Source organism: Ruegeria sp. BHSC026 (assembly GCF_059613065.1).
The window spans coordinates 54848-166491 of record NZ_JBXWRV010000004.1 but is presented as its reverse complement, the minus strand read 5'-3'; the positions used below and the strand labels follow the sequence as shown (position 1 = coordinate 166491).

The 111644-nt window shown below is 64.2% G+C and carries 114 protein-coding genes (2 of these 114 running past the window's edge); 49 read left to right on the top strand and 65 right to left on the bottom strand.

Annotated features, from left to right (window positions below; all coding sequences use genetic code 11):
- From AC2FME_RS07070 to AC2FME_RS07060, 3 genes are all read right to left on the bottom strand, one after another.
- A protein-coding gene (locus AC2FME_RS07070; protein ID WP_005980379.1) for an ABC transporter permease subunit crosses the window boundary here: on the bottom strand, positions 1 to 522 show its 5' portion. It extends 369 nt beyond the left edge of the window; 522 of the gene's 891 nt are visible here — the first part of the coding sequence; its start codon is at positions 520 to 522; the stop codon falls past the left edge of the window.
- The gene (locus tag AC2FME_RS07065) at positions 522 to 1649 is read right to left on the bottom strand and encodes an ABC transporter ATP-binding protein (RefSeq protein ID WP_496680747.1); all 1128 of its coding nucleotides are present in this window, start codon (positions 1647 to 1649) and stop codon (positions 522 to 524) included. The genes AC2FME_RS07070 and AC2FME_RS07065 overlap by 1 nt, the downstream gene beginning before the upstream one ends.
- A 74-nt stretch (positions 1650 to 1723) precedes the next feature.
- Positions 1724 to 2809, bottom strand: a complete 1086-nt coding sequence (locus AC2FME_RS07060) for a polyamine ABC transporter substrate-binding protein (RefSeq protein ID WP_496742423.1) — start codon at positions 2807 to 2809, stop codon at positions 1724 to 1726.
- Between the two features lie 140 nt (positions 2810 to 2949).
- Here AC2FME_RS07060 and AC2FME_RS07055 point away from each other — a divergent pair, with 140 nt between their 5' ends.
- The gene (locus AC2FME_RS07055) at positions 2950 to 3633 is read left to right on the top strand and encodes a GntR family transcriptional regulator (protein WP_496680743.1); all 684 of its coding nucleotides are present in this window, start codon (positions 2950 to 2952) and stop codon (positions 3631 to 3633) included.
- A gap of 76 nt (positions 3634 to 3709) precedes the next feature.
- Entirely contained in the window at positions 3710 to 5107 is a 1398-nt protein-coding gene (locus tag AC2FME_RS07050) for an aspartate aminotransferase family protein (RefSeq protein WP_496800025.1), read from the top strand.
- A 51-nt stretch (positions 5108 to 5158) separates the two neighbouring features.
- On the opposite strand, the gene AC2FME_RS07045 is transcribed toward AC2FME_RS07050, so the two are convergent.
- From AC2FME_RS07045 to dapE, 3 genes are all read right to left on the bottom strand, one after another.
- Positions 5159 to 6457: a lytic murein transglycosylase gene (locus tag AC2FME_RS07045; RefSeq protein WP_496800024.1), complete on the bottom strand. Its 1299-nt coding sequence runs from the start codon at positions 6455 to 6457 to the stop codon at positions 5159 to 5161.
- A gap of 89 nt (positions 6458 to 6546) precedes the next feature.
- Complete coding sequence (gene rnr, locus AC2FME_RS07040; RefSeq protein ID WP_496800023.1) at positions 6547 to 8811, bottom strand: ribonuclease R; 2265 nt, start codon at positions 8809 to 8811, stop codon at positions 6547 to 6549.
- A 65-nt stretch (positions 8812 to 8876) separates the two neighbouring features.
- Positions 8877 to 10016 (bottom strand): succinyl-diaminopimelate desuccinylase, encoded by a 1140-nt coding sequence (gene dapE, locus AC2FME_RS07035; protein ID WP_496800022.1) that lies wholly within the window; start codon positions 10014 to 10016, stop codon positions 8877 to 8879.
- A gap of 200 nt (positions 10017 to 10216) precedes the next feature.
- Here dapE and AC2FME_RS07030 point away from each other — a divergent pair, with 200 nt between their 5' ends.
- Positions 10217 to 11275 (top strand): transporter substrate-binding domain-containing protein, encoded by a 1059-nt coding sequence (locus AC2FME_RS07030; protein WP_496680731.1) that lies wholly within the window; start codon positions 10217 to 10219, stop codon positions 11273 to 11275.
- Here the strand turns inward: AC2FME_RS07030 and AC2FME_RS07025 are convergent.
- On the bottom strand, positions 11272 to 11619 hold the full coding sequence (locus AC2FME_RS07025; RefSeq protein ID WP_496680729.1) for a DUF8846 family protein: 348 nt from the start codon (positions 11617 to 11619) through the stop codon (positions 11272 to 11274). The genes AC2FME_RS07030 and AC2FME_RS07025 overlap by 4 nt on opposite strands.
- Before the next feature lie 136 nt (positions 11620 to 11755).
- Here AC2FME_RS07025 and AC2FME_RS07020 point away from each other — a divergent pair, with 136 nt between their 5' ends.
- Positions 11756 to 12187: a GFA family protein gene (locus tag AC2FME_RS07020; RefSeq protein ID WP_496710787.1), complete on the top strand. Its 432-nt coding sequence runs from the start codon at positions 11756 to 11758 to the stop codon at positions 12185 to 12187.
- A 72-nt stretch (positions 12188 to 12259) separates the two neighbouring features.
- Here AC2FME_RS07020 and dapD read toward each other — a convergent pair whose 3' ends face one another.
- The 3 genes from dapD to AC2FME_RS07005 all read right to left on the bottom strand — a co-directional run bounded on the left by dapD (position 12260) and on the right by AC2FME_RS07005 (position 14769).
- A complete protein-coding gene (gene dapD / locus AC2FME_RS07015; RefSeq protein WP_005980357.1) occupies positions 12260 to 13087 on the bottom strand; it encodes a 2,3,4,5-tetrahydropyridine-2,6-dicarboxylate N-succinyltransferase in 828 nt (275 codons plus the stop codon).
- 119 nt (positions 13088 to 13206) lie between these two features.
- Positions 13207 to 13806: a GntR family transcriptional regulator gene (locus AC2FME_RS07010; protein ID WP_093964210.1), complete on the bottom strand. Its 600-nt coding sequence runs from the start codon at positions 13804 to 13806 to the stop codon at positions 13207 to 13209.
- Positions 13807 to 13851: 45 nt separating this feature from the next.
- Entirely contained in the window at positions 13852 to 14769 is a 918-nt protein-coding gene (locus AC2FME_RS07005) for a threonine/serine dehydratase (RefSeq protein ID WP_496688600.1), read from the bottom strand.
- Between the two features lie 79 nt (positions 14770 to 14848).
- Between AC2FME_RS07005 and AC2FME_RS07000 the strand changes: the two genes are divergently transcribed.
- Together AC2FME_RS07000 and AC2FME_RS06995 are read left to right on the top strand one after the other, a co-directional pair.
- Positions 14849 to 15691, top strand: coding sequence for an LOG family protein (locus AC2FME_RS07000; RefSeq protein ID WP_496680717.1), 843 nt, complete (start codon positions 14849 to 14851; stop codon positions 15689 to 15691).
- A 3-nt stretch (positions 15692 to 15694) separates the two neighbouring features.
- On the top strand, positions 15695 to 16801 hold the full coding sequence (locus AC2FME_RS06995) for a cystathionine gamma-lyase (RefSeq protein WP_496800021.1): 1107 nt from the start codon (positions 15695 to 15697) through the stop codon (positions 16799 to 16801).
- A gap of 3 nt (positions 16802 to 16804) precedes the next feature.
- Here AC2FME_RS06995 and AC2FME_RS06990 read toward each other — a convergent pair whose 3' ends face one another.
- Positions 16805 to 17188: a hypothetical protein gene (locus AC2FME_RS06990; protein WP_496688597.1), complete on the bottom strand. Its 384-nt coding sequence runs from the start codon at positions 17186 to 17188 to the stop codon at positions 16805 to 16807.
- Between the two features lie 179 nt (positions 17189 to 17367).
- On the opposite strand from AC2FME_RS06990, the gene AC2FME_RS06985 reads away from it, so the two are divergent.
- The 3 genes from AC2FME_RS06985 (at position 17368) to AC2FME_RS06975 (ending at position 20402) form a co-directional block, all read left to right on the top strand.
- On the top strand, positions 17368 to 18297 hold the full coding sequence (locus AC2FME_RS06985; protein WP_496710791.1) for a DnaJ C-terminal domain-containing protein: 930 nt from the start codon (positions 17368 to 17370) through the stop codon (positions 18295 to 18297).
- Positions 18294 to 18638, top strand: coding sequence for a hypothetical protein (locus AC2FME_RS06980; protein ID WP_496688594.1), 345 nt, complete (start codon positions 18294 to 18296; stop codon positions 18636 to 18638). Before AC2FME_RS06985 ends, AC2FME_RS06980 begins: the two co-directional genes overlap by 4 nt.
- Positions 18639 to 18722: 84 nt before the next feature.
- Positions 18723 to 20402: a U32 family peptidase gene (locus AC2FME_RS06975; protein WP_496800020.1), complete on the top strand. Its 1680-nt coding sequence runs from the start codon at positions 18723 to 18725 to the stop codon at positions 20400 to 20402.
- On the opposite strand, the gene AC2FME_RS06970 is transcribed toward AC2FME_RS06975, so the two are convergent.
- From AC2FME_RS06970 to AC2FME_RS06950, 5 genes are all read right to left on the bottom strand, one after another.
- Positions 20384 to 21004: a cytochrome P460 family protein gene (locus AC2FME_RS06970; protein WP_496800019.1), complete on the bottom strand. Its 621-nt coding sequence runs from the start codon at positions 21002 to 21004 to the stop codon at positions 20384 to 20386. The two genes, AC2FME_RS06975 and AC2FME_RS06970, sit on opposite strands and share 19 nt — an antisense overlap.
- Before the next feature lie 217 nt (positions 21005 to 21221).
- On the bottom strand, positions 21222 to 22409 hold the full coding sequence (rlmN, locus tag AC2FME_RS06965; protein ID WP_496680704.1) for a dual-specificity RNA methyltransferase RlmN: 1188 nt from the start codon (positions 22407 to 22409) through the stop codon (positions 21222 to 21224).
- Positions 22410 to 22493: 84 nt separating this feature from the next.
- Positions 22494 to 22844 (bottom strand): lysozyme inhibitor LprI family protein, encoded by a 351-nt coding sequence (locus tag AC2FME_RS06960; protein ID WP_496800018.1) that lies wholly within the window; start codon positions 22842 to 22844, stop codon positions 22494 to 22496.
- 109 nt (positions 22845 to 22953) lie between these two features.
- A complete protein-coding gene (locus tag AC2FME_RS06955; RefSeq protein WP_496800017.1) occupies positions 22954 to 23121 on the bottom strand; it encodes a hypothetical protein in 168 nt (55 codons plus the stop codon).
- A 157-nt stretch (positions 23122 to 23278) separates the two neighbouring features.
- On the bottom strand, positions 23279 to 23815 hold the full coding sequence (locus AC2FME_RS06950; protein ID WP_496680697.1) for an invasion associated locus B family protein: 537 nt from the start codon (positions 23813 to 23815) through the stop codon (positions 23279 to 23281).
- A gap of 179 nt (positions 23816 to 23994) precedes the next feature.
- On the opposite strand from AC2FME_RS06950, the gene AC2FME_RS06945 reads away from it, so the two are divergent.
- Positions 23995 to 24993 carry an asparaginase gene (locus tag AC2FME_RS06945; RefSeq protein ID WP_496680696.1) on the top strand — a complete coding sequence of 333 codons (999 nt, stop codon included), beginning with the start codon at positions 23995 to 23997 and terminating at the stop codon, positions 24991 to 24993.
- 3 nt (positions 24994 to 24996) lie between these two features.
- Here the strand turns inward: AC2FME_RS06945 and AC2FME_RS06940 are convergent, their stop codons facing one another.
- The 8 genes from AC2FME_RS06940 to hutI form a co-directional block, all read right to left on the bottom strand.
- The gene (locus AC2FME_RS06940; RefSeq protein ID WP_496688587.1) at positions 24997 to 25317 is read right to left on the bottom strand and encodes a YciI family protein; all 321 of its coding nucleotides are present in this window, start codon (positions 25315 to 25317) and stop codon (positions 24997 to 24999) included.
- A gap of 19 nt (positions 25318 to 25336) precedes the next feature.
- A complete protein-coding gene (locus AC2FME_RS06935; RefSeq protein WP_496680692.1) occupies positions 25337 to 25774 on the bottom strand; it encodes an SRPBCC family protein in 438 nt (145 codons plus the stop codon).
- Entirely contained in the window at positions 25762 to 26091 is a 330-nt protein-coding gene (locus tag AC2FME_RS06930; RefSeq protein ID WP_496800016.1) for an ArsR/SmtB family transcription factor, read from the bottom strand. The genes AC2FME_RS06935 and AC2FME_RS06930 overlap by 13 nt, the downstream gene beginning before the upstream one ends.
- A gap of 50 nt (positions 26092 to 26141) precedes the next feature.
- A complete protein-coding gene (serB, locus tag AC2FME_RS06925) occupies positions 26142 to 27020 on the bottom strand; it encodes a phosphoserine phosphatase SerB (RefSeq protein WP_496800015.1) in 879 nt (292 codons plus the stop codon).
- Positions 27021 to 27092: 72 nt separating this feature from the next.
- Positions 27093 to 28775, bottom strand: coding sequence for a urocanate hydratase (gene hutU / locus AC2FME_RS06920; RefSeq protein WP_496800014.1), 1683 nt, complete (start codon positions 28773 to 28775; stop codon positions 27093 to 27095).
- Positions 28772 to 29587, bottom strand: coding sequence for an N-formylglutamate deformylase (gene hutG / locus AC2FME_RS06915; protein ID WP_496800013.1), 816 nt, complete (start codon positions 29585 to 29587; stop codon positions 28772 to 28774). The genes hutU and hutG overlap by 4 nt, the downstream gene beginning before the upstream one ends.
- Positions 29584 to 31122, bottom strand: a complete 1539-nt coding sequence (gene hutH / locus AC2FME_RS06910; RefSeq protein ID WP_496800012.1) for a histidine ammonia-lyase — start codon at positions 31120 to 31122, stop codon at positions 29584 to 29586. Before hutH ends, hutG begins: the two co-directional genes overlap by 4 nt.
- Positions 31119 to 32324, bottom strand: coding sequence for an imidazolonepropionase (gene hutI / locus AC2FME_RS06905; RefSeq protein ID WP_496800011.1), 1206 nt, complete (start codon positions 32322 to 32324; stop codon positions 31119 to 31121). Before hutI ends, hutH begins: the two co-directional genes overlap by 4 nt.
- Before the next feature lie 81 nt (positions 32325 to 32405).
- Here hutI and AC2FME_RS06900 point away from each other — a divergent pair, with 81 nt between their 5' ends.
- From AC2FME_RS06900 to AC2FME_RS06890, 3 genes are all read left to right on the top strand, one after another.
- The gene (locus AC2FME_RS06900) at positions 32406 to 33767 is read left to right on the top strand and encodes a formimidoylglutamate deiminase (protein ID WP_496800010.1); all 1362 of its coding nucleotides are present in this window, start codon (positions 32406 to 32408) and stop codon (positions 33765 to 33767) included.
- A 28-nt stretch (positions 33768 to 33795) separates the two neighbouring features.
- Positions 33796 to 34500, top strand: a complete 705-nt coding sequence (gene hutC / locus AC2FME_RS06895; RefSeq protein ID WP_496688571.1) for a histidine utilization transcriptional repressor HutC — start codon at positions 33796 to 33798, stop codon at positions 34498 to 34500.
- 88 nt (positions 34501 to 34588) lie between these two features.
- A complete protein-coding gene (locus AC2FME_RS06890) occupies positions 34589 to 36106 on the top strand; it encodes a malonate--CoA ligase (protein WP_496800009.1) in 1518 nt (505 codons plus the stop codon).
- On the opposite strand, the gene AC2FME_RS06885 is transcribed toward AC2FME_RS06890, so the two are convergent.
- From AC2FME_RS06885 to AC2FME_RS06865, 5 genes are all read right to left on the bottom strand, one after another.
- Positions 35994 to 36731, bottom strand: a complete 738-nt coding sequence (locus AC2FME_RS06885; protein ID WP_496800112.1) for a metallophosphoesterase — start codon at positions 36729 to 36731, stop codon at positions 35994 to 35996. The two genes, AC2FME_RS06890 and AC2FME_RS06885, sit on opposite strands and share 113 nt — an antisense overlap.
- 160 nt (positions 36732 to 36891) lie before the next feature.
- Positions 36892 to 38487, bottom strand: coding sequence for a phosphoglycerate dehydrogenase (gene serA, locus AC2FME_RS06880; RefSeq protein WP_496800008.1), 1596 nt, complete (start codon positions 38485 to 38487; stop codon positions 36892 to 36894).
- A gap of 68 nt (positions 38488 to 38555) precedes the next feature.
- Positions 38556 to 39710, bottom strand: coding sequence for a phosphoserine transaminase (locus AC2FME_RS06875; RefSeq protein ID WP_496800007.1), 1155 nt, complete (start codon positions 39708 to 39710; stop codon positions 38556 to 38558).
- A gap of 182 nt (positions 39711 to 39892) precedes the next feature.
- On the bottom strand, positions 39893 to 40993 hold the full coding sequence (locus AC2FME_RS06870; RefSeq protein ID WP_496800006.1) for a Gfo/Idh/MocA family protein: 1101 nt from the start codon (positions 40991 to 40993) through the stop codon (positions 39893 to 39895).
- 13 nt (positions 40994 to 41006) lie between these two features.
- Positions 41007 to 41717 (bottom strand): GntR family transcriptional regulator, encoded by a 711-nt coding sequence (locus tag AC2FME_RS06865; protein WP_496800005.1) that lies wholly within the window; start codon positions 41715 to 41717, stop codon positions 41007 to 41009.
- A gap of 104 nt (positions 41718 to 41821) precedes the next feature.
- Here AC2FME_RS06865 and AC2FME_RS06860 point away from each other — a divergent pair, with 104 nt between their 5' ends.
- Genes AC2FME_RS06860 through AC2FME_RS06835 form a run of 6 tightly spaced genes read left to right on the top strand, consistent with a single transcriptional unit; the run spans position 41822 to position 47398 of the window.
- Entirely contained in the window at positions 41822 to 42976 is a 1155-nt protein-coding gene (locus AC2FME_RS06860; RefSeq protein ID WP_496800004.1) for an LLM class flavin-dependent oxidoreductase, read from the top strand.
- Positions 42976 to 43866 carry an aldo/keto reductase gene (locus AC2FME_RS06855; protein ID WP_496680662.1) on the top strand — a complete coding sequence of 297 codons (891 nt, stop codon included), beginning with the start codon at positions 42976 to 42978 and terminating at the stop codon, positions 43864 to 43866. The genes AC2FME_RS06860 and AC2FME_RS06855 overlap by 1 nt, the downstream gene beginning before the upstream one ends.
- Positions 43866 to 44381, top strand: coding sequence for a flavin reductase family protein (locus AC2FME_RS06850; protein WP_496800003.1), 516 nt, complete (start codon positions 43866 to 43868; stop codon positions 44379 to 44381). The genes AC2FME_RS06855 and AC2FME_RS06850 overlap by 1 nt, the downstream gene beginning before the upstream one ends.
- 52 nt (positions 44382 to 44433) lie before the next feature.
- Positions 44434 to 45021, top strand: a complete 588-nt coding sequence (locus tag AC2FME_RS06845) for a TRAP transporter small permease (RefSeq protein ID WP_496800002.1) — start codon at positions 44434 to 44436, stop codon at positions 45019 to 45021.
- Positions 45022 to 46311: a TRAP transporter large permease gene (locus AC2FME_RS06840; protein WP_093964183.1), complete on the top strand. Its 1290-nt coding sequence runs from the start codon at positions 45022 to 45024 to the stop codon at positions 46309 to 46311.
- A gap of 25 nt (positions 46312 to 46336) precedes the next feature.
- Positions 46337 to 47398: a TRAP transporter substrate-binding protein gene (locus tag AC2FME_RS06835; RefSeq protein ID WP_496680656.1), complete on the top strand. Its 1062-nt coding sequence runs from the start codon at positions 46337 to 46339 to the stop codon at positions 47396 to 47398.
- A gap of 40 nt (positions 47399 to 47438) precedes the next feature.
- Here the strand turns inward: AC2FME_RS06835 and AC2FME_RS06830 are convergent, their stop codons facing one another.
- Positions 47439 to 47909: a tetratricopeptide repeat protein gene (locus tag AC2FME_RS06830; protein WP_496680654.1), complete on the bottom strand. Its 471-nt coding sequence runs from the start codon at positions 47907 to 47909 to the stop codon at positions 47439 to 47441.
- A gap of 45 nt (positions 47910 to 47954) precedes the next feature.
- On the opposite strand from AC2FME_RS06830, the gene AC2FME_RS06825 reads away from it, so the two are divergent.
- Positions 47955 to 49196, top strand: coding sequence for a cytochrome-c peroxidase (locus AC2FME_RS06825; RefSeq protein ID WP_496800111.1), 1242 nt, complete (start codon positions 47955 to 47957; stop codon positions 49194 to 49196).
- Between the two features lie 40 nt (positions 49197 to 49236).
- Here the strand turns inward: AC2FME_RS06825 and gcvP are convergent, their stop codons facing one another.
- The 3 genes from gcvP to gcvT all read right to left on the bottom strand — a co-directional run bounded on the left by gcvP (position 49237) and on the right by gcvT (position 53717).
- Positions 49237 to 52092, bottom strand: coding sequence for an aminomethyl-transferring glycine dehydrogenase (gcvP, locus tag AC2FME_RS06820; RefSeq protein ID WP_496800001.1), 2856 nt, complete (start codon positions 52090 to 52092; stop codon positions 49237 to 49239).
- 143 nt (positions 52093 to 52235) lie between these two features.
- Positions 52236 to 52601 (bottom strand): glycine cleavage system protein GcvH, encoded by a 366-nt coding sequence (gcvH, locus tag AC2FME_RS06815; RefSeq protein ID WP_496680648.1) that lies wholly within the window; start codon positions 52599 to 52601, stop codon positions 52236 to 52238.
- An 18-nt stretch (positions 52602 to 52619) separates the two neighbouring features.
- Positions 52620 to 53717 carry a glycine cleavage system aminomethyltransferase GcvT gene (gene gcvT / locus AC2FME_RS06810; RefSeq protein WP_496800000.1) on the bottom strand — a complete coding sequence of 366 codons (1098 nt, stop codon included), beginning with the start codon at positions 53715 to 53717 and terminating at the stop codon, positions 52620 to 52622.
- Positions 53718 to 54083: 366 nt separating this feature from the next.
- Between gcvT and AC2FME_RS06805 the strand changes: the two genes are divergently transcribed.
- Genes AC2FME_RS06805 through AC2FME_RS06790 form a run of 4 tightly spaced genes read left to right on the top strand, consistent with a single transcriptional unit; the run spans position 54084 to position 57590 of the window.
- Positions 54084 to 54734: a histidine phosphatase family protein gene (locus tag AC2FME_RS06805; protein ID WP_496680644.1), complete on the top strand. Its 651-nt coding sequence runs from the start codon at positions 54084 to 54086 to the stop codon at positions 54732 to 54734.
- 24 nt (positions 54735 to 54758) lie between these two features.
- Positions 54759 to 55376 carry a glutathione S-transferase family protein gene (locus AC2FME_RS06800; RefSeq protein ID WP_496799999.1) on the top strand — a complete coding sequence of 206 codons (618 nt, stop codon included), beginning with the start codon at positions 54759 to 54761 and terminating at the stop codon, positions 55374 to 55376.
- A 12-nt stretch (positions 55377 to 55388) separates the two neighbouring features.
- Positions 55389 to 56444 (top strand): saccharopine dehydrogenase, encoded by a 1056-nt coding sequence (locus AC2FME_RS06795; RefSeq protein ID WP_496799998.1) that lies wholly within the window; start codon positions 55389 to 55391, stop codon positions 56442 to 56444.
- A 3-nt stretch (positions 56445 to 56447) separates the two neighbouring features.
- The gene (locus AC2FME_RS06790) at positions 56448 to 57590 is read left to right on the top strand and encodes a saccharopine dehydrogenase family protein (protein ID WP_496799997.1); all 1143 of its coding nucleotides are present in this window, start codon (positions 56448 to 56450) and stop codon (positions 57588 to 57590) included.
- 81 nt (positions 57591 to 57671) lie between these two features.
- Here AC2FME_RS06790 and AC2FME_RS06785 read toward each other — a convergent pair whose 3' ends face one another.
- The 5 genes from AC2FME_RS06785 to AC2FME_RS06765 form a co-directional block, all read right to left on the bottom strand.
- Positions 57672 to 57875, bottom strand: a complete 204-nt coding sequence (locus AC2FME_RS06785) for a hypothetical protein (RefSeq protein ID WP_496680635.1) — start codon at positions 57873 to 57875, stop codon at positions 57672 to 57674.
- Between the two features lie 41 nt (positions 57876 to 57916).
- Positions 57917 to 58150: a hypothetical protein gene (locus tag AC2FME_RS06780; RefSeq protein WP_496680633.1), complete on the bottom strand. Its 234-nt coding sequence runs from the start codon at positions 58148 to 58150 to the stop codon at positions 57917 to 57919.
- Between the two features lie 128 nt (positions 58151 to 58278).
- Positions 58279 to 59331 (bottom strand): hypothetical protein, encoded by a 1053-nt coding sequence (locus tag AC2FME_RS06775; protein ID WP_496799996.1) that lies wholly within the window; start codon positions 59329 to 59331, stop codon positions 58279 to 58281.
- A gap of 106 nt (positions 59332 to 59437) precedes the next feature.
- On the bottom strand, positions 59438 to 59755 hold the full coding sequence (locus AC2FME_RS06770) for a DUF3775 domain-containing protein (RefSeq protein ID WP_496680628.1): 318 nt from the start codon (positions 59753 to 59755) through the stop codon (positions 59438 to 59440).
- 86 nt (positions 59756 to 59841) lie between these two features.
- Entirely contained in the window at positions 59842 to 60612 is a 771-nt protein-coding gene (locus AC2FME_RS06765) for a DUF1365 domain-containing protein (RefSeq protein ID WP_496799995.1), read from the bottom strand.
- A gap of 138 nt (positions 60613 to 60750) precedes the next feature.
- Here AC2FME_RS06765 and AC2FME_RS06760 point away from each other — a divergent pair, with 138 nt between their 5' ends.
- From AC2FME_RS06760 to AC2FME_RS06750, 3 genes are read left to right on the top strand one after another with little or no spacing between them, the layout of a single operon-like run.
- Positions 60751 to 61407 (top strand): sigma-70 family RNA polymerase sigma factor, encoded by a 657-nt coding sequence (locus tag AC2FME_RS06760; protein WP_496799994.1) that lies wholly within the window; start codon positions 60751 to 60753, stop codon positions 61405 to 61407.
- A gap of 10 nt (positions 61408 to 61417) precedes the next feature.
- A complete protein-coding gene (locus AC2FME_RS06755) occupies positions 61418 to 62068 on the top strand; it encodes a ChrR family anti-sigma-E factor (protein WP_496799993.1) in 651 nt (216 codons plus the stop codon).
- Positions 62069 to 62124: 56 nt separating this feature from the next.
- The gene (locus tag AC2FME_RS06750) at positions 62125 to 62529 is read left to right on the top strand and encodes a hypothetical protein (RefSeq protein WP_496799992.1); all 405 of its coding nucleotides are present in this window, start codon (positions 62125 to 62127) and stop codon (positions 62527 to 62529) included.
- A 3-nt stretch (positions 62530 to 62532) separates the two neighbouring features.
- Here the strand turns inward: AC2FME_RS06750 and AC2FME_RS06745 are convergent, their stop codons facing one another.
- The 6 genes from AC2FME_RS06745 to AC2FME_RS06720 form a co-directional block, all read right to left on the bottom strand.
- On the bottom strand, positions 62533 to 63771 hold the full coding sequence (locus AC2FME_RS06745) for a DNA recombination protein RmuC (protein WP_496799991.1): 1239 nt from the start codon (positions 63769 to 63771) through the stop codon (positions 62533 to 62535).
- 57 nt (positions 63772 to 63828) lie between these two features.
- Positions 63829 to 65691, bottom strand: a complete 1863-nt coding sequence (mutL, locus tag AC2FME_RS06740) for a DNA mismatch repair endonuclease MutL (RefSeq protein ID WP_496799990.1) — start codon at positions 65689 to 65691, stop codon at positions 63829 to 63831.
- Positions 65692 to 65974: 283 nt separating this feature from the next.
- Positions 65975 to 66904, bottom strand: coding sequence for a metal ABC transporter permease (locus AC2FME_RS06735; protein ID WP_496799989.1), 930 nt, complete (start codon positions 66902 to 66904; stop codon positions 65975 to 65977).
- Positions 66901 to 68106 (bottom strand): metal ABC transporter permease, encoded by a 1206-nt coding sequence (locus AC2FME_RS06730; RefSeq protein ID WP_496799988.1) that lies wholly within the window; start codon positions 68104 to 68106, stop codon positions 66901 to 66903. The genes AC2FME_RS06735 and AC2FME_RS06730 overlap by 4 nt, the downstream gene beginning before the upstream one ends.
- Positions 68107 to 68109: 3 nt before the next feature.
- Positions 68110 to 68913, bottom strand: coding sequence for a metal ABC transporter ATP-binding protein (locus AC2FME_RS06725; RefSeq protein WP_496680610.1), 804 nt, complete (start codon positions 68911 to 68913; stop codon positions 68110 to 68112).
- Between the two features lies 1 nt (position 68914).
- Positions 68915 to 69868, bottom strand: a complete 954-nt coding sequence (locus AC2FME_RS06720; protein ID WP_496689415.1) for a metal ABC transporter solute-binding protein, Zn/Mn family — start codon at positions 69866 to 69868, stop codon at positions 68915 to 68917.
- Positions 69869 to 70065: 197 nt separating this feature from the next.
- On the opposite strand from AC2FME_RS06720, the gene deoC reads away from it, so the two are divergent.
- Genes deoC through AC2FME_RS06705 form a run of 3 tightly spaced genes read left to right on the top strand, consistent with a single transcriptional unit; the run spans position 70066 to position 74252 of the window.
- On the top strand, positions 70066 to 71064 hold the full coding sequence (gene deoC / locus AC2FME_RS06715) for a deoxyribose-phosphate aldolase (RefSeq protein ID WP_496799987.1): 999 nt from the start codon (positions 70066 to 70068) through the stop codon (positions 71062 to 71064).
- Positions 71065 to 71075: 11 nt separating this feature from the next.
- Complete coding sequence (locus tag AC2FME_RS06710; protein WP_496799986.1) at positions 71076 to 73409, top strand: aldehyde dehydrogenase family protein; 2334 nt, start codon at positions 71076 to 71078, stop codon at positions 73407 to 73409.
- A 27-nt stretch (positions 73410 to 73436) separates the two neighbouring features.
- Positions 73437 to 74252 (top strand): SDR family oxidoreductase, encoded by an 816-nt coding sequence (locus AC2FME_RS06705; RefSeq protein ID WP_496799985.1) that lies wholly within the window; start codon positions 73437 to 73439, stop codon positions 74250 to 74252.
- Positions 74253 to 74272: 20 nt separating this feature from the next.
- Here the strand turns inward: AC2FME_RS06705 and AC2FME_RS06700 are convergent, their stop codons facing one another.
- The 7 genes from AC2FME_RS06700 to AC2FME_RS06670 all read right to left on the bottom strand — a co-directional run bounded on the left by AC2FME_RS06700 (position 74273) and on the right by AC2FME_RS06670 (position 82743).
- Positions 74273 to 75583, bottom strand: a complete 1311-nt coding sequence (locus tag AC2FME_RS06700) for a M16 family metallopeptidase (protein ID WP_496799984.1) — start codon at positions 75581 to 75583, stop codon at positions 74273 to 74275.
- A complete protein-coding gene (locus AC2FME_RS06695) occupies positions 75580 to 76920 on the bottom strand; it encodes a M16 family metallopeptidase (protein WP_496799983.1) in 1341 nt (446 codons plus the stop codon). Before AC2FME_RS06695 ends, AC2FME_RS06700 begins: the two co-directional genes overlap by 4 nt.
- An 82-nt stretch (positions 76921 to 77002) precedes the next feature.
- Complete coding sequence (locus AC2FME_RS06690; RefSeq protein ID WP_496680591.1) at positions 77003 to 77518, bottom strand: DUF3035 domain-containing protein; 516 nt, start codon at positions 77516 to 77518, stop codon at positions 77003 to 77005.
- Positions 77519 to 77568: 50 nt separating this feature from the next.
- Entirely contained in the window at positions 77569 to 78045 is a 477-nt protein-coding gene (lspA, locus tag AC2FME_RS06685) for a signal peptidase II (RefSeq protein WP_490360251.1), read from the bottom strand.
- Positions 78045 to 79634 (bottom strand): bifunctional phosphoribosylaminoimidazolecarboxamide formyltransferase/IMP cyclohydrolase, encoded by a 1590-nt coding sequence (gene purH, locus AC2FME_RS06680; protein ID WP_496799982.1) that lies wholly within the window; start codon positions 79632 to 79634, stop codon positions 78045 to 78047. Before purH ends, lspA begins: the two co-directional genes overlap by 1 nt.
- A gap of 21 nt (positions 79635 to 79655) precedes the next feature.
- The gene (locus AC2FME_RS06675; protein ID WP_496799981.1) at positions 79656 to 81395 is read right to left on the bottom strand and encodes a heparinase II/III family protein; all 1740 of its coding nucleotides are present in this window, start codon (positions 81393 to 81395) and stop codon (positions 79656 to 79658) included.
- A gap of 88 nt (positions 81396 to 81483) precedes the next feature.
- Positions 81484 to 82743, bottom strand: coding sequence for an RsmB/NOP family class I SAM-dependent RNA methyltransferase (locus tag AC2FME_RS06670; RefSeq protein ID WP_496799980.1), 1260 nt, complete (start codon positions 82741 to 82743; stop codon positions 81484 to 81486).
- 88 nt (positions 82744 to 82831) lie between these two features.
- On the opposite strand from AC2FME_RS06670, the gene AC2FME_RS06665 reads away from it, so the two are divergent.
- Complete coding sequence (locus AC2FME_RS06665) at positions 82832 to 83014, top strand: DUF1674 domain-containing protein (protein ID WP_040634455.1); 183 nt, start codon at positions 82832 to 82834, stop codon at positions 83012 to 83014.
- A gap of 4 nt (positions 83015 to 83018) precedes the next feature.
- On the opposite strand, the gene AC2FME_RS06660 is transcribed toward AC2FME_RS06665, so the two are convergent.
- The gene (locus tag AC2FME_RS06660; protein ID WP_496799979.1) at positions 83019 to 83879 is read right to left on the bottom strand and encodes a LysR family transcriptional regulator; all 861 of its coding nucleotides are present in this window, start codon (positions 83877 to 83879) and stop codon (positions 83019 to 83021) included.
- Positions 83880 to 83977: 98 nt separating this feature from the next.
- On the opposite strand from AC2FME_RS06660, the gene tmpA reads away from it, so the two are divergent.
- Complete coding sequence (gene tmpA / locus AC2FME_RS06655) at positions 83978 to 85114, top strand: 2-trimethylaminoethylphosphonate dioxygenase (protein WP_496683317.1); 1137 nt, start codon at positions 83978 to 83980, stop codon at positions 85112 to 85114.
- Positions 85111 to 85701, top strand: a complete 591-nt coding sequence (tmpB, locus tag AC2FME_RS06650; RefSeq protein WP_170342010.1) for a (R)-1-hydroxy-2-trimethylaminoethylphosphonate oxygenase — start codon at positions 85111 to 85113, stop codon at positions 85699 to 85701. Before tmpA ends, tmpB begins: the two co-directional genes overlap by 4 nt.
- Here the strand turns inward: tmpB and dapB are convergent.
- Positions 85698 to 86507 carry a 4-hydroxy-tetrahydrodipicolinate reductase gene (gene dapB, locus AC2FME_RS06645; RefSeq protein WP_496799978.1) on the bottom strand — a complete coding sequence of 270 codons (810 nt, stop codon included), beginning with the start codon at positions 86505 to 86507 and terminating at the stop codon, positions 85698 to 85700. The two genes, tmpB and dapB, sit on opposite strands and share 4 nt — an antisense overlap.
- Before the next feature lie 92 nt (positions 86508 to 86599).
- Here dapB and rbfA point away from each other — a divergent pair, with 92 nt between their 5' ends.
- The 6 genes from rbfA to rpsO all read left to right on the top strand — a co-directional run bounded on the left by rbfA (position 86600) and on the right by rpsO (position 90820).
- Positions 86600 to 86995 carry a 30S ribosome-binding factor RbfA gene (gene rbfA / locus AC2FME_RS06640; protein ID WP_496683311.1) on the top strand — a complete coding sequence of 132 codons (396 nt, stop codon included), beginning with the start codon at positions 86600 to 86602 and terminating at the stop codon, positions 86993 to 86995.
- Positions 86996 to 87012: 17 nt separating this feature from the next.
- On the top strand, positions 87013 to 87735 hold the full coding sequence (locus tag AC2FME_RS06635; RefSeq protein WP_496799977.1) for a phosphodiester glycosidase family protein: 723 nt from the start codon (positions 87013 to 87015) through the stop codon (positions 87733 to 87735).
- Positions 87736 to 87789: 54 nt separating this feature from the next.
- On the top strand, positions 87790 to 88695 hold the full coding sequence (gene truB, locus AC2FME_RS06630; protein ID WP_496799976.1) for a tRNA pseudouridine(55) synthase TruB: 906 nt from the start codon (positions 87790 to 87792) through the stop codon (positions 88693 to 88695).
- 22 nt (positions 88696 to 88717) lie between these two features.
- On the top strand, positions 88718 to 89227 hold the full coding sequence (locus tag AC2FME_RS06625) for a DUF1643 domain-containing protein (protein WP_496799975.1): 510 nt from the start codon (positions 88718 to 88720) through the stop codon (positions 89225 to 89227).
- 94 nt (positions 89228 to 89321) lie between these two features.
- Complete coding sequence (locus tag AC2FME_RS06620; protein ID WP_496799974.1) at positions 89322 to 90407, top strand: calcium-binding protein; 1086 nt, start codon at positions 89322 to 89324, stop codon at positions 90405 to 90407.
- 143 nt (positions 90408 to 90550) lie between these two features.
- Positions 90551 to 90820, top strand: a complete 270-nt coding sequence (gene rpsO / locus AC2FME_RS06615) for a 30S ribosomal protein S15 (RefSeq protein ID WP_490360262.1) — start codon at positions 90551 to 90553, stop codon at positions 90818 to 90820.
- A 75-nt stretch (positions 90821 to 90895) separates the two neighbouring features.
- Here the strand turns inward: rpsO and AC2FME_RS06610 are convergent, their stop codons facing one another.
- Positions 90896 to 92218, bottom strand: coding sequence for a metal-dependent hydrolase family protein (locus AC2FME_RS06610; protein ID WP_496689389.1), 1323 nt, complete (start codon positions 92216 to 92218; stop codon positions 90896 to 90898).
- A gap of 116 nt (positions 92219 to 92334) precedes the next feature.
- Between AC2FME_RS06610 and AC2FME_RS06605 the strand changes: the two genes are divergently transcribed.
- Positions 92335 to 92652: a potassium channel family protein gene (locus AC2FME_RS06605; RefSeq protein WP_496683298.1), complete on the top strand. Its 318-nt coding sequence runs from the start codon at positions 92335 to 92337 to the stop codon at positions 92650 to 92652.
- Between the two features lie 240 nt (positions 92653 to 92892).
- Here the strand turns inward: AC2FME_RS06605 and AC2FME_RS06600 are convergent, their stop codons facing one another.
- A complete protein-coding gene (locus tag AC2FME_RS06600; protein ID WP_496799973.1) occupies positions 92893 to 93639 on the bottom strand; it encodes a DUF3299 domain-containing protein in 747 nt (248 codons plus the stop codon).
- Positions 93640 to 93924: 285 nt separating this feature from the next.
- Between AC2FME_RS06600 and pnp the strand changes: the two genes are divergently transcribed.
- Together pnp and AC2FME_RS06590 are read left to right on the top strand one after the other, a co-directional pair.
- A complete protein-coding gene (pnp, locus tag AC2FME_RS06595) occupies positions 93925 to 96075 on the top strand; it encodes a polyribonucleotide nucleotidyltransferase (RefSeq protein WP_496683292.1) in 2151 nt (716 codons plus the stop codon).
- Positions 96076 to 96179: 104 nt separating this feature from the next.
- The gene (locus AC2FME_RS06590; RefSeq protein WP_496742582.1) at positions 96180 to 96911 is read left to right on the top strand and encodes a glycosyltransferase family 25 protein; all 732 of its coding nucleotides are present in this window, start codon (positions 96180 to 96182) and stop codon (positions 96909 to 96911) included.
- Positions 96912 to 96979: 68 nt separating this feature from the next.
- Here AC2FME_RS06590 and AC2FME_RS06585 read toward each other — a convergent pair whose 3' ends face one another.
- Positions 96980 to 97630: a peroxiredoxin gene (locus tag AC2FME_RS06585; protein ID WP_496689381.1), complete on the bottom strand. Its 651-nt coding sequence runs from the start codon at positions 97628 to 97630 to the stop codon at positions 96980 to 96982.
- 217 nt (positions 97631 to 97847) lie between these two features.
- On the opposite strand from AC2FME_RS06585, the gene AC2FME_RS06580 reads away from it, so the two are divergent.
- Positions 97848 to 99287, top strand: coding sequence for an aldehyde dehydrogenase family protein (locus AC2FME_RS06580; protein ID WP_496799972.1), 1440 nt, complete (start codon positions 97848 to 97850; stop codon positions 99285 to 99287).
- A gap of 63 nt (positions 99288 to 99350) precedes the next feature.
- Here AC2FME_RS06580 and AC2FME_RS06575 read toward each other — a convergent pair whose 3' ends face one another.
- Both AC2FME_RS06575 and AC2FME_RS06570 read right to left on the bottom strand, forming a co-directional pair.
- Entirely contained in the window at positions 99351 to 99785 is a 435-nt protein-coding gene (locus AC2FME_RS06575) for a glyoxalase superfamily protein (RefSeq protein ID WP_170364710.1), read from the bottom strand.
- Between the two features lie 177 nt (positions 99786 to 99962).
- Positions 99963 to 100814 carry a bifunctional helix-turn-helix domain-containing protein/methylated-DNA--[protein]-cysteine S-methyltransferase gene (locus tag AC2FME_RS06570; protein ID WP_496799971.1) on the bottom strand — a complete coding sequence of 284 codons (852 nt, stop codon included), beginning with the start codon at positions 100812 to 100814 and terminating at the stop codon, positions 99963 to 99965.
- Between the two features lie 132 nt (positions 100815 to 100946).
- Here AC2FME_RS06570 and nth point away from each other — a divergent pair, with 132 nt between their 5' ends.
- Together nth and AC2FME_RS06560 are read left to right on the top strand one after the other, a co-directional pair.
- A complete protein-coding gene (gene nth, locus AC2FME_RS06565) occupies positions 100947 to 101591 on the top strand; it encodes an endonuclease III (RefSeq protein ID WP_496689375.1) in 645 nt (214 codons plus the stop codon).
- On the top strand, positions 101588 to 102577 hold the full coding sequence (locus AC2FME_RS06560; RefSeq protein WP_496799970.1) for an adenosine kinase: 990 nt from the start codon (positions 101588 to 101590) through the stop codon (positions 102575 to 102577). The genes nth and AC2FME_RS06560 overlap by 4 nt, the downstream gene beginning before the upstream one ends.
- 8 nt (positions 102578 to 102585) lie before the next feature.
- Here the strand turns inward: AC2FME_RS06560 and AC2FME_RS06555 are convergent, their stop codons facing one another.
- Positions 102586 to 103512, bottom strand: coding sequence for a DMT family transporter (locus AC2FME_RS06555; RefSeq protein WP_496799969.1), 927 nt, complete (start codon positions 103510 to 103512; stop codon positions 102586 to 102588).
- 96 nt (positions 103513 to 103608) lie between these two features.
- Entirely contained in the window at positions 103609 to 104094 is a 486-nt protein-coding gene (locus AC2FME_RS06550; protein ID WP_496799968.1) for an RNA pyrophosphohydrolase, read from the bottom strand.
- Positions 104095 to 104223: 129 nt separating this feature from the next.
- Between AC2FME_RS06550 and AC2FME_RS06545 the strand changes: the two genes are divergently transcribed.
- Entirely contained in the window at positions 104224 to 106251 is a 2028-nt protein-coding gene (locus AC2FME_RS06545) for an FAD-dependent oxidoreductase (RefSeq protein WP_496799967.1), read from the top strand.
- Between the two features lie 13 nt (positions 106252 to 106264).
- Here the strand turns inward: AC2FME_RS06545 and AC2FME_RS06540 are convergent, their stop codons facing one another.
- Entirely contained in the window at positions 106265 to 106708 is a 444-nt protein-coding gene (locus AC2FME_RS06540; protein WP_496800110.1) for a DUF4399 domain-containing protein, read from the bottom strand.
- 226 nt (positions 106709 to 106934) lie between these two features.
- Here AC2FME_RS06540 and AC2FME_RS06535 point away from each other — a divergent pair, with 226 nt between their 5' ends.
- Positions 106935 to 107840, top strand: coding sequence for a LysR family transcriptional regulator (locus AC2FME_RS06535; protein WP_149774265.1), 906 nt, complete (start codon positions 106935 to 106937; stop codon positions 107838 to 107840).
- 60 nt (positions 107841 to 107900) lie between these two features.
- Here AC2FME_RS06535 and AC2FME_RS06530 read toward each other — a convergent pair whose 3' ends face one another.
- The 4 genes from AC2FME_RS06530 to AC2FME_RS06515 are packed head-to-tail and all read right to left on the bottom strand — an operon-like array spanning position 107901 to position 110815.
- A complete protein-coding gene (locus AC2FME_RS06530; protein WP_496742576.1) occupies positions 107901 to 108800 on the bottom strand; it encodes an OmpA family protein in 900 nt (299 codons plus the stop codon).
- A complete protein-coding gene (locus AC2FME_RS06525) occupies positions 108797 to 109354 on the bottom strand; it encodes a peroxidase-related enzyme (RefSeq protein ID WP_496689420.1) in 558 nt (185 codons plus the stop codon). Before AC2FME_RS06525 ends, AC2FME_RS06530 begins: the two co-directional genes overlap by 4 nt.
- Positions 109355 to 109385: 31 nt before the next feature.
- Positions 109386 to 110096, bottom strand: a complete 711-nt coding sequence (locus AC2FME_RS06520) for a GNAT family N-acetyltransferase (RefSeq protein ID WP_496799966.1) — start codon at positions 110094 to 110096, stop codon at positions 109386 to 109388.
- Positions 110093 to 110815, bottom strand: coding sequence for a competence/damage-inducible protein A (locus tag AC2FME_RS06515; RefSeq protein WP_496799965.1), 723 nt, complete (start codon positions 110813 to 110815; stop codon positions 110093 to 110095). Before AC2FME_RS06515 ends, AC2FME_RS06520 begins: the two co-directional genes overlap by 4 nt.
- 50 nt (positions 110816 to 110865) lie before the next feature.
- Between AC2FME_RS06515 and sfsA the strand changes: the two genes are divergently transcribed.
- Both sfsA and map read left to right on the top strand, forming a co-directional pair.
- Positions 110866 to 111558, top strand: a complete 693-nt coding sequence (gene sfsA, locus AC2FME_RS06510) for a DNA/RNA nuclease SfsA (protein WP_496799964.1) — start codon at positions 110866 to 110868, stop codon at positions 111556 to 111558.
- Positions 111559 to 111642: 84 nt separating this feature from the next.
- On the top strand, positions 111643 to 111644 hold a 2-nt sliver of the coding sequence (gene map / locus AC2FME_RS06505; RefSeq protein WP_496799963.1) for a type I methionyl aminopeptidase. It continues 805 nt past the right edge of the window; only 2 of the gene's 807 nt are visible here; its start codon straddles the right edge of the window (only 2 of its three bases are visible, at positions 111643 to 111644); its stop codon lies beyond the right edge, outside the window.

Genomic DNA, 111644 nt, shown 5'->3' with positions numbered 1-111644 from the left:
ATAGGTGTAGACGATGCCGATATAGACGGCCGTCTGCGTGTTGAGGATGGTCAGCGGGGTCGAGATGATGCCCGTCCACAGCAGGAACTGGTTCAGGTAGCCTTCGTTCGACAGGATCCCCATCCATGCATAGACGCGGATCAGGAACGAGGTCCAGAACGGCAGGATCACCAGCATCATCAGCGTCGGGCGCCATTCTTCGGGCGCTCGGGCCATGCCATAGGCGATCGGATAGCCCACCAGCAGGGTCAGCGCGGTCGCGATCAGCGCGATCTTGACGCTGGACAGGTAGGCTTTCCAGTACAGGTCATCCTCTGTTAGCCAGACGAAGTTTTCAAAATCCAACTGGCTGAAGAATTCCTTGATCCCGGCCCAGCCCTGCGACAGATCAAGGGTCGGGGTGTAGGGCGGGATCGCAAGCGCGATGTCCGACAGCGAGATCTTCAACACGATGAAGAACGGCACCAGAAACAGGGCCAGCAGCCAAACATAGGGAATGGCGATCAGGACCGCGCGGCGCATCAGTCTGCCAGCAGAACCGCCGCCGTGGCCGTCCAAGACAGCCAGACAGGGTCTTCCCATGTGAAGGACCGGCGCGAGATGCGGCGGGTATTGGCCGTCTGCGCCTTGATGATGATGCCGTTGGACAGTTCGACGTAATAGGTGGACAGATTGCCCAGATAGGCGATGTCATGCACCTTGCCCTGCACGGCGTTGACGGCATCGGCGGGGCGCTCGGCCGAGATGGTCACCTTTTCCGGCCGGATGGCCAGGTGGCAGGTTTGACCGTCGGCAAACCGGTTGGCCGACGTCGCGGTCAGCGGCGGCTGGCCCTCGGCCCAGTCGACGCGATAGGTGTCCTCGCCGATCGAGGTGGCCCGGCCCTGGATGATGTTAACGTCCCCGATGAAATCGGCGACGTAAACGGAATTGGGGTTTTCATAAATGCGGTCTGGCGTGGCGACCTGCATCAGCTTGCCCTGATCCATCACCGCAACGCGGCTGGCGACCGTCATCGCCTCTTCCTGGTCGTGGGTCACGATCACGAAGGTGGTGCCGGTCTTTTCCTGAATGTCCATCAGCTCGAACTGGGTGTCCTGGCGCAGCTTTTTGTCCAGCGCGCCAAGCGGTTCGTCCAGCAACAGCAGTTTGGGCGCCTTGGCCAGCGACCGGGCCAGCGCCACGCGCTGCCGCTGCCCGCCGGAGATCTGATGTGGCTTGCGGCGGGCGAATTTTTCAAGCCGGGTCAGGCGCAGCATTTCCTCGACCCGGTCTTCCAGATCATGCTTGGGCATGTTGTCCCGGCGCAGGCCAAAGGCGATGTTGTCCCACACGTTCAGATGCGGAAACAACGCGTAGGACTGGAACATCATGTTCACCGCCCGTTTGTTGGGCGGGACCGGCGCGATGTCCTGACCGCTCAGCAGGATGGTTCCTTCCGAGGGCTGCTCGAACCCGGCCAACATCCGCATCATCGTGGTCTTGCCGCAGCCCGACGGACCAAGCAGGGCAAAGAATTCACGTTCGAAGATATCCAGCGACAGGTTGTCGATGGCCGTGAATCCCCCAAATCGCTTGGTGACGTTCTTGAACTGGATCAAGGGTTTCGCCTGTGGGTCGTCCCACGGCGCAAAGACGGTAGAGTTCAAAGGGACCCCCGTAAGTCAGCCGGAACTGGGAATGCGCAAGGCGGGCAGTCGCCGCCTTGCGCCCGAGCACCTGATCAGGTGCCCGACTTGATCTTGGTCCACAGACGGGTCACGACCCGCTGCACCTTGGCCGGATAGGGCCGGGTGGTGAACAGGTTCTCCAACGCGTCGGCGGGCGGATAGATCGCCGGGTCTTCCAGGATCTCGGGCAGGATGAACTCCTGCGAGGCCTTGTTGCCGTTGGCGTAGTAGACATAGTTCGTGGCAGCCGCCATGTTCTGGGCGTCCATGATGAAGTTCAGGAACTTGTGCGCACCGTCCGGGTTGGGCGCATCCACCGGAATCGCCATCTGGTCGAACCACATCTGCGCGCCTTCCTTGGGCGCGTGATAGGCGATTGTCACGCCGTTGTCGGCCTCGTCCGCCCGGTCGCGGGCCTGCAGAACGTCGCCCGACCAGCCCACGGCCACGCAGATGTCGCCATTGGCCAGCGCGTTGATGTATTCGCTGCTGTGGAACTTCTGGATGTGGGGACGCACCGCCATGAAAACGCCCTCTGCCTTGGCGATCACGTCCGGATCCTGGCTGTCGGGGTCTTCACCGATATATTTCAGCGCGGCCGGGATCATCTCGGCGGGCGCGTCGAGGAAATGCACACCGCAACTGGCCAGCTTTTCCATGTTCGCCGGATTGAACACCAGGTCCCAGCTGTCGATGGGGGCGTCCTCACCCAGCGCTTCCTGAACCTTGCCCACGTTCACCCCGATTCCGGTGGTGCCCCACATATAGTTGATGGCGTATTCGTTGCCCGGGTCATACTGCGCCGTGCGCTCCTCGATCACGTCCCACAAGTTGGCCAGGTTCGGCAGCTTGGATTTGTCCAGCTTCTGGAACGCACCGGCCTGGATCTGCCGTTGCAGGAACGTGCCCGAAGGCACCACCACGTCATAGCCCGACCCGCCGGCCAGCATCTTGGTTTCCAGAACCTCGTTGCTGTCGAACACGTCATAGATCAGGGTCAGGCCCGTTTCTTCCTCGAACTTGGTCAGCAATTCTTCGTCGATGTAATCCGACCAGTTGTAGACGCGCACCTCTTCCGCGAATGCGGCCGACGTCCCCAAGGCGGCGATCGCCGTCATCGTCAGCGTTCTGATTTTCATTTTCTTCTCCCTGCAAGTGTAGGGGTATCATCCCGTTTTTTTAGATTTGATCAAGTTTTGCGTTTTCCGTCGATCCGTCGTATGGTTTCACGCGGCAGCAAACCTGACAAGTCAGGACCATCGGGATCGAGGTGAAACACTTGGATTTGATCAAAAATAAGGCATCCGGGGTCGATGACGGAGCGCAGAAGGCGCCGGCGCATGAACAGGTGTATCGGACGTTGCGGTCACAGATCCTGTTCGGCGAACTGGTACCCGGCCAGCCGGTCACGATCCAGGGCCTGACCGAATCACTGGGGGTCGGCATGACCCCGGTGCGCGAAGCGATCCGCCGCCTGATCTCGGATGGCGCGCTGATCTTTCAGGGCAACCGCCGGGTCAGCGTGCCACTTCTGACGGCGGCGGATGTCGAACAGATGATTTTTGCCAGAAACGCCGTGGAATCAGAACTTTCCCGTCGCGCGGCCAGCAGAATGACCACGGCGGACATCGACCAGCTGGAGCAAATCGACCGGCGTCTGGATCGCATGATCGCGGATGGTGATGTCAGCGGCTACCTGCGTCTGAACCACGCCTTCCACGAAAAGCTGTATGACCACGCGAACGCCCCGATCCTCAAGGACCTGGCCGAACGTCTGTGGCTGCGATTCGGTCCTTCGTTGCGCGTCGTCTGCGGGCGGTTCGGCACCCAAAGCCTGCCGGATCGGCACAAGGATATCATCGGCGCGTTACGGGCGGGTGACGCGGAAAAGGTCGCAAAAGCAACGACGCAAGACATCGAACAGGGCATGGAGCTGATGGCCGAGGCATTGGCGGACGACTGAGAGCGCCCAAGTCGATTGACAGGAAAAAATTTGATCATATTCTGGCCGCCAACCGCTGTTGCAGGAGAACCTCCCGATGCCGATCATCACCAACCACATGCCGACCGCCGAGTTGCAGGCGCTGGACGCGGCGCATCACCTTCACCCGTTTTCGGCCAACAATGCCCTGGGCAAGGAAGGCGCCCGCGTCATCACCCGTGCCAAGGGCGTCTATCTGACCGACAGCGAGGGCGAAGAAATTCTGGACGCCATGGCCGGTCTGTGGTGCGTGAACGTCGGCTATGGCCGCGACGAGCTGGCAGAGGTGGCGGCACGCCAGATGCGCGAACTGCCCTACTACAACACCTTCTTCAAAACGACCCATGTCCCGGCCATCGCGCTGGCGGCCAAACTGGCCGAGCTGGCGCCAGGCGACCTGAATCATGTCTTCTTCGCCGCCGGCGGGTCCGAGGCCAATGACACCAACATCCGTCTGGTTCGCACCTATTGGGCGGAAAAGGGCCATCCGAACAAGAACATCATCATCAGCCGCCACAACGCCTATCACGGGTCGAGTGTGGGGTCGGCCTCGCTGGGCGGCATGGCCGGCATGCACGCGCAGGGCGGCATCCCGATCCCGAACGTCCACCACATCAACCAGCCCAACTGGTGGGCCGAGGGCGGCGACATGACGCCCGAAGAGTTCGGTCTGGCCCGCGCGCGCGAGCTGGAAGAGGCGATCCTGGAACTGGGCGAAGACCGCGTCGCCGCCTTCATCGCCGAGCCAGTCCAGGGCGCGGGCGGCGTGATCGTCGCGCCCGACACCTACTGGCCGGAAATCCAGCGCATCTGCGACAAGTACGAGATCCTGCTGATCGCCGACGAGGTGATCTGCGGCTTTGGCCGCACCGGAAACTGGTTCGGCTCGCAGACCATGAACATCCGCCCGCACATCATGACCATCGCCAAGGGGCTTAGCTCGGGCTATGCGCCCATCGGTGGCTCGATCGTCAATGACGAGATCGCCGAAGTGATCGGCGGGACCGAGTTCAACCACGGCTATACCTATTCGGGCCACCCCGTTGCGGCGGCCGTCGCGCTGGAAAACCTGCGCATTCTGGAAGAAGAGAAGATCGTCGAGCATGTGCGCGATGTCGCCGCCCCCTATCTGAAACAGAAATGGGAGGCGCTGGTCGAACACCCGCTGGTGGGCGAGGCCAAGATCGTGGGCATGATGGCCTCGATCGCGCTGACGCCGGACAAGGCCAGCCGGGCCAAGTTCGCCTCCGATCCGGGCACGGTCGGGTACATCTGCCGCGATCGCTGCTTTGCCAACAACCTGATCATGCGCCATGTGGGCGACCGGATGATCATTTCGCCGCCGCTGATTCTGACCCCGGCCGATATCGACGAGATGTTCGTGCGCATCTACAAGTCGCTGGACGAGGCGCAGGCCGAGATCATCGCCCAGGGCCTGATGAAAGCGGCCTCCTGATTTCACGGAAACATCGCAAACGGGCGGCCCGACGCGGCCGCCCTTTTTCGTTCAGCGCATCCGTTCCAGCAATTGCACGGTGGCATAGCCATCGGGCACCAGGCCGCGTGCCACCTGATAGGCCCGCAGCGCATTGATGGTGTTCGGACCGATCCGTCCGTCGATGGCCTGCGTGTCGAACCCGGCAAGGGTCAGGCGCAGTTGCAGTTCCTTGCGTTCGGCAAAGCTCAGCACCCGGTCGTCGCGCGGCCAGTTGGCGCGGAACGGGCCTTGCCCGGCCAGCCGGTCCGACAGGTGGCCAATGCCGATGACATAGGCATCGGCGCCATTGTAGCGCTCGATCACGCTGAAATTGTCAAAGATCATCAGGGCCACGCCATTGCTGCCCGCCGGCAGCAGGATCGAAGCCGGTCCATGATCGGCAATCGCCCGCCCATCCGCCGCCCGAACACCCAACGCCGCCCAGTCCGAGGGCAACCGGGTGATTTCGCGGCTGGCCTGGGCATAGTCGAACCCCGCCGGCAGGCGTACCTCGATGCCCCAGGGTTGGCCCTTGGTCCAGCCGAAGCGCGCAAGATAGGCCGCAGTCGAGGCCAGCGCATCTGTAGGATCGTCCGACCAGATGTCGCGCCGGCCGTCACCGTCGAAATCCACCGCGTGTTCCAGATATGAGGTCGGCATGAACTGCGTGTGCCCCATGGCCCCGGCCCAACTGCCGGTCATCGCCTCGGGGCGCACGTCGCCCGCCTGCAGGATTTGCAGTGCGGCCAGCAGCTGGGTTTCAAAGAACTCCGCCCGCCGCCCGTCAAAAGCCAAGGTCGCCAGCGATCGGATCGTGGGCGAGCTGCCCCGGAAGCTGCCGAAGGACGTCTCAAGCCCCCAGACGGCCACGACAACCTCTTTCTCGACCCCGTATCGCGCCTCGATCCGGTCGAGAACCCGGCGATGCCGTTCCAGCGCCTTGCGCCCGTTGGCGATGCGCTGGTCCGAGACGGCCGTGTCCAGATACTCCCAGATCGGCTTGGAAAATTCGGCTTGGTTTCGGTCGCGTCTGATTATGTCAGGGTCTTGGGTCACGCCGCTCAGCGCGCGGTTCAACGTGGCCTGGCTGATCCCCCGCGCCAAGGCCCGGCGTTGGAACGCGCCAAGCCAGACCTCGAACCGGGGATTTACCGCCGCCACACGATGCGCGCCGTGCGCGGGCCTTGGCACCGGCCTGAGCGACGCGGTCAGATCGGCCGAGGCCAGTTGAACCCTGGCGTCTGCTGGCCCAAGGGAAAGGTTGGTCGTCTCCGCCTGCAAGCTGGATACCCAAACTGCGGCGGCCAAAAAGCCACACACATATTTCATGATTCAGGTTTTCCTGATGACTGCTCGCGCTCAGGGTAACCCGAATCCGGAAATTCACAAAGCGTTCCTTTGCAAGGCGCTGCGCACCATCACCGCTGACGGCGTTTGCGCTCGACCTTGCGCTTGATCTTGTCCTTCTTGCGCTTGATGCTGACCGCCTTGCGCCGCGTCGGACGACCCGGCTTTCCACGGCCGCCCCCACGTGGCATCGGCTGATCGTCGATGGACAGCAGCTCCAGTTCCAGCCCGCCGGTCACCGGCGTGGCCTCGGTCAGGCGCACGGTGACACGCTGACCGATGGCGATGGTCAGGCCGGTATCGGCTCCCATCAGGGTGCCGGCCTCAGCGTCGAAATGGAAGAACTCGCGCCCCAGCGACCGCACCGGCACCAGCCCGTCGGCCCCGGTTTCATCCAGTTTGACGAAGGCCCCGAACCGGGCGATGCCGCTGATGCGGCCGGTGAACTCGTTGCCGACGCGCTCGCTCAGATAGGCCGCCAGATAGCGGTCAGTCGTGTCGCGCTCGGCCATCATCGAGCGGCGCTCGGTGTCCGAGATATGGGTGGCGATCTCCTCCAGACGTTCGATCTCGTCGGCGGTCAGACCGTCCTTGCCCCAGCCATGGGCCGAGATCAGCGCCCGGTGCACGATCAGGTCGGCATAGCGGCGGATGGGCGAGGTAAAATGCGCGTAGTTACGCAGCGCCAGCCCGAAATGGCCAAAGTTTTCGGGGCTGTAATAGGCCTGCGCCATCGACCGCAATGTGCTGAGATTGATCAACTCGGCATCCTCGGTGCCGGCGGCGGCATTCAGCAGCGCGTTCAGGTGACGGGTCTGCAACACCTGCCCCTTGGCCAGATTCAGCCCAGCGGCCTGTGCCGTTTCGCGCAGGCTTTCCAGCTTTTCAGGCGCCGGCTCCTCGTGCACCCGGAACAGAAGCGGGCTGCGCTTGGCGATCAGCGTCTCGGCCGCGGACACGTTGGCCAGAATCATGAATTCCTCGATCAGCCGGTGCGCGTCTAGCCGCTCGCGGAAGGCCACGCTTTCGACCCCGCCCTTGTCGTTCAGCACGATCTTGCGTTCCGGCAGGTCCAGGTCCAGCGGCTGACGTTCGTTGCGGGCCGTCTTCAGCGCGCCATACGCGGCATAGAGCGGTTTCAGAACGCTCTCCAGTAGCGGGCCGGTGCGGTCATTGGGGGTGCCGTCGATGGCCGCCTGCACCTCGGCATAGTTCAGGGACGCGCCCGAGCGCATCAGCCCGCGCACAAAGCGGTGGTCGATCTTGTTGCCGTTTGCATCGATCCGCATCCGCACTGCGATACAGGCGCGCGGCACGCCTTCGTGCAGCGAACACAGATCACCCGACAGACGATCCGGCAGCATCGGCACGACGCGGTCGGGGAAATAGGTCGAGTTGCCCCGCTTTCGCGCCTCGCGGTTCAGCGCACTGCCTGGGCGCACATAGGCGGCCACATCGGCAATGGCGACCCAGATCACGTGGCCGCCCGGGTTTTTCGGGTCGTCGTCAGGATGGGCATGGCAGGCGTCGTCACGGTCGCGCGCGTCCGACGGGTCGATGGTCACCAGAGGGATGTCCCGCAGATCCTCGCGCCCTTTCAGCCCGACGGGCTTGGCCAGGTCGGCCTCGGCGATCACGTCATCGGGAAAATCGTCCGGGATGCCGTGCTGGTGGATCGCGATCAGCGACACCGCCTTGGGCGCGGACGGATCGCCCAGCCGTTCCACGATGCGCGCGCGCGGCAGCCCCATACGGTTTTTCGGCCCGGCCTGCTCGGCCTCGACCAATTCGCCGTCCTTGGCGCCCAGCGCCGCACCTTCGGCCACCAGCCATTCGGTCGATCCGGCCTTGTCGATCGGCACGATCCGCCCGCCCTCGGCGCCCTTGCGGAAAATCCCGACGACCCGGCGCGGATTGGCGCCGATGCGGCGGATCAGGCGGGCCTCGTAATTGTGGTCTTCTGCATGCACCTGAGTCAGGCGGGCAAGGATGCGGTCACCTTCGCCCAGCGCCGGGTCGCTGGCGCGGGATATGATCAGCACGATCGGCTCGACCCCTTCTCCATGCCATTCCAGCGGTCGCGCGAACAGGTCGCCATCGGCGTTCGGCGCCTTGACCTGCAACACGCTGACCGGCGGCAAGCGGTCCGGGTCGCGATAGCTGCGCTTGCGCTTTTCCAGATGGCCCTCGGCCTCAAGCTCCTTGAGGATCCGTTTCAGGTCGATCCGGTCCGCGCCCTTGATGCCAAAGGCCTTGGCAATGTCGCGTTTCGAAGTGAGCGTGGGGTTCGCCGAGATCCAGTCGAGGATCTCCTGCTTGGTCGGTATGCGTTTCATGATGTCCGCCTAGCATGCCTATACGACCGCGTCATGACCAAAAAGCGGCCGGGCGCATCAATCGCTCAGGCGAAATAGTCGGCCAGGATCCGGGAATAGATCGCCTTGAGCTGGCGGACCTGCTCGACCGGGACGGATTCGTCCACTTGGTGCATGGTGCGACCGACCAGGCCGAACTCGACCACGGGGCAGTGATCCTTGATGAACCGCGCGTCCGAGGTGCCGCCGGTCGTGGACAGCTCGGGCCAGCGGCCGGTCTCGGCCTCGACGGCCCGGGCCACAAGATCCGACAGCGGCCCCGGAGGCGTCAGAAAGCTTTCGCCCGAGACCTTGATCCGCGTGTCGATCTGCACGCCGAACTCCGCCGCCACGTTGGCTGCCTGCGCCTTCAGCCAGTTGCTGAGGCTGACGCCTGTATGCAGGTCGTTGAACCGGATGTTCACCGCGCCACGGCACTGGGCCGGAATGACGTTGGTGGCCTCGTTGCCGGTGTCCATCGTGACCACAGCAAGAGTCGAGGCGTCGAAATGGTCCGTCCCCCGATCCAGTTCGTGACTGGCCAGCCGGTCCATCAGCCGCGCCAGAGCGGGCACCGGGTTTCTGGCACGATGCGGATAGGCCGAATGGCCCTGCACGCCCGTCACCTCGAACCAAGCGGTCATCGACCCGCGGCGGCCGATCTTCATCATCTCGCCCATCTCGTTGGGGCAGGTCGGCTCGCCCACAAGACAGACTGACATCCGCTCGTCCTGCGCCTGCATGTAGTCCAGCAGCGCGGTGGTGCCGTCCACCGCATCGCCTTCCTCATCCCCCGTGATGGTCAGGATGATTGCCCCGTCCGGCGGAGTGTCGCGCACGAAATCCACCGCCGCCGCAACAAAAGCCGCAACCCCCGATTTCATGTCGGTCGCGCCCCGGCCGTACAGAATGCCATCATGGATTTCCGCGCCGAACGGCGGGCAGGTCCATGCGGCCTCATCGCCCACCGGCACCACATCGGTATGCCCGTTGAACCCGAAACTGCGCGCATGCCCCTTGTCGCCCCACCGGGCGAACAGGTTGCAGACGCCGCCGCGATCCACCCGCGTGCAGGTGAAACCGGCCCGCGACAGGATTTCTTCCAGCAGAACCAGCGCCCCGCCTTCCTCGGGTGTGACCGAGGGGCAACGGATCAGGTCTGCGGTCAGGTCTACGGGGTCGGTCATTCGGGGGCCTCGCGGTTTCGGCGTGGGACGGGATACCGCACAGATTCAACGAATTGGCGGCGATGCCAACCCCGATCTACGGTTTTCCGGCGATCCGGCCCGAAAATGCGGGACAAAGAATTCTGAGGTGATGACCTTGCGACGGCCTTGCCGCAGCACGCCAAATTGAGCTAGAGGGCCGCGAAACAGGTGAATACCCCATGACGCGCGCCCTTTTCGCATTGATCTGCCTGACCATGGCAGCCCTTGCACAAGCCAGCCAGGCCGAAACTCTGACGGTCGCGACGGTGGACCGCTCACCGTTCTCGTATGAAGTCGAGGGCGTGGATACCGGGTTTTCAATGGATCTGCTGGCCGCACTGGCCGAGGAGCTGGGCTGGGAATATACGGTCGTCCGCATGGACACGTTCGGCGACATGCTGTCGGCGGTCGAAAACGGCGAGGCGGACATGGCCATCGCCAACATCTCGATCACCGCCGACCGCGAAGCCCGAATGGATTTTAGCCAGCCGATCTTCGAGGCCGGTCTGCAGATCATGGTGCCCTCCGACGCGGCGCGCAGCCCGTCCCTGATGCAGGCGCTGCTGTCGCGCGAGCTGTTCATAGCCATCGGGCTGGCCTTTGCCATCCTGCTGGGTGGCGGCATGCTGATGTGGGGATTCGAACGCCGATCCCAACCCTATTTCGACCGCGACCTGAACGAGGCCTGGTTCCCGTCCTTCTGGTGGGCGCTGAACCTGGTGGTCAATGGCGGGTTCGAAGAGCGCATGCCCCGCACCCCCTTCGGACGCATTCTGGGTGTGGTGCTGGTCGTGTCCTCGCTGTTCATCGTATCCGTGTTCACCGCGCGGATCACCTCGGTGATGACGGTGGACGCGATCACCAGCAACATCAACTCGGTCAACGACCTGTACGGCAAACAGGTCGGCACGATCTCGGGCTCGACCGCCGCCAGTTTCCTGAACCGGCGCGAGATCGAATTCGTCGGCTATGATGACCTCGACGGCATGTTGACCGCGTTCAGGGATGGGGACCTGAATGCTGTTGTGTTTGACGCGCCGATCCTGTCCTATTTTGCTACCCACGAGGGGCGCAAGATTGCGGCAATGACCGGCGGCGTCTTCCTGCGCGAGAACTACGGCATCCTGTTCCCGACCGGGTCACCGCTGGACGAAGACGTCAACCGGGTGCTGCTCACGTTGCGCGAGAACGGCACCTACGACCAGATCTATAGCAAGTGGTTCGGCGCGCGGCGCTAGCTGCCTTCGGGCTTGTCACCGAAAAACGGTGTCATCTGCGCCACGATCACCGCGTTTTCATCCAGCGCCCTCTGCATCAACGCGCGTTCGTCCGGGTCGATCTCGTGCCCCTGCGCCTCGCGCTCGGCCAGGGTCCCATAGCCGGTGACGTCCAGCGGGGCCGTATCGGCCTGCTTGAGAATGGCCACGGTTTCGCGCACGGCCTCGGCCTCGTCCACGCCGCTGGCATAGCACATGAGCGCCGCGCCGGTGGCGCCTTCGGGCAGGCCGTCGCCATCCTTGCGACCAATCTGAACCAACAGAGTATAGACCTGCTGGCGCGAGGGTTTCTTTTGCTTTTCCATGCCGTGGGCCTTAGCTGGGGGCCGGTCGATGGTCAAGCATGGCAGCTCGACGCGGTTCCCGGATGCCGTGTCGTTTTTTGACGCGCTCAAGCCCACCGTCCAGTCAGACTGGTCGCGAAAAACGACGGAGGACATCATGACCAAACGCGGCCGCTGCCTGTGCGGTGAAACACGCTGGGAATTTGAGGGCGCCGAGACCTGGAGTTGCTATTGCCATTGTGATGATTGCCGCCGCAATTGCGCCGCGCCCGTGGTCGCGTGGTTGGGCGTACCCTCACGCAATTTCCGATGGACCGCCGCAACACCGCGTACTTTCGCCAGTTCGAACGGCGTCCAGCGTCATTTCTGCGCCACGTGTGGCTCTCCGATGGGGTTCGAGGCCGACCACTATGAGGGCGGGATGCATCTGTACGCGACCTCGCTGGAAGACCCTTCAGACTTTGCGCCAACCTTTCACGTCAATTATCAAAGCAAGCTGCCCTGGCTGGATCTGCGCGATGATTTGCCGAAATACGAAGGCACCCTGCTGCACGCGCCCGAGGATCTCGCCGACTACCGGGCGGGATAGGTCCGACCCTGCCGAACAAAAAAGGCCGCGGACCAGAGCCGCGACCTTCGGAACATTGATCGACGTCTACGATCAATCGCGCAGCAGCTCGTTGATCCCGGTCTTCGAACGGGTCTTCTCATCGACCCGCTTTACGATCACCGCGCAGTACAGGTTGATCCCGTTCTTCGACGGCATCGAGCCGGACACCACCACCGAATAAGGCGGCACCTCGCCATAGAACACCTCGCCGGTCTCGCGATCCACGATCTTGGTGGACTGGCCGATATAGACGCCCATGCCCAGAACCGAGCCTTCGCGGATGATACAGCCCTCGACCACCTCGGAGCGGGCGCCGATGAAGCAGTTGTCCTCGATGATAGTCGGGCCGGCCTGCATGGGCTCCAGAACGCCGCCAATGCCGACGCCACCGGACAGGTGGACGTTCTTGCCGATCTGCGCGCAGGAACCGACCGTGGCCCAAGTGTCGACCATGGTGCCTTCGTCCACATAGGCGCCGAGGTTCACGAAAGACGGCATCAGTACCACGCCCGGCGCGATATAGGCCGACTTGCGCACCACGCAGTTGGGCACAGCGCGGAAACCGGCCGCGCGCCACTGGTTTTCACCCCAGCCGGCGAACTTGCTGTCGACCTTGTCCCACCAGCCGCCACCTTGCGGGCCTCCGGACTGGATTTCCATGTCCTTGATGCGAAAGCCCAGCAGGACCGCCTTCTTGGCCCACTGGTTCACATGCCAGCTGCCATCGGCCTGCTTCTCGGCGACACGCAGCGTGCCGCTGTCCAGCGCGTTCAAAGTGTCCTCGATCGCTTCGCGCTGTTCACCGGTGGTGGCGGGCGTGATCGTGTCGCGGGCCTCCCATGCGGCCTCGATGGCGGTTTCCAGTTGGGCGTTGGACATGGGGTTACTCCGTGCTGACTCTCGTTTGGTTGGTCTTGCCTATATGAAAGCCGGGGCCAATGCGCAATGCGACGTTGGCGGGGCCATTTGCGGCCACCCGGTGCCAAAACCCGCCGGTCTCAGCTGGCGCGGCGGATATGGCGCACCAGAATCGCTGTGGCCGTGGCGGTATCGCGGCGCTTCATCGCCTGCACGATGGCGGCGTGGTCGGTGTCTTTCCGCTGGACCCAGCGGTGACGCCAATGGGCGAACAGATGGCGGGCGCTGGCGATGTGCAGATCGTCGATCGTATGCAGCAGGCGCGGCCGCGCACAGGGTGTCAGGATCGCCCGGTGGAAGGCGCGGTTCCGGGTTTCCCATGTTGGCATGTCCTGCGCCTCGTCGCAGGCGATGCGGGCCTTGTCGGCCGCCTTGAGATCCGCCGGTGTCAAATTCTGGATCGCATGTTGCAGGGCCAGCGATTCCAGGGCCACGCGCATCTCGATCACCTCGCGCACCTCGGCCGGGTCCAGCGCGGTGACACGCATGCCGCGCCGTGGTTCGCTGTGGGCCAGACCATGCGCCTGAAGCCGCAACAGCGCCTCGCGCACCGGGACATGGCTGGTGTCGAACGCCCGCGCGATATGGTCCTGCCGCAGTTTCTCGCCCGCGGGCAGCTCGCCCGTGATGATGCGCTGGCTGAGCCTGTCATAGATGGAATCTGCGATCGTGGCGGTCATGGGATTTTATCTATAATCCCAAGGCTCGGCCCTCAAGGCGCAAATTCAAGCGGTGAGAGGGTCAGGTGCGATATTGCCCCCGCAGACCAGAACCGCGACCCGCTCGCCGGGTTCCGGCGTGTAAACGCCCGAGGTCAGAGCCGCGAGTGCCGTCGCGCCCGCCGGCTCGACCAGAATACGGTGCGCCTGCCACAGGCGCTGCTGCGCCTCGGCGATCGCATCGTCGCTGACCAGCACCGACGTCATCCCCTTCGCCAGCCCAAAACAGATGTCGCCGATCCGCCGCGCGCCCAGCGCGTTGGCAGCGATACCCGACACCGGAACATCCACCGGCGCACCGGCCTGCAACGCGGCGTTCAAAGCACGTGACGTTTCCGGCTCGACCGCAACGACCTTGCGCGCGCCCTGAAACCAAGCCAGCGCCCCCGCGATCAGCCCGCCGCCGCCCACCGCCACCAATATGGTATCGGCCTGCAAGCCTTGGCTGTCCCATTCGGCGAAACAGGTACCCTGCCCGGCCACCGTTGCGGGCGCATCATAGGCATGTATCTGCATCGCACCCGTTCGGTCTTCGTGTTCACGCGCCATCGTCAGGGCATTAGCATATTCGCCCGGCACGACGCTCAGATCGGCCCCGATCCGTTCGATCAGGGCGATCTTGGACGGACCGGCCATCTCGGGCACGAAGATCTTGGCCGGATGGCCCAGCGCCCGCGCGGCATAGGCCGCAGCCGCACCGTGATTCCCGCCCGATGCCGCCACCACTCCGGCCGCGGGCACATCCGTGCTCAGCAAAGTGTTGAAGGCGCCGCGCGCCTTGAAACTGCCGGTGTGCTGCAGGTGCTCCAGCTTCAGCTCGACGGGATAGCCCAGCCCCAGACCAGCACTGGTCATGACCGGCGTCACCTGCGCATGACCGGCAATCCTATGGGCCGCTGCCGAAATCTCGTGTTTCCAATCCATTCTCATCTTTCCGTGACTGGCACTCCGCCCGCGAACCCTATAGCTGTTTGGAAAACACGCAAGCAGGGAACGCCCAGCAATGAAAGATCAACGCCTCAGCCCCTTCCGCGACGCCCAGACCGACCGCTCGACCGCAAGCGAGGTTCCGGACACCCCGCAGACACGCTCGCCCTCGTACCGGCTGGCCTTTGCCGATGAAGAATTCCTGCTGCGCAGCGAGCTGCGCCCCGTGCGGTTGCAACTGGAGTTGCTGAAGCCCGAGTTGAACATTTCCGAGCGCGAGATCACGTCGACCATAGTGATGTTCGGCGGCGCGCGCATACCAGAACCGTCCAAGAAAGACGGCGCGCGGACCAGGACCCTGGCCGAACTTTCGAAATATTATGACGAGGCGCGCGAATTCGCACGGCTGATGACCGAGAAATCCAAGCTGTGCGGCTGCCGCGAGAACGTGATCGTCACCGGCGGCGGCCCCGGCGTGATGGAGGCCGGCAACCGCGGCGCGCATGATGCTGGCGGCTGCTCGATCGGGCTGAACATCGTGCTGCCGCACGAACAGGCCCCGAACCAGTACGTCACGCCGGATCTGTGTTTCAACTTCCACTATTTTGCCATCCGCAAGATGCATTTCCTGATGCGCGCCCGCGCAATCACCATCTTCCCCGGCGGGTTCGGCACCTTGGACGAGATGTTCGAGTCGCTGACGCTGATCCAGACCGGCCGGATGGAGCGCGTGCCCTTCCTGCTGTTCGGGCGCGAATTCTGGGAACGGGTGATCAACTGGACAGCCCTGGCCGATGCCGGCACGATTTCCGAACAGGATCTGGACCTGTTCCGCTTTGTCGAAACCGCGCAAGAGGCGGTCGACATCATCGAGCGCTGGGAACCCGCCCCGCCGCGCAGCGACATTCCGGGGCGCTGAGCGATGGCGCGCCCTCCCAAGACCGGTGAGATGCTGCATCTGCGCGGCAACGCGCTGAGCAAGGGCGAGCCGGTGGCCCTGCCGCTGACCCAAAGCAGCATGTTCCACCTGCCCGGCGCGCCGGACGGGCACCCGACCTACGGCCGGGTTGACAACCCGACCTGGACGCAGGTCGAGCACGTGCTGGCGCATCTCGAAGACGCACCCTGCCTGATCTTTCCGTCCGGCATGGGCGCGATTTCGGCCGCGCTGTTCGCCACCGTGCGGGCGGGGTCGCGCATCCTGATCCCGTCGGACGGGTATTACGTCACCCGCCTGCTGGCCGACCGGTTCCTCGCCAAGCTGGGCGTGTCGGTCGAAGAGCGCCCCACGACCGCATTCGCGCAGGGCGGGTTCGAAGGGTTCGATGTGGTTTTCGTCGAAAGCCCGTCCAACCCCGGGCTCGACATGATCGACCTGGCGCAGGTGGCGAGAGACGTGCGCGCCGCGGGTGGCATCACCATCGCCGACAATACGACGCTGACTCCACTGGGACAACGCCCGCTGGACCTGGGTATCGACATTGTCGTCGCCTCGGACACCAAGGCGACGGGCGGGCATTCCGATCTGCTGATGGGCCATGTGGCCGGCCGTGACGCCCAGATCATGGAACGGGTCGAGGAATGGCGCCGCGTCTCGGGCGCGATCCCCGGACCGCATGAGGCCTGGCTGCTGCATCGCGGGCTGGAGACGCTGGACGTCCGCTTCGATCGCATGTGCAGTTCGGCGCAGGTTCTGGCCGAACGGTTGGCCGATCACCCGAAGGTCAAGCAGATCCGCTATCCCGGCCTTCCGTCGGACCCGTCGCACGATCTGGCCCGCAAACAGACCACGCGGTTCGGCTTTTTGCTAACGATCACGCTGGCCTCCGAGGACCAGGCCGAACGGTTCATCAATGGCTGCCCGCTGCTGCGCCCGGCCACCTCCTTTGGTGGCGTGCACAGCTCGGCCGAGCGGCGCGCGCGTTGGGGAGATCAGGTCGATCCCGGCTTCGTGCGTCTTTCGATCGGGTGCGAGCCGGTGGATGAGCTGTGGCAGGCTCTGAACGACAGCCTGACTGCGCTGGCTTAGGCCCTATTTCTTGGGCTCGCGCAGTTCGGTGAAGACGTAAATCGGTAGCAGAACCCCGGCGATCAGGGCGCCCAGCCACACTAGCAGCGTCGCCGCCAGCAGGTTCGAGATGCCGCCCACGGTCAGCCCTTCAGTGACCAGATCGGTGACCAGCAGGCCCACGAAGATGACCACCAGCGCGATTCCGCCCTTCAGCGCCGGCACGTTCTTTTCCCCGATCTTCAGGATCAATGGCTCGGCCACGACCTGAACCAAGGTGAACACGATCACAACCACGATGAACGATACCGGTTTGATCGAAAAGCCGGTCAGCAACAGGCTGGCCAGCAACAGACCGATGGCATTGCCCGCCAACAGGGCCAGGGCCGACTTGATTCTGCGTGACATGCGTTTGACTCCATCCGCAACGGTTCGAAACATGCGGATAGTATCAGGATGCCGGAATTTTTCGAGAGAATTCAATCTCCTCGGTATTCGGCTCTGTTGAAATTCCATGACACGACACAATCTGAAGGGTTAACTGCCAACAACATCCACTGGCGAAACCAATCAGAAACGAGAGATACATGAGCGACGATCCATATTCGGTTTTGGGCGTCTCGAAAGACGCCAGTGCTGCCGAAATCAAAAAAGCCTACCGGCGCATCGCCAAAGACTGCCACCCCGACCTCAAGCCCGGCGACGCCAATGCCGAGGCCAGATTCAAGGCCGCCGCAGCCGCCTATGACCTGCTGAAGGACCCCGAAACCCGGGCCAAGTTCGACAGGGGCGAAATCGACGCCTCGGGCCAGGAACGCCCGCAGCAGCAATACTACCGCGAATATGCCGAAACCGCGGGCAACCCCTATCGCTCGGGCGGCGGGGTCGAGGACGACGACATGTCCGACATCTTTGCCCAATTCTTCGGCAACCGTGGCAACGGTGGCTTCAGCGGTGGGCGTGCGCGCGAGTTTCATGCGCCTGGTCACAACGTGAACTACAGCCTGCAGATCAGTTTCCTGGATGCCGTCTTTGGCGCAATGCAAAAGCTGACCCTGCCCAATGGCGACCGAATCGAGGTGAAGATCCCCGCCGGCATCACAGACGGCCAGACCATCCGCCTGCGCGGCAAGGGCGCGCCGGGCTATGGCGAGGGGCCACCGGGTGACGCGCTGGTCACGATCCGCGTGGCCGAACATCCGGTATTCAAGCGCGAGGGTGACGACATCCGCATCACCCTGCCGATCACCATCGACGAGGCCGTTCTGGGCGGCAAGGTCCCCGCGCCCACGATCGACGGCCGGGTGAACGTGACCGTGCCCGAGGGCACCAGTAGCGGCAAGACCCTGCGTCTTCGGGGCAAGGGCGTCAGGAAACGCGGCTCGGACAAACGCGGCGACCAGCTGATCGAGTTGAGCGTGGTGATGCCCGACAAGATCGACGACGAACTGAAGCAGTTCATCCAGAACTGGCGCAATTCGCACAGCTATGACCCGCGGAAAGGAATGCCGGCATGACCCGTTCTCTGACCGAAGCCGAACTGATCGAAGCCGTCCAGAACCTGACCTCGGAGCGGTTGTCCCGTTTCCTGTCCGCCCGGATCGTGATCCCGCGCCAGTCCGACCAGGGGCTGGTCTACGAGCGGCTGGACATGGCGCGCCTGCAACTGGCCTGCGAGCTGGACGACCAGTACGAGATGGAGCCCGACGCCCTGTCGATGGTGCTGTCGCTGATCGACCAGATGCACGGTCTGCGGGCGGAACTGCGCGAGGTGCTGCGCGCCATCGACGCCCAACCCGACCCGGTGCGCAACCAGTTGGTCGAACGGATCGGAACAGCGCGGTTCCGTCGCAGTTAGAGCCTGCGTGCAAGGCTGGTTTGCCCTTCTGGAGTCGGTGGTTTTACCTTAGAAGGCGCCATCGAGTCGGAACCGGGTGCTGCGATGACACGGACCAAGTCGGAATTGCTGATGCCTGCGGGCAATCTGCGCAAGCTGAAACTGGCCATCCTGTACGGGGCGGACGCGGTCTATCTTGGCACGCCCGACATGTCCCTGCGCACCAAGTCCGAGTTTTCGCTGGACGAGGTGATCGAAGGGGTCGCGTTCTGCCACGCGCATGGACGCCGCGCCTATCTGACGCTGAACCTGTTCTCGCACAACAAGGACATCCCCAAGCTGGATGAATACATCGACACCGTGCGCAAGGTGCGGCCCGACGGGTTGATCATCGCCGACCCCGGCGTGTTCCAGTACGTGCGCGACCGCGCGCCGGAACTGCCGCTGCATATCTCGACCCAGGCCAATATCTGTTCGTGGCTGTCGGTGAAGTTCTGGCAGGATCAGGGCGCGGAACTGGTGGTGCTGGCGCGCGAGGTCTCGTACCCCGAACTGGTCGAGATCCGCGAGAAATGCCCCGACATCCGGCTCGAGGCCTTCGTGCACGGCGCCATGTGCATGACCTATTCGGGCCGCTGCCTGCTGTCGAACTTCATGGCCGAGCGCGGCGCCAACCAGGGCAACTGCGCCAATTCCTGCCGCTGGAACTATGCGCTGAAGCTGCGCCTGAAGGACGGCACCCATCAGGAACTGCGGATCACCGAGGAAAACGCCGACCTGTTCGAATTCCTGCTGGAAGAAGGCTGCCGCCCGGGCGAACTGATGCCGATCGAAGAGGATGATCGCGGCTCGTACATCCTAAACTCGCGCGATCTGTGCATCATGCCCAAGCTGGACGAATACCTGAAGATCGGTGTCGACAGCCTCAAGGTCGAGGGGCGCGGTAAGTCGGAATATTATGCCGCCATCGTCGCCCGCGCCTATCGCATGGCGATCGACGATTACTATGCCGACCCCGAGAACTGGGACCCGAAACCCTACATGCGCGAGTTGGAGACCGTGGGAAACCGCGGCTATACGCTGGCCTTTCACGAGGGGCGGCTGACCAATTACGCGCATGATTACGAGCACACCGCGACCATCGCCCAATGGGAATATGCCGGGCTGGTGACCGACGTGACCGAGGATGCGTTCCTGGTCGAGGTGAAGAACAAGCTCGAACCCGGCGACGTGCTGGATTTCGTCTCGCCCATATCGCGCGAGACGGTCCTGCTGCGCGTCTACGAGTTCGAACGCGCCAGCGACGGAGCCAAGCTGGACGTGGTGCATGGCAGCACGAAAACCGTGATCCGTCTGCCGTTTTCGCTGTTCGATCACGAAGACCCCGACGACCTTCGCGCCCGCTTCCCCGTATATTCGGTCCTGCGCAAGGAACGCGCCCTGACCGACGAGCACTGGAGTCGCATCCGCTTTGACAAGCTGGTGCAGGGGTTGGAAACCTCAGGGCGCGACAATCCCGCCTCCTATGCCCGCCGCCGGGACGAGCTGGTGGCGAAGATTGGCCAAGACGGCACCGCGCGCCGGTTCAAGACCAACCGCGTGGGCACCGAGGGCTGCTGCGGCAAGGGCTGCAACGGCTGCTTGATCTTCTGGCAGGATGACAAATACGCCCTGGCGCGTCAGGTTCTGTCGAAACGCAAGCAGGGTGAACAGCTCAGCCGGCGTGAGGCCGCCGCCCTGAAACTGCCCGGCGACGCGGCCCGCGTTCAGTTGCCCACACGGTAATCCTTGGGCACGAAGAACGTATAGTCGCGGTCAGCGACCGCTTCGTGGCAGACATGGCAATAGGCAACCGCCCCCGCGCGATCCCCCATCGTGTCGCCGAACAGCGACCCGTCGGGCATCACCATGACATAGCGCCAGTCGGCGGTGTCGGGGCTGGTGCCTTCTGGCAGTTTCTCCATCACGAACAGGGCGCCGGGATGCACCCGGCCCTCATCCGTGACGGTCATGCTGTCCTTGGCCAGGACCGAGCCCACGGGCAAATCTTCCCCCGGTTGCAACGTGCCATAATTGTGGGCCATCCGGTTGGCATAGCTGTTGACGTAGCGCTGCCCATGCGTGGCCGACAGGTACGGTGCGTCGTTGAACAGCGGCCAGTACTGATAGTTCATCAGTTGATCCAGATGCGCGGTGGCATATCCGCGATCCATCTGTTTCTTCAGGGCGCGATAATGCTGCTGCGCGTCCTCTTTGCTCAGCTCCGCCGGGTTCTCGATCGCCAGATGCGCCTCGGTCTCGTTGGATTGCGCCCATGAAATGGCGGCGCCCGATGCCACCAACGCGGCGGTCATGCAGATCGTTGACAGTTTCGTCAGTGCGTTCATGTATTGGCCCACCCTGTTCAAGGCTTGCCTGAATTCCGCAGATTTCCCCGACAAATAGGAGCGGACTGGTCGAAACGCACCAGAAAACGGACTGTCCAACTCACCGTCTTGTGCGCAGATTTCACGTGCGCGCAACAGCGCACGTCTCATGGCTCAAGACTACCAAATCCGGCGATAAAATTACAGACCATTTGCCCGCGAACCCGCGGGCGTCGAATCAACCTTTCAGCCCGGCCTCGGCCTCGATCTGGCGGCGCGATTTGCGGGCGCGCTCGGTGGCCGATTTCAACTGACCGCAGGCGGCCATGATGTCGTCACCCCGCGTCTTGCGGATGGGCGAGGCGTACCCGGCCTGATAGATGATGTTGGCAAAGGCCCGGATCCGGTTGTTCGAGCTGCGCTTGTAGGGCGCGCCCGGCCATTCGTTGAACGGGATCAGGTTGATCTTGGCCGGAATGTTGTGGCGCTTGATATGGTCGATCAGGCGATGGGCGTCCTCGTCGCTGTCGTTCACGCCGTCCAGCATCACGTATTCAAAGGTGATCCGCTCGGAATTCGACGCGTTGGGATAGCTGGCCAGCGCCTGCAGCAGTTCCTCGATGTTCCAGCGCTTATTGATCGGCACCAGAACGTCGCGCACCTCGTCTGTGGTGGCGTGGAACGAGATCGCCAGCAAGCAACCGATCTCTTCCGCCGTGCGGGCGATCTCGGGAACCACGCCCGAGGTCGACAGGGTGATACGCCGGCGCGACAGAGAAATGCCCTCGGGGTCCATCGCGATCTTCATCGCGTCGCGGACGTTTTCGAAATTGTAAAGCGGCTCGCCCATGCCCATCAGCACGATGTTCGACAGCAGGCGCGTCTCGTTCTTGGGCGCGCCCGGGGTGGGCCATTCGTCCAGATCGTCGCGCGCCATCATCACCTGACCGATGATCTCGGCGGCAGTCAGGTTGCGCACCAGCTTCTGCGTTCCGGTGTGGCAGAACGAACAAGTCAGCGTGCATCCCACCTGCGAAGAGATGCACAACGTGCCGCGATCCTCTTCGGGGATGTAGACGACCTCGACCTCGTGCCCACCGGCGATGCGCACGAGGTACTTGCGGGTGCCGTCGGACGAGATCTTGCGGGTGACGACCTCGGGGATTTCGATCACGAAATGCTCGGCCAGCTGCGCGCGATAGGCCTTGGCCAGATTGGTCATCTGGTCAAAGTCGCGCACACCCCATTGATAGATCCACTGCCAGATTTGGTTCACCCGCATCTTGGCCTGCTTTTCCGGGGTGCCGTGTTCGATCAGAACCTCGCGCAGCCGGTCGCGGGTCAGACCGACAAGGTTGATCTTTCCCTCGGGCAGTTTGCGGGGAATGGTCACGACATCCTGGGTGATCGGCGCTTTGGCGGTCATGGTGGTTCTCGGGCGTTCTGGCTTGGGATGCGCCTCTATATAGGAACGCCGGCAAAGATCAAAAGGATTCGTGCAACCCAGGTGTCAGTTCACGTACCGCAGCAGTTCGGTCACCCGGGTCCGCCCCAGCTCGACCCGGCACGAGGTGATCGCGATACCCGTTCCCGATCCACCGCCATAGGACGCACCCACCGCCTCGCATTGCGCGTCGCGATAGGCCTGCCACGCGGCTTGAGAGGCCTCGAGCGCAGGCAGCGCGACGGTGCGCCCGGTAACCTCGTCCAGTTCCTTCGCAGCATTGGCCGCGAGACCGAAGGCCTGCACCAAAGCAGCCTCGACATTGGCTTCGGCCTGACCGACGCAGGCACCGATCTCAACCTGCGATCCGGCATCGGTGCATTCCAATGCGGGGTCCGCGAAAACCGATGCCGGCACACATATCACTGCCCAAACCCAACGCATGGCTAGCCCCTTTATCGCTGTGCACTGAAACGAACGTTAGCACGGCAGAAGGGTTTGGGCACGCTTCATGCGTCTGTTGCGATTACAGCCCCGCCGGCGGGATGTAACAATCCTCGGCATCCAGTTTCTTGACTGGATCGTTCGGGCCGCACTGCTCACCCGTGACCGGATAGGTGTCGGCGGATTTCTCGCAGGCGCTCAGAACGGTGGCGGCAGCGACCAGAAGAACAAGGAATGGTTTGGTGGTCATGGCGTGGCTCCTTTGGTTTGAACTGAACCGGATTGTTCAGGTTCAAGCCGCTTCGGCCTTGATACGGATCAAATCGAGCCGGCGACGTAGCGGAAACCTGCACCGAAAAAAGCTCCGCCGGATGGGCGGAGCTTTCGCATGGAGCCAAGAACGGTTCTTACTGCTGGGTGCAGCGTTTCTCGGCCTCTTCGATGGCCGCGGTGAAGCCCAGCAGCGAAAAGGTGTCCTTGGTCTGGGTTCCGCGCGCCGACCGGGCGGTCAGAACGGCTTCGGTGCCGCGTTTCATCGCGGTCACGATCTTGGCGTCATCCGCGGCGCTGGCCGGCCACGCCCATTCGCCTTCGGTGAACAGCTCGAATTCGTTGTCGTCGATCTTCAGGTTGACGGTCGATCCCGGCGCAAACGGGTATCCGCCGGTAAAGGTGACCTGCCCTTTGACCTCGGCATTCGGACGGTAGAACACGAACAGCAGAATGTCGCTGCGCCGCACCGACACGACCCGCCCGCCGCGGGTATTCACCGTTTCCTTGGGCGCCGATACGCTCCAGCATTCGGTCGGATCGTCCTCGACGAAGACGCTCCAGTCGGTCTTTGCCGCCACCCGGTTCGTGCTTGTCGCCTGCTGGGCGATTGCGGTCGTGGCCATCCCCGCCACGCAAAGGCCCGCGATCACGCGGACGAGCTTCGATCTCATCTGTTCAGCCTCCTGGCTCGACCCACACCTCAACTCCACCCCGGATGGCCGCGAACCCTGACGGTCCGTCTGTTGCAGTTGCGCATCCGGATGATTGCCGACATACACACACTAACGCAGGTTTCGCCACAGGCGAAAGGGCGATTGGCAGAATTTTGCGCACATTCCGGAGGGACGACATGACGCAACCCGTACCGATGACCGAACTATGGCGCGGACCGCTGTTGGAGAGCCTTCATCTGGGCCATGCGGTCATCTGCGACGACAGCGGTCAGATCGTGCGCAGCTGGGGCGATCCGAATGCGGTGATCTATCCGCGGTCGTCGGCCAAGATGATCCAGGCGCTGCCGCTGGTCACCTCGGGCGCGGCGGCCAAATACGGGCTGGGCTCCGAGCACCTAGCACTGGCCTGCGCCTCGCACAACGGCGCGGCGATCCATACCGAGCGCGTGACCGCCTGGCTGGATCACTTGGGCCTGTCCGAGCCTGATCTGCGCTGCGGCCCGCAGGAGCCGGCCGACATGGCCGCGCGCGACGGCCTGATCCTGGCCGATGACACGCCCTGCCAGATCCACAACAACTGCTCGGGCAAGCATTGCGGGTTCCTGACCCTGGCCCGGCACATGGGGGCAGGCCCCGAATATATCGAGATCGACCACCCCGTGCAGCAGGCCTGCCTGTCGGCCTTCGAAGAGACCACGGGCGAGGACAGCCCCTGCTACGGGATCGACGGCTGCTCGGCGCCCAATTTCGCCACTTCGCTGGTGGGGCTGGCGCGGTCGATGGCGTGGTTTGCCTCGGCCGGCGACCGGTCGGACCGGGCCAGCGATGCGGCCCTGCAATTGACCCGGGCGATGGTCGCCCACCCCGAGCTGGTGGCCGGGGAAACCCGCGCCTGCACCGAACTGATGCGCGCGATGAACGGGCGTGCCGCGATCAAGACCGGGGCCGAGGCCGTGTTTGTCGCGATCATCCCGGAAAAGAAGATGGGCGTGGCGTTGAAGATCACCGATGGCGCCACCCGCGCCAGCGAATGCGCGATCGCCGCCATTCTCGTCAGCCTCGGCGTGCTCGAAGCCGATCACCCGGCCACGCGCAAATTCATGAACGCCACACAATACAGCCGCCGCGGGCTGGAATGCGGCGTGATCCGCCCCGCGCCGGGTTTCCCCGGGTGAGGGTCACATCTCGATCTCGTGGATCTCGGCCACCTCGACCGAGCCCGAGCCGTTGACCACCATGGGGCAGCCCTTGGCCATCTCGGTGGCGGCTTCGATGCTGTCGGCCTTGACGACGGTAAAGCCCGAGACCGGGTTCGGCCCGCCATTATCGGCCACGCCATCGGCGCTGACGGTATGGGACTGGCCCACCGGGTTGCCGGGGATTTCCAGCGCCGGCCCCATGTTCTGGAACCACGCGCCCCAAGCGGCCATGGCGGCTTCGATCTCGGCCGGGTCCGTCGGCGTGGTGCCACCGTGATAGACAAACAGGTACTGAGGCATTTTCTGGTCTCCCTTTTGGTCAGACAGGGTTGGCAAGCCGGGCTTCCAGCTTGCGCAGCGACGAGGTCCAGCCGCTTTCATGATTGGCCGAGACGTCGTCATCGCCCAGATCGCGGTGATCGAGGATCAGGCGCGCCCCGGTGCCGGTCGGCTCGACCGTCAGCGTTACATGGCTCTCGGCGCCGCGTTGGTCCTGGTCGTCATGCCAGCCCCAGGTGAACCCGACCGAGTTCGGCGGGTCCACATGGGTCACATGCCCGGACACCTTGAACCGCTGCCCGTCGCCATTGACCATGACCGAATACCACGGACCAAGGCGCGAGAAATCCAGGTCGTGCTCCGGCACCTCGACCCCTTCGGGCCCCCACCACTGCAACAATCTGGTTCCGTCGCTGATCCAGACGAACAGGGTTTCGGCGCTGACCGGAAAGTCGCGCACCAGCTTCAGGTCGGCCATGAGGGGTCCTCCTGCAGAATGTCGCCCAGGCGGTCCAGGCTTGCCTCCCAGAACTTGCGTTTCGAGATGGTCCATTCGGCAATCGCCCGCAGCCCCTCGGGGCGGATCGAATAGATCCGCTGGGTGCCGTTGACGCGCTGGCTCACCAGCCCGGCCTGCCGCAAAACCTTCAGGTGCCGGGAAATGGCCGCGCCGGACATACCCTTTCCCCGGGCAAGGTCGCCTGCGGGCAGTTCGCCCTGATCCATCAGTTGTTCAACGATCATGAATCGGGTCGGGTCGGACAGGGCCGAAAAGGTATCGAGCAGCGTGTTCATACCCATTGTTTAACACGAATGTTAAACAATGAAAACCCGAAACCGTCGGATCAGCCCTGCGCAAAATCCGATCGGGCATATCCCTGCAGGTATAGCAGCGCGGTCAGGTCGCCATGGTTGATGCGCACGTCACACTGCGCGGCGACCGAGGGTTTGGCGTGCAAGGCCACCCCCGTCCCGGCACGCTCCAGCATGCCCAGATCATTCGCCCCGTCGCCCACGGCGATCACCTCGGCCTCGGAAATACCCAGCCGGGCCGAAATCTGTTCCAGCGCCTCAACCTTGGCCTGACGGCCCAGGATCGGGCGCTGCACGTCACCTGTCAGCTTGCCGTCCGCCGCCAGCAGCGTGTTGGCGCGGTTCTCATCAAAGCTCAGCAGCTCGGCCACGCGGGCCGTGAACGCGGTGAACCCGCCCGAGACCAGCGCGGCATAGCCGCCATTGGCCCGCATCGTAGCAACCAGTTCTCGGCCGCCCGGCATCAGGGTGATGCGCTGGTTCAGCACCCGGTCGATCACCGACACGTCCAGCCCCTTCAGCAGGCCCACCCGCTCGGTCAGCGCGCCTTCGAAATCCAGTTCGCCATTCATGGCGCGGGCAGTGATGTCCTTGACCCGCTCGCCCACCCCGGCCTCGTCGGCCAGTTCGTCGATGCATTCCTGCTGGATCATCGTGCTGTCCATGTCGGCCAACAGCATCTTCTTGCGGCGGCCCTCGGCCGGCTGCACCGCCAGATCGACGCCTAGTTTCTGCAGGTCGGCCCAGACATCCCAGCGGTTTTCCGGAACCGCCGGCAGAGTAAATTCGGCCGCCTCGTCGGGGCTCAGCCACTGGATGTCGCCCCCACCCCAGGCATTGCGCAACGCGTCGATCAGCGCCCCGTCCAGCGACGGCGTCTTGGGGTTGGTCAACAGGGTGGCAACGTACATCTTGATCCTCCGGAAGCCTGCCCTGCGCATATCGCAGGCGCAGCATTTCCGCCAGAGGCCAATTCCGCGCCGCTACCCCAGAATGCCCGGCAGGCGTAGACTGTGTTCGCGGGCGCAGTCCTTGGCGATGTCATAACCCGCATCCGCATGGCGCCACACGCCCGAGGCCGGGTCGTTCCACAACACCCGCTCCAGCCGCCGCGCGGCGTCCTCGGTGCCGTCGGCGCAGATCACCACGCCCGCGTGCTGGCTGAAGCCCATGCCAACCCCGCCGCCGTGATGCAGCGACACCCAAGTCGCGCCGCTGGCGGTGTTGATCAACGCGTTCAGCAGCGGCCAGTCCGACACGGCGTCGGAGCCGTCCAGCATCGCCTCGGTTTCGCGGTTGGGGCTGGCGACCGAGCCGCTGTCTAGGTGATCTCGGCCGATGACGACCGGTGCGCTCAGCTCTCCATTCGCGACCATCTCGTTGAAGGCCAGCCCGGCCCGGTGCCGGTCGCCCAGCCCGATCCAGCAGATCCGCGCGGGCAGACCCTGAAACGCGATCCGGTCACGGGCCATGTCTAGCCAACGATGCAGATGCTCGTTCTCGGGGAACAGCTCCTTCATCTTGGCGTCGGTCTTGTAGATATCTTCGGGGTCGCCCGACAGCGCGCACCAGCGGAACGGGCCGATGCCACGGCAGAACAGCGGGCGGATATAGGCCGGGACGAATCCGGGAAAGGCAAAGGCGTTCTCCAGCCCCTCGTCCTGCGCCACCTGCCGGATGTTGTTGCCGTAGTCCAGCGTCGGCACGCCCGCGTTCCAGAAATCGACCATCGCCGCGACATGCTGCTTCATCGAGGCGCGCGCGGCCTTTTCCACCGCTTTAGGGTCTGTTTCCCGATTTTCGCGCCACTGCGCCAGAGTCCAGCCCAGCGGCAGATACCCGTTGATCGGGTCGTGGGCGCTGGTCTGGTCGGTCACGATGTCGGGGCGCATCCCGCCCGCGGCCATACGGCGGTAAATCTCAGGGAAGATCTCGGCCGCATTGCCCAGCAGACCCACGGATTTCGCCTCGCCCGCCTTGGTCCAGCGGTCGATCATGGCGAGCGCCTCGTCCAGCGTTTCGGCCTTCTCATCCAGGTATTTGGTGCGCAGACGGAAATCGATGCTGTCGGGGTTGCATTCCACCGCCAGACAGCAGGCCCCGGCGAAGACTGCCGCCAGGGGCTGTGCCCCGCCCATGCCGCCCAGCCCCCCGGTCAGGATCCATCGCCCGGTCAGGTCGCCGCCATAGTGCTGGCGCCCGGCCTCGGCGAAGGTTTCATAGGTGCCCTGAACGATGCCCTGCGTGCCGATGTAGATCCACGACCCGGCCGTCATCTGGCCGTACATCATCAGGCCCTTCCGATCCAAATCGTTAAAGTGGTCCCAGGTCGCCCAATGCGGCACGAGGTTGGAATTGGCGATCAGAACCCGCGGCGCGTCCTTGTGCGTTCGGATGATCGCCACCGGCTTGCCGGACTGCACGATCAGGGTCTCGTCGGCCTCGAGATCCTTCAAACTGGCTACAATAGTGTCGAAATCTTTCCAAGTTCGCGCCGCACGGCCGATGCCGCCATAGACCACCAATTCGTGCGGGTTTTCGGCCACGTCGGGGTGGAGGTTGTTCATCAGCATCCTCAACGGGGCCTCGGTCAGCCAGCTTTTGGCATTCAGGTCCGGCCCGGTCGGTGGAAAGACGTCACGGGTGTTCTTGCGCGGGTCACTCATTTCGGGGCTCCTTTTTCGGCCAGTGCGCCCGACAAGGCCAAGGTACGCAGGCGGTCAAGCATCTCTTGCAGGTGCGGGCGCAGGCGTTCAGCCCGGTCCGCGCGCCAGGTCCAGGGCGGGGTCTCGTCCATATAGGCGCGTTGGGCGATCTCCATCTGGATCGCATGTATACCCTTGTCTGGGCGGCCATAGTGCCGGGTGGTCCAGCCGCCCTTGAATCGGCCGTTCAGCACCGCGGTACAGCCCGACGCCTGAGCCACGGCATCCACCGCCTGCGCGATCTCGGGTGCGCAGGTGGTGCCGTCATTGGTGCCCGTGTTGAACACCGGCAACTCTCCGTCGAATAGGAAGGGGATCAGGGACCGGATCGAGTGGCAGTCGAACAGGATCACCACGCCATGCCTGGCCCGCACCCGCTCCAATTCTTCCTGCAACGCGGCGTGATAGGGAGCGTGGAACTTTTCGCGCCTCTCCTCGATTTCATCTTCCGACGGTTCCTGTCCTTCCAGCAATATGGGTTGCCCGTCGAAATCGGTCAGCGGCACCAGGGTCGTCGTGTTCTGCCCCGGATAGAGCGACACGCCCGCCGGATCGCGATTGGCGTCGATCACATAGCGGTGCACGCGGGACTGAACCACCGTCGCATCGCTCAAGAGCCCTTGATAGAGCCTGTTTATGTGCCAATCCGTGTCGGCCAACGCCCGGCCGGTCTGGTTCAGGCGCGCATGGATCTCCTCGGGCACGAAGGTTCCGCCATGCGGTTGGCCCAGCACGATCGGGCTCTGCCCTTGCTGCACCTCGACCACGATCATGCCGTCACCTCCGGGAGCGGTACGCCCAGCGCCTCCAGGATCGCGCCGCTGGCCACAAGATCCTTGGCCTGTTCCAGTTCCGGGGCCAGGTACCGGTCCTCGGCCAAAGGCGGGATGTCGGCGCGCAGCCGCGCAATCACCCGCTGCAAGGGCGCGCTGGTGACTAGCGGGGCGCGGAACTCGACGCCCTGAGCGGCGCAGAGCAGCTCGATCCCCAGAATGTGGTTGAGGTTTTCCACCATACGCGTCAAACGCCGCGCACCGTGGGCGGCCATCGAGACGTGATCTTCCTGGTTGGCCGAGGTGGGCGTGCTGTCGGTGACGCACGGGTTGGCCAGATGCTTGTTTTCGCTCATCAGCGCGCCGGTCGTGACCTCAGCGATCATGAAGCCGGAATTCAGACCCGGGTCGGGGGTCAGGAATGGCGGCAGATCGAAGCTGAGCGTCGGATCCACCATCAAGGCGATCCGGCGCTGCGCGATGGCACCGATCTCGGACAAGGCCAGTGCGATCATGTCGGCGGCAAATCCCACCGGTTCGGCGTGAAAATTGCCGCCCGAGACGATCATGTCGGGATCGGACAGCACCAGCGGGTTGTCGGTGGCCGAGTTGGCCTCTGTCTGCAAGGTCGCGGCGGCCTGCCGGATCACGTCGATCGCGGCACCGGTGACTTGCGGCTGACAGCGGATGCAATACGGGTCCTGCACGCGACTGTCACCCTCGCGATGGCTTTCACGGATTTCCGAGCCCTGCAACACGGCACGCATGGCGCTGGCGGCCTCGATCTGGCCACGATGGCCGCGCAGGGCATGGATCTCGGGCTGCAGCGGCGCGGTGGAGCCCATGATGGCATCGGTCGAAACGGCCGAAACGACCAGCGCGTTCTGCGCCGCGCGCCAGCCTTCGAACAGGCCCGCCAAGGCGTAGGCTGTCGAAAACTGGGTGCCGTTGATGAAGGCCAAGCCCTCCTTCGGCCCCAGCTGAACAGGCTCTAACCCGGCTTTTTTCAAGGCTTCAGCGCCCGGCATGACCGTACCGTCCAGTTCGGCTTTGCCTTCACCGATGACCACCGCCGTCATGTGGGCCAGCGGCGCCAGATCACCCGAGGCCCCCACCGAGCCCTGCGCCGGGATCACCGGGGTCACGCCACGGGCGAGCATCTGTTGCAGCAGGTCCACCAGCGCCCACCGCACGCCGGATGCGCCGCGCCCGAAGGACAACAGCTTGAGCGCCATCATCAGGCGCGCCAACCGCCGCGGCACCGCCGGGCCAACCCCGCAGCAATGGCTGAGGATCAGGTTGCGCTGCAGCGCCGAGGTGTCCTTGGCCGCGATCTTTAGGCTGGCCAGCTTGCCGAAACCGGTATTCACGCCATAGACGGGCTGGTCACCGGTGGCGGCCTCGGCGATGCGAGCGGCGGCGGCCTCGACAGCCGGGCGACAGCAATGATCCAGAACCACCGGCGTTTCGTTCCAGTAGATATCCGCCAGTTGAGTCAGCGAGACCTGCCCCGGAACCAAGGTCAGAGCGCTCATGCCTCCCCTCCGAAAATGCGTGCGTGCAGCGGGTTGAACCCGATCCGATAGGCCAGCTCGGCCGGGTGAGAGACGTCCCACACAGCCAGATCCGCCCGCTGGCCTGGCGCGATCGCGCCGGCATCGGCCAGCCCAAGCGCGCGGGCGGCATTGCGGGTGACCCCGGCCAGCGCCTCGGCCGGGGTCATTCCAAACAGGGTGCAGCCCATGTTCATCGACAGCAGCAGCGACGTCAGCGGCGAGGACCCCGGATTGCAATCGGTGGCCAGCGCCATCGGCACCCCGGCCTTGCGGAACAGGTCGATCGGCGGGGCCTGCGTTTCCCGCAGCGTGTAGAACGCGCCGGGCAGCAGAACCGCAGTCGTTCCGGCCTCGGCCATGGCGTCCACCCCTGCGGCGTCCACATATTCGAGATGATCGGCCGACAGGGCGCCGTAGGACGCCGCCAGCCGGGCCCCGCCCAGATTCGACAATTGCTCGGCATGCAGCTTGACCGGCAGCCCCAGCTCACGCGCGGCGTCGAACACCCGCGCGATCTGAGCCGTATCGAAGGCGATTCCCTCGCAGAACCCGTCGACCGCGTCGACCAGCCCCTCGGCATGGGCCGCACGCAGGGTCGGGATGCAGACCGTGTCGATATAGGAATCCGCGCGCCCGGTGAATTCGGGCGGGATCGCATGCGCGCCCAGAAAGCTGGTCATTACCCGAACCGGGCGCAGCTGCGGGATCTGACGGGCCACGCGCAACATGCGCAGCTCCGCTTCTGGCTCCAGACCATAACCCGACTTGATCTCGATGCAGGTCACCCCTTCGGCGATCATGGCATCGACGCGGGGCAAGGCGGTGTCCAGCAACTCCTGCTGGCTGGCCGCGCGAGTGGCCGCCACCGTGGACAGGATACCGCCACCGGCCCGGGCGATATCGGCGTAAGAGGCACCGTTCAGACGCATCTCGAACTCGGCGGCGCGATTGCCGCCAAACACGACATGGGTGTGCGGGTCGATCAGGCCCGGCGTGATCAGGCGATCCCGGTAATCAATGACCGGGCCGGCCTGTCGCGCCAAGGGGTCCTGCCAAGATCCCACCCAGTCTATCCGGTCGCCGTTCAGCACGATGACGGCATCCTCGATCAGGCCATAGGGCGACGCGCCTTCGGCCATGGTCGCAACGTGCTGACAGCGGAGGACAGTTTTTTCGGCCATGGCGATTCTTTTGGACTCCCGTTGCAGTTGGATTTTTCGTATATGGGTAAAAATCTAAAGTCTACACAAATTGAACGCAGTATGATGATACACGCAAAAACCGCTTTGTTAGGCTATAATTGGGTTCCGAACCTGCGAGTGGAAATCACCGAAGGGCGGATTGCCGGGCTGCAGGCCAACGTCCCGCCCGCGCCCGGTGATACATGCGTCGATCTCTTGCTGCCGGCCCTGTCGAACCTGCACAGCCACAGCTTTCAACGCGCCATGGCCGGGATGACCGAGACCCGGACCGCTGGCCGGGAAAGCTTCTGGAGCTGGCGGCAGCTGATGTACCGGTTTCTGGAGAACCTGACGCCTAGGCATATCGAGGCCATCGCCGCCCTGACCTTCCTTGAGATCCAGGAGGCCGGATATGCTGCGGTCGGCGAGTTCCACTATGTCCATCACCAACCCGGCGGCGCGCCCTATGCCGATCTGTCCGAACTGAGTCAGCGCATCTTTGCCGCCGCGCAGCAGACGGGGATCGGGCTGACCCATCTGCCGGTGCTCTATACCTTTGGCGGAGTCCGGCAAGAGGCTTTGACCGGAGGGCAACTGCGGTTCGGCAACGATCTGGACCGCTATCTGGACCTGCTCGACGCGACCCGGGACCGGGCCCGACAGGCCCCGGCCGACACCGTTGTCGGCATCGCCCCGCATTCGCTGCGGGCCACCCGCCCCGGCGACCTTTTCGCCCTGATCGACAACGTCCCGGACGGCCCTGTTCACATCCACATCGCCGAGCAGGTGAAAGAGGTTCAGGACGTGCAGGCCGCTTTGGGCAGCCGTCCGGTGGAGTGGTTGCTGAACACCCTGCCGGTCGATGACCGCTGGTGCCTCGTCCACGCCACCCATATGACGCCCGGCGAAACCCGGGCCCTAGCACGGTCGGGCGCCGTGGCGGGGCTGTGCCCGATCACCGAGGCCAATCTGGGCGACGGTATTTTCGAAGGTCCGACCTTTGTTGGTGAGAACGGGAGGTTCGGGGTTGGATCAGACTCTAACATTCGGATTTCGCTGCCCGAGGAACTGCGGACCCTCGAATATTCGCAACGCCTACGCGACCGCACGCGGGCGGTTCTGGTGCGGGGCGAAGGCTCGGTCGGGCATGCACTGTATACAGGTGCGGCCCAAGGCGGCGCGCAAGCGCTTGGGCGCGACGCCGGCGAAATCGCCCCAGACAAGCTGGCCGATCTGGTGGCCATCGACCGCGCGCACCCGACCCTGTGCGCACTGCGAGACGACCAACTGCTGGACGGGCTGTGTTTCGCGGCCCCCGACGGGCTGGTAACCGATCTGTGGTCGGCCGGCCGCCACATGGTCCGCGCCGGGCGCCACGTCGCGCGCGACACGATCATCCCCGCCTATCGCCGGGCCATTGCCGATCTGCTGTCCCGAGTCTAATCAACTCCAACACCAAGCCGAGCGCCCTATGACCCAAAGCCCCGAGACCACCAGCTACAAGGACATCAAACAGACCGTGCTAGGCCGCATCCGTTCCGGCGAATGGCGGCCCGACACACTGCTGCCCAACGAAGAGGAACTGGCGGTCGAGTTTTCCTGCACCCGCACCACGGTGAACCGCGCGCTGCGCGAACTGGCCGAGGAGGGTTTCCTGGAACGCCGCCGCAAGGCGGGCACCCGCGTGTCCAGCGCCCCGCAGCGGCAGGCCCGCTTTACCATCCCGCTGGTACGCGACGAGGTCGAGGCCATGGGCGGCACCTATCGGTATGCACTGGTCTCGGCGCTGACTGAGACCGCGCCAGAATGGCTGGGGGCGCGGCTGGCGCTTACACCGGGGCAGCGCGTGGTGCATGTGCGCTGCATGCACTATTCCGGCAACACCCCCTTTCAGTTCGAGGACCGCTGGATCGTCATCGACAGCGTGCCGCAGGTTGAACAGGCCGATTTCTCCGCCATCGGCCCGAATGAATGGCTGGTGCAGACGGTCCCCTTCACCAATGTCGAACTGTCCTTTCTGGCCAGCCGGGCCGACGCCACGCTGGCCGGTTTTCTGGACGTGACCGAAGGCGAGCCGGTCTTTACCGCCGAACGCATCACATGGCTGCAGGGCGCACCTGTGACGCTGGCCAAGATGTATTTTGCCGCTGGCTATCGCATGACCACCCGGCTCTGATGCAAAAAGGCCCACAACAGGGTCTTTACCAGCGGCGCAATCCGATACAGGGTCCGGATCGGCAGCACCGCAATCAGGAGGACCCGAAATGGCCAACCCGCTTTATGATCGTCTGTTCGGCATCCATGCGGGCAAAGACACGCCGTTTCTGCATCTTCCGGACGGCCGTACGCTGACCCATGCCGCGTTTCTGGACATGGCGGCGCGGGTGGCCAATGCGCTGACGGGGCTGGGGCTGGAACCGGGCGACCGGGTGGCGGTTCAGGTCCACAAATCGCCCGAGGCGCTGGCGCTGTATGCGGCCTGCGTTCAAGCCGGGCTGATCTTTCTGCCGCTGAACACCGCCTATACCGGCGCCGAGCTGAGCTATTTCATCGATAACAGCGGCGCTGCGCTGGTGGTCTGCGATGCGGGTACGCTGTCCGAACTGGAGCCCATTGCCCACAGCCATGGCGCGCGGGTCGAAACGCTGAACGCCGACGGCTCGGGCAGCCTGATGCGGCGCGCGCTGGGGATGCTGCCGGCGTTTGAACCGGTGCGCCGCACTTCGGACGATCTGGCCGCGTTTCTCTATACCTCGGGCACTACCGGGCGGTCCAAGGGCGCCATGCTGACGCAGGCGAACCTGCTTTCGAACGCCGAAACGCTGGTGCAGGAGTGGCGCTTCACCGCGGATGACGTGTTGCTGCACGCGCTGCCGATCTTTCACACCCATGGTCTGTTCGTGGCCACCAATGTCATGCTGTCGGCCGGCGGGTCGATGATCTTTCTGCCGGGCTTCGATCTGGACGACATCCTGCGCCTGATGCCCAAGGCCACCTCGATGATGGGGGTGCCGACCTTCTATACTCGCCTCCTGAACGACGACCGATTCACCGGGGATCTGGCCCGACACATGCGGCTGTTCATTTCCGGCTCGGCGCCGTTGCTGGCCGAAACCCACACGCGGTTCGAGCAACGCACCGGCCACCGGATCCTGGAACGCTATGGCATGACCGAGACCAACATGAACACCTCGAACCCCTATGACGGCGAGCGCCGCGCCGGGACGGTGGGCTTTCCGCTGCCGGGGGTCGAGTTGAAGATCACCGACCCCGAAACGGGCGATCCGCTGCCGCAGGGCGAGATCGGCATGATCGAGGTGCGCGGCCCGAACGTGTTCAAGGGCTATTGGCAGATGCCCGAGAAAACCGCCGCCGAGCTGCGCGAGGACGGGTTCTTCATCACCGGTGATCTGGGCCGCATTGACGCTGACGGGTATGTGCATATCGTCGGGCGCGGCAAAGACCTGATCATCTCGGGCGGCTACAACATCTATCCCAAGGAAATCGAGCTGGTTCTGGATGAACAGCCCGGCGTGCTGGAAAGCGCAGTGATCGGCGTGCCGCACCCGGATTTCGGGGAAACCGTTCTGGGCATACTGGTGCCCGAGGCCGGCGCGGCACCGGATCTGGGCGCGATCATGGATGCGGTGAGCCAAAGCCTTGCCCGTTTCAAACATCCCCGCAAGCTGATCCTGCTGGACGAATTGCCCCGCAATACGATGGGCAAGGTGCAGAAAAACGTTCTGCGCGAGACCTACAAGGACATGTTCGCGGGCGGCTGATCAGGGGCGCAGCGGCACGCGCCCGGCTTCGGTCAGCAGCCAGCAGTCGCGCCCCCCGAACACGGCGACCCCCGGTTTGGCGGCCATAGCCCGCGCCGATGTCCAGGTTAATGCGGTTCCTGTAATGTGTGGGGTGGTCCACCACCGTGTGGCCATGCACGATCAGCTTGGGGTGCGGGGTCTGACGGGCGTGAAAGCTCTGACGGAGCCAAACCAGATCATCCTCGGCCTGCGCGCTCAGCGGCACGCCCGGCCGGATGCCGGCATGAACAAAAGCAAGCTCGGGGGTCTGGTGCTTCCGCACCAGGTCGCGCAGAAATGCCTTGTGCGCAGCCGGCACCGCCGCGTGAGCCGCGCGATGGACATTCTGCAGCCGGATGCGATCTTCGAATTCGACACCATAGCTGCGCAGGGTTTCGGTTCCGCCCAGCCGCGCGTGCAGCAAGTGGTAGCCGACCAGAAGATGCGGATCATGGCACAGCTCATCCTGCAGGAACCACGCGAACATCCGGTCATGGTTGCCCAGCAGCGTGGCCCAGTTTCGCCCCGCGTCGCGCCCGGCAATCAGCCGGTCCAACAGACCCCTGCTGTCGGGGCCCCGATCGACGTAGTCGCCCAGAAACACGATCCGCACATCGCGTCCGCCATACTGCTCGATCAGGGACAGGGCGCGGTCATGCCGATGTCTCCGTTCCGGGCCGGGTTGGATTTGCGGGCCTTTGCAACGACAACGCCTGCACCGGGCGGGTGCAGGCGTCAATCGCTTTCATCCGGGTCTTGCCGGATCAGATCACGTCGAACTCCAGCGGCTTGATCTGGGTGAACAGCCCGGTTTCAGCCAGCTTGGCGCGGGCTTCAGCCGGAACCGGCTCGTCAACATACAGCAGCGCGATCGCCTCGCCACCCGCCTGGGCGCGGCCCAAGGTAAAGTTGGCGATGTTCACGCCATGCTCGCCCATGGTCTTCCCCAGGGTGCCGATGATGCCCGGCACGTCCTCGTTGGTGGTGTAGAGCATGTGCGCGCCGACCTCGGCATCGATGTTGATGCCCTTGATCTGGATGAAGCGCGGCTTGCCGTCGCTGAACACGGTACCCCCGATCGAGCGTTCGCGCTTGTCGGTCACCACGGTCACTTTGATATAGCCCTCGAAGGCGCCCGACTTGTCCTGATTGGTGGTCGAGATCTTGATCCCACGCTCTTTGGCCACGACCGGGGCCGAGACCATGTTCACCTCGGGGTTCGAGCGCTTCATGATCCCCGCTACCACCGCGCAGTTCAGCGCCGCCAGGTTCATCTGCGCCGCCACACCATCATACAGGATGTTGATTGCCTTGATCGGCTCGTCGGTCATCTGGCCGATGAAGCTGCCCAGATGGCCGGCCAGCTTGATCCAAGGCCCCATGACCTTGGCCTCTTCGGCGGTGACGCTGGGCATGTTCAGCGCATTCTCGACCGCGCCGGTCAGCAGATAGTTCGAGATCTGCTCGGCCACCTGCAGCGCCACGTTTTCCTGCGCTTCGGTAGTCGCCGCGCCCAGATGCGGGGTGCAGACCACGTTGGGCAGGTCGAACAGCGGGTTTTCCTTGGCCGGCTCTTCGCTGAACACGTCGAAGGCTGCTCCCGCGACATGGCCGGATTTGATCAGTTCGGCCAGCGCCTCTTCGTCGACCAGACCGCCGCGGGCGCAGTTGATGATGCGCACGCCCTTCTTGGTCTTGGCCAGATTCTCGCGGCTGAGGATGTTGCGGGTCTGGTCGGTCAGCGGCACGTGCAGGGTGATGAAATCGGCCCGCGCCAGCAGCTCGTCCAACTCGACCTTTTCCACGCCCATCTTGTCGGCCTTCTCCTGGCCCAGATAGGGGTCATAGGCGACGACCTTCATCTTGAGGCCATGCGCCCGGTCGCAGACGATGCCGCCGATATTGCCGGCACCGATCACGCCCAACGTCTTGTTGGTCAGCTCGACCCCCATGAATTTGGACTTTTCCCACTTGCCCGCATGGGTGCTGGCATTGGCCTCGGGGATCTGGCGCGCCACGGCGAACATCATCGCGATGGCATGCTCGGCAGTGGTGATCATGTTGCCGAAGGGCGTGTTCATCACGATCACGCCCTTTTTCGAGGCCGCGTCCTTGTCGATGTTGTCAGTGCCGATACCGGCGCGGCCGATCACTTTCAGCTTGTCGGCCTTTTCCAGAATCTTCTCGGTGACTTTGGTGGCCGAGCGGATGGCCAAGCCGTCATAGTTGCCGATGATCTCGGCCAGCTTTTCCTTGTCCTTGCCCACGTCGGGCATGAAATCCACGTCGATGCCGCGGTCGCGGAAGATCTGAACCGCGGTTTCGCTGAGCTTGTCGGATACGAGTACTTTGGGGGCCATGTGCGTGGTCCTTGAATGGGATGATGGCTCCGGGCCGGACGCGGCCCGGATCTTGTCGGGGAAAGGGATCAGGCGGCTTCGGCCTGGGCTGCGATCTCGGCCTCGAACGCCCATTTCAGCCAGGGCAGCATTGCCTGGATGTCGGACGTCTCGACCGTGCCGCCGCACCAGATGCGCAGCCCGGCCGGCGCGTCACGATAGGCGCCGATGTCCAGCGCCACGTTCTCGGCCTCCAGCCGCTTGGCGACCGCCTTGGCAAAGCTGGCGCCGTCGCGAATGCGCGGATCGGTGAATTTCAGGCAGACGCTGGTGTTCGACCGGGTAGCCGGGTCCTCGGCTAGGTTGTCGATCCAGTCATTCTGGTCGCAGAACTCGAAAATCGCCTGCGCATTGGCATCGGCGCGGGCGATCAGGCCCTGCAGCCCGCCGACCGAGCGGGCCCAGTCCAGCGCGAACAGGTAATCCTCGACCGCAAGCATCGACGGCGTGTTGATGGTTGCGCCCTGGAAGATGCCCTCGATCAGCTTGCCGCCCTTGGTCAGGCGGAAGATCTTCGGCAGCGGCCACGCGGGGGTATAGCTTTCCAGCCGCTCGACCGCGCGGGGGCTGAGGATCAGCATGCCATGTGCGGCCTCGCCACCCAGAACCTTCTGCCAGCTGAAGGTGGTGACATCCAGCTTGTCCCACGGCAGGTCCATCGCGAAAGCTGCGCTGGTGGCGTCGCAGATGGTCAGGCCGGCGCGGTCATCGGCGATCCAGTCGCCATTGGGAACCCGCACGCCCGAGGTGGTCCCGTTCCAGGTAAAGACCACGTCATTGTTGAAATCGATGGACGCCAGATCGACGATCTGCCCGTAATCGGCGGTTTTCACCTCGGCGTCGATCTTCAGCTGTTTGACCACGTCGGTAACCCAACCCGCGCCAAAGCTTTCCCAGGCCAGCATCTCGACCTTGCGTTCGCCCAGAAGCGACCACAGCGCCATTTCCACCGCGCCGGTATCCGAGGCCGGAACGATCCCGATACGATAGTCGGCCGGAATGCCCAGCAGCTCGCGCGTGCCTTCGATGGCAGCCTTCAGCTTGTCCTTGCCGATGGCGGCGCGGTGCGACCGGCCCAGCGCGGCACCGGCCAGCTTGTTCAGCTCGAATGTGGGGGGTTTGGCGCAGGGGCCCGAGGATAAACGCGGATTGGCCGGCCGCGCTGCCGGTCGTTCGATGGTCATTGGTGTTACCCTTCCAGATATACGCCCCTCGTTGGGGAGGGGTGTCCCGCGGCCAGACCTAGGGGGCCGCGGTTGGGCGGGCAAGCGGAAAAGACGCTTTGAATATCAAAAACGACACGGGCGGTGACGCCAAATCGGAACACAGGTTTCCGATCGGCGCATTTTGCACCCGCAGAAAGACCTCAGCGATCCAGCCGGACGGTTTCGCCCGTGGCCAGCGATTGCTGCGCCGCCAGACCCATGCGTACTGCCCACATGCCGTCGGTCAGGCTGACATCCGGGGCGTCGCGCTCACCGCGCACCAGCGCCAGAAAGCCCTGGTGCTGATAGAAGGTCGAGCCGTTGTGGTCGCCCGCCGCCAGCAGGCGCGGGTCGACGGGAATGTCGCGGGCGACAGGGCCCTTGGGGTCGCGCGGGCTGACGATCAGCTGCGGCACCGGCGGCTCGCCCAGATGTTCGGGCCAGAACCGGCCCGGCCCGGGGACCAGCGCCTCGATCTTGGCCTTGGGGCCGACGACCGAGATTTCCTCCTGATACCGCGCGCCCTCGGCGAACATGCACAGCTCCAGCATCGCCCGCGCGCCCGAGGCGAAATCGACGATGACATAGCCGTGGTCGAGGATGTCGGGCGTCTCGCCGTCATAGGTTTCGTCCAGATGGTTCACGGCCTGCCCGCCGCTGGCGCTGACGCGTACAGGATCGGATTGCAGGATCAGGCGCATCAGGTCGAAGAAATGACAGCATTTCTCGACGAAGGTGCCGCCCGTGTTGCGGTTGAACCGGTTCCAGTTGCCGACCTTTTCCAGGAACGGAAAGCGGTGTTCGCGGATGCTCAGCATCTTGACCCCGCCGCTGGTGTCCTGCGCCTCGGTGATCAGGGCGGCGATGGGCGGCATGTAGCGATATTCCATCGCCACCCAGATCGGACAGGGATAGCTGCGCTCGATCTCGGCCAGACGGGCCGCATCGCCGGGGTTGGTGAACAGCGGCTTTTCCACCAACAGCGGCAAGGGACGCGTTTCGGCGATCTGGGCTATCTGATCCACATGCAGATGGTTGGGGCTGGCGATGACCAGGCAGTCCAACTCCTCGACCGCCAGCAGATCCTGCACCGAAGCCACCATTCTGGCCCCCGGCGCAATCGCCTGCGCGGCGCGTGCCATCTCGGGGTCGGGCTCGAAAATGGCGGCCACTTGCGTGCCCTCCAGCAGGGCGATGTTGTGCAGGTGTTCCTGCCCCATCATGCCACATCCGATCAGCCCGTAATTGATGGTCCGGGTCATGCGCGTTTCCTCGTCATTTCAGTCGTTGGACGTAAGTTGCCCGGTCCGGGTCGAACCAGGTTTTCGAAAACTCGACGGGTTCAGGCCGCTCCGACCAGCTGAACCGCTCGATGTAACCGACGGTCTCGCCCGCCGGCCGGGTGAAGTTCGCGGGGGTCCAGTCGGGCAGCCGACCGACCGAAACCCGATCCTCGGCGCGGGTGATCCAGAACCCAAGCTGCTGCTGGTAATAGCGATAGAGCGAGTCCGACAGCAGCAGCCGGTCGATCAGACCGGCTGATTCGTCCAGCCAGATCTCCTCGACCGCGATGATTGTGTCATTCAGATAGCGCATCCGCCGCACGCGCGACCCGCGCCGCGAGGTGCCGAAATCGGGCAGGTCGGCGGGTTTGTCCAGGTGATCGACCGACAGGATGTCGGCGCGCGGCAGGCCGCCGCCCTCGGGCAGTTCCAGCCGGAACATGGCATAGACGCTGTTCTGGGTCCCGGTCTCGCGCACATAGTTGCCCGAGCCCTGGATCCGCTCGAGCATCCCCTTTTTTTCCAGCTCGGCGAGCGATTTTCGCAGCGTTCCGACCGAGACGTTCAGCTGCGCCGCCATGTCCCGCTCGGGCGGCAGACGCTCGCCGTCGATCAGCCGGCCGGCGGCGATGTCGCGGATCAGCAGCTCGGCGATCTGCACATAGATCGGCAGGGCGTTGGGGTTTCTGGTGGATGGGGGCACGCGGGCGCTTCACTTGGTCGCAGAAAAAATTGATACACTATTGATCTACATCAATGTGGTTGCTACGCAAGAGAAAAGTTGAGCCCGGCAGGAGAGAGAATCAGATGACGATCGTCCCCATCACATCCCCCGATCTGGATGCGGCCGAGGTTTCGTGGTTCGCGGCACTGTGCTCGGACGATTATCAGTTTCTCGGTGTGCCCGACGGCGATCTGCGCTCCAGCTGGGAACATTGCTCGGGCATCGTGAAAGAGGCCGAGGCGCAGGGCTTCCGCAACATCCTGTGCCCGTCCTCGTATCAGGTGGGGCAGGACACGCTGAGTTTCGTGGCCGGCTGCGCCCCGATCACAGAAAAGATCAACCTTTTGGCCGCCGTGCGCTGCGGCGAGATGCAGCCGATCATGCTGGCACGCACGATCGCGACGCTGGATCACATGCTGAAGGGGCGGCTGACGGTCAACATCATCTCGTCGGATTTTCCGGGCGAAAAGGCCGAGAGCAGCTATCGCTACCAGCGCTCGCGCGAGGTGGTCGAGATTTTGAAACAGGCCTGGACGCAGGATGAGATCAATTATCAGGGTCAGGTCTACAATTTCTCGGGCCTGACGACCGATCCGGCCAAACCCTATCAGATCGGCGGGCCGCTGCTGTATTTCGGGGGCTATTCGCCCGATGCGCTGAAGCTGTGCGGCCAGCATTGCGACGTATATCTGATGTGGCCCGAAACCCAGGACCAGCTGGCCGAGCGGATGAAGGCCGTACACGCGGTGGCCGACGAGTACGGCCGCACGCTGGACTATGGCCTTCGGGTACACATGATCGTGCGCGACACCGAGGCCGAGGCCAAGGAATATGCCGACTATATCGTATCGAAACTGGATGACGAATACGGCCGCGCAATCCGCGAACGGGCGCTGGACGCCACCTCATTAGGTGTTTCGCATCAGGCCAGGAACCGCGAGCTGGCGGACAAATACGGCTATGTCGAGCCGGGCCTGTGGACGGGCGTCGGCCGGGCGCGGTCAGGCTGCGGCGCGGCGCTGGTGGGGTCGACAGACCAGGTGCTGTCGAAGATCGAAGAGTATCAGAAGATGGGCATCCGCGCCTTCATCTTCTCGGGCTATCCGCATATGGACGAGGCCCGCCATTTCGGCACCCGTGTGATGCCACATCTGAAAACCTGCTCCCTTCCCGAAGCCTATGGAAGGGTCCCTGCTGACACCCCGGCGACGCCGCTGGGCAACGGAGTTCGTCGTTGATGCAACGTATCAAGCTTTCTGACACCCTGGAGCTGAGCCGCCTTGTCTATGGCATGTGGCGGCTGGGCGATGACAGCGATACCTCGGCCGCGCATGTGGCGGCCAAGATCCACGCCTGTCTGGATCAGGGCATCACCAGTTTCGATCAGGCCGACATCTATGGCGACTATGGCGCCGAGGCGATTCTGGGCAGCGCCCTGCGCGCCAATCCGGGCCTGCGGGACCGGATGGAGATCGTCACCAAATGCGACATCGTCGCCCCCTGCGGGCGCTATGCGGATGCCAAGGTGAAATACTATGACACCTCGCGCGCGCACATCCTGAAATCGGTCGACACCTCGCTGCGGGAAATGGCGATCGACCATATCGACCTGCTGCTGATCCACCGCCCCGACCCGTTCATGGACCACCATGAAACCGGCGCCGCGCTGGATGAGGTCGTGGCCAGCGGCAAGGTCCGCGCGGTGGGCGTGTCGAATTTCCGCCCCTGGGACTGGCAGCTGCTGCAATCGGCCATGAAGACCCCGCTGGCGACCAACCAGATCGAGATTTCTCTGGGCGCGATCGCCCCGTTCACCAATGGCGATCTGGCGTTTCACCAGCAGCACGGCCACCCGGTAATGGCGTGGTCGCCGCTGGGCGGCGGAGCGCTGATGGCGGGCAATCCTCCGGTTGGCGTCGTCGCGGATGAGATCGGCGCGCAGTTCGGCGTCGACCGTGCCGCGGTGGCCGTGGCCTTCCTGCTGGCCCATCCGGCCGGCATCCTGCCGGTTCTGGGCACCAACAGCCTGGACCGCATCAAGCGCATCTCGGACGCCCTGAAAGTCAATCTGGATCGTGAAGCCTGGTTCCGCCTCTACGAGGCGGCGCTGGGGCATGAGGTACCATGATGAACGCATTTTCGAACGACATGGCGCGCACCTTCATTCCGCACAAGGACGACACCCGCACCCTGCGGGACGCTTTCGGCCGGTTCGCCACCGGCGTCACCGTCGTGACCTGCGACAGCCCCGACGGGCCGGTCTGCATCACGGCCAACAGCTTTTCCTCGCTGTCGCTGGACCCGCCGTTGGTAATGTGGGCCGGCGACCGGAACTCGCGCCGGTTCCCCTATTTTCACAAGGCGCGTCATTTCAGTGTTCATGTTCTGTCGGCCGACCAGGCCGAGCTGTGCTTTGGCTGCTCGAAAGACGCCTTTGCCCTGCGCGACATCAACCACGACCGCTGCGAAAACGGCACGCCGCTGCTGCGCGGATGCCTGGCGCGGTTCGAATGTGAACAACATGCGTATCACGATGCGGGCGATCACGTTATCGTGGTGGGCAAGGTCTTGCGGGCCAGCATGGCGGACGGAGACGCGCTGACCTTTTACGCCGGCAAGCTAGGCCAATTCGCGCACCAATAAGCGCGGGACACGGTCGCGGGCCAAACCCGCGGCCTGAACAGGGAGGATCCGCATGGGCGGATTGACGTCGGTGCTTGCGCCGATTGCACTCGTGAACGAAACCGCGCTGCGTCTGGGCCGCGCGGTTGGTGTCGTTGCGATCGCCTTCATGGTGATTGCGATCCTGATCCAAGTGTTCTTCCGATACGTTCTGGGCAACGCCCTGCCCTGGCCTGACGAGGCGGCGCGGTTCTGCATGTTGTGGATGACGGGCCTGATGGCACCCACCGCATTCCGGCGCGGCGGGTTCGTGGCCATCGACATGCTGGTCCGCTTTCTGCCGCGGGTACCCGGGCAGTTGCTGAACCTGTTTCTGCTGCTGCTCAGCCTGACGGTTCTGGTGGTCGCCGTGCGCATCGGCTGGTCCGAGGTCACGGGTTTTGGTGGGCGTTTCGCCACCGCGGCGCTGTACCTGCCCACGTCGCTGGGCTTTGACGAATGGTACCGGATCCCGCGCAGCTGGATGATGGCATCCTTGTTGGTGGGCGTGATCCTGCTGCTGTCGGTGAACATCGAACTGATCCTTCGGTCGATCATCACCATGCTGGGCGGCGGTGACCTGCTGCCCGAGATCCCCGAAGCCGCTGTGGGGGCCGAATAGATGCTGGTCTGGTTCCTGCCCGTCTTTCTGGTGTTTCTGCTGATCGGCCTGCCGGTCTTTTTCGCGCTGCTGGCGGCGCCCGGCCTGCTGCTGTGGCTGAACGGCCAGACCAACGACATCACCTTGCTGTATCGCAACGTCTACAACGGGATGGACAGCTTTCCGCTGATGGCCATCCCCTTCTTCATGCTGGCCGGAGAACTGATGAACCGCGGCGGCATCACCATCCGTCTGGTCGAGTTCAGCCAGGCGCTGATGGGGCATCTGCGCGGCGGGCTGGCGCATGTGAACGTGCTCAGCTCGATCCTCTTCGCGGGGCTGTCGGGCTCGGCGGTGGCCGATACCTCGGCGCTGGGCTCGATGCTGATCCCGGCGATGGAGAAGCAGGGCTATACCCGCAAATTCGCCGCCGCGATCACCGCAGCCAGTTCGGTCATCGGACCGATCATCCCGCCCTCGGGGATCATGATCATCTATGCCTATGTCATGGGCGAAAGCGTCGCGGCCCTGTTTCTGGCCGGCATCGTGCCGGGCGTCATGGTGGGCATCGGCCTGATGCTGATGATCAAGGTCATGGCGAACCGCTATGATTTCCCGGTGGCCAGCCGCAAATACACCTGGCCCGAGCGCGGTCAGGCCAGCCTCAAGGCGTTTTTCCCGCTGATGACGCCGGTGATCATCCTAGGCGGCATCCTGGGCGGCATCTTCACCCCGACCGAGGCCGCCGCCGTTGCCGTGGGTTATGCCTTCATCATCGGGTTTTTCGTGCTGCGCACGCTGACCTTGAAAGAGGTGCCCGAGGTCCTCAGCAATGCGGGCATGACCTCGGCCGTGGTGCTGCTGCTGGTGGGGGCGGCGATGGCGTTCAAGACCGTGGTCAGCCTCAGCCACGCGCCCGAGCAGCTGGCCGCGCTGATCCTCGGACTGTCGGAAAATCCGCTGATCCTGCTGTTCCTGATCAACCTGCTGCTGTTCGTCGTGGGCATGTTCCTGGATGCAGGCCCGGCGATCATCATCCTGGGTCCGATCCTGGGCCCGATCTTCACCAGCCTGGGCGTCGACCCGATCCATTTCGCCATCATCATGAGCGTCAACCTGACCGTTGGCCTGGCCACGCCGCCCATGGGGCTGGTGCTGTTCGTGGCCGCCGCCGTGTCACGCGAACGGGTGGAAACCATCGCCAAGGCGATCCTGCCGTTCCTGGCCGTCGAAATCGCAGTGATCTTCCTGATCACCTATGTCCCCGCAATATCCATGACGATCCCGCGTTTGACGGGATTTGCAAACTAGACTGAGTACCACAGGGAGGAAACGCATGCTCAGAACATTCTTCAAAACCGCAGCACTGGCCACGTCGCTGGTGGCGGCCTCGGCGCTGGCGGCCTCGGCGGCCGACTACACGCTGCGCGCTACTGCCAACTCGAACGAAAACGACGAGGACTATGACGGCCTGGTCGTGTTCAAGAACTTCGTCGAGAACGCCTCGAACGGCGCGATCGAGGTCGAACTGTTCATCGGCACGCAGCTGTGCTCGAACGGCGCCGAATGCCTGCAGGGCGTGGCCGACGGCACCATCGACATCTACATCTCGACCTCGGGCGGGGCCTCGGGCATCTTCCCTTACGTGCAGGTTCTGGACCTGCCCTATCTGATGGCCGACGACCGCATCGCCGAGCGGGTACTGTCGGGTGATTTCACCCGCAAGATGCGCGAAATGGCGCTGGAAGATTCGGGCGGCGCGATCCGCCTGATGACCATCGGCAACACCGGCGGCTGGCGCAACTTCGCCAACACCAAGCGCCGCGTGACCCAGCCGTCCGACATGGACGGGCTGAAGATCCGCACCGTGGTCGCAGACCTGCCGCAGGAACTGGTCAAGGCCCTGGGCGCCTCGCCCACCCCTATCCCGTGGCCGGAACTGTTCACCAGCTTCCAGACCGGTGTGGTTGACGGCTCGAAGAACGGCATCACCGACATCATGGGCATGAAATTCCCCGATGCCGGCCTGCAGTATGTCACGCTGGACGGGCACGCCTATATGGGTGCGCTGTGGTGGATGAACAACGCCAAGTTCCAGGAAATGCCGGAAGATCTGCGCCGTGTCGTCGTCGATGGGTTCTATGCGCTGCAGCAGGCCACCTTTGCCTCGCCCAAGCGCAAGTCGATCCAGGCCTACGAGGATTTCGTGGCCGGTGGCGGCGACCTGTACGTGCCGACCCCCGAAGAAAAAGAGGCGTTCAAGCAGGCCGCGACCCCGGTCTATGACTGGTTCCAGCAGAACGTCGCGCGCGGGGACGAGATCTATGCCGCGCTGACCGCGGCCGTGGCCGAGGCCGAGGCCGAGATCAACGCGGAACGCGCCGCCGACCTGAACTGATGCGGTTCGGGCCGGGATGACGCGTCATCCCGGCCCGCCCTTACCGAAAGGGGTACATCCACCCCTTGTAGTCATTGACCAGCACATGGGCCTTTTCGATCTGTTCGGGCGTCATCTTCTTGACCACCTCTTCCAGGCTGATCGCCGCATCGGGGTCGCCGCCGATGGCGCTGAGCGTATACCACATGTAGGCCCGCACCAGATCAGGCGCGGGCAGGCCCAGACCCAGCTCGTAATACCATCCGACACCCGATTGCGCGCCCGGATGCCCCTTCATCGAGGCACGCAGATACCATTCGAACGCGCGCTCGTAGTCCTGCTTAACCCCAAGGCCAAGGCCGTACATCACGCCGATCAGCTCCTCGGCCTCGGCGTTGCCCGACCGGGCCGCCGGCAGAAGCTGTTCGCGCGCGGCGGCAAACTTGCCCGCCTCCATCAGGTCGCGGGCCTGTTCCAGTTCGGCCCAAACGGGCGTGGCGGCAAGACAAAGGGCAAGCACAAGCTGGCGCATGGTGCGGTAGGTCTCCTGTTCTGCGGGGCGGCCTGGGCGCAGGACCTGCCCGCGCCACTGACCGATGACGACTTTCTGTTCTTTGATAGGGAACAGGCCGCGATCGGTCATCAGCTATTTTATGACCCGATCCTGTCGGGCAACCGCAACATCAGCTGCGCCCATTGCCACCACTCCGATTTCGGCACCTCCGATGGCCTGTCGCTTGGCATCGGCGAGGGCGGCGAGGGTCTTGGCCCCGACCGCACACCCGGCACCGGGGCGGGCCGCATCCGCAAGCGCATCCCGCGCAACGCGCCGGGCCTATGGAACCTGGGCGCGCGCGACATCCACACAATGTTCCATGACGGGCGGCTCAGCCTGTCGGACGTCTATGGCAACGGGTTCAACTCGCCCGCGCAGGAATGGCTGCCCGAAGGGCTGAACTCGCTGCTGGCCGCGCAGGCGCTTTTTCCGCTGACCGCTCAGTTCGAAATGGCCGGGAACGTGGCCGAGAACGAGGTCACCGGCGCCGTGCATGACCGGATCGACAAGGGCTGGCCGATTCTGGCCAAGCGGGTGCGGACCGACCCCAAATACGGCCCGGCGATGGTGGCCGCCTTTGACGACGTGGACAGCACTGAGGACATAACCATCACCCATGTCGCCAACGCTCTGGCCGCTTTCATGGCCATCGAATGGCGCAGCACCGACAGCCCGTTCGACCAGTACCTGGCCGGAGACGAGACCGCCCTGACCCCCGATCAGAAGGCCGGGATGCGGCTGTTCTACGGCAAGGCGCGGTGCGCCACCTGCCATTCGGGGCCGCTGCTGTCGGATCAGAAATTCCACGCGCTGGCCCTGCCGCCATTCGGCCCGGGCCGCACCCGGCAATGGGACGCCTATGCCCGCGACGTGGGCCGCATGGGCGAAAGCGACCGGCTGGAGGACGCCTATCGGTTCCGCACGCCCATGCTGCGCAACGTGGCGCTGACCGCACCCTATGGCCACAACGGCGCCTTTCCCGACCTCGAAGGGATCATCCGCCACCACCTGGACCCGGCAACCAGCCTGTCGCGCTGGACAACCGATCAGGCCGCGCTGCCCAAGGCGCCGTGGCTGGAACAGACCGATTTCATCGTCTGGCAGGACCGGTTCGAGATGGCGCGCCAACGCGCCAAGGTCGACATCACGCCAGTTGCTCTGAGCGACGATGAGATCGCGCAACTGGTGGTGTTCCTGCACGCCCTGACCGGGATGAGCGTGGACGCGCCGCCCTTTGGCGTGCCCGCGGACTTCAAGCCCTAGGAAAAACCCCCGCCGGATCGGGCGGGGGTTTCAGGTTTTTTTATTCGGCGGCTTCCTCGTACGCTTCCATGGGCGGGCATGTGCAAACGAGGTTCCGGTCCCCGTACGCGTTGTCGACGCGGTTGACAGGCGACCAGTATTTGTCGACGCCCATGGAACCCGGCGGGAAGCAGGCCTGTTCGCGGGTGTAGGGTCGGTCCCACTCGCCCACTAGGTCGCGCACCGTGTGGGGGGCGTTCTTCAGCGGGTTGTTCTCGGGGTCGATCTTGCCGTCGATCACGTCCTGCGCCTCGGCGCGGATCGACAGCATGGCGTCGCAGAAGCGGTCCAGCTCGTCCTTGGGTTCCGATTCCGTCGGTTCGACCATCAGCGTGCCGGCCACCGGCCAGGACATGGTCGGCGCGTGGAAGCCGCTGTCGATCAACCGCTTGGCCACGTCATCGACAGTGATGTTGCCGGCCTCGGCCAGCGGGCGGGTGTCGAGGATGCATTCATGCGCCACCCGGCCGGACTCGGAGGTGTATAGGATCGGATAGGCCTCCTGCAGACGCGCGGCGATGTAGTTGGCGTTCAGGATCGCAACCTTGGTCGCCTGGGTCAGACCCGCGCCGCCCATCAGCAGCACATAGGCCCAGCTGACCGGCAGGATCGAGGGCGAGCCGAAGGGCGCCGCCGAGACCGGCCCCACGGCGGTGCCGTATTCCGGGTGGCCCGGCAGGTAGGGCTCCAGATGCGCCTTGACCCCGATCGGGCCCATGCCGGGGCCGCCGCCGCCATGCGGGATGCAGAAGGTCTTGTGCAGGTTCAGGTGGCTGACGTCGCCGCCGATGTCCCCGGGTCGCGACAGGCCCACCATGGCGTTCATGTTGGCCCCGTCGATATAGACCTGCCCGCCGTGGTCATGGGTGATCTGGCAGACTTCCTGCACGGTTTCCTCGAACACGCCGTGGGTCGAAGGATAGGTGATCATGCAGGCTGCCAGGTTGTCCGAGTGCTTCTCGGCCTTCTCGCGGAAGTCGGTCAGATCGATGTTGCCCTTCGCGTCCGCCTTCACCGGCACCACCTGCCAGCCGACCATCTGTGCCGAGGCCGGGTTGGTGCCATGCGCCGAGGTCGGGATCAGGCAGACATTGCGATGCCCCTGCCCGTTGGCGATGTGATAGTTGCGGATCGTCAGCAGGCCCGCATATTCGCCTTGCGCGCCCGAGTTGGGCTGCTGGCTGATCGCGTCATAGCCGGTGATCTGGCATAGCTTGTCGTTCAAATCGGCGATCATCTCGTGATAGCCCTGCGCCTGATCTGCCGGAACGAACGGGTGCATATTGGCGAACTCGGGCCAAGTGACCGGGATCATCTCAATCGTCGCGTTCAGCTTCATGGTGCAGCTGCCCAGCGGGATCATCGCCCGGTCCAGCGCCAGGTCGCGGTCGGCCAGGCGGCGCATGTAGCGGGTCATCTCGGCCTCGGCCCGGTTCTTGTGGAAGATCGGGTGGGTCAGATAGGGCGTCTCGCGCAGCGCATAGTCCGGCAGGCGGTACTGTTTGTTCGAGCTGTCGTCCTTCTTGTCGATGCCGAAGGCACCCCAGACGGCCTCGATCGTCTCGGACCGGGTCTGTTCGTCGAGGCTGATGCCGACGCGGGTCTCGCCCACCTTGCGGAGGTTGACACCGCGCGCCACGGCCGCCTCCATGACGGTCTTCTGCAGCGGGCCGACCTCGACGGTGATGGTGTCGAAGAACACCTCGGGTTCGACCTTGAAGCCGTGCTCTTCCAGCCCGGCCGCGAGGCGCGAGGTCTTGCGGTGCACCGACTGCGCGATCGCCTTGATCCCGTCGGGGCCGTGGTACACGGCATACATCGAGGCGATCACCGCCAGCAGCGCCTGCGCGGTGCAGACGTTCGAATTGGCCTTCTCGCGGCGGATGTGCTGTTCGCGGGTCTGCAGCGCCAGGCGATAGGCCTTGTTGCCGCGGCTATCGATGCTGACGCCGATGATCCGACCCGGCATCGCCCGCTTGAGTTTGTCGGTGGTGGCCATGTAGGCGGCGTGCGGGCCGCCATAGCCCATCGGCACGCCGAAGCGCTGGGTCGAGCCCACGGCGATATCGGCGCCCATTTCGCCCGGGGATTTCAGCAGCGCCAGCGACAGGATGTCGGCGGCGACGATGGCGATCGCGTTGTGTTCATGCAGCGCCGCAATCTCCTTTGTGAAGTCGCGCACGTGGCCATAGGTGCCCGGATACTGGAAGATCGCGCCAAAGACCGCGCCGGGATCCAGTTCGTCGGGATCGGCTACCTTGACGTCGATGCCCAAGGGCTCGGCCCGGGTCTTGATCACCGCGATGGTCTGCGGGTGGCAGTTGCGGTCAACGAAGAAGGCCGCGTTGTTGGCCTTGGACCGGCCCCCGCGCTTGGCCATCGCCATCGCCTCGGCCGCTGCGGTCGCCTCGTCCAACAGCGAGGCGTTGGCCACGTCCAGCCCGGTCAGGTCGCTGACCATGGTCTGGAAGTTCAACAGCGCCTCGAGCCGGCCCTGGCTGATCTCGGGCTGATAGGGCGTATAAGCGGTGTACCAGGCCGGGTTTTCCAGGATGTTGCGCAGGATCGGCGCAGGCGTGGTGGTGCCGTAATAGCCCTGACCGATCAGCGAGGTCAGAACCTTGTTCTTACCCGCCACTTTTTTCATGTGATAGAGCGCGTCGCGTTCCGTCATCGCCGGACCCCAGTCCAGCGGGTCTTTCTGCCGGATCGCCGGGGGGACGGTGGCGTCGATCAGATCGTCCAGCGTCTTGAAGCCGATTACCTTGAGCATGTCGCGCATCTCGGTCGGGCTGGGACCGATATGGCGGCGGTTGGCAAAGTCATAGGCTTCGTAGTCGGTCAGTTTGAAGGCCATTGCAGCGCTCCCATGGATAGGTCAGGCCCGGCGGAGACTGCGGGAGCCTCCGACGGGGATATTTCTTGCCAGATGAAGGGCGGAGCCCAAATTCGGCGGTATATGAAAAACGATGGAGCCCCATGCCGGGACTCCGGTCGGGTTTACCCGATGAACGTCTTGTAGGCGGCCTCGTCCATCAGATCTTCCAGCTGCGCGGCATCGGTGATCTTGATCTTGTAGATCCACGCTTCGCCCTCGGGATCCTCGTTCAGCGCGCCCGGGTTGTCGGCCAGCGCTTCGTTCACCTCGAGGATCTCGCCATCGACCGGGGCATAGATCTCGGAGGCCGCCTTGACGGATTCGATCACCCCGATCTCGCCGTCCTTCTCGAACTCTTCACCCACCTCCTGCTGCTCGACGAAGACCACCTCGCCCAGCTGCTCGGCCGCGTGCTTGGTGATGCCCAGCGTGGCCGTGTCGCCCTCGACCGTCAGCCATTCATGTTCTTCGGAATAATAGGTTGCCATGATGTCTCTCTCCTGACTTCAACGCTTGTAATTCTGTTTGACGAAGGGCAGCGCCACGATCCGCGCCGGCTGCGCCTTGCCCCGGATGATCAGGCTCACCTGTTCGCCCGGCTCGGAGTGGCCAGCGGCGACATAGCCCATCGCAACCGGACCGCCGACCGTCGGGCCGAACCCGCCCGAGGTGATCTGACCGATCGTGTTGCCCTGAAGATCCTGCACCTCGACCCCCTGTCGCGCCGGGGCGCGGCCGTCGGGCTTGATCCCAACCAGCTTGCGCGTGGGGCCGGCGGCCAGTTCTTTCTGGATGCGTGCCGCGCCGGGAAAGCCGCCCTCTTCCTTGCGCCGCTTCTGGATCGCCCAGGCCAGGTTGGCCTCGATCGGCGAGGTGCTCTGGTCGATGTCATTGCCGTAAAGGCACAGCCCCGCCTCCAGCCGCAGGCTGTCGCGCGCGCCCAGGCCCGCCGGCTCGCAATCCTCATGCGCCAGCAGGGCGCGGGTGATCTCGATCGCCTTGTCCTCGGGGATCGAGATCTCGTAGCCGTCCTCGCCCGTGTAGCCCAGCCGCGAGATCCGGCATTCGACGCCGTTGATCGGGGCCACGGTGGTTTCCATGAACTTCAGATCGCGGGCGGCCGGGCACAGTGCGCCCACCACGTCCTCGGCTTTCGGGCCCTGAACCGCCACCAGCGCGCGCTCGAAGATCTCGATCACCTCGACCCCGTCCAGATGCGCGCGCATGTGCGGAATGTCCTGATCGCGCAGCGCCGCGTTCACCACCACGAAGAAATGATCGCCCGCGTTCGACACGATCAGGTCGTCCATGATCCCGCCGTCTTCGTTGGTGAAGAACCCATAGCGCGCCTTGCCCTCGGGCAGTGTCGCAAAAGCCTGCGGGCACAATGCCTCGAGCTTCTCGCCCACATTCTCACCCCGCAGGATCACCTGGCCCATGTGGCTCACGTCAAACAGCGCCGCCTTCTCGCGGCATTGCTTGTGCTCGCCCATGATCCCCAAAGGATACTGAACGGGCATCTCCCAGCCTGCAAAGTCAACCAGCTTGCCACCCAGTTCGACATGAAGAGCGTGCAGCGGCGTGCGGCGGAGCGTGTCTGTCATTTCAATGACCTTTCCTTGGATAAGACCGCAGGGGCTGTGTCACACCGGAAGGGAAGGCGGTCTCGACTCGATCCCATCCTAGCCCAATAACCGCGATGCATGACCCCCATTCCTGCGGGTGAGACCGGATCAGCGGTGGCGTCAATCGGGTGGCGGTCATTGCGGCCCAAATCGCGATGCAAGACAAGAGGTATACGGCCGCATACGGCAGCCAATGTTCCTATAGGAAACTTTTTTCCGTTAAGCAACACGCGAATTGATCCGGGCCGCCTGTGTCGTGATCGCGAGATTTACGGCCCTGCCGGTCGAACGCCTCTGGCCCCTTGCGGAAACCTGCCCTAAGACTTCGCAGCAAGAGGGACGCACATGTCATACATCACATTGGTTCGCCACGGACAGGCCAACACCGCCGCGCGCGATGAGGTCAACTACGACAAGCTCAGCCCGCTGGGCCATCAGCAGGCACGGTGGCTGGGTGCCTATCTGCAAGACACGCGGGCGCATTACCCGCGCGTGTTCTGCGGCACCTTGACCCGCCACCTGGAAACGGCGGCCAGCATGGGCTTGCCGGATCCGGTCCGTGACCCGCGCCTGAACGAAATCGAGTATTTCACCCTAGCCAAACTGTTCGAGGAACAGCACGGCGTAGCGATCCCGACCGACCGCGAGGGCTTTGTCCGGCACCTGCCGCAGACCTTCGAGGCCTGGGCGCGGGGCGATATCAAAGATGCGCCGGAAACCTTCGAACAGTTCGAAACCCGCGTCTCGGACGCTCTGCGAGAGATTCACGCCGGGGACGGGCCGGCCATCGTGGTGACCTCGGGCGGGTTGATCTCGATGGTGGTGCGGCAGGCGATGGGGCTGGACATTCCGGCGATGGCGCGGGTGGCCCTTGCCATCATGAACACGTCGTTGCATCGTCTGCACCCGATCGGGGCCGATCTGAGCCCCGTTCTGTTCAACGCGGTCCCGCATCTGGAAGCGCCCGACCGGCAGTTCGCCCAGACGCATCTGTAACCGCCCAGCCCAACGGAGCCGCCGATGCAGCTGTACTATGCGCCCAACACCATATCGGTTGCGACCGCCATCACCTTGGAAGAGGCAGCGCTGGACTATCAGCCGGTCCGACTGGACTTCGCCTCGGGCGAGCAGACGACGCCGGCCTACAGGCAGATCAACCCCAAGGGGCGCGTGCCCGCGCTGGTGGTCGATGGCGGGATCCTGACCGAAACCGGCGCCCTGCTGGAATTCATCGCCGCCAAGGCCCCCGAGGCCGGGCTTGTCCCCGACGACCCGCTGCAGGCGGCGCGGATGCGTGAGGTGATGTATTATCTGGCCTCGACGATGCATGTGAATCATGCGCACAAGATGCGTGGCCACCGCTGGGCCGACAGGAAATCCAGCTGGAAGGACATGGCGGCCAAGGTGCCCCAGACCATGACCGCATCCTGCAAATATATCGAGGCAAACGGCCTGCGGGGGCCGTTCGTGCTGGGCGAAAGGTTCAGCCTTGCCGACCCGTATCTTTACGTGGTGTACAGCTGGCTTGAGGGGGATGGGGTCGATGTTTCGGCCTTTCCCAAGATCGTCGCGTTTCGCGACGCGATGGAGGCACGCGCATCCGTCAGGGCGGTTCGAGCCGCCGGGATGCTGGGATAACAGGAAGAACAGATGACACATCTCTGGGTCCGGGCCGAACAGCGCCCGAACGAGGAACGGGTGGGGCTGACGCCCGAGGGTGCGGCGCAACTGATCGACGCCGGCATCCGCGTGACGGTCGAGGAAAGCCATGTCCGCGCCATCCCGATCGACGGCTACCGCGCGGCGGGCTGCGAAATCGCGCCGGAAAACTCCTGGCCGGAGGCGCCGCTGGATGCGATCATCTTCGGCCTCAAGGAATTGCCCGAGGACGGCACGCCCCTGCCGCATCGCCACATCATGTTCGGTCATGCCTTCAAGGGCCAGCATTCGGGCCGAAAGCTGCTGGAGCGGTTCAAGGCCGGCGACGGCACGCTGTATGACCTGGAATACCTGGTGGACGAGACCGGGCGGCGCGTCGCGGCCTTCGGCTATTGGGCCGGGTATGCCGGCGCGGCGGTGACGCTCAAGACCTGGGCGGCGCAGCAGCGCGGCGAGATCTGCGGCCTCGTCGGTGTCTATTCCGGCAAGGACGCGCTGAACGCCGAGCTGCTGGCCGAGCTGGACGCCACCGGCGCGCCCCGCCCCCGCGCCATCGTGATCGGCGCGCTGGGAAGGGTCGGCACCGGCGCGTCCGACCTGTGCGAGGCAATGGGGGTCGAGGTGACGAAATGGGACATGGCGGAAACCGCCCATGGCGGGCCGTTCCCCGAAATCCTCGAACACGACATCTTCCTCAACTGCATCTTCGCGCGGCCCGGAACGCCGGTTTTCGTCCCGCGCGAGGCGCTGAATGCCCCGCGCCAGCTGACCGCCATCGGCGACGTGGCCTGCGACCCCGACAGCGACTACAACCCGGTGCCGGTCTATGACCGTGCCACCACTTGGGAAGAACCCGCCCTGCGCGTGGCCACCGACCCGGTGCTGGACGTGATGGCGATAGACAACCTGCCCTCGATGCTGCCTGTCGAAAGCTCGGAAGACTACGCCGCGCAGCTTCTGCCCTCACTGCTTGCGCTGACCGACATCGACAGCGGGGTCTGGGGCCGGGCCAAGGCGACATTCGAAACTCACATGAAGGGAATCTGAGCCATGACGATTCATTGGTGCGGCACCGGCCTGTCGGCCATTCCCGGCCTGCGACGCCTGATCGAGGCCGGCCACAAAGTGACCGTCTGGAACCGGACCGTCGAAAAGGCCCGCGCCGAGGTCGGCGACCTGACCGACGACATCCGGGCCTTCGACATCGACGCCTTGGGCGCGGTGCTGGGAAAAGGTGACGTGATCGTCTCGATGCTGCCGGGCGACTGGCACGTACCGCTGGCGGAACTGGCGATCGAGAAGAGCGCGCATTTTGTCTCGTCCTCCTACATCGCGCCCGAAATGCGCGCGCTCGACGACAAGGCCCGCGAGGCCGGCGTCGCACTGGTCAATGAGGTCGGGCTGGATCCGGGCATCGACCACCTGATGGCCCATGTGCTGGTCGACGATTACCGCGCCTCCGACGCCTTCGATCCGGAAAATCACCTGAGCTTCATTTCCTATTGCGGCGGCATCCCCAAGAACCCCAACCCGTTCCGCTACAAGTTCAGCTGGTCGCCCTTGGGCGTGCTCAAGGCGCTGCGCTCGCCCTCGCGGTCGATCCGCGACTATGCTCCGCTGGACGTGGCCCGGCCCTGGGACGCGATCAGCACCTATGTCGCGCCGTTGCCTACGCCCGAAAGTTTCGAGGTCTATCCGAACCGCGACTCGATCCCCTTCATGCAGCAGTACCATTTCGAGGAGCACTGGCCGGTAAAGGAATTCGTCCGCGGCACCCTTCGGCTGAACGGCTGGTCGGATGCGTGGTCGGACGTGTTCCGCGAAATCGAAACGCTGGAAGGCCCCGAGGGCGAAGCGCGGCTCAAGGAAATGTCCGACCAGTTCTGGGCCGAGAACGCCTATGAAGAGGGCGAGCCCGACCGCGTTGTGCTCTGCGTCGGCCTGAAGGCCGAGAAGGACGGCAGGCCGGTCTGGCACAAGACCTATGTGATGGACGCCTGGGGCGACGCGCGCGGCAGCGCCATGGCCCGCCTCGTCTCAATCCCGGTCTCGCTTGCGGTCGAGGCGGTGCTGAACCGCGCCATCCCCGCTGGAGTCCACGCCGCCCCCAGCGACCCGAAACTGGTCCAGGCCTGGATGGCCGAGATCGACAAGCTAGCGCAGCACCTGCAGGAGGTCGACCACCTGGCCTGAACCAACCAAAAAGCCATTCCGGACGCACCGGAATGGCTTTTTTTCCGGCTGGACAAGACTGTCCGATCGTCGCCTCGGGCGTCAGATGTAGCGCTCGATCGTTTCCTCAAGATCGCTGCGGTTGATCCCCAACTCGGACAGATGATGATCGCTCAACGTATTCAAATGCTGAGCGGCACTTACGATATCGCCCTTGATCGCGTGAATGCGCATGGCTCTGTCAAACAATAACAAAGCGCTGGCGGTCGGCTCATGTCGGCTGGTCGGTATAACGCGGTCAAACATTTTCCCTTCCTCCCCGGATGGTTGCATGGGCTGGGCGTCAGTCAGCGCGACTGCCGATATGGTGCGTTGCGATAAACGCTCTGGTATGCGCGGCGATTGATCTCCGTTCGATCGACACCGATGTCCTTCAGCCGATCATGGCTGAGCCGCTCGAGATCGCGCACGGTTTTTGCCAGGATACGGCGGCGGGATCGTTCAACTCTGGCATCCGTGTATTTGGCGAATATGCCCCTAATCAGGCTGGATTGAAGCTTTTCTGTTCGTGCGGTTGCCATTGTCGTGTCCTCCCGAAAACTGAGCTGCGATGCAGCACTGACACTAGATAAAGGAGGCCTACGTTAACGGTTCCGGACCGACCCATTAAGCCGAGTTAATCCTTTGCCGAAACGAAAGGTGAAGCGTGTCATTGGCCTGCTGGCAAAGTCGCGCGCAGGGCAAAAGCCGTGGCGGGATCGGTTTCCGGATCAAACAGCAGCTTGCGCAATCGAGGCACCAGCGTCTCGTCGTCCCAATCGCGGACAGCAAATGCAATACGCGCCGCGTTTCCGGTGTCTGTTTCCAGAACTTCGGCAAAGATTGCTACGATGGCCGCGCGATGTGCTGGCAACGCGTTGCCAGCATCGACGAGGGCGCGAACCAATGCTCGTGCGTCTTCACTGGCCACTACAGGAGAACGAAGCGACTGTGCGATCGCGACAAGCGCGACTGCGCCATCCACCTCGATTGCCGCAAGCGCCCAATCCCGCAGGTTGAGACCACCGGTTTCCAACGCGCCCGGATAGACGGACCTTACAGCAGCCAAGGCCGCGTCGTCGGATTGCAAACCCAGCATACGAATGGAGGCAGGTGCATAGGCAATTCGGTTCAGATTGCGCAGGTCATGCAACAGCTGCCGGGTAGAAGCGCTGTCGCGATGCCCGCGCACGATATCGTAAGGTGCGCGGTGCAATTCAATCAGGGCGGTATTGCGCAACAGGCGATCATCATCCTGAAGAAAACCTGCAAAAAATGCGACCCGCTCAGCCGAGGCCGATCCACCAATGCTCCAGCCCGGCCCCTGTGCAAGTACCAACGCCACAAAGTCTTTCCGCGCGGGCGTCATCAAGAAGCCTTTGGTCCAGCCATGCATCAAAGCGCGCCCGGCCTGGTCACGACTGTCGGGTCCGTACATCATCAATACCGAACGATCCGGATCCGCTCGCACCGCCGCCCGCGTCACGCTATCGACCAAAAATGGGATTTCGGGCAAAACCGCCAAGTCTTTGCTGTTGCCCTTCAACACCTCGACGGGCACGTATCGGAACGGGTTGTCTGCTGTCGGTGCGGCCAGAACCACGAATTGCGCCATCATCAAACGGTCGGCCAGCGAATGCTCGGGCAGCGTCACGCATACCGTGCAAGCCCGCGCCGGGCTGTTCAGCACGAATAAGGCGCACAGCAATGCCAGAACTTGCAACAGAGTTACTTGACTCGAAATGTGCCGCCTCTCCACCACGCCGCCTCATCAAAAACCAGGGACCTAGCTCACCATACCAAATGCGCGTGTCCGTGGCGACAGCGGTTCACATCAGATCGTTTTCCACATCCTCGGCCGAGATTCCAAGTGCGTCCAATCCATTTTCCAGGTGGTCAGACATATGCGGCGTACCGATCAGATAGTCGGCGCAGGGGGTCGAGGCCTCGGCCCGCGCGGTTGCGATCGCCTCGGCCAGGTCCTCGGGGAAAAAGCTTTCGCGACCGATCCACATGATCGCGACCAGCTCGGCCTGCTCGTCCTCGCTCATCCGGTCGATGAAGGCGCGCAGTTCGCCTTCGGCCCGGTGCAGTTCGCGCCCCATCAGGGCAACCTGAGCCACTTTTCTGGGCGAGATTTCCAGCATCGGTGTCAACTCCTCTGTCCGCGTTTGCCCCCCATCTGAACCATCCGCACCGGGCGTCGTCCTTGATCTTGCGCAAATTGCGCCGGTCACTCGTGCGACCGCGACACGGGGTCGGCCGGCACCGGCGCGGTGCGGAACGGCAGGAAGGGCGCTTTCCTGACCCACAGCCTGAGCGCCTGCCAGTGGATCAGAAAGACCGCACGCCGGGCCCCGAATGGCCGCCGCAGCAACGACCACAGGATCGCCCGGTTGGTGAGCGCCCGGCGCGGGCCGGTAAGCGTGGCGATCAGTCCGCCCCCGTCGCGCCCATAGTCGATCCAAACGCCAACCCGGTCGGACCGGAAATCGAAGCGGAAGGTATATGTCCCCTCGATCTTCTGGAACGGGGACACATGCATGAGCTTCTCTGCACGGATGCGATCCGATGGCCCGATCGGTGCAAATCCGGGCTTGTGGCAGACATAGCTGTGGCGCGTGCCGTGGGTATTCGTGACCTCGGCCACGACTGCATAGGGTTGGTCCGCGTCATCGAGGCAGAACCAGAAACTGACCGGGTTGAACACATGGCCGAAGACTCTGGGTTGCGTCAGCAGGGCGATCCGGGCGGGCTGCGGAATGTCCATTTCCTTAAGGCGCGCGCGTAGCCAGACGGCCCCACTGCCCCGCCCTGGCAGGCCACCGTGGTCGCGGATGCGCCAATTGGTGATGTTGGCGCGGTCCACCGAGAAAAGAAGCGGCGTCCGCGGCCGGACTTCGGGATCGAGCAGAATATAGTCGACTGAATAGCGAAAGGCGTTCTCGATCGCACCTTTCCTGCCGTGATAGGTGTGGGCGGGGACGAATTCGATCGAAGTCATGAACTGGTGCCGTCTTCAACTGCTTGAGGTCGCACGGTTTTTCGCGCGGCTTTCATTTTGTGTACGAAAATTATCCGTTTTCGGATCAAAAATCTCGTTTCCTGTGATCCAGCTTGGGCCAAGCGTCGTAATGCGGTTATGTTTACCGAGATCGACACCGTTGATTTGGACAGTGCCGCGGCAGAAACCGCGGCGCGGCGCCCCAGCAGCGGTAGCAAACGAACCAAAGGAAGTTCGGTGAACGGAACACAAACGAATGGCGCAGCGCGGTGCCCGTGGATCGACCACGTGAAGCGTATCCGCGAGGCGCAGGATCAGACGGCCTTTGCCGAGCTGTTCCAGCACTTTGCCCCTCGGGTCAAGGCGTTCCTGATCCGTTCGGGGTCCGACGCCGGTTTGGCCGAGGAGTGCGCGCAGGAGGTCATGGCGACGCTGTGGCACAAGGCCCATCTGTTCGACCCGACGCGGGCGACGGTATCCACCTGGGTCTTCACGATTGCGCGGAACAAACGCATCGACGCCCTGCGCAAGCAGCGGCGTCCCGAACCGGAAGAACTGACCTGGGGCCCCGAGGCGGAGCCCGAACAGGCTGACGTGGTTGCGTTGCAGCAGGAAACGGCGCAGTTGCGCACGGCCCTGCGCGAGCTGCCCGAGGCACAAAGGGAACTGATCGTGAAAGCCTATTTCGGCGACCTGAGCCACCGCGAGATTGCCGCGCAGACGGGTTTGCCGCTGGGTACGATCAAATCGAGAATACGACTGGCGCTGGAACGCCTGCGCCACGCGATGAACTGAGATGACAAAGATGAGCAACGCGATCAAACACCACCTGACAGACGATCTGCTGATGGCCTATGCCGCGGGCGCCTTGCCCGAGGCATTTGACCTGATGGTCGCCACGCACATCTCGTTGTGCGACCACTGCCGCGCGCAGGCCGAAAGCTACGAGGCCGTCGGCGGGCATCTGCTGGAAGATCAGGACGACACGGTGGCGATGAGCCAGGGTTCACTGGCGGCAACTATGGCGCTTATCGCGCAGAGCGCGCCCGCGTCGAGATCCAAGCGCCAGGCCTGCAGTGTTCTGCCCGCCCCGTTGCAGGATTACGTTGGCGGCGATGTGCACAGCATCCGCTGGAAACCGATTGGCATGGGCGTCAAGCAGGCCATACTTCCAACCAGCAACGAAGCATCCGCACGCTTGCTGTTCATCCCGGCCGGTGCTGCGGTACCCGATCACGGCCACAAAGGCATGGAGCTGACCATGGTTTTGCAAGGCGCGTTTTCCGACGAGGTGGACCATTTCGCCCGCGGTGACGTCGAGATCGCAGACGAGGACTTGGAACACACGCCCGTGGCCGACATGTCCGAGGATTGCATCTGCCTGGCGGTGACCGACGCTCCGCTGAAGTTCAACAGCCTGATCCCACGTTTGGTGCAGCCCTTCCTGCGAATCTGAACGGTGCCTCGGTTGTGCTAGGCTTGGAGCCGGGAATCACCGGGAGGATATGCAGAATGTTGAAACAATCTCTGGCAGCCCTGTTCATTGCCGTTGTGGCCTTGCCCGCCTTGGCCCAAAGAAAAGCCGAAGTGAAATTCCAGCCCGGAAATTTCGGCTCTATGGTCAGCGGCACCATCACGGGTGATGAATATTTCGACTACGTGCTGGGTGCGAAGGGCGGGCAGGAACTGTTTGCCGAGCTTCAGGTCAGCGACACCAACGGCAACGGCGTGATATATTTCAACATCCTGCCGCCGGGCAGCGACGGGGTCGCGATCTACAATGGCTCGGTCAACGGCAATACCGCCCGGATCAACCTGCCCGAGGACGGAGATTATACCATCCGCGTCTACCTGATGGGCAATGACCGCGATACCGGCAAGACCGTGGGCTACAATCTAGACCTGTCAATCCAGTAGGCCTCAGCCCTCGGACTTGCCCAGCGGCACCACGTTGGCGCGGTCTTCGGGGGCCAGTTCCTCGAAATCGAAATTGTCCAGCCGCTGCGCCCGGCGACCGGCTTTTTCGGCACTGATCTTGATTTCCGAGATATCCTTGGCCGCCTGACCGAAATGCCGGTCGAGATTGGCCACCCGGTCGCCCAGACGCTCGACATCCTTGTGCAGCATACCCAGTTCCTTGCGGATCGCGCCCGCCTGTTCGCGCATCCGCGCGTCCTTGAGGATGGCACGCATTGTGTTCAGCGTGGCCATGCAGGTGGTGGGCGAGACGATCCAGACCCGTTTCGAGAAACTCTCCTGCACCAGTTCGGGGAACTTGGCGTGCAGTTCGGCATAGACCGCCTCGGAGGGCAGGAACATCAGCGCCCCGTCGGCGGTTTCACCGTCCAAAATGTACTTGGTCGAGATGTCTGTGATGTGCTTGCGCACCGTGCTGCGGAACATCTGCACCGCCGCCTTCAACTCCATGTCACTGCCCGCGCCCACCAGCGCCTCATAGGCTTCCAGCGGGAACTTGCTGTCGATCACGATGGGCCCCGGCGGGTTGGGCAGGCGGATCAAACAGTCGGCGCGTTTGCCGTTCGACAGGGTCGCCTGCAGCACATAGCTGTCCGAGGGCAGCGCCTTGGACACGATGTCGTTCAACTGGATCTCGCCGAAGGCGCCGCGGGTCTGCTTGTTCGACAGGATGTCCTGCAGCGACAGCACGTCGCCCGACAGCTTGGTGATGTTGTCCTGCGCCTTGTCGATGGCGGCCAGACGCTCTTGCAGCTGGGTCAGCGAGGTCGCGGTCTGTTTCGAGGTGCCGTGCAGGGTTTCCTTCATCCGCTCCTGCATTTCGGCCAGCGCGCGGGCGGATTTCATGGCGTTGTCGGCCAGCCGGTCGTTCATGTGCTGCTGCACTGCCGACAGGCGTGCCTCGACCGTCTGGATCACCTGCACCTGCGCATTGGCCTGCGTGTCCGAGACATGCTGCAACCCGCCGCGCAGCTGTTCCTGCCCCTGCCCCAACTGCTGCACATGCTGGCCCAGATAGGCCAGCTGCTGCGACAGCGGCTCGGCCATCCGGGCCGAGCGGTTGGCCGCGCGCAGGGCCAGGAACAGCAGGACGAGGATCAGCAGAACCACCCCCGCCCCGATCAGGGCGGCCATCACCATGGGGTCTTCCAGCGAATATCGGGTGCCTGCAATCTCGATCATCTCAACCTGCGTGTTCTTGTTTTGTTTCTTCTTTTCTATCGCCGACCGGCGGCCGGATCAACTGCGGCCGAACAACCGTTCGATATCGCCCAGCTTCAGTTCCACGTAAGTCGGTCGCCCGTGGTTGCACTGACCCGAATGGGGCGTGGCCTCCATCTCGCGCAACAGGGCGTTCATCTCTTCGGCGCGCATCCGGCGGCCCGAACGGACCGAGCCATGGCAGGCCACGCGGCTGAGGATCGCCTCGATCCGCGCCTGCACCGTCTGGCTTTCGCCCTGATCGGCCAACTCGTCCAGAATATCCAGGATCATCGCCCGCGCGTTGACCTCGCCCAGAATGGCCGGGGTCTCGCGCACCGCCACCGCGCCGCCGCCGAAGGGTTCGATGGTCAGGCCCAGGCGCGACAGGTCATCGGCCACCGCGAGCAGGCGGGCGCAGTCGCCCTCGGAAAGTTCGACGATCTCGGGGATCAGCAGCGCCTGCGCGGCCACGCCGTTCTCAGCCATCTGTTTCTTCAGTTTCTCATAGACCAGCCGTTCATGCGCGGCGTGTTGGTCCACGATCACCATACCGTCGGCGGTCTGGGCGATGATGTAGTTTTCATGCACCTGCCCGCGCGCGGCCCCTAGGGGCAGATGTTCGGGTGGCGTCTGGTCGGGCTGTGAAGAGGCGGGTTCGGCCACGGGCTCGACCACGCTACCGCTGTAGGCTTTGGCCAGATCGGCAAATCCGGGCGCCTGCGCCTGATAGGCCACCGACCGCGCCGCAGGCGACGGCCGGTCCATCTGATAGACCCGCGCGGGCGCCGTCAGGGCCGGTTCCGGCCGCATCGCGCCAAGCGTCGCATTGGCCACGGTGGTCGAGGCGCGGTGCCCCGCCTCGGCCAGCGCGTGCCGCAGGCTCGAGACGATCAGCCCGCGCGCCACACCGGGATCGCGGAACCGCACCTCGGACTTCGCGGGGTGCACGTTCACGTCAACCAGCGTGGGCTCGCAGTCGATGAACAGGGCCGCCGCCGGGTGCCGGTCGCGGCTGAGGAAATCGAAATAGGCCGCCCGCAGCGCCCCGGTCAGCATCTTGTCGCGCACCGGTCGGCCGTTGACGAACAGGAACTGCGCCACTGCGGCCCCGCGCGAATAGGTGGGCAGCGCGGCATATCCGTACAGCCGGATCCCCTCGCGGGTAGCGTCTATCTGCAAGGCATTCTCGGCAAACTCGCGCCCCAGAATGCGGGCCAGACGGGCGTGCAGCGCGTCGAACAGGTCTCCGTTCTCGCGGTCGGCGCGAAACACCACGCGCCCCTCGCCCCCGCCCGAGACATCGCGCAGGGTGAAGGTGATGGAGGGTTCCGCCATGGCCAGCCGCTTGACCGTGTCCGAGATCGCCTGCGCTTCGGCCCGGTCGGTGCGCATGAATTTCAGCCGCGCGGGCGTGGCATAGAACAGGTCGCGCAGCTCGACTACGGTGCCCGCGCGCAGGGCTGCCGGTTTCACTGGCTCCATCTGGCCGCCGGCCACGCGGATCTGGGCCGCCTCGGCCCCCCGCGCGCGGCTGGTGATGGTCAGACGCCCCACCGCACCCAGCGAGGGCAGCGCCTCGCCCCGGAACCCGAAGGTGTGGATGTTGAGCAGGTCCGACCCGTCGATCTTGGAGGTCGCGTGGCGCGACAGGGCCAGCGGCAGATCCTCGGGCGCGATGCCGCACCCGTCGTCGGTGACGCGAATCAAGGTTTTGCCGCCATCGGCGATGTCGATGGCGATCCGGGTGGCCCCTGCGTCGATCGCGTTTTCCACCAGTTCCTTGACGGCCGAGGCCGGGCGTTCGACCACTTCACCGGCGGCAATACGGTTGATCGCGGCTTCGTCGAGTTGCCGGATCACGGGACGATTTTCGCTGATATTGGGGTTTGCCTGCGCCATACCGCTAGACCTAGCACAATCGCACGCGATTCTGCCACAGGTTTGGACAGGTTCAGGAGAGGGGGGTCGGATCGTCCGGGCCATCGAAACCGGCAAGCTCGACAGGTTGCCTGTATCATCGCGACTGCCCGAACGACCCAAGGTGAGTGGTGGTCGTGCATTTTGCAATGGCTGGGGATGTAGCACGATGTGCCGCTCAAAGCGCGTCCTGATTTCCGCCCCGCCCGGTCTCGGCGAAGTTTGGCCGAAGCAGTGCGGGTCCCGGCGGCGAAAACCTGCGGAATCAACCGGTGCCCGGCACCCCCGCCCGCCCGCGGCATGGCCCGAAAGCGGCGGCCAGGGCCAGGATGACGCCCGAGACCGTGGCGATCATGCCGGCGGCACTGACCGCATCGGCCCAGCCCAGCCACAGCGGCCCATAGCCCGCCAGAACATAGCCGATCACGGCCGACAGCACCGCGAACAGGACGCTCCAGCCGATCTGGGCCTCGAGCCGGTTGGTCATCATCCGGGCAGCGGCAGGCGGGCAAATGAACATCGCGATCACGATGATCGAGCCCACCGCGTCGAACGCAGCCACCGCTGAGATCGCCGCGACCAGCACCAACGCAAGGCCGAGCGCGCCGGTGCGGATGCCGATCGTGCGGGCGAACCCTTCGTCGAAGGTCGAAATCTTGAGCGGCCGCCAGAACAGTCGGATGAACAGGCTGACGGCCAGCAGCGTGACCGCGATCCGCGGCAGTTCCGGTGGCAATCCGGCCAGCGCCACCGGATCCAGAACCGAGGCCCAGCCCGTCGCGTCCAGCCAGATCAGGCTTTCGAGGTTGCCATACAGCGCGTGTTCCACGTCCAGATGCACGCTCGAGGTGTCGGTCTGTTCCAGCAGCAACACCCCGGCGGCGAACATGGTGGTGAACACCACGCCCATCGCCGCGCCCGGCTCGATCCGGCCCAGCCGCCGGATGGCCTCGATCAGGATCACCGCCACTGCGGCCGCGCCTGCCGCGCCCAGCATCATCGGCCAGGTCGAGATCACCCCGGTCAGCAGAAACGCCACCACGATGCCCGGCAGCACCACATGGCTGATCGCATCGCCGATCAGGGCCTGCCGGCGCAGCAGCAAGAAATTGCCCGGCAGCGCACAGGCCACCGCCGCGCAGATGCCGATCAGCAGTGGCGTCAAGGACAGTGAAACGAATTCTTCACCGCTCATGTGCGCACCTCATGCGGGGGGCCGATTCGGCGGTCGATCTCGTCGATCTGATCGCGGGTCAGGACGGTTTCGATTTCGCGCAGGCCGTCATATTGCTCCGCTGCGGCTTCGTGCGTCTGATCCGCGCGCACGAGGCCCCAGCGCCTTTCGTCGCGCAACGCCTTGGCCGCCCGCGCCCGACCCGCATCGGTGGCCACGCCGTCGGCCCGCATCAGCCCGGACCGGCGCAACAGACGCCGGGTATAGGGTTCATAGACTTCCTGCCCCTGCGCCAAAGCCAAAAGGCCCTGCCGGATATGAACGCGGCGCTGAAACCGCCGGTGACGCACCACCGCGGCCAAGACGCCGCGCACCGGCGCCAGCAACAGCGATAGCGCAAAAAGCGCAAAGCTGATCAGCACGATGATCGGGCCGGTCGGAAGGTTCGGGGCCGAGGCGGATACGGCCGCGCCCAGATACCCCGCCACCGCCCCGGCGAGCCCCGACAGCAGCACCACCCGATCCGCCCGGTCCGACCAGAACCGCGCCGTAACCGGCGGGATGATGAGAAGGGCCACGACCAGGATCAGGCCGACGATCTTCAAGCCGATCACCGTGACCGCCATCACCAGGCCCATCATCGCCAGGTCAACGCGATGCACCGGCACCCCCGCGGCCGCTGCGTATTCGGCGTCGAAGGCCACCATCAGCATCGGGCGACGCAGGATCATGACCAGCAGCACGGTCGCCGCCCCGCCCACCGCGATGATCAGCGCGTCGGCAAACAGCATCCCCGCGGTCGAGCCCAGCAGGAACCCTTCAAGCCCCGCCTGACGGCCAACGCCCATCGTCTGGATCACCGTCAGCAACACCACGCCGAACCCGAAGAACACCGAAAGAACGGCCCCGATCGCCGCATCCTCGGCCAACCGGGTGCGCCGGGTCAGGCCGTTGATGCACAACAGCCCCACCCAGGCCGACAGCGCCGAGCCCGCCAGCAGGCCGGGCAGGTTGCGCCCCTCGCCGCCCAGCGCCACCATGACCATGAAGGCGATGCAGACGCCCGGCAAGGTCGCATGGCTGATCGCATCGCTGACCAGCGCCCGTTTGCGCAGAAACAGGAAGGTACCGGTCACCCCGGCGGCAAACCCCAGAAGCGTCGCCCCGATGGCGACCAAAGTGGCGTTGTACCCCAGTTGCAGGGTCAGCGCGTCCCACAGCATGGCCTAGCCCAGCGCCCCGGCGATCTGGTCGATCTGCGCCGTGGCCAGACGCCCGCCATAGGTCGCCTGCAGGGTCTCGGCGGTAAAGGCCTCGGCCACGGGGCCTTCGGCGATCTTGCGCGTGTTGATCAAGAACACATGGTCGAAATAATCGGTGACGGTGGCCAGATCATGATGCACGGCGACAACCGTCTTGCCGGCCTGTTTCAACCCCTTCAGAACGCTGATGATGGCCTTTTCGGTGGCGGCATCGACGCCGGCAAAGGGTTCGTCCAGCAGGTACAGGTCGGCCTCCTGCGCCAGCGCGCGCGCCAGAAAGACACGCTGCTGCTGACCGCCCGACAACTGGCCGATTTGCCGGTCGGCGAATTCATGCATCCCGACCCGATGCAGACAGTCCATCGCGCGGGCCATGTGCCGCATGCGCACCCGGCCCAGCAGGCCCAGCTCGCGCGACATGCCCATCAGGACCACGTCGATCACGCGGGTGGGGAAATCCCAATCGACGCTGGCGCGCTGCGGCACATAGGCGATGCGGGCGCGCTGTTTCTCAAGCGGCCTGCCAAAGACGGTGACCTGCCCGGATACCGGCCGGACGATGCCCAGCGCGGCCTTCAGCAGGGTGGACTTGCCCGCGCCATTCGGGCCAATGATCGCGGTCATCGACCCCGGTTGAACGGTGATGTCCACGGAAAACACGGCCGGTTTCTGGTTGTAGGACACGGTCAGCCCGCGAATGGCCAGCGGGCTGGCCTGAACCGACGGATCGGTCGGGCGGGTGCCCTGTTTCGCGGCAAGCTCAACCATGTCAGGACCCCGCCGCCAGCTTGCCGTCCATGCCGCGCGCGGGCACATCGGCGCCCAGCCCGCGGGCGATGACGGTGAAGTTGTGATCGAGCATGCCGACATAGGTGCCCTCGTAGGTGCCCGGCGCGCCCATCGCGTCCGAGAACAGCTCGCCGCCCACGGCAACGGTGTGCCCCTTGGCCGCCGCCCCCTCGATCAGCGCCCGAACCGACCGGTCGGACACCGAGCTTTCGACGAACACCGCCGACACCTGCCGTTCGACCAGCATGTCGACCAGTTCTCCGATCCGGTTGAGCCCGGCCTCGGACTGGGTGGAAATGCCCTGAATGCCGGTCACCTCGAACCCGTATTCCGCGCCGAAATAGCCAAAGGCGTCATGGGCGGTGACCAGCACCCGCTTGTCCGCGGGGATCTGCGCCAGAACCTGTTGGCCATAGGCATGCAGGCGGTTGATCCGGTCCAGAAACGCCTGGGTGTTCGCGGCGAACAGGTCGGCAGCCTCGGGGCGCGCCTCGGTCAGGGCCTGCTGCACCTCGATCACGACGTCGCGCCACAGGACCGGGCTCATCCACAGATGCGGGTCGTACTTGTCGGCATAATCGTCATGAGCGCGCAGTTTCGACTTGTCGACCCCCTCGGCCACGGCCACCACCGGGCGCTTGCGGCCGAGATCGTGAAAGAAATCTTCCATCTGCGCCTCGAGATACAGGCCGTGCCACAGAACCAGGTCGGCGCGGGTCATGGCGACGATGTCGCTGCGGGTCTGACGATAGGCATGGGGGTCCACGCCGGGGCCCATCAACGATTTCACCTCGACCTGGTCGCCCCCGATCTGACGCACCGCGTCGGCGATCATGCCGGTCGTGGCCACCACCTTCAGCGGCGCCCCGGCCAATCCGGCAACCGGAAGCGTGGCAGCAACGGCAAGCGCGGCAAGAAACTGACGGCGAATCATTTTTGACCTCGGGTTGGGTTCATGTTGACCCCAAATATGAGAACCACTCGCAACTAAGTCAATGCAATTGCGAATTACTCGCAAGAAAACGCCCATTTTGTCCATTTGGTCAAAAACCTGATGCCCGCAGCACGCGACACCTTTCCTTCGCCGGCCTGCCGTGCGATTTTGGCGCAAACCTCCCAAAGGACGTGACAATGGATACGCAGAGCTCAGAAAGCCCCGTGCGCACCGCGCATCTGCCGCAAGTGACCGAGCCCCGAAACCCCGGCATGGAACTGGACCTGGACTGGGTCCGCGCCGTGCAGGCCAACACCTCGGCCATCGAGCGCCGCGCCGCGACCCTGCCTGGGCGCCGGTCGGTCAAGAAAGAATACCAAGCCGCCTGGCTGCTGAAGGCGATCACCATGATCGACCTGACCACCCTTTCGGGCGATGACACCGAGGGCCGCGTGCGCCGCCTGTGCGCCAAGGCCAGGCAACCCTTGTCCCCCGCCCTGCTGGAAGCCATGGGGATGCCGCCGATCACCACCGGCGCGGTCTGCGTCTATCACGACATGATCGAAACGGCGGTGAATGCGCTGAAGGGCACCGGGATTCCGGTCGCGGCCGTGTCCACCGGCTTTCCGGCGGGTCTGTCGCCGTTTCACCTGCGCGTGGCCGAGATCGAGGAAAGCGTGAAGGCCGGGGCCGAGGAGATCGACATCGTGATCTCGCGCCGCCATGTGCTGCAGGGCAACTGGCAGGCGCTGTATGACGAGATGAAGGCGTTTCGCGACGCCTGCGGCGAGGCACACGTCAAAGCGATCCTCGCCACGGGTGAGCTGGGCAGCCTGCGCAACGTGGCGCGTGCCTCGCTGGTCTGCATGATGGCGGGGGCCGACTTCATCAAGACCTCGACCGGCAAGGAAAGCGTCAATGCCACCCTGCCCGTGTCGCTGGTGATGATCCGCGCGATCCGTGATTACTATGACCGTTCCGGCTATCGCGTGGGCTACAAGCCCGCGGGCGGGATTTCCAAGGCCAAGGACGCGCTGGTTTACCTGTCGTTGATCAAGGACGAGCTGGGAGGCCGCTGGCTGCAACCCGACCTGTTCCGCTTTGGCGCCTCGTCCCTGCTGGGCGATATCGAGCGGCAGTTGGAACATTTCGTCACCGGGGCATACTCGGCCGGCTACCGGCACCCGATGGGCTGAGGACAGGAACAATGACAGTCAAAGAGATTTTCGAGACCATGGAATACGGACCCGCCCCGGAAAGCGCCGCCGAGGCCCTGGCATGGCTGGTCGATCAGGGCGACAAATTCGGCCATTTCATCGACGGCGCCTTCACCAAGCCCGGCCAAGGGTTTGAAAGCCGCAACCCGGCCACGGGCGAGGTTCTGGCGACCCTAACCCAAGCCACCCGGGCCGATGTGGACGCCGCCGTGGCCGCCGCGCGAAAGGCGCAACCCAAATGGGAAAAGCTGGGCGGCCCGGCCCGCGCCCGCTACCTCTATGCCATCGCGCGGCTGATCCAGAAACACGCCCGCCTGTTCGCAGTGCTCGAGACGCTGGACAACGGCAAGCCGATCCGGGAATCGCGCGACATCGACATTCCGCTGGTACAGCGGCATTTCTACTATCACGCAGGCATGGCCCAGCTGATGGAAGCCGAGCTGCCCGACGCGCAGGCGCTGGGGGTCTGCGGCCAGATCATTCCGTGGAACTTCCCGCTGCTGATGCTGGCGTGGAAGGTGGCCCCGGCGCTGGCTATGGGCAACACGGTGGTTCTGAAGCCGGCCGAATACACCTCGCTGACGGCGCTGCTGTTTGCTGATATCTGCATGCAGGCCGGTCTGCCCAAGGGCGTGGTCAACATCGTCACCGGCGACGGCACGGTGGGCGAGATGATCGTGGCCTCGGACGTGGACAAGATCGCCTTTACCGGCTCGACCGAAGTGGGCCGCCGCATCCGCGAAGCCACCGCCGGGTCGGGCAAGTCCCTGACGCTCGAGCTGGGCGGCAAGTCGCCCTATATCGTCTTTGACGATGCCGACATCGATTCAGCCATCGAAGGTTTGGTCGATGCGATCTGGTTCAACCAGGGCCAGGTCTGTTGCGCGGGCTCGCGCCTGCTGGTGCAGGAGGGCATTGCCGACCGCTTCTACACCAAGCTGCGCGCCCGCATGGACAAGCTGCGCATCGGCAACCCGCTGGACAAATGCATCGACGTGGGCGCGGTGGTGGACCCGGTGCAGCTGCAGACCATCAAGTCGATGGTCGAGGGCAACGCGGTGGGCCAGGTTTACCAACCCGCCTGCGAGTTGCCGTCGAATGGCTGCTACTACCCGCCGACGCTGATCACCGGACTCGAGACCTCGGACCCGCTGATGCAGGAGGAGATATTCGGCCCGGTTCTGGTCTCGTCGACCTTCCGCACCCCGGCCGAGGCGGTCGAACTGGCCAACAACACCCGTTACGGGCTGGCCGCAACGGTCTGGACCGAGAACGTCAACCTTGCGCTGGACATCGCGCCCAAGCTGGTCGCGGGCGTGGTCTGGGTCAATGCCACCAACCTGTTCGACGCGGCCGCGGGCTTTGGCGGCGTGCGTGAAAGTGGCTTTGGCCGTGAAGGTGGTTGGGAAGGGCTGGCCGCCTATACCAAGCCCAAGGGCAAAACCAAGCCGCTGGCCAAGATCGAACCTATCGTGGGCGAAGGTGGCCCGGTCGATCCGATCGACCGCACCGCCAAACTGTATGTCGGCGGCAAGCAGGCGCGGCCCGATGGCGGCTATTCCCGCGCGGTCTGGGGCAAGGCGGGGCTGTTGGGCCATGTAGGTCTGGCCAACCGCAAAGACGTGCGCAACGCGGTCGAGGCCGCGGCGGGGGCGGCGGGCTGGTCGAAAACCACCGGCCATCTACGGGCGCAGATCCTGTATTACATCGGCGAGAACCTCTCGGCCCGCGCCGAGGAGTTCGCGCATCGCATCGACGCGATGACCGGCCGCAAGGACGGTGCGAAAGAGGTCGACGCCGCGATCCAGCGCCTGTTCACCGCCGCCGCCTGGGCCGACAAGTATGACGGCCAGGTGCATGGCGTTCCGATCCGCGGCGTGGCGATTGCGATGAAGGAACCGGTTGGCGTGATCGGCACGCTTTGCGCTGACGAGGCGCCGCTGCTGGGTCTGGTCTCGGCCATGGCCCCGGCGATCGCGATGGGCAACCGGGTGGTTCTGGTGGCGTCCGAGCCCTATCCGCTGGCGGCCACCGATTTCTATCAGGTGCTGGACACCTCGGACGTGCCCGCCGGTGTGGTGAACATCCTGACCGGTAGCCACGAGGAACTGGCCAAACCGCTGGCCTCGCATCTGAACGTGGATGCGGTCTGGTCCTTCTCGTCGTCGAACCTGTCGGCACAGATCGAGAAAGCCTCGGCCGGGAACCTCAAGCGGACCTGGGTGAATAACGCGACGGCATTTGACTGGAGCGTGGACCACACCCGCCGCTTCCTGCAGGCTGCGACCGAGATCAAGAACATCTGGGTGCCCTACGGCGAGTAGGGCTCCCGCATCAGGGGGAGGCTCTGCATGGACTTCGCAGGAAAGACGGTCATCGTCATCGGTGGCACCAGCGGTATCAACCGGGGCATCGCCGAGGCCTTCGCGGCCTCGGGCGCTAAACTGGCCGTGGCCAGCCGCTCGCAGGAGAAGGTGGACGACACCATCGCCGCGCTGAAGACGGCGGGCGCGGCCGAGGCGATCGGCGCGGCCTTTGACGTGCGTGATGCTGAGGCGGTCGCCGAGGGGCTGAAACAGTTCCACGCGGCGCTCGGTGATTTCGACGTTCTGGTTTCCGGGGCGGCGGGCAACTTCCCGGCGCTTATGGCGGAAATGTCGGTCAACGCCTTCCGCACCGTGGTCGAGATCGACCTGATGGGCACCGTGCATGTTCTGAAAGGCGCCTATCCCTATCTGAAACGGCCCGGCGGCAACATCATCAACATCTCGGCCCCGCAATCCTACCTGCCCTACGAGGGCCAGGCCCATGTCTGCGCGGCCAAGGCGGGGGTCGATCAGATCACCCGCACCCTGTCGATGGAATGGGGCGTGGAAGGCATCCGGGTGAACTCGGTGGTGCCGGGTTTCATCGAGGGCACCGAGGGCGCCAAGCGTCTGGCCCCCACACCCGACGCGGGCAAGCAGTTGCTTCAGGACGTGCCTCTGGGCCGCTGGGGCACGCCGCAGGACGTGGCCAATGCCTGCCTGTTTCTGGCCTCGGACATGGGCAGCTATATCAGCGGGACGGTTCTGGCCGTGGACGGGGCGCTGTATCAGCGCGGCTCGGGCCGGTTCGGCCAGATGATGGGGCAGATGCTGCGCGACATGGCCGGCAACAAGGGCTGAGCACCGCTCAGCCCCGCACCTCAGTTCGTTGTCTCGAGCCCCTCGGGTTTGCCCACCACCACGAAATGCAGCCCGTCGGGGTCCAGCAGCTCGGCCGCGACGCGGTTCACCTCGTCCAGCGTCACCGCGTTCACCTTGTCGTTGCGGGTGGCGATGTAGTCGATCGGCAGGCCTTCCATCTGCATCCCCACCATGATCCCCGCGATCCGGGCATTGCCGTCGAAGCGCAGGGGATAGGCACCGGTCAGATAGGTCTTGGCGTCATCCAGCTCTTTCTGCGTCACGCCTTCGGTCGCGGCGCGGCGCCATTCGTCACGGATCACCGTGATCGCCTGCGCGATCCGATCATTGGCCGAGGACACCGAACCCAGATAGACCGAGGCCAGATCCTTGGGCACCAGATAGGTCCCAACGCCATAGGTCAGGCCGCGCTTCTCGCGCACTTCCTGCATCAGACGGCTTTCGAAACCGCCGCCGCCGAGGATGTGGTTCAGGATGTAGGCCGCGAAGAAATCCGAGTCGTCGCGGTCGATGCCCTTCTGGCCGAACAGCGCCACCGATTGCGGCGTGTCGAATTCGACCACCGTGACGCCGCCGGGGATGTTCACCTGCGCCTTTCCGGGGATCGGCTTGCCCGTCTCGGGCAGATCGGCGAGCAGATGGTCCAGCAGCGCGCCCAGTTCGTCGGGGGTGATGTCGCCCACGGCGCCCACATACAGCCGGTCCTTGGCAAAGACGCCCTTGTGGGCCGCCACGATGTCATCGCGGGTCAGGGCCGAAACGCTTTCGATCGTGCCCTTCCCGTCCGAGCCGTAAGGGTGATCGCCATAGGCCATCCGGGCAAAGGTCTGCCCCGCGATGGTGTTCGGGTCAGTCTGGTCGGACCGCAACCCCGACAGCACCTGCGCCCGCACCCGGTCGATCGCATCCTGATCGAACCGCGGCTGCTGGATCGTGGTGCGCAGCAAGTCCACCGCCTGATCGCGATTTTCGGTCAGGAACTGGGCCGAGATCGCCACGCTGTCATCCGACGCGTCATAGCCGAAGGACGCCGCCAGCGACTCCAGCGCCCGCGCGTAGCTGCGCGCATCCATGTCTCCCGCACCTTCCTCCAGCAGGCCACTCATCAGGTAGACCGCGCCGCGCTTGTCGGGTTCGTCCAGCGAGGTACCCCCACGGAACCGCAACTCCAGCGCAGTGAACGGGATCGAGTGATCCTCGACCAGCCAGGCCCGGATGCCGCCAGGCGAGGTGACCTCTTGAATCTTGATTTCGGCCCAGGCGGGCAGCGCGAACAGCAGGGCAATCAGGGGGGCAAGGAAACGGATCATTGGGTCACCTCGTTATCACGCATCAGCCATCCGGTGACCGAAGCCTCGGGGCGCAGAACCTCGCGCGCGGCGGCGATGATGTCGTCGCCGGTGACGGCTTGCAGGATGTCGGGCCAGGCCTGCACGTCCTCGACCGTCAGACCGCTGGTCAGCGCCCGGCCATAGCGGTTGCCGATTCCGTCGACATTGTCGCGGGCATAGATCTGCGCGGCACGCAGTTGCAGCTTGATCCGGTCCAGATCCTCTTGCTTGACGCCCTCGGCGATGAAATCGGCCACCGCCTGATCCATCGCCTCCTCGGCCTGTTGCAGCGACACGCCCTGCGCAGGCACGACGATCAGGTCAAAGGTCGTGTCATCCAGCGACACCCCGCGATAGAACGCCCCGGCATAGACCGCCAATTGCTGCTCGAGCTGCAGCTTTTCGTTCAGGTAGGATGTGGTGCTACCGCCCAGCAGCTCGGCCAGCAAGTACAGCGCCGCGGCCTTCTCCTGCGCGCCAGCGTCGCGTTCGGGCGCCAGATAGCTGCGTTGGACATAAGGCTGCGACACCCGCGCATCCTTGAAGGTGAGGCGCCGGGCGGCGGTCTGAGGCGGCTCCTGCGAGCGGACCCGCTCGGGCAGGTCGGGGTTGGCCGGGATCACGCCGTAATAAGTCTCGGCAAGGGTCCTGACCTCGGCCGGGTCCACATCGCCGGTCACCACCAGGATCGCGTTGTTGGGCGCGTAATACGTCTGGTAGAAGGACAGCGCGTCCTCCATGTCCAGTTCTTCCATCTCGTGCTTCCAGCCGATCACCGGAACGCCGTAGCGGTGGTTGAGGTACTGCGCCGCGCTCATCTGTTCACCGAACAGGGCGCGGGGGTTGTTCTCGGTGCGCTGGTTGCGCTCTTCCAGGATCACGTCGCGTTCGGTTGCGATGTCCTCCTGCGAGAGCCTCAGGTTGCGCATCCGGTCGGCCTCCATCTTCATCATCAGGCCCAGCCGATCGGCGGCCACGCGCTGGAAATAGGCCGTATAGTCATACGAGGTGAATGCATTGTCATTGCCGCCATTGGCCGCGACGGTGGCCGACAGCTCGCCGGGGGCCATGCTGTCGGTGCCCTTGAACAGAAGATGTTCCAGGAAATGCGCCACGCCAGATGATCCCACCGGCTCGTCCGCCGATCCGGCCCGGTACCAGACCATGTGCTGCACGACCGGGGCGCGGTGATCCTCGATCACCACCACGTCCATGCCGTTGTCCAGGGTAAAGGTGGTCACGGCCTCGTGCCCGGTTCCGGCCAGAACCGGGGCTGCGGCTGTCAGTGCGGCGCAAAACGCCAGAACCCGAACCATGGGGCATCCTCCGTCTGTGTCGTTGGTTTTCAAACTACGGTGGCGCCGGGCGGGATCAAGAGCGATGACGGAAAGTTAAGGATTATTCATCCGGCGGGAAGGACGGGGTTTCATATCCCTGTCGACGGAAAGCTTCGGCCTGCTGCCCGGCGTCGATCGACTCGCGCTTGTAGACCTGCGAGTAGCGGTCAACCTTGAACAGGCGCAGACGGGTCCAGCGGGCCTGGCGCGTGCGGAAGGCCTCGTCCTCGGCGGCCAGCGCCTGCCGGGTGTCGGGCGCCACGCCATAGCGGCTGGAGGCCGTGACCAGCGCCGCATCCGACGACGGGATGCCGCCCGCGGGCTTCAGCGCCGCCGCATTGCCGCCCAGCGCGGCCACCGCGTCACCTTTGGGGTTGGGATCGGTCAGGTTCTCGCCGCCCGGTGTGGGGGCGGGCAGAAAGGCATAATCCTTGGGCTGGGTCAGCGGCTTGACCGGCATCACCGAAAACTCGTCAGGCCCCGAGCCGGGCGCTTCGAGATGGCGCAGGCCGATATCGGAACATCCCGCGGCAAGGGCGGCGAGTGTCAGGGCAATGGTTGCGCGCGGCATCCGCATCTTGGTCTCCAGCCTGTTTTAGGCGCTTTTATCGCATAACATCCGGCGCGTCACGAGGGCTTTTTGCCATCCAGCAGTATCAGCCCCAGCGCGCCGGCAAAGATGAACACGTCGGCCAGGTTGAACACATAGGGGTTGTTGATGCCGCAGCAGGACATGTTCAGGAAATCCAGAACATACCCGTACAGCACCCGGTCGACCACGTTGCCCAGCGCTCCGCCGATCAGCAAACCGCCGCAGATCACCATGCGGACGGGCTGCGCGCTGCGCCACAGCCAGATCGCCACGCCCGCGCAGACGGCCAGCGACACGGCCACCAACGCCCAGCGCGCGGCTTCGGAATTGCCCTGAAACAAGCCGAAATTGATTCCACGATTCTCGCCGTACCGAAAGGTCAGCAGCGGCGGCAGCACGTCGATACCGCCGGGCCGGTCGGCCACGCGCAACACGTGGACGACCAGATATTTGCTGAGCTGGTCGATCGCAAATGCGGCCAGCCCCGCCCAGAGCAGAACCCGGACCCGCATCAGTGACGGAAGTGCCGCATGCCGGTAAACACCATGGCTAGACCCGCCTCGTCGGCGGCGGCGATCACCTCGTCATCGCGCATCGACCCGCCCGGCTGGATCACGCAGGTTGCGCCTGCGGCAGCAGCCTCCATCAGCCCGTCGGGGAAGGGGAAGAACGCGTCCGAGGCTACGGCCGAGCCGATGGTCAGCGGTTCGGGCAGGCCCAGGGTTTCGGCCATGCGCTCGGCCTTCTTGGCAGCGATCAGCGCCGAATCCACCCGGCTCATCTGACCGGCGCCGACGCCCACCGTGGCCTCGTTCTTGACGTAGACGATGGCGTTCGACTTGACGTGCTTAGCCACTTTCCAGGCAAACAGCAGATCGCGCATCTGCTCGGGCGTGGGGGCCAGCTTGGTTACGACCTTCAGGTCATCCATCTCGACATGGCCGTTGTCCTTGTCCTGCACCAGCAGCCCGCTGGCCACCTGGCGGAAGGCCAGCCCGCCCGCGCGTGGGTCGGGCAGCGCCTCGGTGGTCAGCAGGCGCAGGTTCTTCTTGGCGGCAAAGATCGCTTTGGCCTCGTCTGTGGCGCCGGGGGCGATCACGACCTCGGTGAAGATACCGGTGATTTCGCGCGCGGTTTCCGCGTCCAGCGGCCGGTTCAGCGCCACGATCCCGCCAAAGGCCGAGGTTCGGTCGCAGTCGAACGCCGCCTTGTATGCCTCGAGCAACGTGGCACCCGTTGCAACGCCGCAGGGGTTCGCGTGCTTGATGATAGCGCAGGCGGCGCTGTCACGCGGGTCGAACTCGGCCACCAGTTCAAAGGCGGCGTCGGTGTCGTTGATGTTGTTGTAGCTCAGCTCTTTGCCCTGATGCTGCACGGCGGTGGCGACGCCGGGACGCCCCGAGCCATCGACATAGAACGCCGCCTGCTGGTGGCTGTTCTCGCCATAGCGCAGGGGTTGTTTCAACTCGCCGGCGAACACGCGGCGCTTGGGGGTGTCGATCTGCAGCGCGTCGGCCAGCCAGCTGGACACGGCCGCGTCATAGGCCCCGGTGCGGGCATAGGCCTTCTGCGCCAGCCACTGGCGGAAGCCCAGCGACGTCTTGCCGTAGTTTTCCTCGAGCTGATCCAGCAGGGCCGAGTAGTCTTCGACATCGACCACCACGTTGACGAAGGTGTGGTTCTTGGCCGCGGCGCGGATCATCGCGGGGCCGCCGATGTCGATGTTTTCGATGCATTCGTCATAGCCCGCGCCCTTGGCCGCCGTTTCCTCGAACGGGTAGAGGTTGACCACCAGCAGGTCGATCGGGCCGATGCCATGCTCCTGCATCGCCGCCACATGGGCGTCATTGTCGCGCAGCGCCAGCAGGCCACCATGCACCATCGGGTGCAGCGTCTTGACCCGGCCATCCATCATCTCGGGGAACCCCGTGACCTCGCTGACATCCTTGACCGCAAGCCCCGCATCACGCAGCGCCTTGGCGGTGCCGCCCGTCGACAGCAGCTCGACCCCGCGGTCGGCCAGGGCCTTGCCCAGATCGATCAATCCGGTCTTGTCGGAAACGGAAAGCAACGCGCGGCGCACGGGGTGAAGGTCGGTCATGGGTCCAAAGATCCTTTTGGCTCAGTCGAAATCGGGCTCGTCCCGGTGCACGTCGCGCACGGCATAGGCTGTATCCTGCGCCTTGCTCAGCGTCCACCGGATGCGCGTCGCATACTCGATTGCGCGGCCGGAGAGAACGATCTGTTTTGTCGCGCGGGGCTTCAGGCGGCCTTTTTCCAGGTAAACGCTTGGCTCAAGCGACAATTTTCCGGCGCCGTCATGGCGAAAAACCCAGATCTCGCCGCTTTTGAGCGCCATCGACACCGCAGTTCCCCCCAGATCCAGCGCGGCATCCACATCCGGATGAAGGTGAAACCGGATGTCAAAACCGATCCCTGACAGCTTGGATGCGTCAACCGCCCGGTCAAACTGGCGTTTTGCCTTGTCGGTGGCCGTCAGAAGGATGTCTTCACCGGTTACCTCGCGCCCGTCAAAGCGCAGCTCGATCGTACGGGCATGGGTAAGCCCGAACACCTTGGCGTACCCATCATGTCCCGCCATCACGCGCGCGCCTTCGAACGAATCCTCGAACTCCACCGGCACCTCGCTCGGGGCGTCCACCATTGCTTCGTTCGCGGTTCCCTTGGCCGGAGCGGCCAACCGGGCGCTGGAGTATCCATCCAGGCAAAGGGTCGAATGCGAAGGCGTGGCGCGCCCTGCCCGACGCCACTCCAACCCGAAGCTTTCGCCCGAACCGCAATTGACGATCAATGGCCGCCGCCCCGAGGTCAGTTCGAAAGCCAGTGTCGAGGCGTGCGCCATGTACGAGGCCGCCCCTTTGGCCGGGGGTGCTGCGTCGATGATCACCGTGGTGCGGGCGGCGGCCAGACGGGCATAGCCCATGGTCAGACCTTTGACGGGTTTGGGTTTGACCCCGCTTTGGGCAAGGGCCTGTTCCAACCGGCCTTCTACGCCGCGGCCACCGCCGTGAAACCGGGCCAGCCCGCCGTCGGCATGACGCAGGCTGCGCAGGGTCGGAGCAATCCGTTTGATTGCTGCCGTCTGAGCGGCGGGCGTGCCGCGCCCGACTTCGCTGAGCGCAGCGGATGTCCAGGCCAGCAGGGTGAAAACCTCAAGCAATTCCTCCGGGTTCCGTGTGGGAATGCCGCCTTGGGCGTCGATCTGGGCCTCGCATTCCCGCGCCAGGGCCCGAACGGCCGGGTCCGAGATGTCTTCCATCCCCTCCAGCGCCAATCCTGCCTGAACCAAGCCTGCCAAAGCCTCGAAGCGCGGCAATCCCGGTGTCGCCGCGTGCCAGCGTTTGGACAGGAACCATGTCTGCTGTGACAGAGATCGGAAAAACAGGCGGCTGTGGGCCTCGTCCGTACCGCACAGCAGAAACAGCGCGTGATTGATCCAGCGGATCAGGCGGCGTCCGGTCAGGTCCGGGGCCCAACCCGGACCCTGCCCCTTGCCGTGGGTCTCGATCCAACCCCAGACCCAGCGTTGCGCCTTTTCCCGCGCCGCGGCATCACCCACTGCTGCCAGATCGTCCAGCCAGGCAAATCCATGCCGTTCATCCTCGAACGCAGCGTTGGGGGCTTGAACCTCCCACAGGCCGGTATCGCGGGCCTCGACCAGAAAACCGGCAAACAAGAGATTTCCGGCCACCAGCTGCCGCCCGCGCGCAAATGAACCGACGGTGCGCGGCTCGGGCTGACCGGCAAAGCCGCTGACGGGCTTGCGGCGCTGGCTGAGACGCGCATACAGACGGTTCTGAAACCGCACCCATCGGTTGGCCATGGTGTCCGAATTCGACATGACGTGTGTTGCTCTGCCCCTGCCGCTCTGCTGGCGTTTGAACCAACGATAGCCGGGCCGGTTCGTCAAGTCATCGAAAAGCGACCGGTCAGGCCGATTTGTTCAGGCAGGCGATGTAGAACCCATCCATGCCGCCCAGATCGGGCCAATAATCGGGACGCAGGCGCAACCCGCCTTCATCGGTCAGCCAGTCGGGCTGAACGCCGGGCACCTGCAGCGCGGCGCGGTCCACCTGCATGTCGGGATATTGCGGCAGAGCCTCTTCGATCTGCACTTCGCCTTCGTCGGGCAGCAGCGAGCAGGTGCAATAAACCAGCCGCCCGCCGGGTTTCAGCAGGGTCCAGGCATGGGCCAGCATCCGGGCCTGCAATGCGATCAGGCCGCCGAATTCGGAGCCGTCCTTGGCAAAGGGCAGATCCGGGTGACGCCGGATGGTGCCGGTCGCCGAACAGGGCGCGTCCAGCAGGATCACATCGTACTGGCCCTGATGGTCCAGCGCGTCGCCGGCGACCACCCGGGCCGACAGCCCGGTCCGTTCGAGATTTTCCCGCACCCGCGACAGCCGGGCCTCGGAAATGTCCAGCGCGGTGATCTCTGCCCCCGCCGCCGCCAGTTGCAGCGTCTTGCCGCCGGGCGCGGCACACATGTCCAGAACCCGCTCGCCGGGCCGGGGGGCCAGAATCCGCGCCGGCAGGGCAGCGGCGGCATCCTGCACCCACCAGTCTCCGCTCGCATAACCCGGCAGGGCCGAGACCTGACCCGCGTCAGCAACCCGAACCGAGCCGGTCGGAAGTTCGATGCCCATGGGGATCGTTGCGCCGGGCTTTGGCGTCAGGTCCAGCGGCGCGCCGGCGAAATGGGCCTGCTCCATACCCTTGACCGCATCCGCACCCCACGCCGCGATCAGCGGTTCGCGCAGCCAGTCCGGCAGGCGGGGCACCCGCATCTTCGGCCAGGCCTCGGGGCCTTCGGCGGCGATCTTACGCAGAACCGCGTTGACCAGCCCCTTGAGCCGCCCGTGTTTGCGCGAGCGGCCGATGATCTCGACCATCGCGTTCACAACGCCATGCGCGGCCTCGCCGTGGCACAGTTCGACCGTTCCCAGACGCAGCGCGTTTTGGACGGTCAAAGCCGGTGTGCGCCGCAGATGCCCCTCCAGCAGGCGGTCGGCGCGTTCAAGCCCGCGCAAGGTCTCCAGCGTCAGCCGCTGCGCACGCGCGCGGTCTTCGGGGGCAAGGCGATCCAGCGCCCCGGCCGCCAGGCATTCGGACAGCAAGCGCCCCTCGCCCAGGATCTGATCCAGCAGATAGATGACGCTGCGCCGCGCCGCTGTCGGGGTGTTGGACATGAAACCGCCTTTGCAAGGTTTTCGCCCGCATTGCCATCAGCGGACGAGGGCGTATATCAAGGCCATGCACGGAAAGGAACCCGATGTCATGAGCGACGACCGCACAGACCTGCCGCCCGCCGCCCGGCGCGCCCTGGCCGAGGCCGAAGAGCGCCGGCGCAAGGCCGAAGCCGAGGCCAAACCCCTGCCCAAGGAACTTGGCGGGCGCGACGGCCCCGATCCCGCGCGCTATGGCGATTGGGAGAAGAAGGGCATCGCGATCGATTTCTGACCGCTCAGACTGCCGCGCGCAGGGCCTGCAGGAAATCGCCGATCAGGGCCTGCTGCTTTTTCGACTGCGCCCGGTCCCGCGGCCATGTCAGCCAGTATCCGTCGCGGGTTTCCAGGTCGAGACGCCCCAGCCGGATCAGGCGGCCCGAGGCCAGATCCACCGAGGCCAGGGCGACCGACCCCAGAACGACCCCCAGCCCCTGCCGCGCCGCGCTCAGGGCATGTTCCATCGAGTCACAGCTCAGACCGGCGCGTGGCAGGTCTGTATCGCCTGTCTTCTGCATCCAGTCCTGCCAGCCGGGCCGTTCGCCGCGCAGGTCGATCACCGGCGCGCCCCAGTCGACGCCCGGTGCCGCCATCGGGGTCAGAATCTCGGGCGCGATCAGGTCCGCGGCGCGCCCCGGCCAGTTGCCACGCCCATAGCGGATCTGAAGCCAGGTCCGCTCGTCCTCCAGCGAGGACCGCCGGGCCACCGAATCCGTGGTGACCTGCACCTCGGGCCGCAGGGCGCGAAAGCCCCCCAGGCTGGGCAACACCAGCGCCTGGATATGCGAGGACAGCCCGGCCACCCGCAGCGCGCGCGGGGCGGTGCCGAACAGATCCTCGGTGTTGCGTTCCAACGCGCGCAGGCTGTCCTGCACCAGCGGCAGATAGCTTTCGCCCTCGACCGTCAGCGACACGCCGCGCGCCTCGCGCACGAACAGGGACCGGCCCAGCCAGGATTCCAGATTGGCGATGCGCTGGCTGACCGCCGCCTGAGTCAGGCCGAACTCGCGCGCCGCGGCCGAAAATCCGCCCAGCCGCCCGGCCGCCTCGAACACGCGCAGCCAGTCCAGCGGGGGCAGGCCGACCTTTTTCTTGCTCATTAGATTTTCCAACCCTCAGAGGAAACAAGACTTAATTGCCGTAATGCCATATCGCGCGTATCTCCTCAATCAAAGCCTACGCTGAACAGGAGAGTCCCATGCTGCGCTACGCCACCCATGGCCCGGCGGTCGTTTCGGTTGAGTTCGAAGACGGCACCCGCGCCCGTTTCCACGCCATCTGGCTGCGCGACAATGCGCTGGACCCGCAGACGCGCGACCCCGGCAACGGCCAGCGCCTGATCACGATCGGCGACATTCCGGCAGAGATCGCGATTCAAGCGGCCGAGGTGGCGGGCGGTGACCTGCAGGTGACCTTCGCCCCCGAAGACAAGACCGTCAGCTTCCCCGCAAACTGGCTGGCCGCGCATGTCTATGATCGGGACCAGACCCGCCCGATGGGTTGGCTGTCGCCCGGCATCACCACTTGGGACGGCGGGTTCGCGGCCCCGGCCGGCGACTGGACGCAGGTGCATGAAATCCCCGCCGCCAAGCGCGACTGGCTGGCGGCGGTCGCCGAATACGGCTTTGCCAAGCTGACCAACGGCCCGACGGAACCCGGTTCGCTGCTGAAGGTCGCCGATCTGTTCGGCTATGTGCGCGAGACCAACTATGGCCCCTATTTCGAGGTTCGGACCGAGGTGAACCCGACCAACCTGGCCTATACCGGCCTTGGCCTGCAGGCGCATACCGACAATCCCTATCGCGACCCGGTCCCCACGTTGCAGATCCTCTATTGCCTGGAAAACAGCGCCGAAGGCGGGGAGTCGATCGTGGTCGACGGCTTTCGCGCGGCCCAGCGCCTGCGCGCCGAAAACCCCGAAGGCTTTGCCCTGCTGGCCGGCTATCCCGCGCGGTTCGAATACCGCGGTTCGGACGGGGTCTGCCTGCGCGCGCGCCGCCCGATGATCGAGCTGTCGCCCGATGGCGAATTGATCGGCATCCGCTTCAACAACCGGTCCTCGGCCCCGTTCGTGGATGTGCCCTTCGACCGGATGGAGGCCTATTACGCCGCCTACCGCCGTTTGGGCGAGATCATCGACGACCCAGCCATGGGCGTGGCGTTCAAGCTGGAACCGGGCGAGAGCTTCATCGTCGACAACACCCGCGTCCTGCATGCGCGTCTGGGATATTCGGGTGCCGGGTCGCGCTGGCTGCAGGGATGCTATGCCGACAAGGACGGGCTGCTGTCGACCCTCGCCGCTATGCGGATGGCGCAACCGGAGGCGGCGGAATGAAACCCGATTTTCAGACCCTGACCCGCGACAACATCGTGGCCTTCATCGCCGATATATTCGACCGGCGCGGAGGCGAGGAATACCTGGGCGAGCCGGTCACCATGGCCCAGCACATGCTGCAGGGCGCCACCATCGCCGAGCAGAACGGCATGCCCGAAGAGATCATCGTGGGCGCTCTGCTGCACGATATCGGACATTTCACCTCGGAATTCGGCACCTACCACCCCGACGACACCGAGGACCGCCACCACGAGGATGCCGGCGCCGAGATGCTGGAGCGGTTCTTTCCGTCGGTCATCACCGATTGCTGCCGCTATCACGTCGCGGCCAAGCGATATCTGTGTGCAACCAAGCCCGAGTATTTCAACCGCCTGTCGGCGGCCTCGGTCCATACGCTGGAATTGCAGGGCGGCCCGATGAGCGCCGAGGAAGTCGCCGCATTCGAGGCCAACCCGAACCTGACGGAAATCATCCAGGTCCGGTATCTGGACGAGGCCGGCAAACGGCCCGACATGGACACCCCCGGCTTCGACCATTTCGCGCCGATGGTTCAGCGCATGGTCGACCGGCATCTGGGCGAGGGTTAAAGCCCCAGCACATCCACCATGTCGTATTGGCCGGGGGCCTTGCCCTGCCCCCAAAGCGCCGCCTTCAGCGCGCCTCGGGCAAAGATCGCCCGGTCGGTCGCCACGTGGCGCAGCACGATCCGTTCGCCCGCCGCGGCGAACAGCACGTCGTGTTCGCCAACGATGTCGCCACCGCGGATGGCGTGAAAGCCGATATGGCCCCGCTGCCGGGCGCCGGTGATCCCGTCGCGGCCCCGGTCGGCGACATCGGCAAGGTCTACGCCCCGCCCCTCGGCCGCGGCCTCGCCCAGCATCAGAGCCGTCCCCGAAGGCGCATCGACCTTGTGATGGTGATGGGCCTCGATCACCTCGATGTCGAAATCCTCGTCCAGCGCGGCGGCAACCTTTTTGGTCAGCTGCACCAGCAGGTTCACGCCCAGGCTCATGTTGCCCGCCCGTACGATCACCGCATGGCGCGCGGCGGGTTCCAGCGCGGCGATCTGTTCGTCGCTCATGCCGGTTGTGCCGATCACATGCACGCAGCGCGCCTGCGCCGCCAGCGCGGCGAACTCCAGCGTCGCCTCGGGCGCGGTGAAGTCGATCACCGCCTGGGCCTGGGCAAAGGCATCGAGCGGATCGTCGGTGACGGTCACGCCCAGCGGCTGGCCGCCCATCGCGGTGCCCACGTCCTGGCCGATCCAGTCATGGCCCGTGCGCTCGACCGCGCCGACCAGCCGGGCCTGATCGTTGTCGGTGATGGTCTTGATCAGCATCTGCCCCATCCGGCCCGAAGCCCCGGTCACGACAATTCCCGGAATATGCGTCATTGCGCTGGTCCTTCTTCTGAAATTCGGCTCAAAGCCTCCTACCCGGTTCGGGGCCGCTTGGCAAAGCCCCGCTTTGCGCTTAGATCGGGGACATGGCTAAGAACAAATTCCACGACGGCCCCGGCCCCTCGCAACGGCAACTTCGCGTCGGCGAACTGATCCGCCGCACCCTGTCCGAGGTGCTGGCGCGCGGCGACGTGCACGACCCTGACCTGAACCGCCTGTCGATCACCGTGGGCGAAGTGCGCACCTCGCCCGACCTCAAGATCGCCACCGCCTATGTGCTGCCGCTGGGCGGCAAGGGGCAGGACACCGTGATCGAGCTGCTGGCCCGCAACAAGGGCGAGCTGCGCCGCATGGTCGGCAAGAAGGTCGGCCTGAAATTCGCCCCCGACCTGCGCTTCCGGCTGGACGACACGTTCGACCGCATGGACGACACCCGCCGGATGTTCGAACAGGACGCCGTGCGCCGGGACCTGGACGAGTGATCCGCAGGACCGCCGCTGTGATCGCATTGCTCTGGGCCGGACAGGCCGCGGCTGTGACGTGCGAGCGCGTGGCCCACGAAGACCGTCGCTATACCGTGTGCGAGGTCGATGCCACTACCGAGGACCTGCGCCTGTTCCTGTATGACGACGCGGGCCGGGTGCTGGGCCATTTCTCGTCGGTGAACGAGGAACTGGTCGGTTCGGGCCAGCGCCTGAGCTTTGCGATGAACGCCGGAATGTATCACGAGGACCGCTCGCCCGTGGGCCACTATGTCCAAGACGGGCAGGAACTCATGCGCGTGATTCCCAACGCCGGCCCCGGCAATTTCGGCCTGCTGCCCAACGGGGTGTTCTGCATCCGCCAAGGCCGCGCCGACGTGTTCGAGACGCTGGACTATCTTGATCGCAAACCCGATTGCCGCTTTGCCACCCAATCCGGCCCGATGCTGGTGATCGACGGCGAATTGCATCCACGGTTTCTCGAGGATTCGACCTCGCGCTATGTGCGCAACGGGGTGGGCACCAGCGCCGATGGCAGCCGTGCTGTGTTCGTGATCTCTGAGGACTATGTCACCTTCCATGAATTCGGTCGTCTGTTCCGCGACGTGCTGAACACGCCCAACGCGCTGTTTTTCGACGGCAACATCTCGCGTATGTATGACCGGGCGGCGAACCGGTCGGACGTGGGCTTCTCGCTGGGACCGATCGTCGGCGTGGTCGAGGACATCCCGGCAAATTGACAGCGTCGGACCGATCCGCTAGGTCGCGCGCCTTAACAGACGACAAGGTGCATCATGGGACGCAAACGCAAGGGTCGTGACATTTCCGGTTGGCTGGTGGTCGACAAGCCCGCGGGCATGACCTCGACCGCCGTGGTCAACAAAGTTCGCTGGGCGCTGGACGCCAGGAAGGCGGGCCACGCCGGTACGCTCGACCCCGAGGCCACCGGCGTTCTGGCCGTCGCTTTGGGCGAGGCCACCAAGACCGTTCCCTACATCACCGATGCGCTCAAGGCCTATACCTTTACCGTGCGGCTGGGTCAGGCCACCAATACCGACGATGCCGAGGGCGAAGTGATCGCGGAAAGCGACCTGCGCCCCACCGATGACGAGATCAAGCAGGCCTTGCTGCCCTTCGTGGGCGAGATCATGCAGGTGCCGCCCAAGTTCTCGGCGGTCAAGATCGACGGCCAGCGCGCCTACAAGCTGGCCCGCGACGGCGAGGATGTCGAACTGGCCGCCCGCCCACTATGGGTCGAGGAACTGGTGCTGGTCGACCGCCCCGATCCCGATCATGTCGTGCTGGAAATGACCTGCGGCAAGGGTGGCTATGTCCGCTCGATCGCCCGTGATCTGGGGTCGGCGCTGGGTTGCCATGGCCATGTCAAGGCGCTGCGCCGGATCTGGTCCGGCCCGTTCGACGTCGAAGACGGCCTGAGCATCGAGCAAATCGACGAGATGGCGAAAACCCCGGCGCTGGATGACTACCTGCGCCCGCTGGAAGAAGGGTTGACCGACCTTCCCGAGTTGAAATGCACCCCCGAAGGCGCCACCCGCCTGCGCAACGGCAACCCCGGCATGGTTCTGGCCAGCGACGTGGAATACGGCGACGAGGCCTGGGCCTCGTTCGACGGCAAGGCCGTAGCGGTGGGGATCTACAAATCCGGTGAGTTGCACCCCAGCCGGGTGTTCGCCGGTTAGGTCCCGTGCTAAGCGAAGGCGCATGATCACCCGCTCCCACACCAAGGGCGATGCGCCCTCAACAGCTGTCTATTCCGACTGCGAACGCTATCGCTACAGCCTGACCCGCATCTGGGATCCGGCCGGGCGGCGGGCGCTGTTCGTGATGCTGAACCCCTCGACCGCGACCGAGGTGCAGAACGACCCGACCGTCGAGCGTTGCGAGCGGCGCGCGCGGGCCTTGGGGTTCGGGGCGTTCCAAGTGACCAACATCTTTGCCTGGCGCGACACCGACCCGCGCAAGATGCGCGCAGCGGCCGATCCGGTGGGACCCGAAAACGACGCTGCCATCCTGGCCGGCGTGGACTGGGCCGATCAGGTGATCGCAGCCTGGGGCACCCATGGCGCGCATCTGGATCGCGGCCCGGCGGTCGAGCGCTTGCTGCGCGGCACCGGCCAGCCGCTTTTCCACCTTGGCCTGACCAAGGACGGCCACCCCAAGCACCCGCTTTACACCGCCTATTCGCAGCAACCGCAGCCCTGGGGCCGGTGACGAACGGTTAACCACAGAGTCAGCTAGCCTTTGACCAACCCCCTGATCGGGTGGGATATTTCACACTCGGAGCAATTTCCGCTCGGAGGGTTTCATGTTCCTGTTTGGCCTGCTTGGACTGGCCGCCATCGGCGCCGCCGCCTATGCCATGAGCGATGTCCTCTCGCCCTCGGAAGAGGACGAGACAGACACCGACGTGATCGATGACGAAGAGATCGACGACCTGTCCCAAGGCAACCTGCTCGAGATCGACGACGTGCCCAGCGAGGGCAACCTTGTCGAACCCGTCACGGCAACCGCGACTGACGAAATTGCGTCCGAGGACAGCGCGACGAATGCGGAGGAGACACCCTCTGCCGGCACCGTACTGTCCGACTATGACGGCAACCTGGTCATTGCCGGGACCGAAGGCGACGATGTTCTGGCCGGCGGTACAGGAAATGATCAGATCAACGGATACGGCGGCGACGATACCGTGGAAGGCGGCGACGGGGATGACGTTCTGTTCGGCGATCAGGGCGCAGACAGGCTGACCGGCGGCGCGGGCGACGACACCCTGCACGGGCAGGATGACGGCGACACTCTGGATGGCGGCACCGGCGACGACAGGCTGTTTGGCCATTACGGCGACGACAGGCTGACCGGCGGTTCCGGCGCGGACGAGCTGTATGGTGGGCAGGGTGACGACGGCTTGGTCGGTGATGCGGGTGAGGATTCGCTGCAGGGCGGCGATGGCGATGACCACCTGTCCGGCGGCGCGGGCGAGGATGCCCTGTTCGGCGGCGACGGTGACGACACGCTGGACGGGTCCGATGGCGAAGACACCCCGGACACCGATTTTCTGAACGGAGGAGACGGCGATGACACTATCCTGGCCGGCCCGGGCGACATCGCCACCGGCGGCGCGGGCAGCGACACGTTCATCTTCGACGGCGCCCCGGACGGGCCGGAAGTGACCGTCATGGATTTTGCCCACGGGCAGGACAAGCTGCTGGTGTCCTGGGACCAGCCCGAGGCGCCCGAGATCTCGATCGAACAGGATGCCGACAACCCGGACATGACGCAGGTGCTGGTCAACGGGCAGTTGGTGGCACAGCTGCTCGACGCCGAGGGGCTGACGCTGGACGATATCGAGCTGGTTTCGACCTTGACGAACTCCCAATCCACCGCCACCGGCTGACGGACCAGAATCCCTTTGCCATTTGCGCCAAATGCGCCTATACGCGCCCATCCGCATCGGAATCGGTGCGGTTTTCTCCATGGGCCTGTGCTGGACGACATCCCGGCCTGCGCCATCAACTCTAACCTGTAAAGGAGACCCCGATGTCGATCACTGCCGAAGAAAAAGCACGCGTCATGAAAGAATTCGCAACCAAGGACGGCGACACCGGTTCGCCGGAAGTCCAGGTTGCCATCCTGACCTCGCGCATCAACACCCTGACCGAGCACTTCAAGACCCACAAGAAAGACAACCACGGCCGCCGTGGTCTGCTGAAGATGGTCGCCCAGCGCCGCAAGCTGCTGGACTACCTGAAGGGCAAGAACGAAGCCCGGTACCAGGACCTGATCAAAAAGCTGGGCATCCGCCGCTAAGCGCGGAACACACCGCTTTCAAGTTCGAGACGCCCGCCATTTGGCGGGCGTTTTATTGTCAGAGGAGCACGGTGTTCAGTCCAGCGTATTCTTGTAGACCACACCGTCTTTCATGATCAGGTCGAAGTTTTCGTGTGGGTCGGCAACCAGATCGATGTCTTCTAGCGGGTTGCCATCCACAAGGATCAAATCGGCATAAGCGCCTTCTGTAATCTGGCCCAGCGGTCCTTGCTGATAAGGGTGCCGGGGGCCGGACAATTCCAGCAGTTCGGCATTGGTCGAAGTGGCCATCTGCAAAACCTCGTAAGGAGAGTACCACCGCTGCAGCTTGGCAAGAAACGCACCCTGCCGCTCGGCCAATTTCGGGTCGAACAGGATGTCGGTCCCGAAGGCGGTTTTGACCCCCACTTCCTTTGCGGTCTTGTAGGTGAAATCGGTGCCGTTGGTCACGTCGATCCACTTCTGTTGGCTGACGGGGTCATCAAAGGAAAACCCGTCTTCGTCATCCAGCAGCGGTTGCACGGACAGCCACACGTCATTGTCACGCATCATTTCCATGGTCTCACGGCTCATGAGGAAGCCATGCTCGATGGATTTCACACCGGCCTCGATCGCGATGCGCGCAGCATCGTCGGTGAAAAGATGAGAGGCAACATAGGTGTTGTAGGTGTCGGCCACTTCGACAAAGGCTTCGATTTCATCCTTTGTGTATTGGCGAACGTCCAGCGGGTCGTATGTGGACGACACACCGCCGCCGCCCGAAATCTTTAGCTGCGTGGCCCCCATACGCATGACTTCTCGGGCCCGCTTGGTGACTTCCGGGACGCCGTCTGCCTGCATCATCAGGCCAACGCTGTACCAATACCACAAAGCATCGCCTTCGTTTGTCGGCACCGCCTGATAAGGGCGGTAATCAAAATGCCCGCCCGTCTGCGTGATCGGCGGACCGGACGGCAGGATTCGCGGACCGGGGATTTCGCCGGCGTCGATCATCTTCTTGATGGCGAAGGAATTGCCGCCAACATCACGGACGCTCGTGAAGCCCCGCATCAGAGTGCCTTCGGACCCCAATGCGCCACGGATCGCCACACCCAAAATATCATCGGTCACAACCGAGCTTTGCGGGCTGCAACAATAGAGGGTGTGCCAGTGCACATCGATCAGACCCGGGATCAGGGTGCGCCCACCACCGTCGATCACATTTGCTCCTTCGGCCGAGATCGGGTCTGTCGACACAGCCGCAATCAGGTTGCCCTCGATCAGAACATTCGCGTTTTCGATGCGCCCGTCGTTGACGCCATCAAATACATGCACATTGGTGATCAGGGTCTGAGCCGGGTCTTGCTGCGCGGAAACCGAGGTGGCGGCAACCATCGCCACCAAAAGATGAATACGCATGAAGTATCTCCTGTCAAACACCGGCATCTTAGCAAATAATCCGATTTGTACATGCGGAATTTCACTCGAAAAGTTGAATACTAAGAAATCGTCAAAACAACCTGAAGGCGTATAGAATGATTGCTCTGATCCTCAATGCCTACCGTCTGCTCAAGGCGATCGTCCGATCCTGGGATGATCCGCATTTTCGGGGTGGTTTGCTGCTGTGTGTGCTTATTCTTCTGTCCGGCACGCTGTTCTACAGCAGCGTCGAGGGCTGGCATTGGGTGGACGCGCTGTATTTCAGCGCGACCACTCTGTCGACGGTCGGGTTCGGCGATCTGTCCCCGGCGACCAAGATCGGCAAGATCTTCACCGTGATCTACATTTTCGTCGGGGTCGGCGTATTCATCGCAATGTTCATTCAATTTGCGAAGGCTTTGTTGCGGCAATGACGCCAGCAACTCCAACCGCAGGGCAATTCGCCCGACTTCCCGGGGCGACCGGACGCGCACAGAAATGACTGCTTACCGTAAGGCTTCGTGTTTTTCGCAAGAGTCCAAGTCCGGGCGGGTTCCGGCGGAAATCCTATCGTTTCATTTTTTGCGGCGAACGAATTCTACCTCGTGACCAAACGACCGGTTGCGCAATATTGCAGTTTCGGTGCGATTTTCGCCGGCCCTCGACCGGCAGGATCAGTCCGAGGCCCCGCCGGTCTTGCGCCGGGCAGCGGCGCGCAGCCGTTCGGCGGCATCCTCGGTCGACGGCGCCGTCTGTGCCAACGGCTCGGCGTCCATCACATCAAGACGGAACGTAGCGCGCATCGGCATCAACCCGTCCACGACGACCATCTGCTGATCGGACGGGTCGATGACAAGCCGACCTGTCAGGCGGACCGGCTCGTGATTGAACGTGGGCACCCAGTCATCGGATAGCCGAACGCGGACCATCTGGTTCGGCGGCGGCGGCGGCATGTGGCTGCACATGCCGCGTTCGGGCACCAGATAAGCCACGGCGCGCCCGTCGGGATCCGGTGGCGCGGGGATCGCAAAGCCCGCCAAGGTCACGGTCTGACCGTCAAGCACGGGATTGCCCTGCGTGGCAGCGCGACGGCGGCGCTCAGTGACGACCGCGCGCTGATCCAACAACCAGTCCACATCGATCCCGTCGGCGGCCAGGGCGTCTTCGGTTTCATCCAGCAATTCCTGCCAGTTCTGGCGGTCCTCGGACGTGCCGCGATCCTGTTGCAGACGCCCGCGCAGGCGCACGGCAAACAGCACATCGTCGAACTGTTCGGGGCTGAGGTCGCGATAGGGGTCCTCGAACTGCTGCACCGAGGGGTCGCGCAGGTCGGACCAGTTCAGCGGCGCGGGTCCGGCCAAGGTCGCCTGAGCCGCCATCAGCAAGGCTGCCAACGGGGCCAACACTCGTCCGACTCGCATACCTGTCCCTCCGCTTGGGTCGATCCGACGACAACGGAACGCCTCCTTCCGCTACCCTAGCGCCGCGACCCCGGTGCGTCCATAGCCCCACTTGCCCGTGCGGGCCGGGGCCGTTCGGTTTCTCTTTCAATCCGGCGGATTCTATTGTATGCGCGCAGCATCTGAGACGTTGTGCCCTGACCCCGGCACTCGAAACAAGGATGAATGGGGTCGGCGGCAATGGGGCCGCCACGCAAACGGGAGACCCGGGATGGGCCTGGGAGAGCTCCCTTCTAGGATACGCAAATGTTTGATGTAACGAAGAAATCAATTCAGTGGGGCGAAGAGACGCTGACACTGGAAACCGGCAAGGTTGCCCGTCAGGCCGACGGCAGCGTGATTGCCACCCTGGGCGAAACCAGTGTCATGGCCAACGTGACCTTCGCCAAGGAACAGAAGCCCGGTCAGGACTTTTTCCCGCTGACCGTGCACTATCAGGAAAAATACTATGCTGCCGGCAAGGTGCCGGGTGGCTTCTTCAAGCGCGAGGCGCGTCCGACCGAGAAAGAGACGCTGACCGCGCGCCTGATCGACCGTCCGATCCGCCCGCTGTTCGTTGACGGGTTTAAGAACGAAGTTCTGGTGATGTGCACCGTCCTGAGCCACGATCTGGTCAACGACCCCGACATCGTGGCGATGATCGCCGCCTCGGCCGCTCTGACCATCTCAGGCGCACCGTTCATGGGTCCGATCGCCGGCTGCCGCGTGGGCTACACCAACGGCGAATACGTCCTGAACCCGACCGTTGACGACATGCAGGACCTGCGCCTGAACCCCGAGCAGCGCCTGGACCTGGTTGTTGCCGGCACCAAGGACGCTGTGATGATGGTGGAATCGGAAGCCTACGAGCTGTCCGAAGCCGAGATGCTGGGCGCAGTGACTTTCGCGCATCAGCAGATCCAGCCGGTGATCGACCTGATCATCAGCCTGGCCGAAGAAGCCGCGAAAGAGCCGTTCGAATTCACCCCGCCGGACTATTCCGCGCTGTACGACGCCGTGAAGGCCGCCGGTGAAGAGCAGATGCGCGCCGCATTCGCGATCACCGACAAGCAGGAGCGCACCGCAGCCGTGGCCGCCGCGCGCGAGGCCATCAAGGCCGCCCTGACCGAAGAGCAGCTGGAAGACCCGAATCTCGGCTCGGCGATGAAAAAGCTCGAAGCCGGCATCCTGCGCGGCGACGTGGTGAAAGGCGGCAAGCGGATCGACGGTCGTTCGACCACCGATGTGCGCCCGATCGTGGCCGAAACCGGCCTGCTGCCGCGCACCCACGGTTCGGCCTTGTTCACCCGTGGCGAAACTCAGGCGCTGGCCGTGACCACGCTGGGCACCGGTGACGATGAACAGTTCATCGACGCGCTGCACGGCAACTTCAAATCGAACTTCCTGCTGCACTACAACTTCCCGCCCTACTCGGTCGGTGAAGTGGGTCGCGTTGGCCCTCCGGGCCGCCGCGAAGTGGGCCACGGCAAGCTGGCCTGGCGCGCGCTGCAGGCGGTTCTGCCGGCGCCGACCGACTTCCCCTACACCATCCGCGTTGTGTCCGAGATCACCGAGTCGAATGGCTCGTCCTCGATGGCATCGGTCTGCGGCGGCTCGCTGTCGATGATGGATGCGGGCGTTCCGCTCAAGGCGCCGGTGGCCGGTGTGGCCATGGGCCTGATCCTGGAAGAAGACGGCTCTTACGCCGTTCTGACCGACATCCTGGGTGACGAAGACCACCTGGGCGACATGGACTTCAAGGTGGCGGGCACCGAAAACGGCATCACCTCGCTGCAGATGGACATCAAGGTCGCGGGCATCACGCCCGAGATCATGGAGAAGGCCCTGGCCCAGGCCAAGGACGGCCGCCTGCACATTCTGGGCGAGATGGGCAAGGCGCTGAGCGAGACCGCCGAGTTCTCGGTCCACGCCCCGCGCATCGAAACCATGCAGATCCCGACCGACAAGATCCGCGAAGTGATCGGTTCGGGCGGTAAGGTGATCCGCGAGATCGTGGAAACCAGCGGCGCCAAGGTCGACATCAACGACGACGGCATCATCAAGATCGCCTCGCCGAACGCCGAAGCCATCCAGAAGGCTTATGACATGATCCATTCGATCGTGGCCGAGCCGGAAGAGGGCAAGATCTATACCGGCAAGGTCGTGAAGATCGTCGATTTCGGCGCCTTCGTGAACTTCTTTGGCAAGCGCGACGGTCTGGTCCACGTGTCCCAGATCGAGAACCGCCGCCTGAACCATCCATCTGACGTTCTGAAGGAAGGCCAGGAAGTGAAGGTCAAGCTCTTGGGCTTTGACGATCGCGGCAAGGTGCGCCTGTCGATGAAATGCGTCGATCAGGAAACCGGCGAAGAGATCGTGCCCGAGAAGAAGGAAAAGAAAGAGGAAAGCGCGGAATAATCCGCCCTGCCCCTTGCTTGATCCAAGACCCCGGTTCCGGCCGGGGTCTTTTTTGTTTGCCCGGGGCCTTTCCCGGGCCGCGCCCCTGTTTTATGCACGGTACCATGCGATCCTTCGTCATACACATGTCGTCCAGCACCGCGCGCCGCCCGAATGCCGAGAAACTCTGCGCCGAGCTGCCCAATGCCGAACTGATCGAAGCGGTCGACGGGCGGGATCCAGCGCAGATTGCCGGGGTCACACTGCACCCGGGAAACCTGCATCGCCCGCGCTACCCCTTCGCCCTGCGCCCGGCCGAAATCGGCGTGTTCGAAAGCCACCGCCGAATCTGGCGCAAGATGGTCGATGAGGGGATCGATCTGGCCATCACCGCCGAGGATGACCTGCGTATCGATCCCGACCGGATGTCAGCGGCGCTGGAACTGCTACGCCCGATCGCAACGCCTGACCACTATATCCGCATCCCGGTCAAGCAGCGCGAAACCGCTGCCCAAACCTTGGCCGAGCGCGACGGTTTGCGCCTGATCCTGCCCAAGGTCATCGGCCTGCAATGCTGCTGTCAGGTGGTGGGGCGGAATGCCGCCGAACGCCTACTCGCCGCCACCGACCAGATTGACCGCCCGGTGGACACGTTTCTGCAAATGCACTGGATCACGGGCCAGCCCGTCCATGCTCTGTTGGGCAGCGGCAACCGGGAGGTGGCCGGCGAAATCGGCGGCTCGACGATCCAGGCGAAACCGCCTCTGACCGACAAACTGACCCGCGAATTCAAGCGCGCCGCCTACCGAGCACAACTGCATCTGCATCCACAGCGCGCGCCTGCTTCATCTGGCTGAAAATATCCTCGGGGGAATCGCGCCCCTTGGGGCGCGATGGGGGCAGACAGCCCCCGACCCGGTCGCCGTCAGGCCGGCGCCTTGGTCTTGCGCAGATAGGGGAAGATCGTCTCGAACTCGCCGAACTTCTCCTTCGCGTCTTCGTCCGAAACCGAAGGCGGAATGATCACGTCTTCGCCCGGCACCCAGTTGGCCGGGGTGGCCACACCCTTGGCGCTCATCTGCAACCCGTCCAGCGCGCGCAGGATCTCGGCAAAATTCCGGCCCACGGTCATCGGATAGGTCATCGACAGTTTCAGCTGCTTGTCCGGCCCGATGATAAAGACCGAGCGCACCGTTGCACTGTCTGCTGGGGTGCGGCCGTCGGGCAGATATGCCTCGGCCGGCAGCATGTCGAAGGCCTTGGACACTGCCAGTCCGTCATCGGCTATGATCGGAAAGCCGGGGTTGGCCTTGCCATAGGCCTCGATGTCCTTTTTCCACTTCTTGTGGTCCTCAACACCATCGACTGATACGCCGATCACCTTGGTGTTGCGCTTGGCCCATTCATCGTTCAATTGCGCGACGGCCGAGAACTCGGTGGTGCAGACCGGAGTGAAGTCCTTGGGGTGCGAGAACAGGATCGCCCAGCTGTCGCCGATCCAGTCGTGGAACTGGATGGTGCCCTGGTCCGTTTCAGCGGTGAAATTGGGGACGGTATCGTTGATGCGCAAACCCATGATGCATCTCCTTTCCTGTGAAAACCCGAGTCGGTTGGTGCAAACCTAATCACTTTGCCCACAGGTTAAACCATTGATGTGGCACAGCGGCAAAAAACGTGCGATCAATAATTTGATCAAATTCCCAGAATTGCCTTGCCCCAAGGGGGCCGCAATGACAGAGTGCCCGAGAAAACCGACCGCGCGGTCGAATGAATGCGGATCAAGAGGACACGCCATGATCGAGAAACGCGACTTTTACATCAACGGCCAGTGGGTCGCCCCCAGCCAGCCCAATGATTTTCAAGTGATCGACCCCTCGACCGAGGAGCCCTGCACGGTGATCTCGCTGGGCGGTCAGGCCGATACCGACGCGGCCGTGGCGGCGGCCAAGGCGGCGCTGCCGGGCTGGATGGCCACGCCGGTCGAAGAGCGCATCGCGCTGGTGGAAAAGCTGATCGAGATCTATCCCACCCGTGCCGAAGACCTCGCGCAGGCGATGTCGATGGAGATGGGTGCGCCGATCGACATGTCGCGCACCCAGCAGGTGGGCGCCGGCATCTGGCACCTGAAGAATTTCGTGCGTGCGGCCAAGAACTTCCAGTTCGAACGCCCCTTGGGCGATCACGCCCCCAATGACCGGATCATCTATGAGGCGGTCGGCGTCGCCGCGCTGATCACCCCTTGGAACTGGCCGATGAACCAGATCACGCTCAAGGTGGGCGCGGCGGCCATCGCAGGCTGCACCATGGTTCTGAAACCCTCCGAGCAAAGCCCGCTTAACGCGATGATCTTTGCCGAGATGATGCATGAGGCGGGCTTCCCAGCCGGTGTCTTCAACCTTGTGAACGGCGACGGCGTGGGCGTGGGCTCGCAACTGTCGGGCCACCCCGACGTTGACATGGTCAGCTTTACCGGCTCGACCCGCGCGGGCACGGCGATTTCCAAGAACGCCGCCGACACGCTGAAGAAGGTGCATCTGGAGCTAGGCGGCAAGGGCGCCAACGTGATCTTTGCCGATGCCGATGACAAGGCGGTCAAGCGTGGCGTGCTGCACATGATGAACAACACCGGTCAGAGCTGCAACGCGCCCAGCCGGATGCTGGTGCAGCGTCCGATCTATGACCAAGCGGTGGAAACCGCGGCCGAGGTAGCGAACAAGGTCACCGTGGGCCCGGCGATGCAGGAAGGCCGCCATATCGGCCCCGTCGTGAACGAGCTGCAATGGACCAAGATCCAGGCCCTGATCACGAAAGGCATCGACGAGGGTGCGCGCCTGGTCGCCGGCGGTCCCGGTCGCCCTGAAGGGTTCAACAAAGGCTATTTCGTGCGCCCCACCGTGTTTGCCGACGCCAACAACCAGATGACCATCGCGCGCGAGGAGATCTTTGGCCCGGTCCTGACCATGATCCCCTTCGATACCGAGGAAGAGGCCATCGAGATCGCCAATGACACGCCCTATGGCCTGACCAACTATGTCCAGACGCAGGACGGCGCCCGCGCCAACCGCATGGCGCGCAAACTGCGCTCGGGCATGGTCGAGATGAACGGCCAGTCGCGCGCCGCCGGGTCGCCCTTTGGCGGCATGAAACAGTCCGGCAACGGGCGCGAAGGCGGTGTCTGGGGGCTGGAGGACTTTTTGGAGGTCAAGGCCGTCAGCGGCTGGACCCCGGAATAACCCCGGCACAGGAACGTTCAAAATGCGGGGCAAGGCGCGGGCAGGCACCTTGCCCCGTTTTCGTCAGGCCGGGCGTACCACCAGCTGCGGTTCGCCGTTCGACGTATGGCGGGCTGACCGACCGTCCCAGCCTATCTGACCGCTGACGCGCTGGCGAAAGGCCGAAAAGCTGTCAAAGGTCACCACGTCGACCGGGGTGTCGAACTGCAGGGTGATCCGCCGCTGCGCGCCGTCGCCCAGCATCGTCAGGCCGCGGATTTCCCCGGTGAAGGGCTGGCCCAGATAGGTACCCCGCACGCGGTCTCCGACCTTCAGGTGCAGCCGGTTTCCGGCCATCGCGTGCATCGTATTCCAGTCGCGTGCGCCATGCTGATGGGCGATCATCTCAAGCGATTGCGCATGGCTCAGGGCCACGCCGGCGCCACGCAGTTTCTCGCGCAGGCGTTTGGCCTGCACTTTCAGCTCGCCCACGGGGGCGATGGTTCGGATCTGTGTCATGTCTTGCCTCGTTTCCAGAAACGGGCGCGAGTATTGGACGGGGCTCGCCTTGCCATCCGCGCGCCGGGAAAGGGCAACAGATGTGGTTTGAACCGGGTTTCACCAAAGCCAAAGGGCCGCGAGCGGCAGGAGACCCGAACCTGCGCGCCTTTTGGCAGGCGCGAGACCCCCAGTCAATCAGGCATCGGCCTGCGCCGCCTCGTAGGCCAGCATGGCGCGTTTGACGGGCAACCCCCAGTGATAGCCGCCCAGGCCCCCCGATTTGCGCAGCGCGCGGTGGCAGGGGATCAGCCAACTGACCGGGTTGCGGCCCACCGCCGTGCCCACTGCCCGCACCGCCTGCGGCGTGCCCACGGCCTGCGCGATCTGGGAATAGGTCGTCACCTGGCCCGAGGGGATCTGCATCAGCGCCTCCCACACCTTGATCTGCAAGGGTGAGCCGATCAGGTACAACGGCGTAGGCTCCAGCCGGTCGCTGGCCGCGCCGAAGGCCGACAGGACCCACGGGCGCAGGCGCATCGGATCCTCGACGTATTCCGCCAGGGGCCAGCGCGACAGCATGTCCTGCATCGCGGCCTCTTCGCCGGTTTCGGCGGCAAAGGCCATGCCGCAGATGCCCTTGGCCGTGCCCATCACTAGCGCCGGGCCAAAGGGGCTTTCGAACCAGCCCCAATAGATGGTCAGCCCGGCGCCCTTGCGGGCGTATTCGCCGGGGCTCATCGCCTCCCATTTCAAGAACAGGTCGTGTAGGCGGCCACTGCCGGACAGGCCGACACTGTGCGCGATCTCCAGCGTGGTGAACCGCTCGCGCAGCAGCGCCTTGGCATGGCCCAGCGTCAGATATTGTTGGTAGCGTTTCGGCGACACGCCTGTCCAGCGCGAGAACAGGCGCTGGAAATGCGCAGGGCTCATGTCCATCTGGCGGGCCAGTTCTTCCAGCGACAGGGACTCGCCGCCCCGGTCGATCAGCTCGATCGCTCGCCGCATCACGTTGTAGTGGTACCCGGATTCGGATGTTTGGACGTTCATGGCATTCACCTTGCTGTGGCTTGCACCATCCTAGCCGGGCCGGGCCCGACGGGGCGACCCGAAACTTGCGCATTGCCGGTGCAGCGGGCTTTGGGCTTGTCACCCGGCACCGCGGGCGGCATTAAGGCCCGGATGGCAAAGCAGCTTGATTATCACACGATCCGCGAGATCTTTACCCGGTTCCAGCAGGCCGACCCCGAACCCAAGGGCGAGCTGGAGCATGTGAACGCCTATACCCTCGTCGTCGCCGTTGCGCTGTCGGCGCAGGCGACCGATGCGGGCGTCAACAAGGCCACCCGCGCGCTGTTCAAGATCGCCGATACCCCGCAGAAGATGCTCGACCTCGGCGAAGAGGGGCTGATCGAGCACATCAAGACCATCGGCCTGTTCCGGCAGAAGGCCAAGAACGTCATCAAGATGTCGCGCATCCTGGTCGAACAGTACGGCGGCGAGGTGCCCAACTCGCGCGCGGCGCTGCAGTCGCTGCCGGGCGTTGGGCGCAAGACCGCCAACGTGGTTCTGAACATGTGGTGGCGGCACCCGGCGCAGGCGGTGGACACCCATATCTTTCGCGTCGGCAACCGCACCGGCATCTGCCCCGGCAAGGACGTGGACGCCGTGGAACGCGCCATCGAAGACAACATTCCGGTCGATTTCCAGCTGCACGCCCATCACTGGCTGATCTTGCACGGCCGCTATCACTGCAAGGCGCGCAAACCGATGTGCGCCACCTGCATCATCCGCGACCTGTGCCAATTCGAGGACAAGAATCTATGAAAACCTACCAGCTTGTCGGCATCGGCAATGCCGTCGTCGATGTCATCAGCACATGCAGCGACGATTTCCTCGAGATGATGGATATCGAGAAGGGCATCATGCAGTTGATCGAGCGCGAGCGGGCCGAGCTGCTTTATGCCTCGATGGAGAACCGGGTGCAGACGCCGGGCGGCTCGGTCGCCAACACCATTGCGGGCGCGGGCGCGTTGGGGCTGGACGCGGCCTTTATCGGGCGGGTGCATGACGACCGGCTGGGGCATTTCTATGCCGACGCGATGAACGAGGACGGGGTGGATTTCGTCAACCCGCCGGTACAGGATGGCGAGCTGCCGACCTCGCGGTCAATGATCTTCGTCTCGCCCGATGGCGAGCGGTCGATGAACACCTATCTGGGGATTTCCTCGGAGCTGAGTTCCGCCGACGTGCCGCGCGAGGTGGCGGGCAACGCGCAGATCATGTTCCTCGAGGGCTACCTGTTCGACAAGGACAAGGGCAAAACCGCGTTCCTCGAGGCCGCGCGCGACTGCCGCGAGGGCGGCGGCAAGACCGGCATCGCCATTTCCGACCCGTTCTGCGTGGAACGCCATCGCGCCGATTTCCTGTCGCTGATCGAGAACGAGCTGGATTTCGTGATCGGCAACGAGGCCGAGATCAAGTCACTCTTCGAGACCGACGATCTGGAAGAGGCGCTGCGGCGCACGGCGGCGATCTGCCCGCTGGTGGTCTGCACCCGCTCGGGCGACGGGGTGACGGTGCTGAGCGACGAGGGCCGCATCGACGTGCCGGTCGAGAAGATCGTGCCGGTGGACGCCACCGGAGCGGGCGACCAGTTCGCAGCAGGCTTTCTGTTCGGCATGGCGACGGACCGCGACCTGGAAACCTGCGCCCGCATCGGCAATGTCTGCGCCCGTGAGGTGATCAGCCATATCGGCCCGCGGCCGGATACCAACGTGCTGGAGTTGTTGCGGGAAGAAGGGTTGGTTTGAGGTCAAACCTACCTTTTCGGTTCTTTCGCAATCACAGTGGTCAAGGTGCGTGTCGTTCGGCTTCGGGTGATTCCAATCGCACCAAGAACCAAAGCGCAGGCTATGGCTTGGGGCGCCGTGATTGCTTCGCCAAAAGCAACAAATCCGACCACGAACATCGTTGGCAATTCTATGCTTCCGACGACCGCGGTTTGAGAGGCGCCGATCAAGGGCGAGCAGATCGTGTAGATGAGCTGTGGCACAAGCGCCGTGACCAGGCCAATTCCGACGATCAAGATCCAGTCGGATTGCCCCTCCGGGAGCAGCTGTCGCACATCGGCACTCAGCATCAGCGGCAAGAGCCCAAGAACCGATCCCAAGGAAACCGAGGCTATGCGCGCAAGCGGCGCGATGCGGGACAGCCTGTGGACCAAAACACAAATACCGAAACCAAAACCGAACGGGGCCGCCAGTGCCACCAATAGAGTTGGTATGTGTTGTGGTGACACGGATGCGGGCGAACCAGCAATGATTGCAGCCAGAACGATAAGGCCAGAAGCGAGCAAGGCGCTCCGCGTGGGTGCATCAGAGAAAAGCACCCAGGCGATGACCAATGTAAAAACCGGATAGGTCATGTAGAGCACGCCTACGGTTGACGCGGGCAAGGTCTCCAACGCCGTCACGTATCCAATCCACCCAAGTCCCATCACGGCTCCTGCCGAGAGGCCCCAACAAATCTCGCGCCAAGCTTTGCGGTGCATGACGAGAACGGGCAGCAGCAGAATTGCCGCGACGATGTAGCGGTAGAATGCTACGGCATAAGGCGCGACACCCTGCTGCGTCAGCCCTCTGCTGAAATAGGGCACCAGCCCAAAGCAGATCGACGCGAAAAGAACGCCTGCAACCGCAAGCGCAAAGGGAATAGCCGGTCCGGTTTGTGTCGAGGTCTTTGCCATGACCAAGGCCTAACACAGGTTCGCGAATTTCATAGCAGAGAACCATGGGCTGGGCACTTTGTGCGCAAGGCGGAACCCACTCGACCGGGGTCTAGTTCACCCCAAATACCCCCGAAACGCCTCCATCACCCGCTCGTAGACCGCGCGCTTGAATGGCACGATCTCGGCGATCAGGCGGTCGGGGTCCTGCCATTTCCAGCGGGTGAACTCGGGGTGCTCGGTCTGAATGTCGATCTGGTCGTCGGTCCCCAGAAACCGCATCAGGAACCATTTCTGCTGCTGCCCGCGAAAGCGGCCCTTCCAGATGTGGGGCACGATGTCGTGCGGCAGGTCGTAGGGCAGCCAGCCGTCGGTCTCGGCCACGATTTCCACGAGGTCGGGGGTGACGCCGATTTCCTCCTGCAACTCGCGCAGGGCCGCCGCGCGCGCGTCTTCGCCCTCATCCACGCCGCCCTGGGGCATCTGCCAGGCGTCCTCGAACCGGTCGTTGCGCTGGCCGACGAAGATCTGGCCCTGGTCATTCATCAGCATCAGGCCGACGCAGGGGCGGTAGGGCAGTTTGGCGATCTGTTCGGGGGTCATGGGGGTCTCCGGGCTTGATGTCGCCCCATTCCTAATCGGTCGTTGCGTCAGTGCAAGGGTCTGACGCGGCGTTTGGCGTGACATGACCTGCGCGTAAAGCAATGGTGCGCGCAAGCAAGGGAGATTCTGATGACCGACTACCCACACCTGCTGGCCCCGCTGGATCTGGGCTTTACCACGTTGAAGAACCGGGTCCTGATGGGCTCGATGCATACCGGGTTGGAGGAAACCGGCGACTGGAACCGGGTGGCCGAGTTCTATGCTGCCCGCGCGCGCGGTGGTGTGGCGCTGATGGTGACGGGCGGCATCGGGCCAAACCTCGAAGGCTCGGTCCTGCCGGGTGCTGCGATGATGACCAGTGACAAAGACGTGGCGAACCATTCCGTCGTCACCGATCGGGTGCATCAGGCGGGCGGCAAGATCGCCATGCAGATCCTGCATGCGGGCCGCTATGCCTATGGGCCGAAATGCGTGGCGCCCAGCCCGGTGAAGTCGCCGATCTCGCCTTTCCCGCCGACCGAGCTGGACGAGGACGGCATCGAGAAACAGATCAGCGACATCGTGAACGCCGCCGTGCTGGCCCAGAAGGCGGGCTATGACGGGGTCGAGATCATGGGGTCCGAGGGGTATTTCATCAACCAGTTCCTCGTGACCCACACCAACAAGCGCACCGACCGCTGGGGCGGGTCCTATGAGAACCGGATGCGTCTGCCGCTGGAAATCGTCCGCCGCACCCGCGCGGCGGTGGGTACCGATTTCATCATCATCTACCGGCTGTCGATGATCGACCTTGTGCCGAATGGTTCGACTCATGAAGAAGTGGTGCAGCTAGCGCAAGCGGTCGAAAAGGCCGGGGCGACGATAATCAATACCGGCATCGGCTGGCACGAGGCGCGGATCCCGACCATCGCCACCAGCGTCCCGCGCGCGGCCTTTGCCTGGGTGACGAAGAAGCTGATGGGCAAGGTGGGGATTCCGGTCATCACCTCGAACCGGATCAACACGCCCGAAGTGGCCGAGCAGGTGCTGGCCGAGGGCTGCGCCGACATGGTCTCTCTGGCGCGGCCGATGCTGGCGGATGCGGATTTCGTGACCAAGGCGATGGCCGGAGAGTCAGCCAAGATCGCGCCCTGCATCGCCTGCAACCAGGCCTGTCTGGATCACACCTTCAGCGGAAAGCTGACCTCGTGCCTTGTGAACCCGCGCGCCTGCCACGAGACCGAACTGGTGATCGAAAAGGCCGCCACGCCCAAGCGCGTGGCCATCGTGGGTGCGGGTCCGGCGGGCTTGTCCACGGCGATGACCGCCGCCCAGCGCGGCCATGACGTGACCGTGTTCGACAAGGCCGACGAGATCGGCGGCCAGCTGAACATGGCCAAGCAGGTGCCTGGCAAGGAAGAGTTCTGGGGCTTGGTGGACTGGTATCGCACCATGCTGGACGATCTGAGCGTCAAGGTCGAACTGGGCCGCGAGGTTGGCGCCGACGATCTGGCCGGGTTCGACGAGGTGGTGATCGCCACCGGCGTCAACCCGCGCGACCCGCAGATCCCGGGCGAGGACCGCGACAATGTCGTGAACTATATCGACGTGCTGCGCGACAAGGCTCCGGTAGGAAAATCGGTGGCGGTGATCGGCGCGGGCGGCATCGGCTTTGACGTGTCGGAATACCTGCTGGAGGAGGGCCATTCGCCCACCACCGACCTGCCCCTGTGGATGAAGGAATGGGGCGTCGCCGACCCCGAACAACACCGCTCAGGCCTCGCACCCGAAGGCCCTCAGCCCGAGGCACCCAAGCGGCAGGTCACGCTGCTGCAGCGCAAGAAACAGGCGCATGGCAAGGGGTTGGGCAAGACCACCGGCTGGATCCACCGCGCGACGCTGAAGATGAAGGACGTGAACTTCGTCGGCGGCGTGAACTATGAGCGCATCGATGATGAGGGGCTGCATGTCTCGTTCGGAGAAGAGCGCGCCGACCCGACCGTCATCAAGGCCGATACGATCGTTCTGTGCGCCGGACAGGTGCCCGAGCGGTCGCTGGCAGATGCGCTGATCGAACGCGGGATCACCCCGCATGTGATCGGCGGCGCGGATGTGGCCGCGGAACTGGACGCCAAGCGGGCGATCAACCAAGGCACCCGGCTGGCCGCTGCGCTCTGAGCGCGGCCGTCGGTCACTCCTCGACGGTGATCGTGATCACCTCGGACAAGACCGGCGGGGAGTGCGGCACATGCCCGGCGTCGCCCAGAACCAGTTGCAGCGTATGCGGGCCGGGGGCTAGGTCCAGCGTTACCTCGGTCTGGCCGCCGCCGAAATGCATGTGATGCGCGTCTGACGGCAGGCCATTGGACAGTTCGTCGGACCCGTCTTCGCCCTGCCCCAGCGGCGGGCGGTCGATCAGCAGGTGATGATGGCCGGTGTTCTCCTTCTCGGTCCCGGCCGGTGCGACCCCCATGCCGCTGAGACCGAAGACGATGGTCACCGGCGACGTCACCGCGTCGCCATCGGATGGATCCACGAAATAGACCTTGGCGTCGGGATTAGATGCGGTTGGCCCTCCGGCCTGCGCGACCGATGCCACAAGACAGAATATGCACGCGAATATGATCTTCATCATCATCTCCCTGGTCAAGGAATTGCCGATCCCAGCGTAACATGCGCGGGCAAATGCTCCAAAAACCGCCGGAACATCAGGGCGTCATACGCCCAAGACACCACTGTTTCCGCGTTTCCGAAGCGCAAACGATCCAATTCGAAACCCTGATATTATCCCATGTCTGCCCCGTTTCCGCCCAGATTCAAGGCCATGGTCGGACAACGAACAGAAGACCTGGGGAACGAGAATGGACCGACTGACCGAAATGGAGGCCTTTGCCAATGTGGTGGACCAAGGTGGTTTCACCGATGCGGCCAAGAAGATGGGCATTTCCAAATCAGCCGTGTCAAAGCATGTGTCGAGCCTCGAGGCCCGGCTGGGCGCGCGGCTGCTGAACCGCACGACGCGCCGCGTTTCGCCGACCGAGATCGGGCTGGCCTACTACGACCGCGCCCGCCGTGTGTTGAACGACGCCGGAGAGGCCGACGCGCTGGTGACCTCGATGCAATCGGCGCCGTCGGGCCTGCTGCGGATCTCGGTCGCGACGGATTTCGGCGTGAATCACCTGTCGCCGGTCCTGTCTGAATTCCTGGCCGCCTATCCCGACATCACCGTGAACATGGTGTTGAACAACCGCTATGTCGAGCTGATCTCGGAAGGGTTCGACGTGGCCGTCCGAATCGGCGAACTGGAAGACAGCACCCTGCGCGCCCGCAAGCTGACGGAAACGGTCAAACGCATGGTGGCCGCCCCCAGTTATGTGGAACGCTTTGGGCTGCCCGCAAAGATCGACGATCTGAACGAACACAAGCTGCTGCATTACTCCAGCCAGTCCTCGGGCAATGTCTGGAAACTGACGGCGCCGTCGGGCGAAAAGCGGCAGGTGCGCACGGCCGGATGGCTGAGCGTGAATGACGGGCAGTCGCTGCTGAACGCGGCGATCTCGGGGTTGGGTATCGCCTATCTGCCCAGCTATCTGTATGCGGATGCGCTGAAATCGGGCAAGGTGGTGGACGCTATGCCGTCGCTGCCGGACGAGGTACAGGGCATCTATGCGGTGTACCCGCCGGGCCGGTTTACCCAGCCCAAGGTGCGCGCCTTCATTGATTTTCTTGTCGACTCCTTCGCTGAAAAGGGGCCGATGGACTGGTAATTCTCCCGGTGGCACCTGAACGGCCCGCGCGTCCTGCGTGGGCCATTTTTTTGGCAAGGCTCAGTTGACCAGCAGCACCGCCTCGACCCGGCGGTTCAGTTCGCGGCCTTCCGGGGTGGCGTTCGACGTCAACGGCGCCAGATATCCCACCCCTTGCGCCTGTACCCGATCGGGGGCAACGCCGTGCCGTTCGATCAGGCGGGTTCGCACGGCCTGGGCACGGCGGGTGCTGACATCGATATTGGCCTGCAGGTCTCCGGTGTCGTCGGTGTGGCCGACCAACGCTAGCCGCGCCCCCGGATTGTCCGCCAGATAGGCGGCCAACAAGGCCAACGAGGCAAACGGACCTTCGCCCAGAGCGACGGCGCCGGATTCGAAACTCAGATCATCCAGGATAACATGGCCATCGCGCGTCAGATCGGACAGAAGGCCGCCTGCGCCCTGAACCGTCTCTTCGACCACCAGGGGCGGCGGTTTTGCGCCTTGGGGTGTGACGCGGATCATCTGCAGATACCCATCGGGTGGGCTGCGGCTGACCAGCAGGGTTAGCACTTCTTCGCCGCGCGTCGCGGACAGAAAGCGATAATCGTTGATGGACACGTTCATGTCGGGGGTCGGCACCACCTCGATGGCAAAGCGGAAATCGAAACCGCCGCAGTTGCGGGCCTCGCATTCGAACACGATGTCATAGCCCTGTGCCTTCAGATGGTCACGCAGCGGCGCCAGCAACTGCAGCGTGGTGCTGGACCCCGCCTGCAGGCGCCAGGTGATCCGCTCGACCCGCCCTTCGACCGGACGCACCGGCACCGAGCCGTCGGCAAAAGGCCCGATCGGCATGTCATAGCTGTCCAAGGGGCTGATGCGTTCGCTGACCTGCCGGGCGCTGTCAGGCAGCGTCAGGGTCTGGGCCGCAACCGGCCCGCCCAGCAGCCAGATCAGCAAGGCGGCACGGCGGATCATCGCGACTGGGCGTGGTAGCCGTCATTGGGCTGCATCGCCGTTGCGCTGGCCACCCGGTTGGTCATGTTGAAGAACCCGGCCACGTTGGCGATGTCCCAGATGTCGCGATCCGAGAACCCCACGTCGCGCAGGCGCTGGCGGTCGGGCTCCTCGATCTCGGCGCTGGCGGTGGTCATCTTGGCCGCAAAGTCCAGCATCGCACGCTGGCGGTCATCCAGAGGCGCCACACGGTAGTTCATCACCAGCATCTCGCCCAGTTTGGGATCGCCCGACATCTGCCGCACTGCCGCGCCATGCGCCACCAGGCAATAGAAGCAGCGGTTGATCGACGACACTACGACCGCGATCATCTCACGCTCGAGCTTGGAGAGGTTGCTGTCGGCCAGCATCAGGTCGTTGTACATGGCCGTGAAGGCATTCAGCTTGTCGATGTCAAAGGCATAGGCCTTCAGCACGTTGGGAATCATGCCCAGCTTTTCGGTGCAGATGTCAAAGTACTTCTGCGTTTCGGGTGGCAGCGGGTCCACCATCGGCAGGTTCAGCGCGGTGGGCATGTCGGTGTCGGTCACGGCTGTCTTTCTCCTCTCAGACCAGCTGGCGGTAGTGGTACTCTCCGACGTGTTCCATCCCCAGAGAGCGGTAGAGCGCGTTGGCCCCCTCATTCGCCTTGGTACAGATCACGCTAAGGGTATGGGCGCCATTGTCCAGCGCCCAAAAGGCCGCGGCGCGCATCGCCCAGCGGCCCAGCCCCTGCCGGCGATGGGCCGGCACGATCTCGAGCGCATGCAGCATGGCGATGCCGTCGTGGATGGCCACGAAGGCGGTGCCCGCCGGCTGATCGCGGTGGCGCAGCAACAGGCCGGTCTTGGGGCCGGAGGCGCGCTCCATCACCGCAAGGCGTTCGGGGCCGATGCCCCCCTGCGCCCAGATCTCGCGCATGATGGCCAGCGGCTCCCACAGGGTAAAGACGGTCACCGGCGGCACCGGCTGCTCGGTCAGCCGCGCGACCGGGCAGGCATAGATGTTGACCGGATCGAGGATCTCATAGCCCCGCGCGGCCAGCATTTCGTCCAGTGCCTCATCACCCGGGCGCAGGCAAAAGATGCGTTTCTGGCCCATCGCCTGCATGGCCGCCTCGGCCGCGTCGATATCCGGCGGGGTGACCGGGCCGACACGGCTGGCCGCGGACACGCGCGAGCCGCCTCCCAGCCCTTCGCGCAGCAGGAAAGGACCCAGTTGCGTGTACCGCGCGGCGGGCCATGTGCCGTCGACGACGGCGGCCCAGTCGGGCCTCACAGGTCAAGCTCCCTTGCCAGGCGGGTGATGGCGGCGTCAATACGGGCGCCGTCGGTGCCGCGCACCACCACGTTGGCGCCGAACACGCCGTTGATCTGAAACGGGTAGCAACCGATCGACAAGTCGTCGAAATCCTGCGCCAGGGCCGACAGATTGGTGGCGATGTCGCCCTCTCCCCGATTCACGCGCAGGGTCTGCGACAACAATGGCTTGCCTCCGGTCAGGGTGGGCAGCACGCTGGCCACCATCGCCCGGAACACCGAGGGCACCCCGGCCATCACGTGGACGTTGCCCAGGGTAAATCCCGGCGCGGTCGAGACCGGGTTGTCGATCAGCGTCGCGCCATCGGGGATGCGCGCCATGCGCAGCCGTGCGGCGTTCAGCTCCAACCCGGCCTGGTCGTAATGCGCCTGCAGCAGGGCACGGGCATCATCGCGCACGTCAATATGGGCCCCGAAGGCGCGGGCGATGCAATCGGCGGTGATGTCGTCATGGGTCGGGCCGATGCCCCCGCTGGTGAACACATGGTCATAGGCCTGCGACAGCGCCTTGACGGCGGTTTCGATGGCCTCGGCGTCATCGCTGACGATGCGGACCTCTTTCAGGTCGATGCCATGCTTGGTCAATTCCTGCGCCAGAAAGTGCATGTTCGCGTCGCGGGTGCGGCCCGACAGGATTTCATCCCCGATCACCAGCATTGCGGCGGTTGGGTTGGGCATGGCGCGCTCTCCTCTTGATCGACATTTGAGGCAGGTATAGGCCCGTAACCATGCGCTTTCAAACCCCTCTTGTTCCCGCCCGCCTGATCCGCCGCTACAAACGCTTTCTGGCCGATTGCGTACTGGAGGACGGGCGCGAGGTGACGGCCCATTGCGCCAATCCCGGTTCGATGATGGGACTGGCCGAGCCGGGCATGAAAATCTGGCTGGAACCCAATGACGACCCCAGGAAGAAACTGAAATTCGGCTGGCGGCTGGTCGAGCACGAGAACGGCCATTTCACCGGGGTCGATACCTCGGTGCCCAATCGCGCGCTGCGGGCCGCGCTTGAGGCGGGCGAGATCCCCGAACTGGCCGCCTATGGCACCGTCCGGCCCGAGGTGAAATACGGCGAAAACAGCCGTGTCGATTTCCTGTTGAGCGAGGCGGGGTTGCCGGACGCCTATGTCGAAGTGAAAAGCGTGACCCTGTCGCGCCAGCCCGGTCTGGCCGAATTTCCCGACAGCGTGACCGCACGCGGCACCAAGCATCTGGGCGAACTGGCGGCGATGGCCGAGGCCGGGTACCGAGCCGTCATGCTGTATCTGGTGCAACGCACCGACTGCAAGCGTTTCGAGCTGGCCGCCGATATCGACCCGGCCTATGCGGCGCAATTTGACGCTGCGGCAGCGAATGGGGTTGAACGGCTGGTCTATGCGACCCAAATCACGCCCAAAGGCGTCTGGATCGGCAACAAACTCTGACGCCCGCCACCGCGCGCCCTCTGGCACTTTCTGCACAAGCAGCGTAAAGAGGGTATCGCGCGCAACAATTGGAGCCCCGCGTTGAT

Coding starts and splice junctions, on each gene's coding strand:
- AC2FME_RS06545 (WP_496799967.1), top strand. CDS start 104,224: ATGACCGACTACCCACACCTGCTGGCCCCGCTGGATCTGGGCTTTACC.
- tmpB (WP_170342010.1), top strand. CDS start 85,111: ATGAAACCCGATTTTCAGACCCTGACCCGCGACAACATCGTGGCCTTC.
- gcvH (WP_496680648.1), bottom strand. CDS start 52,601: ATGGCAACCTATTATTCCGAAGAACATGAATGGCTGACGGTCGAGGGC.
- AC2FME_RS06995 (WP_496800021.1), top strand. CDS start 15,695: ATGGCGCGCCCTCCCAAGACCGGTGAGATGCTGCATCTGCGCGGCAAC.
- AC2FME_RS06530 (WP_496742576.1), bottom strand. CDS start 108,800: ATGATCCGCCGTGCCGCCTTGCTGATCTGGCTGCTGGGCGGGCCGGTT.
- AC2FME_RS06875 (WP_496800007.1), bottom strand. CDS start 39,710: ATGACCATCGAACGACCGGCAGCGCGGCCGGCCAATCCGCGTTTATCC.
- AC2FME_RS06745 (WP_496799991.1), bottom strand. CDS start 63,771: ATGATCGAGATTGCAGGCACCCGATATTCGCTGGAAGACCCCATGGTG.
- serA (WP_496800008.1), bottom strand. CDS start 38,487: ATGGCCCCCAAAGTACTCGTATCCGACAAGCTCAGCGAAACCGCGGTT.
- AC2FME_RS06935 (WP_496680692.1), bottom strand. CDS start 25,774: ATGGCCGACCTGAAGCTGGTGCGCGACTTTCCGGTCAGCGCCGAAACC.
- AC2FME_RS06870 (WP_496800006.1), bottom strand. CDS start 40,993: ATGACCCGGACCATCAATTACGGGCTGATCGGATGTGGCATGATGGGG.
- nth (WP_496689375.1), top strand. CDS start 100,947: ATGGCAAAGCAGCTTGATTATCACACGATCCGCGAGATCTTTACCCGG.
- gcvP (WP_496800001.1), bottom strand. CDS start 52,092: ATGGCCTTCAAACTGACCGACTACGAAGCCTATGACTTTGCCAACCGC.
- AC2FME_RS06665 (WP_040634455.1), top strand. CDS start 82,832: ATGAGCGACGACCGCACAGACCTGCCGCCCGCCGCCCGGCGCGCCCTG.
- AC2FME_RS06990 (WP_496688597.1), bottom strand. CDS start 17,188: ATGTCACGCAGAATCAAGTCGGCCCTGGCCCTGTTGGCGGGCAATGCC.
- hutC (WP_496688571.1), top strand. CDS start 33,796: ATGACCCAAAGCCCCGAGACCACCAGCTACAAGGACATCAAACAGACC.
- AC2FME_RS06980 (WP_496688594.1), top strand. CDS start 18,294: ATGACCCGTTCTCTGACCGAAGCCGAACTGATCGAAGCCGTCCAGAAC.
- AC2FME_RS06590 (WP_496742582.1), top strand. CDS start 96,180: ATGCGATCCTTCGTCATACACATGTCGTCCAGCACCGCGCGCCGCCCG.
- AC2FME_RS06605 (WP_496683298.1), top strand. CDS start 92,335: ATGATTGCTCTGATCCTCAATGCCTACCGTCTGCTCAAGGCGATCGTC.
- gcvT (WP_496800000.1), bottom strand. CDS start 53,717: ATGACAGACACGCTCCGCCGCACGCCGCTGCACGCTCTTCATGTCGAA.
- AC2FME_RS06575 (WP_170364710.1), bottom strand. CDS start 99,785: ATGACACAGATCCGAACCATCGCCCCCGTGGGCGAGCTGAAAGTGCAG.
- AC2FME_RS07010 (WP_093964210.1), bottom strand. CDS start 13,806: ATGACCGCCACGATCGCAGATTCCATCTATGACAGGCTCAGCCAGCGC.
- AC2FME_RS06860 (WP_496800004.1), top strand. CDS start 41,822: ATGACGATCGTCCCCATCACATCCCCCGATCTGGATGCGGCCGAGGTT.
- hutH (WP_496800012.1), bottom strand. CDS start 31,122: ATGAGCGCTCTGACCTTGGTTCCGGGGCAGGTCTCGCTGACTCAACTG.
- dapD (WP_005980357.1), bottom strand. CDS start 13,087: ATGTCCAACGCCCAACTGGAAACCGCCATCGAGGCCGCATGGGAGGCC.
- rnr (WP_496800023.1), bottom strand. CDS start 8,811: ATGAAACGCATACCGACCAAGCAGGAGATCCTCGACTGGATCTCGGCG.
- AC2FME_RS06750 (WP_496799992.1), top strand. CDS start 62,125: ATGTTGAAACAATCTCTGGCAGCCCTGTTCATTGCCGTTGTGGCCTTG.
- AC2FME_RS06580 (WP_496799972.1), top strand. CDS start 97,848: ATGATCGAGAAACGCGACTTTTACATCAACGGCCAGTGGGTCGCCCCC.
- rpsO (WP_490360262.1), top strand. CDS start 90,551: ATGTCGATCACTGCCGAAGAAAAAGCACGCGTCATGAAAGAATTCGCA.
- AC2FME_RS06760 (WP_496799994.1), top strand. CDS start 60,751: ATGTTTACCGAGATCGACACCGTTGATTTGGACAGTGCCGCGGCAGAA.
- lspA (WP_490360251.1), bottom strand. CDS start 78,045: ATGCGGGTCCGGGTTCTGCTCTGGGCGGGGCTGGCCGCATTTGCGATC.
- tmpA (WP_496683317.1), top strand. CDS start 83,978: ATGCTGCGCTACGCCACCCATGGCCCGGCGGTCGTTTCGGTTGAGTTC.
- AC2FME_RS06765 (WP_496799995.1), bottom strand. CDS start 60,612: ATGACTTCGATCGAATTCGTCCCCGCCCACACCTATCACGGCAGGAAA.
- AC2FME_RS06940 (WP_496688587.1), bottom strand. CDS start 25,317: ATGCCTCAGTACCTGTTTGTCTATCACGGTGGCACCACGCCGACGGAC.
- deoC (WP_496799987.1), top strand. CDS start 70,066: ATGGATACGCAGAGCTCAGAAAGCCCCGTGCGCACCGCGCATCTGCCG.
- AC2FME_RS06620 (WP_496799974.1), top strand. CDS start 89,322: ATGTTCCTGTTTGGCCTGCTTGGACTGGCCGCCATCGGCGCCGCCGCC.
- dapE (WP_496800022.1), bottom strand. CDS start 10,016: ATGACCGACCCCGTAGACCTGACCGCAGACCTGATCCGTTGCCCCTCG.
- sfsA (WP_496799964.1), top strand. CDS start 110,866: ATGCGCTTTCAAACCCCTCTTGTTCCCGCCCGCCTGATCCGCCGCTAC.
- AC2FME_RS06660 (WP_496799979.1), bottom strand. CDS start 83,879: ATGAGCAAGAAAAAGGTCGGCCTGCCCCCGCTGGACTGGCTGCGCGTG.
- AC2FME_RS07030 (WP_496680731.1), top strand. CDS start 10,217: ATGACGCGCGCCCTTTTCGCATTGATCTGCCTGACCATGGCAGCCCTT.
- hutG (WP_496800013.1), bottom strand. CDS start 29,587: ATGATCGTGGTCGAGGTGCAGCAAGGGCAGAGCCCGATCGTGCTGGGC.
- AC2FME_RS06600 (WP_496799973.1), bottom strand. CDS start 93,639: ATGCGAGTCGGACGAGTGTTGGCCCCGTTGGCAGCCTTGCTGATGGCG.
- AC2FME_RS06670 (WP_496799980.1), bottom strand. CDS start 82,743: ATGTCCAACACCCCGACAGCGGCGCGGCGCAGCGTCATCTATCTGCTG.
- pnp (WP_496683292.1), top strand. CDS start 93,925: ATGTTTGATGTAACGAAGAAATCAATTCAGTGGGGCGAAGAGACGCTG.
- AC2FME_RS06625 (WP_496799975.1), top strand. CDS start 88,718: ATGATCACCCGCTCCCACACCAAGGGCGATGCGCCCTCAACAGCTGTC.
- AC2FME_RS06805 (WP_496680644.1), top strand. CDS start 54,084: ATGTCATACATCACATTGGTTCGCCACGGACAGGCCAACACCGCCGCG.
- AC2FME_RS06690 (WP_496680591.1), bottom strand. CDS start 77,518: ATGCGGATGCCGCGCGCAACCATTGCCCTGACACTCGCCGCCCTTGCC.
- AC2FME_RS06535 (WP_149774265.1), top strand. CDS start 106,935: ATGGACCGACTGACCGAAATGGAGGCCTTTGCCAATGTGGTGGACCAA.
- rlmN (WP_496680704.1), bottom strand. CDS start 22,409: ATGACCGCCAAAGCGCCGATCACCCAGGATGTCGTGACCATTCCCCGC.
- AC2FME_RS06955 (WP_496800017.1), bottom strand. CDS start 23,121: ATGACCACCAAACCATTCCTTGTTCTTCTGGTCGCTGCCGCCACCGTT.
- AC2FME_RS06540 (WP_496800110.1), bottom strand. CDS start 106,708: ATGATGAAGATCATATTCGCGTGCATATTCTGTCTTGTGGCATCGGTC.
- AC2FME_RS06700 (WP_496799984.1), bottom strand. CDS start 75,583: ATGATCCGTTTCCTTGCCCCCCTGATTGCCCTGCTGTTCGCGCTGCCC.
- AC2FME_RS06695 (WP_496799983.1), bottom strand. CDS start 76,920: ATGGTTCGGGTTCTGGCGTTTTGCGCCGCACTGACAGCCGCAGCCCCG.
- AC2FME_RS07060 (WP_496742423.1), bottom strand. CDS start 2,809: ATGAAAATCAGAACGCTGACGATGACGGCGATCGCCGCCTTGGGGACG.
- AC2FME_RS06780 (WP_496680633.1), bottom strand. CDS start 58,150: ATGGCAACCGCACGAACAGAAAAGCTTCAATCCAGCCTGATTAGGGGC.
- hutI (WP_496800011.1), bottom strand. CDS start 32,324: ATGGCCGAAAAAACTGTCCTCCGCTGTCAGCACGTTGCGACCATGGCC.
- rbfA (WP_496683311.1), top strand. CDS start 86,600: ATGGCTAAGAACAAATTCCACGACGGCCCCGGCCCCTCGCAACGGCAA.
- AC2FME_RS06755 (WP_496799993.1), top strand. CDS start 61,418: ATGAGCAACGCGATCAAACACCACCTGACAGACGATCTGCTGATGGCC.
- AC2FME_RS06900 (WP_496800010.1), top strand. CDS start 32,406: ATGATGATACACGCAAAAACCGCTTTGTTAGGCTATAATTGGGTTCCG.
- AC2FME_RS06785 (WP_496680635.1), bottom strand. CDS start 57,875: ATGTTTGACCGCGTTATACCGACCAGCCGACATGAGCCGACCGCCAGC.
- AC2FME_RS06710 (WP_496799986.1), top strand. CDS start 71,076: ATGACAGTCAAAGAGATTTTCGAGACCATGGAATACGGACCCGCCCCG.
- AC2FME_RS06945 (WP_496680696.1), top strand. CDS start 23,995: ATGACGCAACCCGTACCGATGACCGAACTATGGCGCGGACCGCTGTTG.
- AC2FME_RS06850 (WP_496800003.1), top strand. CDS start 43,866: ATGAACGCATTTTCGAACGACATGGCGCGCACCTTCATTCCGCACAAG.
- AC2FME_RS06975 (WP_496800020.1), top strand. CDS start 18,723: ATGACACGGACCAAGTCGGAATTGCTGATGCCTGCGGGCAATCTGCGC.
- AC2FME_RS06610 (WP_496689389.1), bottom strand. CDS start 92,218: ATGCGTATTCATCTTTTGGTGGCGATGGTTGCCGCCACCTCGGTTTCC.
- AC2FME_RS06795 (WP_496799998.1), top strand. CDS start 55,389: ATGACACATCTCTGGGTCCGGGCCGAACAGCGCCCGAACGAGGAACGG.
- AC2FME_RS06950 (WP_496680697.1), bottom strand. CDS start 23,815: ATGAGATCGAAGCTCGTCCGCGTGATCGCGGGCCTTTGCGTGGCGGGG.
- AC2FME_RS07020 (WP_496710787.1), top strand. CDS start 11,756: ATGACCAAACGCGGCCGCTGCCTGTGCGGTGAAACACGCTGGGAATTT.
- AC2FME_RS06930 (WP_496800016.1), bottom strand. CDS start 26,091: ATGAACACGCTGCTCGATACCTTTTCGGCCCTGTCCGACCCGACCCGA.
- serB (WP_496800015.1), bottom strand. CDS start 27,020: ATGTACGTTGCCACCCTGTTGACCAACCCCAAGACGCCGTCGCTGGAC.
- AC2FME_RS06735 (WP_496799989.1), bottom strand. CDS start 66,904: ATGAGCGGTGAAGAATTCGTTTCACTGTCCTTGACGCCACTGCTGATC.
- AC2FME_RS06555 (WP_496799969.1), bottom strand. CDS start 103,512: ATGGCAAAGACCTCGACACAAACCGGACCGGCTATTCCCTTTGCGCTT.
- AC2FME_RS06970 (WP_496800019.1), bottom strand. CDS start 21,004: ATGAACGCACTGACGAAACTGTCAACGATCTGCATGACCGCCGCGTTG.
- AC2FME_RS07005 (WP_496688600.1), bottom strand. CDS start 14,769: ATGGATTGGAAACACGAGATTTCGGCAGCGGCCCATAGGATTGCCGGT.
- mutL (WP_496799990.1), bottom strand. CDS start 65,691: ATGGCGCAGGCAAACCCCAATATCAGCGAAAATCGTCCCGTGATCCGG.
- dapB (WP_496799978.1), bottom strand. CDS start 86,507: ATGACGCATATTCCGGGAATTGTCGTGACCGGGGCTTCGGGCCGGATG.
- AC2FME_RS07000 (WP_496680717.1), top strand. CDS start 14,849: ATGAAAGATCAACGCCTCAGCCCCTTCCGCGACGCCCAGACCGACCGC.
- AC2FME_RS06705 (WP_496799985.1), top strand. CDS start 73,437: ATGGACTTCGCAGGAAAGACGGTCATCGTCATCGGTGGCACCAGCGGT.
- AC2FME_RS06720 (WP_496689415.1), bottom strand. CDS start 69,868: ATGATTCGCCGTCAGTTTCTTGCCGCGCTTGCCGTTGCTGCCACGCTT.
- AC2FME_RS06570 (WP_496799971.1), bottom strand. CDS start 100,814: ATGAACGTCCAAACATCCGAATCCGGGTACCACTACAACGTGATGCGG.
- hutU (WP_496800014.1), bottom strand. CDS start 28,775: ATGAGTGACCCGCGCAAGAACACCCGTGACGTCTTTCCACCGACCGGG.
- AC2FME_RS06855 (WP_496680662.1), top strand. CDS start 42,976: ATGCAACGTATCAAGCTTTCTGACACCCTGGAGCTGAGCCGCCTTGTC.
- AC2FME_RS06560 (WP_496799970.1), top strand. CDS start 101,588: ATGAAAACCTACCAGCTTGTCGGCATCGGCAATGCCGTCGTCGATGTC.
- AC2FME_RS06675 (WP_496799981.1), bottom strand. CDS start 81,395: ATGTCGAATTCGGACACCATGGCCAACCGATGGGTGCGGTTTCAGAAC.
- AC2FME_RS07025 (WP_496680729.1), bottom strand. CDS start 11,619: ATGGAAAAGCAAAAGAAACCCTCGCGCCAGCAGGTCTATACTCTGTTG.
- AC2FME_RS07050 (WP_496800025.1), top strand. CDS start 3,710: ATGCCGATCATCACCAACCACATGCCGACCGCCGAGTTGCAGGCGCTG.
- AC2FME_RS06890 (WP_496800009.1), top strand. CDS start 34,589: ATGGCCAACCCGCTTTATGATCGTCTGTTCGGCATCCATGCGGGCAAA.
- AC2FME_RS06770 (WP_496680628.1), bottom strand. CDS start 59,755: ATGCTGGAAATCTCGCCCAGAAAAGTGGCTCAGGTTGCCCTGATGGGG.
- AC2FME_RS06525 (WP_496689420.1), bottom strand. CDS start 109,354: ATGCCCACCGCGCTGAACCTGCCGATGGTGGACCCGCTGCCACCCGAA.
- AC2FME_RS06515 (WP_496799965.1), bottom strand. CDS start 110,815: ATGCCCAACCCAACCGCCGCAATGCTGGTGATCGGGGATGAAATCCTG.
- AC2FME_RS06585 (WP_496689381.1), bottom strand. CDS start 97,630: ATGGGTTTGCGCATCAACGATACCGTCCCCAATTTCACCGCTGAAACG.
- AC2FME_RS07045 (WP_496800024.1), bottom strand. CDS start 6,457: ATGAAATATGTGTGTGGCTTTTTGGCCGCCGCAGTTTGGGTATCCAGC.
- AC2FME_RS06985 (WP_496710791.1), top strand. CDS start 17,368: ATGAGCGACGATCCATATTCGGTTTTGGGCGTCTCGAAAGACGCCAGT.
- AC2FME_RS06800 (WP_496799999.1), top strand. CDS start 54,759: ATGCAGCTGTACTATGCGCCCAACACCATATCGGTTGCGACCGCCATC.
- AC2FME_RS06790 (WP_496799997.1), top strand. CDS start 56,448: ATGACGATTCATTGGTGCGGCACCGGCCTGTCGGCCATTCCCGGCCTG.
- AC2FME_RS06550 (WP_496799968.1), bottom strand. CDS start 104,094: ATGACCCCCGAACAGATCGCCAAACTGCCCTACCGCCCCTGCGTCGGC.
- AC2FME_RS06840 (WP_093964183.1), top strand. CDS start 45,022: ATGCTGGTCTGGTTCCTGCCCGTCTTTCTGGTGTTTCTGCTGATCGGC.
- AC2FME_RS06730 (WP_496799988.1), bottom strand. CDS start 68,106: ATGCTGTGGGACGCGCTGACCCTGCAACTGGGGTACAACGCCACTTTG.
- AC2FME_RS06835 (WP_496680656.1), top strand. CDS start 46,337: ATGCTCAGAACATTCTTCAAAACCGCAGCACTGGCCACGTCGCTGGTG.
- AC2FME_RS06845 (WP_496800002.1), top strand. CDS start 44,434: ATGGGCGGATTGACGTCGGTGCTTGCGCCGATTGCACTCGTGAACGAA.
- purH (WP_496799982.1), bottom strand. CDS start 79,634: ATGACCGACCTTCACCCCGTGCGCCGCGCGTTGCTTTCCGTTTCCGAC.
- truB (WP_496799976.1), top strand. CDS start 87,790: ATGGGACGCAAACGCAAGGGTCGTGACATTTCCGGTTGGCTGGTGGTC.
- AC2FME_RS06725 (WP_496680610.1), bottom strand. CDS start 68,913: ATGGTTGAGCTTGCCGCGAAACAGGGCACCCGCCCGACCGATCCGTCG.
- AC2FME_RS06830 (WP_496680654.1), bottom strand. CDS start 47,909: ATGCGCCAGCTTGTGCTTGCCCTTTGTCTTGCCGCCACGCCCGTTTGG.